At 65.4% G+C, this 115343-nt stretch carries 101 protein-coding genes, 3 tRNA genes, 1 pseudogene and 1 riboswitch (2 of these 106 cut by a window edge); of the genes and pseudogenes, 68 read left to right on the top strand and 37 right to left on the bottom strand.

The annotated features are described in order from the left end of the window. The 7 genes from CXY71_RS17370 to CXY71_RS17345 all read left to right on the top strand — a co-directional run. Positions 1-442, top strand: partial view of an NADP-dependent isocitrate dehydrogenase gene (locus CXY71_RS17370; RefSeq protein WP_104138393.1) — the final stretch only. It extends 773 nt beyond the left edge of the window; only the last 442 of its 1215 coding nucleotides appear in the window; its start codon lies off the left edge, out of view; the stop codon is at positions 440-442. Positions 443-852: 410 nt separating this feature from the next. After that, positions 853-1482 (top strand): protease inhibitor I9 family protein, encoded by a 630-nt coding sequence (locus CXY71_RS21525; protein ID WP_199184356.1) that lies wholly within the window; start codon positions 853-855, stop codon positions 1480-1482. Next, positions 1391-4435 carry a S8 family serine peptidase gene (locus CXY71_RS17365; protein ID WP_199184355.1) on the top strand — a complete coding sequence of 1015 codons (3045 nt, stop codon included), beginning with the start codon at positions 1391-1393 and terminating at the stop codon, positions 4433-4435. Before CXY71_RS21525 ends, CXY71_RS17365 begins: the two co-directional genes overlap by 92 nt. A gap of 339 nt (positions 4436-4774) precedes the next feature. Further along, positions 4775-8353 (top strand): S8 family peptidase, encoded by a 3579-nt coding sequence (locus tag CXY71_RS17360; RefSeq protein WP_233204702.1) that lies wholly within the window; start codon positions 4775-4777, stop codon positions 8351-8353. Between the two features lie 107 nt (positions 8354-8460). Beyond that, positions 8461-9699 carry an MFS transporter gene (locus tag CXY71_RS17355; RefSeq protein WP_233204701.1) on the top strand — a complete coding sequence of 413 codons (1239 nt, stop codon included), beginning with the start codon at positions 8461-8463 and terminating at the stop codon, positions 9697-9699. Positions 9700-9928: 229 nt separating this feature from the next. Beyond that, entirely contained in the window at positions 9929-10906 is a 978-nt protein-coding gene (locus CXY71_RS17350) for a ring-cleaving dioxygenase (protein WP_104138290.1), read from the top strand. Further along, on the top strand, positions 10906-11580 hold the full coding sequence (locus tag CXY71_RS17345) for an alpha/beta hydrolase (protein WP_104138287.1): 675 nt from the start codon (positions 10906-10908) through the stop codon (positions 11578-11580). Before CXY71_RS17350 ends, CXY71_RS17345 begins: the two co-directional genes overlap by 1 nt. A gap of 71 nt (positions 11581-11651) precedes the next feature. Here the strand turns inward: CXY71_RS17345 and CXY71_RS17340 are convergent, their stop codons facing one another. Next, entirely contained in the window at positions 11652-12008 is a 357-nt protein-coding gene (locus CXY71_RS17340) for a YrdB family protein (RefSeq protein WP_233204700.1), read from the bottom strand. A gap of 77 nt (positions 12009-12085) precedes the next feature. Further along, positions 12086-12946, bottom strand: coding sequence for a formyltetrahydrofolate deformylase (gene purU / locus CXY71_RS17335; protein ID WP_104138285.1), 861 nt, complete (start codon positions 12944-12946; stop codon positions 12086-12088). Between the two features lie 198 nt (positions 12947-13144). Between purU and CXY71_RS17330 the strand changes: the two genes are divergently transcribed. Continuing rightward, positions 13145-14410, top strand: coding sequence for an MFS transporter (locus tag CXY71_RS17330; RefSeq protein WP_104138387.1), 1266 nt, complete (start codon positions 13145-13147; stop codon positions 14408-14410). 26 nt (positions 14411-14436) lie between these two features. Here the strand turns inward: CXY71_RS17330 and CXY71_RS17325 are convergent, their stop codons facing one another. Beyond that, a complete protein-coding gene (locus CXY71_RS17325) occupies positions 14437-15912 on the bottom strand; it encodes an amino acid permease (RefSeq protein WP_233204707.1) in 1476 nt (491 codons plus the stop codon). A gap of 358 nt (positions 15913-16270) precedes the next feature. Here CXY71_RS17325 and CXY71_RS17320 point away from each other — a divergent pair, with 358 nt between their 5' ends. The 8 genes from CXY71_RS17320 (at position 16271) to CXY71_RS17285 (ending at position 25273) form a co-directional block, all read left to right on the top strand. Next, positions 16271-19222, top strand: a complete 2952-nt coding sequence (locus tag CXY71_RS17320; protein ID WP_104138282.1) for a Na+/H+ antiporter subunit A — start codon at positions 16271-16273, stop codon at positions 19220-19222. After that, positions 19219-19743, top strand: a complete 525-nt coding sequence (locus CXY71_RS17315; protein WP_104138279.1) for a sodium:proton antiporter — start codon at positions 19219-19221, stop codon at positions 19741-19743. The genes CXY71_RS17320 and CXY71_RS17315 overlap by 4 nt, the downstream gene beginning before the upstream one ends. After that, complete coding sequence (locus CXY71_RS17310; RefSeq protein ID WP_104138275.1) at positions 19740-21347, top strand: Na+/H+ antiporter subunit D; 1608 nt, start codon at positions 19740-19742, stop codon at positions 21345-21347. Before CXY71_RS17315 ends, CXY71_RS17310 begins: the two co-directional genes overlap by 4 nt. Continuing rightward, on the top strand, positions 21344-21937 hold the full coding sequence (locus tag CXY71_RS17305; RefSeq protein ID WP_104138271.1) for a Na+/H+ antiporter subunit E: 594 nt from the start codon (positions 21344-21346) through the stop codon (positions 21935-21937). Before CXY71_RS17310 ends, CXY71_RS17305 begins: the two co-directional genes overlap by 4 nt. Beyond that, entirely contained in the window at positions 21934-22203 is a 270-nt protein-coding gene (locus tag CXY71_RS17300) for a monovalent cation/H+ antiporter complex subunit F (protein WP_233198317.1), read from the top strand. The genes CXY71_RS17305 and CXY71_RS17300 overlap by 4 nt, the downstream gene beginning before the upstream one ends. Beyond that, positions 22200-22544 (top strand): monovalent cation/H(+) antiporter subunit G, encoded by a 345-nt coding sequence (gene mnhG / locus CXY71_RS17295; protein ID WP_104138266.1) that lies wholly within the window; start codon positions 22200-22202, stop codon positions 22542-22544. The genes CXY71_RS17300 and mnhG overlap by 4 nt, the downstream gene beginning before the upstream one ends. 208 nt (positions 22545-22752) lie before the next feature. Further along, positions 22753-22841: riboswitch (ZMP/ZTP riboswitch) on the top strand. Between the two features lie 42 nt (positions 22842-22883). Continuing rightward, the gene (gene glyA / locus CXY71_RS17290; RefSeq protein ID WP_104138263.1) at positions 22884-24173 is read left to right on the top strand and encodes a serine hydroxymethyltransferase; all 1290 of its coding nucleotides are present in this window, start codon (positions 22884-22886) and stop codon (positions 24171-24173) included. Positions 24174-24388: 215 nt separating this feature from the next. Continuing rightward, the gene (locus CXY71_RS17285; protein ID WP_104138260.1) at positions 24389-25273 is read left to right on the top strand and encodes a bifunctional methylenetetrahydrofolate dehydrogenase/methenyltetrahydrofolate cyclohydrolase; all 885 of its coding nucleotides are present in this window, start codon (positions 24389-24391) and stop codon (positions 25271-25273) included. Positions 25274-25594: 321 nt separating this feature from the next. Here CXY71_RS17285 and CXY71_RS17280 read toward each other — a convergent pair whose 3' ends face one another. The 3 genes from CXY71_RS17280 to araB form a co-directional block, all read right to left on the bottom strand. Next, positions 25595-26137, bottom strand: coding sequence for a gamma carbonic anhydrase family protein (locus tag CXY71_RS17280; RefSeq protein WP_104138257.1), 543 nt, complete (start codon positions 26135-26137; stop codon positions 25595-25597). A gap of 113 nt (positions 26138-26250) precedes the next feature. Then, a complete protein-coding gene (gene araA / locus CXY71_RS17275) occupies positions 26251-27768 on the bottom strand; it encodes an L-arabinose isomerase (protein ID WP_104138254.1) in 1518 nt (505 codons plus the stop codon). A gap of 66 nt (positions 27769-27834) precedes the next feature. Next, complete coding sequence (gene araB / locus CXY71_RS17270; protein ID WP_104138252.1) at positions 27835-29538, bottom strand: ribulokinase; 1704 nt, start codon at positions 29536-29538, stop codon at positions 27835-27837. A 250-nt stretch (positions 29539-29788) separates the two neighbouring features. On the opposite strand from araB, the gene CXY71_RS17265 reads away from it, so the two are divergent. After that, complete coding sequence (locus CXY71_RS17265; protein ID WP_233198318.1) at positions 29789-30835, top strand: LacI family DNA-binding transcriptional regulator; 1047 nt, start codon at positions 29789-29791, stop codon at positions 30833-30835. Here CXY71_RS17265 and galK read toward each other — a convergent pair. Together galK and galT are read right to left on the bottom strand one after the other, a co-directional pair. Further along, positions 30828-31991, bottom strand: coding sequence for a galactokinase (gene galK, locus CXY71_RS17260; RefSeq protein WP_104138378.1), 1164 nt, complete (start codon positions 31989-31991; stop codon positions 30828-30830). The two genes, CXY71_RS17265 and galK, sit on opposite strands and share 8 nt — an antisense overlap. A 17-nt stretch (positions 31992-32008) precedes the next feature. Continuing rightward, positions 32009-33181, bottom strand: a complete 1173-nt coding sequence (galT, locus tag CXY71_RS17255) for a galactose-1-phosphate uridylyltransferase (RefSeq protein WP_104138249.1) — start codon at positions 33179-33181, stop codon at positions 32009-32011. A gap of 85 nt (positions 33182-33266) precedes the next feature. Here galT and CXY71_RS17250 point away from each other — a divergent pair, with 85 nt between their 5' ends. The 3 genes from CXY71_RS17250 to CXY71_RS17240 are packed head-to-tail and all read left to right on the top strand — an operon-like array spanning position 33267 to position 36046. Next, a complete protein-coding gene (locus CXY71_RS17250; RefSeq protein ID WP_104138247.1) occupies positions 33267-34142 on the top strand; it encodes a DeoR/GlpR family DNA-binding transcription regulator in 876 nt (291 codons plus the stop codon). A gap of 4 nt (positions 34143-34146) precedes the next feature. Continuing rightward, a complete protein-coding gene (locus CXY71_RS17245; protein ID WP_104138244.1) occupies positions 34147-35091 on the top strand; it encodes an aldose 1-epimerase family protein in 945 nt (314 codons plus the stop codon). Positions 35092-35119: 28 nt separating this feature from the next. Then, positions 35120-36046 carry a DMT family transporter gene (locus CXY71_RS17240; protein ID WP_104138241.1) on the top strand — a complete coding sequence of 309 codons (927 nt, stop codon included), beginning with the start codon at positions 35120-35122 and terminating at the stop codon, positions 36044-36046. A gap of 179 nt (positions 36047-36225) precedes the next feature. Here the strand turns inward: CXY71_RS17240 and CXY71_RS17235 are convergent, their stop codons facing one another. Continuing rightward, positions 36226-38256: a heavy metal translocating P-type ATPase gene (locus CXY71_RS17235; protein ID WP_233204706.1), complete on the bottom strand. Its 2031-nt coding sequence runs from the start codon at positions 38254-38256 to the stop codon at positions 36226-36228. Between the two features lie 445 nt (positions 38257-38701). On the opposite strand from CXY71_RS17235, the gene CXY71_RS17230 reads away from it, so the two are divergent. From CXY71_RS17230 to CXY71_RS17220, 3 genes are all read left to right on the top strand, one after another. Further along, complete coding sequence (locus CXY71_RS17230) at positions 38702-39985, top strand: DUF445 domain-containing protein (RefSeq protein ID WP_104138239.1); 1284 nt, start codon at positions 38702-38704, stop codon at positions 39983-39985. A gap of 91 nt (positions 39986-40076) precedes the next feature. Beyond that, positions 40077-41345, top strand: a complete 1269-nt coding sequence (locus tag CXY71_RS17225) for a GAF domain-containing protein (RefSeq protein WP_104138236.1) — start codon at positions 40077-40079, stop codon at positions 41343-41345. Positions 41346-41406: 61 nt separating this feature from the next. Further along, a complete protein-coding gene (locus tag CXY71_RS17220; RefSeq protein ID WP_104138233.1) occupies positions 41407-41925 on the top strand; it encodes a pyridoxal 5'-phosphate synthase in 519 nt (172 codons plus the stop codon). Between the two features lie 224 nt (positions 41926-42149). Here the strand turns inward: CXY71_RS17220 and CXY71_RS17215 are convergent. Then, a tRNA-Lys gene (locus tag CXY71_RS17215) sits at positions 42150-42222 on the bottom strand. A 104-nt stretch (positions 42223-42326) separates the two neighbouring features. Here CXY71_RS17215 and CXY71_RS17210 point away from each other — a divergent pair. The 8 genes from CXY71_RS17210 to CXY71_RS17175 all read left to right on the top strand — a co-directional run bounded on the left by CXY71_RS17210 (position 42327) and on the right by CXY71_RS17175 (position 51022). Further along, positions 42327-42956, top strand: a complete 630-nt coding sequence (locus CXY71_RS17210; RefSeq protein ID WP_104138231.1) for a DNA-directed RNA polymerase subunit beta — start codon at positions 42327-42329, stop codon at positions 42954-42956. Positions 42957-43433: 477 nt separating this feature from the next. Beyond that, entirely contained in the window at positions 43434-44018 is a 585-nt protein-coding gene (locus CXY71_RS17205; RefSeq protein ID WP_233204699.1) for a sigma-70 family RNA polymerase sigma factor, read from the top strand. Then, positions 44015-44899, top strand: coding sequence for an anti-sigma factor (locus CXY71_RS17200; protein ID WP_104138225.1), 885 nt, complete (start codon positions 44015-44017; stop codon positions 44897-44899). Before CXY71_RS17205 ends, CXY71_RS17200 begins: the two co-directional genes overlap by 4 nt. A 148-nt stretch (positions 44900-45047) precedes the next feature. After that, entirely contained in the window at positions 45048-45935 is an 888-nt protein-coding gene (locus CXY71_RS17195) for an aminotransferase class IV (protein ID WP_104138222.1), read from the top strand. A 232-nt stretch (positions 45936-46167) separates the two neighbouring features. Beyond that, entirely contained in the window at positions 46168-47478 is a 1311-nt protein-coding gene (locus CXY71_RS17190; RefSeq protein WP_104138219.1) for a UDP-glucose/GDP-mannose dehydrogenase family protein, read from the top strand. A 106-nt stretch (positions 47479-47584) separates the two neighbouring features. Further along, positions 47585-48958, top strand: coding sequence for a DMT family transporter (locus tag CXY71_RS17185; RefSeq protein ID WP_104138217.1), 1374 nt, complete (start codon positions 47585-47587; stop codon positions 48956-48958). A gap of 97 nt (positions 48959-49055) precedes the next feature. Beyond that, a complete protein-coding gene (locus CXY71_RS22195; protein ID WP_233204698.1) occupies positions 49056-50180 on the top strand; it encodes a YeiH family protein in 1125 nt (374 codons plus the stop codon). Between the two features lie 56 nt (positions 50181-50236). Beyond that, entirely contained in the window at positions 50237-51022 is a 786-nt protein-coding gene (locus CXY71_RS17175) for a glucosamine-6-phosphate deaminase (protein ID WP_104138214.1), read from the top strand. Positions 51023-51121: 99 nt separating this feature from the next. On the opposite strand, the gene CXY71_RS17170 is transcribed toward CXY71_RS17175, so the two are convergent. The 3 genes from CXY71_RS17170 to CXY71_RS17160 all read right to left on the bottom strand — a co-directional run bounded on the left by CXY71_RS17170 (position 51122) and on the right by CXY71_RS17160 (position 54409). Beyond that, positions 51122-52489 carry an N-acetylglucosamine-6-phosphate deacetylase gene (locus CXY71_RS17170; RefSeq protein ID WP_104138211.1) on the bottom strand — a complete coding sequence of 456 codons (1368 nt, stop codon included), beginning with the start codon at positions 52487-52489 and terminating at the stop codon, positions 51122-51124. A gap of 94 nt (positions 52490-52583) precedes the next feature. Continuing rightward, a complete protein-coding gene (locus tag CXY71_RS17165) occupies positions 52584-53369 on the bottom strand; it encodes a DeoR/GlpR family DNA-binding transcription regulator (RefSeq protein ID WP_104138208.1) in 786 nt (261 codons plus the stop codon). Next, positions 53366-54409, bottom strand: a complete 1044-nt coding sequence (locus CXY71_RS17160) for an ROK family protein (RefSeq protein ID WP_104138206.1) — start codon at positions 54407-54409, stop codon at positions 53366-53368. Before CXY71_RS17160 ends, CXY71_RS17165 begins: the two co-directional genes overlap by 4 nt. Before the next feature lie 153 nt (positions 54410-54562). Here CXY71_RS17160 and CXY71_RS17155 point away from each other — a divergent pair, with 153 nt between their 5' ends. The 7 genes from CXY71_RS17155 (at position 54563) to CXY71_RS17125 (ending at position 62900) form a co-directional block, all read left to right on the top strand. Beyond that, positions 54563-55909, top strand: coding sequence for an ROK family transcriptional regulator (locus CXY71_RS17155; RefSeq protein ID WP_104138203.1), 1347 nt, complete (start codon positions 54563-54565; stop codon positions 55907-55909). 29 nt (positions 55910-55938) lie between these two features. Continuing rightward, complete coding sequence (locus CXY71_RS17150) at positions 55939-57216, top strand: sugar ABC transporter substrate-binding protein (RefSeq protein ID WP_104138200.1); 1278 nt, start codon at positions 55939-55941, stop codon at positions 57214-57216. Then, positions 57213-58175 (top strand): carbohydrate ABC transporter permease, encoded by a 963-nt coding sequence (locus tag CXY71_RS17145; protein ID WP_104138197.1) that lies wholly within the window; start codon positions 57213-57215, stop codon positions 58173-58175. The genes CXY71_RS17150 and CXY71_RS17145 overlap by 4 nt, the downstream gene beginning before the upstream one ends. Next, positions 58168-59010 (top strand): carbohydrate ABC transporter permease, encoded by an 843-nt coding sequence (locus tag CXY71_RS17140; RefSeq protein ID WP_104138195.1) that lies wholly within the window; start codon positions 58168-58170, stop codon positions 59008-59010. Before CXY71_RS17145 ends, CXY71_RS17140 begins: the two co-directional genes overlap by 8 nt. 29 nt (positions 59011-59039) lie before the next feature. After that, positions 59040-60014 carry a Gfo/Idh/MocA family protein gene (locus CXY71_RS17135; RefSeq protein WP_233204697.1) on the top strand — a complete coding sequence of 325 codons (975 nt, stop codon included), beginning with the start codon at positions 59040-59042 and terminating at the stop codon, positions 60012-60014. After that, entirely contained in the window at positions 60011-61123 is a 1113-nt protein-coding gene (locus CXY71_RS17130) for a Gfo/Idh/MocA family protein (RefSeq protein ID WP_104138186.1), read from the top strand. The genes CXY71_RS17135 and CXY71_RS17130 overlap by 4 nt, the downstream gene beginning before the upstream one ends. Positions 61124-61244: 121 nt before the next feature. Then, complete coding sequence (locus CXY71_RS17125) at positions 61245-62900, top strand: acyltransferase (protein ID WP_104138183.1); 1656 nt, start codon at positions 61245-61247, stop codon at positions 62898-62900. A 4-nt stretch (positions 62901-62904) separates the two neighbouring features. Here the strand turns inward: CXY71_RS17125 and CXY71_RS21250 are convergent, their stop codons facing one another. Then, positions 62905-63045, bottom strand: a complete 141-nt coding sequence (locus CXY71_RS21250) for a hypothetical protein (protein WP_233204696.1) — start codon at positions 63043-63045, stop codon at positions 62905-62907. Here CXY71_RS21250 and CXY71_RS22745 point away from each other — a divergent pair. Beyond that, on the top strand, positions 62989-63348 hold the full coding sequence (locus CXY71_RS22745; protein ID WP_368665906.1) for a hypothetical protein: 360 nt from the start codon (positions 62989-62991) through the stop codon (positions 63346-63348). The genes CXY71_RS21250 and CXY71_RS22745 overlap by 57 nt on opposite strands. Positions 63349-63571: 223 nt before the next feature. Here the strand turns inward: CXY71_RS22745 and CXY71_RS17115 are convergent, their stop codons facing one another. Beyond that, positions 63572-64195 (bottom strand): flavin reductase family protein, encoded by a 624-nt coding sequence (locus CXY71_RS17115; RefSeq protein WP_104138175.1) that lies wholly within the window; start codon positions 64193-64195, stop codon positions 63572-63574. A gap of 79 nt (positions 64196-64274) precedes the next feature. On the opposite strand from CXY71_RS17115, the gene CXY71_RS17110 reads away from it, so the two are divergent. From CXY71_RS17110 to CXY71_RS17080, 7 genes are all read left to right on the top strand, one after another. Then, positions 64275-65042: an HAD-IIB family hydrolase gene (locus tag CXY71_RS17110; RefSeq protein WP_104138173.1), complete on the top strand. Its 768-nt coding sequence runs from the start codon at positions 64275-64277 to the stop codon at positions 65040-65042. 303 nt (positions 65043-65345) lie between these two features. Beyond that, positions 65346-66404, top strand: a complete 1059-nt coding sequence (locus CXY71_RS17105; RefSeq protein ID WP_233204695.1) for an acyltransferase family protein — start codon at positions 65346-65348, stop codon at positions 66402-66404. Further along, positions 66401-67324, top strand: a complete 924-nt coding sequence (locus CXY71_RS17100; RefSeq protein ID WP_104138167.1) for an alpha/beta hydrolase — start codon at positions 66401-66403, stop codon at positions 67322-67324. The genes CXY71_RS17105 and CXY71_RS17100 overlap by 4 nt, the downstream gene beginning before the upstream one ends. A 105-nt stretch (positions 67325-67429) precedes the next feature. Next, positions 67430-68911: a polysaccharide biosynthesis tyrosine autokinase gene (locus tag CXY71_RS17095; protein ID WP_104138165.1), complete on the top strand. Its 1482-nt coding sequence runs from the start codon at positions 67430-67432 to the stop codon at positions 68909-68911. 120 nt (positions 68912-69031) lie between these two features. Then, entirely contained in the window at positions 69032-70009 is a 978-nt protein-coding gene (locus CXY71_RS17090) for a glycosyltransferase (RefSeq protein ID WP_233204693.1), read from the top strand. Then, positions 70006-71112, top strand: a complete 1107-nt coding sequence (locus tag CXY71_RS17085) for a polysaccharide pyruvyl transferase family protein (protein ID WP_146072864.1) — start codon at positions 70006-70008, stop codon at positions 71110-71112. The genes CXY71_RS17090 and CXY71_RS17085 overlap by 4 nt, the downstream gene beginning before the upstream one ends. Then, positions 71109-72425, top strand: a complete 1317-nt coding sequence (locus CXY71_RS17080) for a glycosyltransferase family 4 protein (RefSeq protein ID WP_104138159.1) — start codon at positions 71109-71111, stop codon at positions 72423-72425. Before CXY71_RS17085 ends, CXY71_RS17080 begins: the two co-directional genes overlap by 4 nt. Here CXY71_RS17080 and CXY71_RS17075 read toward each other — a convergent pair. The 7 genes from CXY71_RS17075 to CXY71_RS17045 all read right to left on the bottom strand — a co-directional run bounded on the left by CXY71_RS17075 (position 72379) and on the right by CXY71_RS17045 (position 83121). Further along, on the bottom strand, positions 72379-73827 hold the full coding sequence (locus CXY71_RS17075) for a right-handed parallel beta-helix repeat-containing protein (RefSeq protein WP_104138157.1): 1449 nt from the start codon (positions 73825-73827) through the stop codon (positions 72379-72381). The two genes, CXY71_RS17080 and CXY71_RS17075, sit on opposite strands and share 47 nt — an antisense overlap. 483 nt (positions 73828-74310) lie before the next feature. Further along, on the bottom strand, positions 74311-75306 hold the full coding sequence (locus CXY71_RS17070) for a glycosyltransferase family 2 protein (protein ID WP_104138154.1): 996 nt from the start codon (positions 75304-75306) through the stop codon (positions 74311-74313). After that, the gene (locus CXY71_RS17065) at positions 75303-76352 is read right to left on the bottom strand and encodes a polysaccharide pyruvyl transferase family protein (protein ID WP_104138151.1); all 1050 of its coding nucleotides are present in this window, start codon (positions 76350-76352) and stop codon (positions 75303-75305) included. Before CXY71_RS17065 ends, CXY71_RS17070 begins: the two co-directional genes overlap by 4 nt. After that, the gene (locus CXY71_RS17060; protein ID WP_104138148.1) at positions 76349-77605 is read right to left on the bottom strand and encodes a glycosyltransferase; all 1257 of its coding nucleotides are present in this window, start codon (positions 77603-77605) and stop codon (positions 76349-76351) included. Before CXY71_RS17060 ends, CXY71_RS17065 begins: the two co-directional genes overlap by 4 nt. Then, positions 77602-80538, bottom strand: coding sequence for an oligosaccharide flippase family protein (locus CXY71_RS21245; protein WP_199184352.1), 2937 nt, complete (start codon positions 80536-80538; stop codon positions 77602-77604). Before CXY71_RS21245 ends, CXY71_RS17060 begins: the two co-directional genes overlap by 4 nt. 8 nt (positions 80539-80546) lie before the next feature. After that, a complete protein-coding gene (locus CXY71_RS17050) occupies positions 80547-81605 on the bottom strand; it encodes a glycosyl transferase (protein ID WP_233204692.1) in 1059 nt (352 codons plus the stop codon). Positions 81606-81690: 85 nt separating this feature from the next. Further along, positions 81691-83121: an O-antigen ligase gene (locus CXY71_RS17045; protein ID WP_104138142.1), complete on the bottom strand. Its 1431-nt coding sequence runs from the start codon at positions 83119-83121 to the stop codon at positions 81691-81693. Positions 83122-83402: 281 nt separating this feature from the next. Between CXY71_RS17045 and CXY71_RS22475 the strand changes: the two genes are divergently transcribed. Continuing rightward, positions 83403-83921, top strand: coding sequence for a DapH/DapD/GlmU-related protein (locus CXY71_RS22475; protein WP_304481837.1), 519 nt, complete (start codon positions 83403-83405; stop codon positions 83919-83921). Positions 83922-83939: 18 nt separating this feature from the next. On the opposite strand, the gene CXY71_RS21240 is transcribed toward CXY71_RS22475, so the two are convergent. Then, positions 83940-84206: an ElyC/SanA/YdcF family protein gene (locus CXY71_RS21240; protein WP_158253142.1), complete on the bottom strand. Its 267-nt coding sequence runs from the start codon at positions 84204-84206 to the stop codon at positions 83940-83942. Positions 84207-84291: 85 nt separating this feature from the next. Here CXY71_RS21240 and CXY71_RS21235 point away from each other — a divergent pair, with 85 nt between their 5' ends. After that, entirely contained in the window at positions 84292-84453 is a 162-nt protein-coding gene (locus CXY71_RS21235) for a hypothetical protein (RefSeq protein ID WP_158253141.1), read from the top strand. Positions 84454-84512: 59 nt separating this feature from the next. Here CXY71_RS21235 and CXY71_RS17030 read toward each other — a convergent pair whose 3' ends face one another. From CXY71_RS17030 to CXY71_RS17020, 4 genes and pseudogenes are all read right to left on the bottom strand, one after another. Further along, positions 84513-85622: an acyltransferase family protein gene (locus tag CXY71_RS17030; protein ID WP_104138134.1), complete on the bottom strand. Its 1110-nt coding sequence runs from the start codon at positions 85620-85622 to the stop codon at positions 84513-84515. A gap of 14 nt (positions 85623-85636) precedes the next feature. Then, positions 85637-86434 carry a hypothetical protein gene (locus CXY71_RS17025; RefSeq protein ID WP_233204691.1) on the bottom strand — a complete coding sequence of 266 codons (798 nt, stop codon included), beginning with the start codon at positions 86432-86434 and terminating at the stop codon, positions 85637-85639. A gap of 6 nt (positions 86435-86440) precedes the next feature. Beyond that, a pseudogene (locus CXY71_RS22740) lies at positions 86441-86515 on the bottom strand (twin-arginine translocation signal domain-containing protein); the annotation flags it as partial. 51 nt (positions 86516-86566) lie between these two features. Continuing rightward, positions 86567-87043 (bottom strand): VanZ family protein, encoded by a 477-nt coding sequence (locus CXY71_RS17020; protein ID WP_104138128.1) that lies wholly within the window; start codon positions 87041-87043, stop codon positions 86567-86569. Positions 87044-87243: 200 nt separating this feature from the next. Here CXY71_RS17020 and CXY71_RS17015 point away from each other — a divergent pair, with 200 nt between their 5' ends. Then, positions 87244-88266 carry a hypothetical protein gene (locus tag CXY71_RS17015; protein ID WP_104138125.1) on the top strand — a complete coding sequence of 341 codons (1023 nt, stop codon included), beginning with the start codon at positions 87244-87246 and terminating at the stop codon, positions 88264-88266. Positions 88267-88429: 163 nt separating this feature from the next. On the opposite strand, the gene CXY71_RS17010 is transcribed toward CXY71_RS17015, so the two are convergent. The 3 genes from CXY71_RS17010 to CXY71_RS17000 form a co-directional block, all read right to left on the bottom strand. Then, a tRNA-Pro gene (locus CXY71_RS17010) sits at positions 88430-88503 on the bottom strand. Positions 88504-88581: 78 nt separating this feature from the next. Then, positions 88582-89574 carry a metallophosphoesterase gene (locus tag CXY71_RS17005; protein WP_104138122.1) on the bottom strand — a complete coding sequence of 331 codons (993 nt, stop codon included), beginning with the start codon at positions 89572-89574 and terminating at the stop codon, positions 88582-88584. Continuing rightward, positions 89571-92144, bottom strand: coding sequence for a transglycosylase domain-containing protein (locus CXY71_RS17000; RefSeq protein ID WP_233204690.1), 2574 nt, complete (start codon positions 92142-92144; stop codon positions 89571-89573). The genes CXY71_RS17005 and CXY71_RS17000 overlap by 4 nt, the downstream gene beginning before the upstream one ends. Before the next feature lie 71 nt (positions 92145-92215). Between CXY71_RS17000 and CXY71_RS21520 the strand changes: the two genes are divergently transcribed. After that, complete coding sequence (locus CXY71_RS21520; RefSeq protein WP_199184350.1) at positions 92216-92383, top strand: DUF4177 domain-containing protein; 168 nt, start codon at positions 92216-92218, stop codon at positions 92381-92383. A gap of 2 nt (positions 92384-92385) precedes the next feature. Next, positions 92386-92856, top strand: a complete 471-nt coding sequence (locus CXY71_RS16995) for a RidA family protein (RefSeq protein ID WP_104138116.1) — start codon at positions 92386-92388, stop codon at positions 92854-92856. A gap of 207 nt (positions 92857-93063) precedes the next feature. Here the strand turns inward: CXY71_RS16995 and acs are convergent, their stop codons facing one another. Next, entirely contained in the window at positions 93064-95037 is a 1974-nt protein-coding gene (gene acs, locus CXY71_RS16990; RefSeq protein WP_104138113.1) for an acetate--CoA ligase, read from the bottom strand. A 524-nt stretch (positions 95038-95561) separates the two neighbouring features. Between acs and CXY71_RS16985 the strand changes: the two genes are divergently transcribed. The 5 genes from CXY71_RS16985 to CXY71_RS16965 all read left to right on the top strand — a co-directional run bounded on the left by CXY71_RS16985 (position 95562) and on the right by CXY71_RS16965 (position 99068). After that, the gene (locus CXY71_RS16985) at positions 95562-96806 is read left to right on the top strand and encodes a TadA family conjugal transfer-associated ATPase (protein ID WP_233204689.1); all 1245 of its coding nucleotides are present in this window, start codon (positions 95562-95564) and stop codon (positions 96804-96806) included. A gap of 69 nt (positions 96807-96875) precedes the next feature. Continuing rightward, complete coding sequence (locus tag CXY71_RS16980; protein WP_104138109.1) at positions 96876-97880, top strand: type II secretion system F family protein; 1005 nt, start codon at positions 96876-96878, stop codon at positions 97878-97880. A 195-nt stretch (positions 97881-98075) separates the two neighbouring features. Then, on the top strand, positions 98076-98279 hold the full coding sequence (locus CXY71_RS16975; RefSeq protein WP_104138366.1) for a DUF4244 domain-containing protein: 204 nt from the start codon (positions 98076-98078) through the stop codon (positions 98277-98279). Beyond that, positions 98260-98715 carry a TadE family type IV pilus minor pilin gene (locus tag CXY71_RS16970; RefSeq protein ID WP_233198326.1) on the top strand — a complete coding sequence of 152 codons (456 nt, stop codon included), beginning with the start codon at positions 98260-98262 and terminating at the stop codon, positions 98713-98715. Before CXY71_RS16975 ends, CXY71_RS16970 begins: the two co-directional genes overlap by 20 nt. Further along, positions 98712-99068 carry an Rv3654c family TadE-like protein gene (locus tag CXY71_RS16965; protein ID WP_199184349.1) on the top strand — a complete coding sequence of 119 codons (357 nt, stop codon included), beginning with the start codon at positions 98712-98714 and terminating at the stop codon, positions 99066-99068. The genes CXY71_RS16970 and CXY71_RS16965 overlap by 4 nt, the downstream gene beginning before the upstream one ends. A gap of 53 nt (positions 99069-99121) precedes the next feature. On the opposite strand, the gene CXY71_RS16960 is transcribed toward CXY71_RS16965, so the two are convergent. Next, positions 99122-99355, bottom strand: a complete 234-nt coding sequence (locus CXY71_RS16960; RefSeq protein ID WP_104138103.1) for a hypothetical protein — start codon at positions 99353-99355, stop codon at positions 99122-99124. A gap of 207 nt (positions 99356-99562) precedes the next feature. Here CXY71_RS16960 and topA point away from each other — a divergent pair, with 207 nt between their 5' ends. The 4 genes from topA to CXY71_RS16940 all read left to right on the top strand — a co-directional run bounded on the left by topA (position 99563) and on the right by CXY71_RS16940 (position 105402). Then, the gene (gene topA, locus CXY71_RS16955) at positions 99563-102598 is read left to right on the top strand and encodes a type I DNA topoisomerase (RefSeq protein ID WP_104138100.1); all 3036 of its coding nucleotides are present in this window, start codon (positions 99563-99565) and stop codon (positions 102596-102598) included. Beyond that, positions 102595-103212: a dTMP kinase gene (gene tmk, locus CXY71_RS16950; RefSeq protein WP_104138098.1), complete on the top strand. Its 618-nt coding sequence runs from the start codon at positions 102595-102597 to the stop codon at positions 103210-103212. Before topA ends, tmk begins: the two co-directional genes overlap by 4 nt. A gap of 61 nt (positions 103213-103273) precedes the next feature. Then, a complete protein-coding gene (locus CXY71_RS16945) occupies positions 103274-104749 on the top strand; it encodes a cell wall metabolism sensor histidine kinase WalK (protein WP_158253140.1) in 1476 nt (491 codons plus the stop codon). After that, on the top strand, positions 104746-105402 hold the full coding sequence (locus tag CXY71_RS16940; RefSeq protein WP_104138092.1) for a response regulator transcription factor: 657 nt from the start codon (positions 104746-104748) through the stop codon (positions 105400-105402). Before CXY71_RS16945 ends, CXY71_RS16940 begins: the two co-directional genes overlap by 4 nt. Before the next feature lie 82 nt (positions 105403-105484). On the opposite strand, the gene CXY71_RS16935 is transcribed toward CXY71_RS16940, so the two are convergent. The 3 genes from CXY71_RS16935 to CXY71_RS21230 all read right to left on the bottom strand — a co-directional run bounded on the left by CXY71_RS16935 (position 105485) and on the right by CXY71_RS21230 (position 107608). Continuing rightward, the gene (locus CXY71_RS16935) at positions 105485-105886 is read right to left on the bottom strand and encodes a hypothetical protein (protein WP_104138088.1); all 402 of its coding nucleotides are present in this window, start codon (positions 105884-105886) and stop codon (positions 105485-105487) included. Between the two features lie 161 nt (positions 105887-106047). After that, a complete protein-coding gene (locus tag CXY71_RS16930) occupies positions 106048-107277 on the bottom strand; it encodes a phosphotransferase family protein (RefSeq protein WP_158253139.1) in 1230 nt (409 codons plus the stop codon). Beyond that, the gene (locus tag CXY71_RS21230; protein WP_158253138.1) at positions 107249-107608 is read right to left on the bottom strand and encodes a hypothetical protein; all 360 of its coding nucleotides are present in this window, start codon (positions 107606-107608) and stop codon (positions 107249-107251) included. The genes CXY71_RS16930 and CXY71_RS21230 overlap by 29 nt, the downstream gene beginning before the upstream one ends. Positions 107609-107828: 220 nt before the next feature. Here CXY71_RS21230 and CXY71_RS16925 point away from each other — a divergent pair, with 220 nt between their 5' ends. The 8 genes from CXY71_RS16925 to CXY71_RS16890 all read left to right on the top strand — a co-directional run bounded on the left by CXY71_RS16925 (position 107829) and on the right by CXY71_RS16890 (position 114640). Then, positions 107829-109019 carry a DNA polymerase III subunit delta' gene (locus CXY71_RS16925; RefSeq protein WP_104138082.1) on the top strand — a complete coding sequence of 397 codons (1191 nt, stop codon included), beginning with the start codon at positions 107829-107831 and terminating at the stop codon, positions 109017-109019. An 82-nt stretch (positions 109020-109101) separates the two neighbouring features. Then, the gene (locus CXY71_RS16920) at positions 109102-110637 is read left to right on the top strand and encodes an alpha/beta hydrolase (protein WP_104138079.1); all 1536 of its coding nucleotides are present in this window, start codon (positions 109102-109104) and stop codon (positions 110635-110637) included. Positions 110638-110676: 39 nt separating this feature from the next. Continuing rightward, complete coding sequence (locus CXY71_RS16915) at positions 110677-111315, top strand: TetR/AcrR family transcriptional regulator (protein ID WP_104138076.1); 639 nt, start codon at positions 110677-110679, stop codon at positions 111313-111315. 46 nt (positions 111316-111361) lie between these two features. Next, positions 111362-111437 (top strand) — tRNA-Thr (locus CXY71_RS16910). Positions 111438-112148: 711 nt separating this feature from the next. Continuing rightward, the gene (locus CXY71_RS16905; RefSeq protein ID WP_146072863.1) at positions 112149-112811 is read left to right on the top strand and encodes a hypothetical protein; all 663 of its coding nucleotides are present in this window, start codon (positions 112149-112151) and stop codon (positions 112809-112811) included. A 184-nt stretch (positions 112812-112995) separates the two neighbouring features. Then, entirely contained in the window at positions 112996-113220 is a 225-nt protein-coding gene (locus tag CXY71_RS16900; RefSeq protein WP_146072862.1) for a hypothetical protein, read from the top strand. Positions 113221-113323: 103 nt separating this feature from the next. Further along, positions 113324-113653, top strand: coding sequence for a helix-turn-helix transcriptional regulator (locus tag CXY71_RS16895; RefSeq protein ID WP_104138069.1), 330 nt, complete (start codon positions 113324-113326; stop codon positions 113651-113653). Positions 113654-113656: 3 nt separating this feature from the next. Beyond that, positions 113657-114640: an arsenate reductase ArsC gene (locus CXY71_RS16890; RefSeq protein ID WP_368665905.1), complete on the top strand. Its 984-nt coding sequence runs from the start codon at positions 113657-113659 to the stop codon at positions 114638-114640. On the opposite strand, the gene CXY71_RS16885 is transcribed toward CXY71_RS16890, so the two are convergent. Both CXY71_RS16885 and pstB read right to left on the bottom strand, forming a co-directional pair. Further along, positions 114622-115326, bottom strand: coding sequence for a response regulator transcription factor (locus CXY71_RS16885; protein WP_104138066.1), 705 nt, complete (start codon positions 115324-115326; stop codon positions 114622-114624). The two genes, CXY71_RS16890 and CXY71_RS16885, sit on opposite strands and share 19 nt — an antisense overlap. Next, positions 115323-115343: the final stretch of a phosphate ABC transporter ATP-binding protein PstB gene (pstB, locus tag CXY71_RS16880; RefSeq protein WP_104138063.1), read on the bottom strand. Its footprint extends 870 nt past the window's final position; 21 of the gene's 891 nt are visible here — the last part of the coding sequence; its start codon lies off the right edge, out of view; it ends in the stop codon at positions 115323-115325. The genes CXY71_RS16885 and pstB overlap by 4 nt, the downstream gene beginning before the upstream one ends.

Here is a 115343-nt window from a genome sequence, read left to right as displayed (position 1 = left end):
GAAGTGGGAGGGTGGCTACCTCTGGGCCTGCAAGAACTACGATGGCGACGTTCAGTCCGATACGGTCGCCCAGGGATTCGGCTCGCTCGGCCTGATGACCAGCGTGCTCTCCACCCCCGACGGCAAGATCGTCGAAGCCGAAGCGGCCCACGGTACCGTCACTCGTCACTACCGTCAGCACCAGCTCGGCAAGCCCACCTCGACCAACCCGATCGCCTCGATCTATGCCTGGACCCGCGGCCTGTCGCACCGTGCGAAGCTCGACAACAACCCGGCCCTGGCCGAGTTCGCCCTGACCCTCGAAGACGTCGTCATCAAGACCGTCGAGAGCGGCAAGATGACCAAGGACCTCGCGCTGCTGGTCGGCCCGGAGCAGAAGTACCAGACCACCGAGGAATTCCTCGCCTCGCTCGCTGAGAACCTGCAGACGCGCCTGGCGTAAGCAGCCCCGGCAACACGAAGGCAAGGCGCCGACCGTTCTGGTCGGGGCCTTGCCTTCGTTTGTCAGTCTGTCGGCTGCACCGGGGCGCGAATCACTGCAATTACGATCGAAAACTGGAGACAGACCAGTTCACCTTGTGGTAGTCAGACCGGTCTGCATCGGACGCGCCTGAGGCTCTGATTGTGCGCAAACCAAGGTAACGATCGGGTTACCGAGCAATCTGCACACTGTACGGGGGTGCAGCCTGTGCGATACGTTCACGAGCACGTTGTGCCCCCAACCGGGGCAAGCGCCAGCGCATTCCGATCGGATTGGACACGCACGTGATCTCACACTTCTGGCGAACCACACTCCCGCCCGAAAGCCGGCATCTCACCCCACATCATGCCCGAACAGCGATGGCGCTGTTCGTGACCAGCACCCTCGTCGCGGCCGGAGCCATGGTGGGCGTGACCGGCGCTGCCGCGGCCCCGATGGCCCCCGGCCTCGGGGGCATCATCGGCGCCGGCATTGGCCAGCCGGTGACCGATTTCACCGCCGGCCGCTACATTGTGACCCTCGCCGACGAAGCCGTCGCCACCTACACCGGCGGAGTCGACGGTTTTGCCGCCACCACCCCGGGTGCCGGTGCCCGCCTCGACCCGCAGAGCCGCGCGTCGGAAACCTACTCGGACTACCTGGGAGACAAACAGAAGGCGGTAGCGGCATCCGTTGACGCCGTCATCGACTATTCGTATACGCTCGCCCTCAACGCCTTCGCCGCCGAGCTCACAGCTCGGCAGGCAGCCAAGCTGTCGGCCGAGAAGGACGTAGTCGCGATCACGCCTGACGAACTCAAACACGTGACGGCGACCTCGTCGACAGACTTTATGGGACTGTCCGGTGATGACGGCGTCTGGGCGAAGACCGGCGGCGCAGAGACCGCGGGGGGAGGGCGTCGTCATCGGCGTGCTCGACACCGGTCTGGCGCCGGAGAACCCCTCCTTCGCCGGCGACCCGCTCGGCACGACGCCTGGCGCGGATCCGTACCTCGATGGTGACGCGATCACCATGCAAAAGAGTGACGGCACCACCTTCACCGGCCAGTGCATTGCCGGCGTGCAGTTCGATGCCGCTGACTGCAGCACCAAAGTCGTCGGTGCACGGTACTTCGTGACCGGTTTCGGGGCCGACCGCATCGGCGGTGCTTCCATCGGCGAGTACCTCTCGCCGCGCGACGGCGACGGCCACGGATCGCACACCGCGAGCACCGCTGGCGGTAACCATGACGTGACGGCGACCATCGGTGGCCTCGCCTACGGGATCATCTCCGGTGTCGCCCCGGCCGCTAAGATCGCCGCCTACAAGGTGTGCTGGTCTGGTCCAGATTCCACGGTATCGACCGATGACGGCTGTGCTACGTCCGACCTGTTGGCCGGTATTAACCAGGCCGTTGCCGACAACGTCGACGTACTGAACTATTCGATCGGCGGCGGCGCGGCCGACACCACGGTCTCGCCGACCGACCAGGCCTTCCTCGGAGCGGCCGCCGCAGGCATTTTCGTGGCGGCCTCGGCCGGAAACTCCGGCCCCGGCGCGTCCACGCTCGACAACGCGGCACCGTGGATCACCACGGTCGCGGCCAGCACCATCCCGGGCTATGAAGCCACCGCCACCCTTGGCGATGGAACGGCCTACGCGGGCGGGTCGATCTCGGTCGACCGCACCGACGGTGCAACGCCGTTGGAAGGTGCCCTCGTGCGCGGCGACCTCGTGGCCGTCGCCGGTCACGACAGCGCCGATGCGCTGCTGTGCGGCCCCGGTTCGCTCGATACCGCCGTCGTCGCTGGGCTGATCGTGATGTGCCAGCGCGGCGTCTACGATCGGGTGGCGAAATCCGCCGAGGTCTTGCGGGCTGGCGGTATCGGCATGCTTCTCGTGAACCGTGTGCCCGGCTCGGTCGACACCGACGAGCACACCGTACCCACTATTCACCTCGACGCTCCGTACTGGGATGCGACGTTTGCCTACGCGGGCAGCGCCGGGGCATCCGTTGTCTTCAGCAACGGAAATTCGACGGCCTACACGCCGCCGACACCGCAGGTGGCCGGGTTCTCCTCGCGCGGACCGGTGCAGGCCGACGGCAGCGACATTCTCAAGCCCGACGTGACCGCGCCCGGCGTGGCCATTCTCGCCGATGGTCCCAACGCCGACGGGGGCGAGCCGACCTGGCAGTTCCTCTCCGGCACGTCGATGTCGAGCCCGCAGATTGCGGGACTCGCCGCCCTCTACCTGGGCGAACGCCCGCTCGCGACCCCCGGCGAGATCAAGTCAGCGCTGATGACGAGCGCCTACGACACCGTCGACTCCAACGGGGACACAGTCACCGACCCCTTCTCCCAGGGGGCCGGCCAAGTCGACCCGACGAAAATGTTCGAGCCCGGTCTGCTCTACCTCAACGGCACCGCGGACTGGTATTCCTATATTCAGGGCATCGGCTACGACGTCGGTGCCGAAGCGGTCGACCCCAGCAACCTCAACCTGGCCTCCATCGCGATCGGCGCCTTGACCGCCTCGGAGACCCTCACCCGCACCGTCACGAGCACCGAGGCCGGCACGTTCACCGCCCAGCCGGTCACCGTTCCGGGCATCGACGCCGTCGTGTCGCCGACGACATTGAGCTTCGGCGCCGCCGGAGAATCAGCCAGCTACACCGTGACCTTCACCAGAACGGATGCCGCGCTCGACCAGTTCACGACCGGCTCCCTCAACTGGGTGAGCGGCTCGGGAACCGTCGTGCACAGTCCCATCGCCATTCAGCCGGTGACCCTCGTGGCCCCAGCCACTGCGAACGGGACCGGCGTTGACGGTTCGGTTGATGTGACGATCACCCCCGGAGCCACCGGGGACGTGGCGCTCAACTTGACCGGTCTCGCGGCCGGTCTGCACCAGTCCGACCCGGCCGATCCGACCAGCCCGAACAGCGGATCCGGTGTCGCCGGCGACGAGTTCAGCTACCAGGTCGAGGTGCCGGAGGGAACCCAGCTGGCCCGCTTCGACCTCGACGCGGTCGACCAGAGTGCCGACCTCGACCTGATCGTGTATCGCCTGAGCGGTGACGGGGGAGACCCCGTGGCCGGCTGGCAGTCCGCGACCGGTTCGGCCGATGAGCTCATCGACCTCGCCAACCCTCCCGGTGGCTTCTACCAGGTGATCAACTCCGTCTACAGCGGAGCGACCGCGTTCAACGTGAACACCTACTCGGTGCTTGCCGGCGCCGGCGAGGGGTCGTTCGCGGCTGCTCCGCCGGTCGTCGCCGGTCAGCAGGGTATTGCGACAACATACTCGCTGTCGTGGTCGGGCCTCACTCCCGAGACCGGCTACCTCGGCCTCGTCGGTTACGGTGACAGCTCCGTGTTGACGGTGGTCTCCGTCGCGGGCGGGGCGGCACCCGAGCCGGAGGCGCCGGTGAACACCGTCGCCCCATCGATCGAGGGCACGCCGGTCGTTGGCCAGAAACTCACCGCCAACCCCGGTGGGTGGAGTGTGGCGGGGCTGACCTTCAGCTACCAGTGGCAGTCCGACGGGCACGATATCAAGAAGGCCACCAAAGTCGACTACCGGCCGAGTAAGTCGCTCGGGGGCAAGACGCTCAGCGTGGTCGTGACCGCGACGGGCGATGGGCTTCCGACCGGCACGGCCACCTCCGCCGGAGTCGTGGTGAAGTACGCTGCCACGGTCGATCTCACGGTGGATTCAAAGGCCAAACCGCACTCGAACGGCGTGAAGATCGAGGTATCGGTCGAGACCGATGCGCCGCGCGCCGCACAGCTGGGCACCGTGCAGGTTTTGGTCGATGACACGAGCTACGACGTGGCCCTCGACCGCACGGGCCAGGGAATGCTTCGACTGAGCGACCTCGACCGCGGCACGTACACGGTCATCGCACACTATGCGGGAACCGACCTCGTCGCTGCGGCGACGAGCAAGCCGCGCACGCTGACCGTGCGGTAGCCGGGCTAAGCGCGAGACGCGCGTCGCGTACATCCGTTTCGAAGCGGATGTTCGCGGCGCGCGTCTGCGTGTGCCACTGCCTGCGGTGCTTAGGGACTTCCCCTATCGGGGGTTCGTGGAGCGCGCTACGGTCACCAGCGAACCGTGCCGTGCCGTGCATCGGAACAGCTTCTGTTCCTGTCGTGGACGAGACCACCCCGCACCTCTATTCGATTGGACACTCACGTGAGTTCTTTCTTCAGGCGTATGATTTTAGCGCCGGATTCAGCGCCGAACCCGGCGCCAACATCCCGCACACGCCGTCGCGCCACAATCGCGGCGGCCGTCACTTTCGCCCTGGTGGGCGCTTCAGCATTCGCTGGCGGTAACCTCCCGGCCAGTGCTGTCCCCGCAGTGACCGGCGTCACCGGCAGCATCGGTCTGCCCGGCGGCACTCGCATGGACTTCACCGCTGGCCGCTACATCGTGACCCTCAGCGACGAGGCCGTTGCGCTGTATCGGGGTGGTGTCAATGGTTTCTCGGCGACGATGCCGGGTATTGGAGCCAAGCTGGACGCGCAAAGCCGCTCGGCCGAGACCTACCGGGACTATCTCAAGCGGGTGCAGGGTGAGGTGGCGGCATCCGTTGATGCGAGCGTGGGGTATTCCTACACGCTTGCTCTGAACGGATTCTCGGCGCAACTGAGCGGCAAGCAGGCGGCCGCCCTCGCCGGGAAAAAGAATGTTGTATCGGTGGTCCCCGATACGCTCAAACACCTGGTCGCCGAGTCGTCGACCGACTTTCTGCGGTTGAGCGGCCCGACCGGGGTCTGGTCCAAGCTGGGCGGCCCGAGCAAAGCCGGCAAGGGCGTGGTGATCGGGGTACTCGATTCGGGAATCGCCCCGGAGAACCCGTCATTCGCCGGCGAAACCCTCGGAACGACGCCCGGCGATGAGCCGTGGCTTGACGGAGACACAATCACCATGACCAAGGCCGACGGCAGCACCTTTACCGGGAGTTGCCAGACCGGCGAACAGTTCGCGGCGAGCGATTGCAGCACGAAACTCGTCAGTGCGCGGTATTACCTCGACGGGTTTGGCGCCGATCAGATCGGCACCACCTCGATCGCCGAGTATGTTTCGCCGCGCGACGGCGACGGACACGGTTCGCACACGGCCAGCACCGCCGGCGGCAACTTCGAGGTCGCCGCCAACATCAACGGCGTCGATTTCGGCTCCATCTCGGGTGTCGCTCCGGCCGCGAAAATCGCCGCCTACAAGGTGTGCTGGTCGGGCGCTGACCCCACGACAACGGATGATGATGGTTGCGCCGAATCCGACATTCTGAAAGCCATCGACCAGGCCATCTTCGACGGAGTCGACGTAATCAACTACTCCATCGGTGGCGGTCCGGCCCAAACCACGTTCTCGGCCTCTGACCAGGCGTTCCTGGGCGCTGCGGCGGCGGGAATCTTTGTGGCGGCATCCGCTGGAAACGCCGGCCCTGGTCCGTCGACCGTGGACAATGTCGCCCCGTGGATCACCACGGTCGCGGCGAGCACGATTCCGGCCTTCGAAGCCACCGCCACCCTCGGTGACGGCTCGGCCTATGCCGGAGCGTCGATCACCGTCGACCGCACGCCGGTGGCGACGCCGCTGTTGGGTTCACTGGTACGGGCCGATCTCGTGTCGGTCGACGGCTTTGACCCGACCGACGCGCTGCTCTGTGCTCCGAACTCGCTCGATACGACGAAGGTAGCCGGCGCAATCGTATTCTGCGAGCGCGGCGTCTACGACCGAGTCGCCAAGTCGGCCGAGGTTTTGCGGGCCGGTGGCAGCGGAATGGTGCTGGTCAACCGCACTCCGCTCGACGTCGATCCGGATGAACACTCGGTGCCGAGCATCCACTTGGACGCTCCTGCTTTCGATCCGATCTTCGCCTATGCGGCGACGGACGGCGCGACGGTCACATTCACCACCGACAATACGACCGCCGAGCAGACGCCGGTACCCCAGGTTGCCGGATTCTCCTCGCGCGGACCCTTGCTGGCCGACGGCGGTGACCTGCTCAAGCCCGACATCGCCGCCCCCGGCGTTGGCATTCTCGCCGACGGCGCCAACGCGGCCGGGGATGACCCGACCTTCCGGTTTCTCTCGGGCACCTCGATGGCGAGTCCGCACATCACCGGCCTGGCCGCCCTGTACCTCGGCGTGCGCCCGCTTGCGACGCCCGCCGAGATCAAGTCGGTCATGATGACGACCGCCCTGGACACCGTCGATTCCGCCGGTGTGCGCGTGACCGACCCGTTCGCGCAGGGTGCCGGACAGGTCACCCCGTCGGCAATGGACTTTCCAGGGTTGATCTACCAGAGTGGTCCGGCCGACTGGCTGGCCTACCTGCAGGGAATCGGGTTCGATGCCGGCGTTTCGCCGATCGACGCGAGCAACCTGAACCTGGCGTCGATCCAGATCGGTGCACTCACCGCGCCGGAGACGATCACCCGCACGGTGACGACCGTACAGGTTGGCACCTACACCTCCACTCCGATCGAGATTGCCGGCATTGATGCGGTCGTTTCTCCGGCCGAGATGACGTTCACGAGTGTCGGTGAGACACAGAGCTACACGGTGACGTTCACTCGAACGGATGCCCCGCTCGACGTGTTTGCCACCGGCTCGCTGGACTGGGGCTACGGCGATGGCGGCTCGGGTGACCCTGGCGACTTCTTCTCCATTGCGCACAGCCCGATCGCGGTTCGTCCGGTCACCGTCGTAGCCCCCACCCAGGTGAATGGCACCGGCGTGGACGGCACCGTCGACGTGACCGTCGCTCCCGGCGGATCAGAGCCGGTCGCGCTGAACCTCAGCGGCCTGGCCAACGGGGTGCACCAGAACAACGCCGACGACCCGTCCAGCCCGCACACCAATGCAGGCACGGCCGGCAACCAGTTCGCCTACGAGATGGAAATCCAGGGCGACCGGCTGGCCCGGTTCGACCTTAACGCCGTGGATGATTCCACCGACCTCGACCTGTTCGTGCTGCTGCTCGACGGCCCGGGTGGCAAACCGATCGCCGGCTGGCAGTCGGCCACCGGGTCCGCCGATGAGCAGGTCGACCTGAGCGACCCGGAGGCCGGCTTTTATCAGGTCATCGTTGACGTGTTCTCCGGCACGACCGCGTTCGACGTGAACACCTTCTCGGTTTCGTCTGGCGAGCCCACGAACGGGTTCGCGACGACGACGCCGACGATTCAGGGGCCGCAGGGCGTGCCGATCACGTACGCGCTGAGATGGGCCGGCCTCGTACCGAACACGCCGTATCTGGGCGTGGTCGACTATGGCGACAGCACGGCGTCGACGATTCTCGCCATCGCGGCGAGCGAAGGCAGCGAACCTGTGCTGAACACGGTGGCGCCAAGCATTTCGGGCACGCCCGAGATCGGTTTGGTGCTGACGGCTGACCCCGGCCAGTGGAACACCGAGGGTCTGACCTTTGGCTTCCAGTGGCAGAGCGACGGCGTTGACATCGCCGGCGCGACCTCGGCGACGTTCAAGCCGGCCGCGGCGCTCGCCGGAACGACGCTGACCGTGCTAGTCACCGCTTCGGCACCGAACGGGGCCAGCAAAACGGCGACCTCGGCCGGGGTCGTGGTGAAGTATGCCGCGAAGGTGGCGGTGAGCCTCAACCACCGAGCCGTGTTCTTCTCCAGTCGCGTCACCGCGTCTATCACGGTCACCAGCAAGGGTGAAGTCGGCGACACCGCCACCATCACCGTCGACAAGCGCCGCTTCACGGTGACGCTCGATGAGAACGGGCGCGGCAGCGTCACCCTGCCGAAGCTCAGCCGTGGCCTCTACAAGGTCGCCGGGCAATACGCTGGCAACGACCTGGTCGCGCCCGCGAACAGCGCGTCGCGCTCGCTACTGATCGTGCGCTGACCCCGTGGTAGTGGTGCCCGGGCCCCGGCTTCTGTACCCGGTCCGGGCCCGGAAGGTAGGCCCGGGCCGCGAACGCGGTGCGTGGCTGGGCAGCTTAGGCTGGAGGGATGCGACTGGCGGGATGGATGCGGGGGCGACTCCGGGCATCCGCTGTACCCGAAGCGGGTGTTACTCCGAAGCCGCGGCTCAACCGCGACGTGATTGTGCTCGGCGTCATCGCGTTTTTTGTGATGGTGGGCTTCGGCGTCGTCGTTCCGGTGTTGCCGGTCTACGTGCAGAGCTTCGGGGTTGGCAACCTCGAGGTCGGCGCGGTCGTCTCGGCATTCGCGCTCATGCGATTCGTGTTCAGCCCGGCGTGCGGTCGCCTGATCGACTGGGCCGGGGAACGCACCGTGCTCGCGATCGGAATCGGCATCGTCGCGCTCTCCAGCGGACTGGTCGGCCTGGCCGACAGCTATCTGCAACTGTTGCTGCTGCGCGGGGCCGGCGGCATCGGCTCGGCCATGTTCTCGGTGTCGGCGATGACGTTGCTGCTGCGCACCGCCGAACCGGGCCGCCGAGCCCGCGCGATCGGCTTCTACCAGGGCGGATTTCTCATCGGCGGCATGGCTGGCCCGGCGATCGGCAGCTTGCTCGCGACCATCTCGCTGACGGCTCCGTTCTTCTTCTACGCCGGAACCCTTGGCGTGGCCGGCTTGGTCGGGCTGTTCTTACTGCGGTCGGGCGGGCCGGGCAGCGCGCTGGCCGGCGCCGACGCATCCGCTGTGCGGACGCCGTTTCGCACAGTACTGCGGGATGAACGCTTTCGGGCGGCCTGCCTTGCCAACTTTGCGCAGGGCTGGACCTCGCTCGGGGTGCGCACGACGCTCATTCCGTTGTTTGTGGTCGTCGTGCTCGGTGGTACGAGCTCGTGGACCGGCATCGCCTTCGCTGCCGCGGCCGTTGCTCAGGCGCTCGCTCTCGCGCCGGCGGCCCGGTTCGTCGATACCGTCGGACGCAAACCGGCCATCATCGGGGCTTTCGCGGTGGCCGGAGTTGCGATTGTTGCCATCTCGTTCGCGCCGAACATCTGGGTGCTCGGTGCCCTGCTCTGCGTCTACGGGGTCGCCGCCGCGTTTATGGGAACCGCGCCGGCCGCAGCGGTGGGCGACGCGGCCGGTGCGCGCGGGGGCCGGCCGGTCTCGGTGTTCTCCATGTGCGCGGATGCCGGTGCGATCGTTGGTCCGCTGGTCGCCGGTCTGCTCGTCGATACCTTCTCGTTCTCGGTCGGATTCGCCGTGGGCGGAGTGTTCCTGCTGATCGCCGCTGCTTATGCTCTGCGGATGCCGTCGGAACGTCGCGCCTGAGACCATTGGAGCGGCGTCAGGGCAGCTGGGCGCGTGTGGCGTATTCAGGAAAATCGGGCATTGCCCATCGGACTTGTGCATGACTGCGGGGCGCTCGCAGGGCAGTGGTGGCGGATTTCCTGAATTAGCCACAGAAAGGCGCGCGTGAGCGGTCTGGCTGAACACGGGATGGGAATACCACGGGCGGTGCATGCGTTTGCATGAATATCAAAATCGCCAGGAGGACCTCATGACCGTTCAGACCGCCGGACTGCACCACGTCACCGCGATTGCCGGTGCCCCGCAACGCAATATCGACTTCTACGTGACCGGGCTGGGACTTCGTCTCGTCAAGAAGACCGTCAACTTCGACGACCCGGGTACCTATCACCTGTACTACGGCGATGATTCCGGCCGGCCCGGCTCGCTACTCACCTTCTTTCCCTGGACCGGCGTTCGCAGCGGCCATGCCGGCGCCGGCCAGTCGACCACGACCGCGTTCTCTGTTCCGGCCGGCAGCATCGGCTGGTGGAAAGACCATTTCGCCAAGCTCGGTGTGGAATCCGCAGTGGCTGGGCGTTCGTCCCGCGAAGAGCGGCTCTCGCTGCGCGACCCCGACGGGCTTCAGCTCGACCTGGTGGCATCCTCAACGGTGGATCCGCGCAATCCCTGGGATTCCGCATCCGTTCCGGCTGAATTCGCAGTGCGCGGGCAGCACTCGTCGGTGCTCACCGTCGCCGACCCGGCAAAGACCGTTCAGGTGCTCACGGACGACCTCGGTATGCACATCATCTCCGAAACGGATGGCCGCACCCGCGTTGGTGCCGGCGATGGCGCGCCCGGAAACCTCGTCGACGTGCTCGCCGACCCCTCCGGAACCCCGGGCCTGACCGCCGGCGGCAGCGTGCATCACGTGGCCTTCCGGGTGCCGGACCGCGCCACCCAGGCCGAATGGCGCGAACAGCTAGCAGAACGCGGCTATGGCGTGACCGCCATCCTGGACCGTCAGTACTTCACCTCAATCTATTTTCGCGAACCCGGCGGCGTGTTGTTGGAACTCGCCACCGACACCCCCGGCTTCGACATTGACGAGCCGCTGCTCGAGCTTGGTCGCGCGCTCAAGCTGCCGCCGTGGCTCGAGCCGAGCCGCGAGGCCATCGAGAACGCGGTCGCGCCGATCGTGCTGCCGCCCGAGAACAACCCCGCGGCAGTTTCGGCTGCACTTTAGTGGGCGCCGAACTGAACGCCGAGTGGCCGCACCTGTTTCATCCGGGCTCGGTCGGCGCACCTGTGCTGCTGATGCTGCACGGAACCGGCGGTGATGAGCAGCAGATCAGTGCACTGGCCGGAGCGATCGACCCGAACGCCGCAGTGCTCGCGCCGCGAGGTCGAGTGACGGAGAGCGGCATGAACCGCTGGTTCCGCCGCTTGTCGGAGGGTGTCTTCGACACCGACGATGTGGCTCGGCGAGCTGATGACCTCGCCGGGTTCCTGGTCTGGGCGCGCAATCACTACGACCTGGGGGATCGCCCGCTCGTCGCTGTGGGATTCTCGAACGGCGCCAACATCGCCCTTGCCACGGCGCTGCTGCACCCCGAGGTGCTGTCGCGGGTCATCGCGTTCTCCGGGATGCATCCGCTCGACGCGTCTGAGCTCGACGGTGCTGAGCTCGACGGTGCTGAGCTCAGCGCGCGGGTCGCGGCCAGCGACCTGGCGGCATCCACTGTGCTGCTGCTGAATGGTGAGAGTGATCCGATGGCACCGCTGGCGAGTGTGCAGAAGCTCGTCGTTCTGCTCGAGCAGCGCGGAGCGAAGGTGCTGCAGAAGCTGCGCCCCGGTGGCCACGGCATAGCCGAAACGGATGTCGCCGCCGCAGCGGCCTGGCTGTCGGGTCATTCGTAGCTGGTCGCAAGAACGGAAAGGTTCCCGATTGACGCGTGTCAATCGGGAACCTTTGCGTTATCGGTGGGTGGCTAGCGGAGTTCTTTGCGACCGGAGATGACGCCGCTGACCGTGGCGACGACGGCAAAGATCACCGTGATGATCGGTAAACCGAGGTCCCACCAGGCAATCGCGGCCGCACCGAAAATAGCGATTTCGATGAAGGCCTTGCCGAAAGGGTCGAGCTGGAAGACTGCTTTGGGGGAGCGGAACAGACCCCAGACCAGAATGGCGAAGGCGGGGGCCGCGAGGCCGACCAACACACCGGGCCACGGGAGAGGCCAGGCCATGAAACCCCAGATTCCGAGGCTGACGAAGGCGAAGAGTTCGAGCACGAACCGGAGCATGTCGTTGGGGCCGATTTTCGGCAGGTCGCGCGTATCTGTCACTCGTCAATCCTACCGATCCATGGTGCCCCTGCTTTCCGGGCACGGTCCCGTAAGGTGAACCCGAAACCAGAGGCGCGCTACTTGAAGATGATCGTGCGGGCGCCGTCGAGCAGCACCCGGTTCTCGGCGAACCACTTCACCGCCTGGGTCAGCGTGCGGCTCTCCTCGTCCTGCCCGATCGACACCAACTCGGCTGGCGTACGCGAGTGATCGACCCGCACCACGTTCTGTTCGATGATCGGCCCCTCGTCGAGGTTTCCGGTCACGAAGTGCGCGGTCGCGCCGATGAGCTTCACTCCCCGCGCGTGCGCCTGGCGGTAGGGGTTGGCACCCTTGAACCCCGGCAGAAATGAGTGGTGAATATTGATGGCGCGCCCGTTGAGCCGCTCGCAGAGCTCCGGCGAGAGGATCTGCATGTAGCGGGCGAGCACGACGAGTTCGATATCGAGCTCGTCGACCGCCTCGATGATGCGAGTTTCGAAGGCGGCCTTGCTCGCGGCATCCGTTATCGGCAGCGATTCGAACGGCACGCCATAGAATCCGACCAGGTCGCGCAGCGTGCCGTGATTGCTCAACACGAGCGGAATTTCCACCGGAATCTGCCCGCCGCGCTGCCGGAACAACAGGTCGTTGACGCAGTGCCCGGCCGAGGACGCGAGCACGAGTGTGCGCAGCGGACGCCCGACGACATCGATGACCGAGGCCATCGCGTAGCGCTCGATCACCGGTGCGAGTGCCGCCTCGAGTTCGGGCTGGGTGGCCGGTGACTGCACCTGCAGCCGCATGAAAAACCGTCCGGTATCGTCGCTGGAGAACTGCTGGCTCTCCGAGATGTTGCCATGCGCCTGCACGATTGCGCCACTGACGGCGTGCACGATGCCGGGCTGGTCGGCACAGACCAGCGTGATTACCCAGTGGTGCGGGGTCGAAGAAGTCATTGACTCAGAATACCCGGCACGAGAGCGGATGCCGCGGCTCGCTCACCTTGCCGCCGCATTGGGTTTGGGTAGACTACGTGGTGGTCGCACTGAACAAGTCGGCCCCGGGCGCGCACGTCGGCGCGCAGTCGAGTAGCTTCGGCCTCGGTGTGAATGGTTCCACCGGTCGACCTCGTCTCCCCAGCTTCGAATGCAGTCATGACCAACACCGCCAGTATTTTCTTGCCCACCGGGTCGAACCCGGTCATTGCCCCCACCCGCTCCGGCCGGGTCGACCCTCCCTTCCCGTGGGTCGGGTTGATCACCCTGTCTGCCGCAGTGTTCCTCTCGGTCACCAGCGAAATGTTGCCGACCGGCCTGCTCCCCGAAATGAGCCGTAGCCTGAATGTTGCGCAGTCGCAGATCGGCCTCCTGGTGTCGTGGTTCGCGTTCACGGTTGTGCTCACGAGCGCACCGGTCGCCATCTGGACCCGACGATTCCCGCGGCACGACCTGATCATCGTCGTGCTGGTGATCTTCGCGGTGAGCAATATTCTCACCGCCATCGCACCGACCTACGAGTTCGTCGTCGCGGCGCGGGTGCTCGGCGGCGTCGCCCACGGCCTGTTCTGGTCGGTGGTTGGTGCCTACGCCGGGCACCTCGTGCCTAAAGCGCAGATCGGTCGCGCCGTCTCCATCACGGTCGCTGGCGGCACGCTCGCCTTCGTCTTCGGTGTGCCGCTCGGCACGGCGGGCGGCCACCTGGTCGGCTGGCGGCTCTCCTTCGTTGTCCTCGCCGGGCTGATGCTCGTCGGCGCGGTCCTGGTCTGGAAATTTCTACCACCGGTGGCGCGGTATTCAACCGGCGCACCGGCATCCACTGCGAAGAAGTCGGCCACGAAAACTTCGCGCGACGCCACGGTGCCTGCGGTGGTGCTGATCTGCATCATCACCGGCATCACCATGATCGGCCACTACAGCTTCTACACCTACATCGCGCCGTTCCTGCTCGATGGGCTCGGCGTCGACCTCGGTTTCGTGGCCCCGCTGCTCTTCGCCTACGGCGTCGCCGGCGCAATCGGACTGCTGCTGGTCGGCACTGTTTTCGGCCCGCGCCCGAGCCTTGGTCTGATCCTGGGCCTGGCCATGAGCGCCCTTAGCGTGAGTATCCTGGCGATGTTCACGGCAACCCTTCCCCTCGCGATCGCCGCGTTCGTGCTTTGGGGAATGGCGTTCGGTATGCTCCCCCCGCTCATGCAGACCCGGATGTTGCACGTCGCATCCCCCGAAATCCGCGATACTGCAAGTGCCTTCTACACGACCGCTTTCAACGCTGGAATTGGCGGTGGTGCACTACTTGGAGCGTTGCTGATCGAGAGCGTCGGCCTCGAACTGGTGCCGATCATCTATGTAGGACTGCTGGTTGTCGCCCTCGCGCTGGTGATCGTCACCGACCGCATGACCCAGCGCCGCGCCCGCGCCTGAGCGCCTAACCGTCAGACTCCATGCAGCTAGTTGCGCGGATGGTCGGAGAGCGGACGGTTGGCGACGACGGGTACGCGGCCGGTGAAGCCGTCGCGGGCGGCCGCGATCTCGATAATGCGGCTACGGCAGGCATACCACCCGACCATGAGCCCCGGAATAATGAGCACGAGCGAGCCGATCGTGAGCGTACCGACCGGCCAGTCGAACGCCATCAGCACGAGCACACCGACCAGGAACACGAGCGTGACATAGCCGGAGTACGGCGCCCACGGCATGCGGAAAACCGGACGCACCAGGATGCCCCGTTTGGCCCAGGCCTGCAGCCGCAGCTGGCAGAGCACGATCATTCCCCAGGCGCTGACGATGCCGATCGCGGCCATGTTCAGCACGATCTCGAAAGCCTCATCGGGCACGATGGCGTTGAGCGCCACACCGAGCAGCGTCACGACCCCGGTCAGCAGGATGCCGCCGAACGGCACCCCGGTGCGGCTGATCCTGCCCGCGAAGCGCGGCGCTGATCCGGCAAGGGACATCGACCGAAGTATGCGTCCGGTGGAATATAACCCGGCGTTGAGCGACGACAGCGCCGCAGTGAGCACGACGAGGTTCATGATCACGTCAACACCGTCGACCCCGATCGTACCGAAAAACGTGACGAAGGGGCTCTCGCCGGCCTGGTAGGCCGTATACGGCAGCAACAGTGAGAGCAGCAGAATCGATCCGACGTAGAACACGGCGATGCGAATGATGACCGTATTGATCGCCTTCGGCATGACCTTCTCGGGATTCTTCGTCTCGCCAGCGGTGGTGCCGACGAGTTCGATTGAGGCGTACGCGAACACCACGCCCTGCACGACCAAAACGGATGCGATCAGCCCGTTCGGCAACCAGCCTCCGTTTTCGCCGATCAGCGCAAAGCCGGCCGTGGCCCCGTCGAGGGGAGTGCCGAAGATCACCATCCAGGTTCCGACGAGGAGAAAGGCCACGATCGCGAGCACCTTGATCAGCGCGAACCAGAATTCCATCTCGCCGAAAACCTTGACCGAGAGCAGGTTGAGGAACATGACCAGCGCGAGCGCGGCGAGGGCGTACAGCCACTGCGGCACCGCACCGAACGGTGCCCAGTAGGTCGCGAAGAAGTTCATGTACAACGCGACAGCGGTCACGTCGACGATCGCCGTCATGGCCCAGTTGAGCCAGTACAACCAGCCAGTCACGAAGGCCGTCTTCTCGCCGAAGAATTCGCGCGCGTACGACACGAAGGAGCCGGAGCTCGGGCGGTGCAGCACCAGTTCGCCGAGCGCTCGCAGAATGAGAAAAGCGAAGAAGCCGCAGATCGCATAGATGAACACCAGGGCGGGACCTGCGCTGGCAAGGCGTCCGCCCGCACCGAGGAACAATCCGGTGCCGATGGCACCGCCAATGGCGATCATCTGCACGTGGCGAGACTTGAGTCCCTTATGCAGGGCGTCATCCTCGTGAACGCCCAAAGCGTCTTCGATGTGCTCGAACGGCGTCTCCTCCGACGGGTTCGCGTGGTCGTGGTGACCGTGCGGTTCCGAGGACGAGGAGTTCGGTGCGGGCGTGGGGAAGGGCTGCTGGCCGCGGGTGGGGCTCAAAACGAAACTCGATTTCGCTGGCCGGTCACGCAGAAAGCTTCGTGGCACGGGAAATGGCCGGAAACTGTACACTCGCGCGCTTCTGGCGGCGGGCAACGTCGACCGGGGGGATAGCGCAACCCTACCCCGCGGTCCCGCGCGCTCGGCCGCAGGATACTCCTGAGCGACAGCCCGTCAGGGTGACACCTGTCGGCGGGTAAACTAGACCCCCACACCCCGACCTGACAAGCCTGGAGGCCGCATGATTCAATTCCTCCTCGCGTTTGTCGTTCTTTCGGTGCTCACGCCGTGGCTCACCCGGCACCTCGGTACCCGCGTCTTCTACCTCATCGCCCTGCTGCCGGCCGGAGCGTTCGCGTACACGCTCACCCAGACCGCCACGGTCACCGCCGGCGGGGCCGTGACCCAGTCGATCCCATGGATTCCGCAGCTCGGCATCAGCCTCTCTTTTCGGGTCGATACCCTGGCCTGGCTGCTCGCCCTCGTGGTCACCGGCGTCGGTGCCCTCGTGCTGGTCTATTGCGCGCGTTACTTCACCGACGACGAACCGAGTCTCGGCCGGTTCGCCGCGCTGCTGCTGGCCTTCGCCGGCACCATGTACGGCCTGGTCACCGCAGATGATCTGGTGATCATGTTCATGTTCTGGGAGATCACCAGCGTGCTCTCCTACCTGCTGATCGGGCATTACACCCATAAACGGGAGAGTCGCGGCGCCGCCCTGCAAGCCCTGATCGTGACGACCTTCGGCGGCCTGGTCATGCTCGTGGGCGTCGTGATGATCTCGGTCGCTTCCGGCACCACGAGCCTGGCTTACATCGTGGCCAACCCGGTGACCAGCACGATGGGCAGCTGGGCGATTCTGCTCATCCTGATCGGGGCGCTCTCCAAGAGTGCACTCGTGCCGTTCCACTTCTGGCTGCCCGCCGCGATGGCCGCGCCCACCCCGGTCAGCGCCTATCTGCACGCCGCCGCCATGGTCAAGGCCGGCATCTATATCGTCGCCCGGCTTGCTCCCGGCTACGCCGACAGCGACGGTTGGCTACCGGTGCTCGTCACCCTGGGCGTCTGGACCATGGTGGTCGGGGCCTGGCGCGCGCTGCGTCAGTACGACCTCAAGCTGCTGCTCGCCTACGGCACGGTCAGCCAGCTCGGCTTTCTCATGATCGCGATCGGATTCAATACCCGCGACACCGCACTCGCCGGGGCCGCCTTGCTGCTCGCGCACGCCCTCTACAAGGCCACCCTCTTTCTCGTCGTCGGCGTTATCGACCACCGCGCCGGCACCCGGGACTGGCGCAAACTCAGTGGTGTCGGCCACAGCGCCCCGACGCTCGCGGTGATTGCGCTCGTCGCCGTCGCGTCAATGGCCGGGCTGCCCCCGCTGTTCGGTTTCGTCGCCAAGGAAGCCGTGTTCACCTCGCTGCTCGACGCCGGCGTCGGGGGATCCGGCTGGGGCTACGCGGCCCTGATCGGCACGGCCGTTGGATCCGTGCTGACGGTGGCTTACAGCATCCGTTTCTTCTGGGGTGCGTTTGGAACGCGCAAGAAACAGCCGAACACTGTGCTGCACGCGAGCCCTTGGGACACCCTGCTCGCGCCCGGCGTGCTCACCGTCGCGACGATCGGCCTCGGCCTGTTCGCCTCGCTGCTCGACCCGCTGCTCACGCCCTACGCCGACACCGTGCCGGGCGCGGGCAGCGTCACCGAGCCGCCCTACCATCTCGCGCTTTGGCACGGGTTTGAACCGGCCCTGTACCTGAGCGCCGTCGTTCTGCTTCTCGGTGCGCTGCTGTTCCGGGCGCGCCGGGGAGTGTCGAAATTGCAGGCGAAGGTGCCCGACTACATCGACGCCGGCCGCGGCTACGGCAAAGCCATCCGCGGCGTGGATCGCGTCGCCGCCCGGGTCACCCACTTCGCCCAGCAGGGCGGGCTGCCGCAGTATCTCGGTACGATTCTCAGCGTGTTCGTGGTCGCCCTCGGCTTCGCGGCGTTCGTCAACCGCACCTGGCCCGGAACGATCGTGCTCTGGGACTACCCCGGCCAGGTATTGATTGCCCTGATCATGTCCATTTGCGCGGTGATGGCGGCTCGGGTCGGGCAGCGGATGACCGCGGTCATTCTCGCCGGCGTCACCGGCTACGGCCTCGTCGCCCTGTTCGCCTTTCATGGAGCGCCCGACCTCGCTCTCACCCAAGCCTTGGTCGAATCGATCACGCTCGTGATCTTCGTGCTCGTGCTGCGCCGCCTACCGGCGAACATCGCCCAGCACAACAAACCGGTGCGCCGCAAACGCCGCCTGCTGATCGGCAGCCTAGTCGGCCTGGTCATGGGCACGATCGGTTTCATCGCGCTCGGCGCCCGCGACTTTGCGAGCATCGCCGGCGCACTGCCGCGCCTCTCGGTCGACGATGGGCACGGTGACAATATCGTCAACGTGATGCTCGTCGACATTCGCGCCTGGGACACCATGGGCGAGGTGTCCGTGCTCATCGTCGTCGCGACCGGCGTCGCGAGCCTGCTGTTCGTCTCCGGCCGGAACTCGGTCGTGCCGCGCCTGAAGGAATCCCGCAGCCTGCGCTCGGGCGCCAACCGACGCCGCGTCGTGGCCGACCCGGAGCTGTCCAGCGACGGGCATGCCGTCACCCGGCAGGCGTTCCTGCTTGCTGGGCGCAAGAACGACCCGCGCAACCGGTCGATCCTGATCGAAGTGCTCGTGCGGTTGCTGTTCCATCCGGCCATGATCGTGTCGATCTACCTGCTCTTCGCCGGCCACAACCTGCCCGGCGGCGGTTTCGCCGGCGGGCTGCTCGCGGGCCTTGCCCTCGTGGCCCGCTACCTTGCCGGGGGGCGCTACGAACTCAGCGAAGCCGCCCCGATCGACCCGGGCAAGATTCTCGGGCTCGGCGTCATCCTCGCCGTGGGCATGGCCGTCGTCTCGCTGTTCTTCGACGGAATCCCGCTTGAATCGGCCTACTTCACCGCCACGGTGCCCGTTCTCGGCGACCTGTCGTTTGGCACCTCGACCATCTTCGACATCGGCGTCTACCTCGTCGTTATCGGCCTCACCTACGACATCTTGCGCAGTCTCGGCAGTGAGATCGATCGGCAGAGTGAGAATGACGAGATCGGGCCGCGGCCGCACACCGCTCTCGAGGCCGCATCCACGGCAACTCCCAAGGAGGTCGTCCGATGAGCGCCTCCCTCACCCTCGTCATCGTCATGGCTGTTATGTACGCGGCCGGCGTCTACGTGATGCTCGAACGCAGCCTGACCCGGGTGCTGATCGGCTTTCTGCTGGTCGGCAACGCCACCAACCTGCTCATTTTCATCATGAGCGGACGCCCCGGCAGCTCGCCGATCGTCACCGGCACGAGCGTTCAGGACATGGTCGACCCGATTCCGCAGGTGCTCATGCTCACCGCGATCGTGATCAACTTCGGCATCACCGCGCTGCTGCTCGCCCTCATCTACCGGTCCTGGTGGCTGGCCCAGCTCGGCGACGAGGGCGACACCCTCACCGATGAGCACGCCACCGAAAGCGCAGGCGACGCCGACGCCACCTTCCGTTCCTCCTCCGACGATGACGACGCGATTGCCGAGTCCATCGACGAGTTTGAGCGCGGCGACGGCGCCACCAGTGATGAAGACACGTCGAAAACGGATGCTGCCGGCCGCGCCGGCGCATCCGCTTCAGATGAGAGGAACGCGCGATGACCGCCCTCGTTCCCCTGATTGTCTGCCTGCCGTTGCTCGGTGCGGCGATCGCGCTGATGCTCGGCCAGCGCCGACGCCTGCAAGTCATCGTGAGCGTTCTCAGCCTCACCGCGGCGACCGTGATGAGTGCCGTGCTGCTCGTACTGGTCGACCGGTTCGGACCAGCCGTGGTGCAGGTCGGCGGTTGGGACGCGCCGTGGGGCATTGTGCTCGTCGTCGACCGGCTGTCGGCGATCATGCTGCTCATCTCGGCGCTCATGCTGCTCGGCGTGCTGCTGTTCGCGGTCGGCCAGGGCATCATCGACGGTCATACCGAAACGCCGGTCTCGATCTTTCACCCGACTTATCTCGTACTGGCCGCTGGATTGTTCAACGCCTTCGTGGCCGGTGACCTTTTCACCATGTATGTCGGCTTCGAGATGTTGCTCTCGGCCAGCTACGTGCTGCTGACCCTCGGCGGCACCGGCGCGCGCATTCGGGTGGGCATCACCTATATCGTGGTGAGCCTGGTGTCGTCCCTGCTGTTCCTCAGTGCGATCGCCCTCATCTACGGCGCCACCGGCACGGTCACCCTCGCCCTGATCGCTGAACGGATGCCCGACCTCCCCGCCGATATTCAGCTGATTCTCGGTCTGTTGCTGCTGCTCGCCTTCGGGGTGAAAGCGGCCGTATTTCCGATGTCATTCTGGCTGCCGGACTCCTACCCCACCGCGCCAGCGCCGGTTACCGCGGTGTTCGCCGGGCTACTCACCAAGGTCGGTGTCTACGCGATTCTGCGCACCCAGACCCTGTTCTTTCCGGACAACCAGTTCGCGACGCCGCTCATGGTCGTCGCCGCGCTGACCCTGCTGGTGGGCATTTTGGGCGCGCTCGCCCAGGCCGACATCAAACGGCTGCTCTCGTTCACCCTGGTCAGCCACATCGGCTACATGCTGTTCGGCATCGCGATCGGCACTCCGCTCGCCATCGCCGCGACCATCTTCTACGTCGTGCACCACATCACGGTGCAAACAACCCTGTTTCTGGCAGCCGGGCTGATCGATCGGGTCGGCGGAACCACGTCGCTGTCGCGACTCGGCGGGCTGCTGAAATCGTCGCCGCTCGTGGCCATTTTGTTCTTTCTCGGCATGCTCAACCTCGGCGGAATCCCACCCTTCTCCGGTTTTCTCGGCAAGATCGCCCTGTTTCAGGCCGGCACAATCGTGGCCGACCCGCTCATCTACGTGCTGATCGGGGTCGGCGCGCTCACCTCGCTGCTGACCCTCTACGCCCTCGCCCGGGCCTGGAACCTGGCGTTCTGGAGGCCGAAGAAACAGGTGAAGGACTACACCTCGTCGATGTCGGCGCAGCTCGTGGAAGACCCGCAGGACGCTGGGCTCGTGCAGAAGAAGACGATCTCGCCGCTCATGGTCGGCGCGACCATCTCTATGCTCGTGCTGACCCTGGGGCTGACGGTGTTCGCCGGGCCGATCTTCGACCTGACCACCCGAGCTGCCGCCAATATCAGCTCGCCGTCGACCTACATTGATGCCGTGTTCCCGAACGGCACCGGCTCAATCGAAGACAGCAACGTCGGCACCAACTTTGTGGGGGGCGCGAAGTGACCTCGCCGCGCGAACGCCTCGAAGCAGTCGGCAACCAGATTCCGCCGCTGATCGCCCTGATCGTGCTGTGGATGCTGCTCTGGGGCGAGTTCTCCTGGCTCAACCTGCTCGTCGGGCTCGTCGTTGGCATCGTCGTTACCGTGGCGTTCTATCTGGTTCCGGTGCAGCTGAGTGGGCGGCTGCATCCGTTGGACGCCGTCGTATTCTTCGTACGACTGATCCTGGACATTGTGCGCGCCTCGATCGACGTGTCCTGGCTTGCCGTGAAGCCGCGGCTGGTCACGTCGAACGCAATCCTCGCGATTCGACTGCGCACCCGCAGCGACCTCATTCTCACCTGGACCGCCGTGGCCACATCGATCGTTCCCGGCTCGATCGTGGTCGATATCGACCGGGAATCGTCGATCCTCTACCTGCACGTGCTCAATATGCAGAGCGCTCGCGATATCGAAAGTTTTCGCCGCCGAGTGCTCGACACCGAGCGGCGCATCGTGCGCGGTTTCGGCTCGCGCGAAGACGTTGAACGGCTGCGCGGGGTGCGGCCCGTAGATCGGCGCGCCCAGCGAATGAACGGAAAGGAACCATCATGATGTTGCAGATTGTGGCCGTCGTTGCGTCGATCATGTTCGGCGTCGGTGCGCTCCTGGCCGTGTACCGCATCGTCGTCGGCCCGAGCGTGCTGGACCGGGTCATTGCCTCCGACGTGCTGGTCGCGACGATCATTTGTGCCCTGGCCGCGGAGATGGCTCTCAACCGGCACACCGATACCCTGCCGGTGCTGCTCGTTCTGGCGCTGTTCGCGGTGCTCGGCTCCCTCAGCGTCGCCCGCTTTCTGCCAGCTCGGGACAGCGCATGAGCGCCGTACTGCACGACATGCTGACGGCGATTCTAGTGCTCGCCGGGGCCGCGATGTGCCTCGCGGCCGGAATCGGGCTGATTCGCTTTCCCGACGTTCTGTCGCGCCTGCATGCCGCGACCAAGCCGCAGATCTTCGGGCTCATGACCGTGACAGCGGATGTCGCGATCAACAATTTCTCCGTCGGCACCGTCACTCTCGTGGTCGCCATCGTGGTGTTTCAAGCGCTGACCGCGCCGATGGCCGCGCACCTGGTGGGCCGGGCCGCCTATGAGACCGAGCACCTGCGCCCCGACCTGCTTATCGTTGACGAGTTGCGCGATCGCCGCGCTGCCCGCTGATCCGGTTGCGCGGCGCGGTCGCCTGGCCAGCTCGCCCGGCTCGCGGCGCTTGCTAGAGATCGGGGCGCCCTAGCTGGGGGTACCGGCGTCGCTACCGAGTACCGCGACGACATGAGGCCGAGCCAGCGAGTGCCGCGACGACCGGGGTCGCGCCGGCCTGAGGCGCGGCGCCGCGAAAAGACGCACGCGGCGGCATCCGCTGATAGGCTGGCGGAGTCGCAACTGGCGTAGCACGAAGATGGGTCACCATCGGGGAGCGACTGACACGGTTAGTGGCCGCACGCCTGGGCCGCAACATCCATATAAGAGGAGAACTCCGTGCCTGATTCCGCCACCACTATGCAGTCAAATTACGCAGTGCAGTCGACTTTCAACGAACCGCTCTCGGTCGTTGACCCCGAGATCGCCGCCGTGCTCGAGCAGGAGCTCGGCCGCCAGCGCGACTACCTCGAAATGATCGCGAGCGAGAACTTCGTTCCGCGCGCAGTGCTGCAGTCGCAGGGTTCCGTGCTCACCAACAAGTACGCCGAAGGCTACCCGGGGCGCCGATACTACGGCGGTTGCGAGTATGTCGACGTCGCCGAGCAGCTCGCCATCGACCGGGCAAAGAGCCTGTTCGGAGCCGCCTACGCGAACGTGCAGCCGCACTCCGGTGCTACCGCGAACGCCGCGGTCCTCTCGGCCATCGCCACCCCCGGTGACACCATCCTCGGCCTCGAGCTGTCCCACGGCGGCCACCTCACCCACGGCATGAAGCTCAACTTCTCGGGCAAGCTGTACAACCCGGTGGCGTACGGCGTTGACCCGGAGACCTTCCGCGTCGACATGAACGTCGTGCGCGACACAGCCATCGAGCACAAGCCGAAGGTCATCATCGCCGGCTGGTCGGCCTACCCGCGTCACCTCGACTTTGAGGCCTTCCGCGCCATCGCCGACGAGGTCGGTGCGCTGCTCTGGGTGGACATGGCCCACTTCGCCGGACTCGTCGCCGCCGGCCTGCACCCCTCGCCAGTGCCCTACGCCGACGTCGTGTCGAGCACCGTGCACAAGACCCTCGCCGGCCCGCGCTCGGGCTTCATCCTCTCGCGGGATATGACCCTGGCCAAAAAGCTCAATTCCAACGTGTTCCCCGGCCAGCAGGGCGGCCCGCTCATGCACGTAATCGCCGCCAAGGCGACTGCGTTCAAGCTCGCTGCCGAGCCCGAGTTCAAGGAACGTCAGGAGCGCACCCTGCGCGGTGCCCGAATCCTCGCCGAACGCCTGACCGCTGACGACTCGCGTGAGCACGGCATCGATGTACTCACCGGCGGAACCGACGTGCACCTCGTGCTCGCCGACCTGCGCCACTCCGAGATTAACGGCCAGCAGGCCGAGGATGCCCTGCACGAGGTGGGCATTACGGTGAACCGCAACTCAGTTCCGTTCGACCCGCGCCCGCCGATGGTCACTTCGGGCCTGCGTATCGGTACGCCGGCCCTGGCCACCCGCGGATTCGGAGATGCCGAGTTCACCGAGGTTGCCGATGTCATCGCCGCGGCCCTCAAGCCCGGCGCCGACATTACAGCGCTCCGCACCCGCGTCAGCGTGCTCACGCAGGCGTTCCCGCTGTACTCCGGGCTGGAGCAGTAGCTCTTTCGAGAACGGATGCTGCTGGCCGGTCTGGCCGGCAGCATCCGCCTTCTCGTGCTTGCCTGCGAGTGAACTGTGCGATCTACTTCTGCCGCACCTTGGTTTGAAGCCCGTGATCTGGGCCCGCGTTATAACTGGCCTGCGCTCCGGGCCGAGCCCCGACCGAGTGACCTGGACGATAGCACTGACCTGAACCACAACAGTAGGGAACCAGAATGACGGCAATCACACTCGACGGAGTCAAGACCGCATCCGACATCAAGGCTGAGCTTCGCGATCGCATCGTGGACCTGCGCGCGCACGGTATCGTGCCCGGACTCGCCACCCTGCTCGTCGGCAACGACCCCGGCTCACAGACCTATGTCGCCGGCAAGCACAGCGACTGCGCCGAGGTCGGTATCGAATCGATTCGCATCGACCTGCCGGGCTCGGCGACCAGCGCCGACGTGCGTGCCGCCATCAAGGATCTCAACAACAGCCGCGAAGTGACCGGCTACATCATTCAGCTGCCGCTTCCGGTGGGTCACAACGAGAACGCCATGCTCGAACTGATCGACCCTGCCAAGGACGCCGACGGGCTGCACCCGACCAACCTGGGCCGCCTCGTGCTCGGTATTGAGGGCGAGCTACGCTCCCCGCTGCCGTGCACTCCGGCCGGCATCGTCGAACTGCTGCGACGCTACGACGTGCCGATCGTGGGTCAGAAGGTCGTCGTGGTGGGCCGTGGCCTGACCGTCGGTCGACCGCTTGGCCTGCTGTTCACCCGCAAGGGCCTCGACGCGACGGTCACCCTGACCCACTCGCGTACGGTCGACCTCGCCGATGAGGTACGCCGTGCCGATATCGTCGTGGCCGCCGTTGGCGTGCCGCACCTGATTCAGGCCGACTGGATCAAGCCGGGCGCCGCAGTGCTCGACGTGGGGATCACCCGCGTGCAGGACCCGCTCACCGGCAAGGGCCGGCTGACCGGCGACGTGCATCCCGATGTTGCCGTCGTCGCCGGGCACCTGTCGCCGAACCCGCGCGGCGTCGGACCGATGACCCGCGCCATGCTGCTGTCGAACGTGGTCAAGGCCGCCGAGCAGTCGCTGCTGGCGTAGCGGCGGCTCTATCGACGGAGATTTTCGACGGATGGCCCGAAAATAGGCGTTCTCGCCGGTTCCGCACAGGAATCTCTGCAGTTATGAACGAGACCACCGCTAGCTGGATGGTTCCAGTCCGCTTGAACGGTCCGAAGCGCGGTGACTCCACGGGATCCCGTGGCGTATTCAGGAAATCACCGGCACCCGAGTGACTCCACCCGCACGAATTCGGGCGCGGGGCGCGGTACAGCCGCAGATTTCCTGAATTAGCCACCGGAATGCGAAGCTCAGCCGGTTAAATATCCAGCGCTTCCAGCGCTTCCAGTGGTCCCAGTGGCGCTACGGCTGGGCGAGGGCGGAACGGTGCAGCTCGGTGTGCTCCAGATAGTTCTGTGCATTGTGACGGATGCTGTCGATCTCGTCGTCGGTGAGCGGGCGTCGAACCTTGGCGGGAACGCCGGCCACGAGGGATCCGGGCGGCACTATGGTGCCGCCGAGCACGACGGCACCGGCAGCGACGAGGGATCCAGTGCCGATGATGGCGCCGTTCAGAATGGTCGCGGCCATGCCCACCAGCACGTTGTCTTCGATCGTGCAGCCGTGCAACACGGCGCCGTGACCGACCGAGACGCCGGTGCCGAGGGTGAGCGGAAAGTCGGTGTCGACGTGGCAGGAGACGTTGTCCTGCAGGTTTGAGCCGGCCCCGATCGTGATCGGCTCGAGTTCGGCGCGCAGCACGGAGTTGTACCAGACGCTGGCTCGGCCGGCGAGGGTGACATTACCCACGATCACCGCGCCGGGAGCGACGAATGCGCTCTCGGCGATGCTCGGGGCAGGCGTGTTGGGCAGGACGATGATTCGGGCGGCGCACTCAGCAGTCATACGCGCCAGCCTAGCCCGGGGGAGGGAGGCACCGAGGCGGCGGGCCAGCAAGGTGCGGCGAGCCCCTGTGGTGAGCAGGCGGCCGAGTTCGAGACCGAACTCGGCCAGTGGGATCAGATGCCCTGCGCCAGCCGGTAGTAGGCCTGGTTCCATCGCACCTCGCGGATGAAGTCGCGCAGGGTGGTCGACTTGTCGATCACGAGGAGCTCCGTGCGCGCGATCTCGGCGAAGTCCTGGAAGGCCTCGATGCCGACGGCCGTCGACATGACGGTGTGGTGGGCGGCGCCGGCGGTCAGCCAAGCTGCGGCTGAGGTGGCGAAGTCGGGTTCCGGACGCCAGACGGCGCGGCCGACCGGGAGTTTCGGGAGTGCCTCGGTGGGAGCGACGACCTCGACGAGGTTCGCGATGAGTCGGAATCGGTCGCGCATGTCGCTCATCGCGACGACGACTGCGGGGCCGGGGGCAGCGTTGAAGACGAGGCGCACGGGGTCCTCGCGGCCACCGATGCCGAGCGGATGGATCTCGAGGGTCGGCTTCTCGGCCGACAACGCCGGGTTGACTTCCAGCATGTGGGCGCCGAGGATGAGTTCGGCCCCGGGAGTGAGGTCGTAGGTGTAGTCCTCCATGAGGCTCGCGCCGCCGGGAAGACCGGCGCCCATCACGTTGGCTACCCGCACGAGGATGGCCGTCTTCCAGTCGCCCTCCCCGGCGAAGCCGTAGCCCTGCTCCATCAGTCGTTGCACGGCGAGACCGGGCAGCTGGCGGAGCGCGCCGAGGTCTTCGAAGCTCGTGGTGAAAGCGCTGAAGCCGCCGGCCTCGAGAAAGGATTTGAGCCCGATCTCGATCGCGGCGCCGTAGCGGAGCGACTCGTGCCGTTCGCCGCCGGTTTGCAATTCGGGAACGACGTCGTAGCGCTCTTCGTATTCGGCGATCAGGGCGGTGATCTCGGCATCCGTCGCTGCGTGCACGGCCTCCGCGAGCTCATTGACCGGCCAGGTGTTCACCTGCACGCCGAAGCGCAATTCGGCCTCGGTCTTGTCACCCTCGGTGACGGCGACGTAACGCATGTTGTCGCCGAAGCGGGCGAGTTTCATGCTGCGGCTCGTAGCCCAACCGGCGGCAGCGCGGGTCCAGGTACCGATGGTACGAGTCACGGCCGGGTTGGAGACGTGGCCAACGACGGTCTTGCGGGATACCCCGAGCCGGGTCTGGATGTAGCCGAACTCACGGTCGCCGTGGGCGGCTTGGTTGAGGTTCATGAAGTCGAAGTCGATCTCGCTCCAGGGCAGCTCGACGTTGGCCTGAGTGTGCAGGTGCAGCAGCGGTTTGGTCAGAGCGTCGAGCCCGGAGATCCACATCTTCGCGGGCGAGAAGGTGTGCATCCAGGCGATCAAGCCGATCACCGAGTCGTCGGAGTTCGCGTCGAGCGCCGCCCGGCGGATCGATTCGGAGTCCTTGAGAACCGGCTTCCAGACGATTTTCACCGGGATGTTGCTGCTCGCGCCGAGTGCATCGGCGATGGCCTTGGACTGGTCGGCGACCTGTCGCAGCGTCTGTTCGCCATAGAGGTTCTGGCTTCCAGTGAGAAACCAGACTTCTACATGGTCGAGGTTCGTAGTGAGAGAAGGCATTGGTCGAGTGCTCCTTGAGGTGCTAACGGTTGAAGTGTGAGGTGATCGCGGCGGGGTAGCTGGTGGTCACGCCGCCGCGCCGGCATCGCGTTTGAGCGCCTTGAGCCGGTGCATGACGTCGTTTGCCCCGCGGCCGAAATAGTCGTGCAGCAGGGAATACTCGGCGAAGAGCTGGTCGTAGGCCGTGGCCGACTCGGCATTGGGCGTGTACACGTTCTGGTTGAGCTTGCCCATGGCCTCTCCCGCGGCGCGCACGTCCGGATACGCGCCGGCGGCCACGGCGGCGTGGATGGCGGAGCCGAGTGCAGGCCCCTGCTCGCTGTCAATCGTGGAGATGGGCATCCGCAGAATGTCACTGTAGGTCTGCATCAGGAACGCATTCTTGAGCAGTCCGCCGGCCACGATGAACTCGGTCACCGGCACTCCGCTGGCGTTGAAGGTTTCCACGATGGTGCGGGCGCCAAACGCCGTGGCTTCGAGCAGGGCGCGGTAGATCTCCTCCGGGCGGGTGGTGAGGGTCGTGCCGAGCACGAGCCCGGAGAGTTCATGGTCCACGAGTACCGAACGGTTGCCGCTGTGCCAGTCGAGGGCGATCAGGCCGTGCCCGCCGACCGGCTGGTCCTTGATCAGTTCGGTCAGATGCTGGTGCACGCTCAGGCCTGCAGCCTCCGCCGCGGCAAAGTACCGTTCGGGAACCTGATTGTTGACGTACCAGGCGAAGATGTCGCCCACGCCGGACTGGCCGGCTTCGTAGCCGTACAGCCCGGAGACGATGCCACCGTCAACGACGCCGCACATGCCGGGTACCTCGGCGAGTCGATCCGAATTCATGACGTGGCAGGTGCTTGTGCCCATGATGGCCACCATTTGGCCCGGGTTCACGGCGCGCGCGGCCGGTGCCGTGACGTGCGCATCGACGTTGCCGACGCTGACGTGGATACCCTCGGGCAGTCCTGTCCAGGCCGCCGCTTCGGCCGTGAGGGTGCCGGCGGATGCTCCCAGTTGGCCGATCTCATAGGTCACCTTGTCGAGAGCGAACCGTGAAAAGGCCGGATTGAGCGCCCGGAGAAACTCCTCACTCGGGTACTCGCCGTCCTGCAGGATTCCCTTGTAGCCGGCGGTGCAGGCGTTGCGCACATACCGGCCGGTGAGCTGCCAGACGATCCAGTCGGCGGCCTCGACCCAGTGGTCCATGCGCTCGTACAACTCAGGATCTTCCTCGAGCAGCTGCAATCCCTTAGCGAATTCCCATTCGCTGGAAATGAGCCCACCGTAGCGGGGCAGCCAGCTTTCGTCGCGCTCGAAAGCGAGATCGTTGATGCGGTCGGCCTGAGACTGCGCAGAATGGTGCTTCCACAGCTTGACGTAGGCGTGCGGTCGGTCGGCGTACTCCGGCAGTTCGTTGAGTGGGGTGCCGTCGGCGATAACCGGTACCATCGTGCAGGCGGTGAAGTCGGTGCCGATGCCGATGACCCGGGCCGGGTCGATTCCCGCACTGACGACCGCAGCCGGAACGGCGCTCTTCAGCACGGCGACATAGTCCTGCGGAACCTGCAGGGCCCACTCCGGGGGCAGCTTCGTGCCCGTGGTCGCGAGGGTGGTGTCCATGACCGCGTGAGGATAGTCGAGCACGGCCGAGCCGAGTTCGGCACCGTCCGAGACTCGCACGACGACCGCGCGGCCGGACAGTGTTCCGTAATCGATGCCGATGACGTAGGACTCGGTCCCGGCTGGTTGGTCTGCGCGCGATTGCTCTGCGGTCGTGCTCACTGATCGACTCCCTTGGCGGCATGCGGATGCGACGGGTCACGTTTGCGAGATACTCGCTGTCGATGACCGATCACGATGACTAAATGTTAGCGCACTACTGCTTCTTGTTTATTAGCAATTTCTGCCCGGGTTGCACTGATTGGAAACCAGTCTGATGACTGTTCGGCTTGGTTTTCGGGCCCTTATGTCACCATTTATGGTGCGCTAACATGGAGTGATCGGGGTTGTCACCTCGGACGAGAGGAGTCGCATGGCCAGGGAGCCTCGGCCGCGCGGCCAGAGCGTGCGCATGACCGACGTTGCGAAACTCGCCGGGGTGTCACAACAAACCGTCTCCCGGGTCGTCAACGGACACAGCAACGTCGGCGCCGAAGTGCGAGAACGGGTCGAACGGGCCATTGCGCAGTTGCGGTACAACCGCAATTGGGCCGCACGCGCCCTTGCCACGAACCGATCCATGAATTTAGGCGTGGTCTCCCATTCCCTTCCGGTCCACGGTTCCGCCCTGGTGCTCTTCGGTATTGCCGAGGAGGCGCGGCGCAACGGCTATGCGACCAGCCTGGTGACCATTCCCCGGGTCGACTCGGCCGGCATTCGTACCGCGCTCGACACGCTCGTCGCCGATGCGGTGGACGGGATCATCGTGCTCGCGCCGATGACGGCCGCCGCCCCGGTGTTGCGGGGGCTGGAACCTGAGGTAGCGATCGTGCGATTCGAGCAGGGTTCACCCGCGAGTTCGACGGCGGTGTCGATGGACGATGCGCTGGGCGCACAGCTGGCTACCCGGCACCTGCTCGATCTGGGGCACGACACGGTCTGGCACGTTGGCGGGCCACCCGGCTGGATGGCTTCGGAGGCACGGCGCGCCGGATGGCTGTCCGAACTCGCGCTGCGCCATCGAACGGTCAATCCCGAGTTCCGCACCGAGGATTGGACGGCCGATTCCGGCTACCGGGCTGGGATAGCCATTGCCGAGGATCCCACGATCACCGCGGTCCTGGTGGCCAACGACGCGATGGCGCTCGGTGTCATCAAAGCCCTCACCGAACGAGGGATCGACGTGCCCGGCGACGTGAGCGTCGTCGGCTTCGACGATATGAGTGAGGCCCGCTATTTTCAACCTAGCCTTACGACCGTTCGGCTCGACTTCAACGAGGTCGGCCGGCTGGCGGTAGAGCGCGTGCTTCGGCTGATGGCTGGCGAGCCCGCGGAGCTGATCCCGGTCATCCAGCCGGAACTGGTGGTGCGCGACAGCAGCGCGGCGCCCCGGGAGCGCCGCGTTCGTTCCGCTAGTTGAGCGGACTTCCGTCGCGGGCGGCCCCATCGGCAGCATGCACCACGAACAGGTCGGGGGATGCAAAGCCGTGGGTGGTGAAGGCGGCGAGAACGGCGGCTTGCACGGCCGGCACGAGTTCGGTCGGGGTCAGGGCGATGGCCGCGCCGCCGAAACCACCACCGGTCATGCGCGCACCGATCGCGCCGGCCGCGCGTGCGGTGACCACGGCGAGATCGAGCTCAGGCGCTGAAATCTCGAAGTCGTCGCGCATCGACAGGTGCGAGGCATCGAGCAGGTCACCGATTGCGGCGCATCCGCTCACGCGCAGGGTTTGCACGGTGTCGAGTACGCGCTGATTCTCGGTGACGATGTGGCGCACCCGGCGAAAAGTTTCGTCGTCGAGCAGCGCCTCCGCTCGGGGAAGATCATCGACGCTGAGGTCGCGCAGGGCGGGCACCCCCATGATGCGGGCGCCGGACTCACAGGATGCGCGGCGCGCGGCGTAACCGCCCGTTGCGTGCGAGTGGCTGACCTTTGTGTCGATGATCAGCAGCTCCAGGCCGGCCGGGTTGAGCCCGAGCGAGATCACCTCGGCCGCGAGGCTGCGGCAGTCTAGAAACACGGCCGCGTCGACCTGGCCCAGCAGCGACGCCGACTGGTCCATGATGCCGGTTGGGGCGCCCACGACCCGGTTTTCCGCGAGCTGCCCGACCCGGGCCAGGGTCGGCCGATCGAGGTTCAGTCCCCAAACATCGTTGAGGGCTACCGCGACAGAGCATTCGAGCGCGGCCGATGAGGAAAGTCCGGCCCCGACCGGCACCTCGGAGTCCACATAGACATCGAACCCCGCCACGACCGCGAGGTCGGCTCCGAACTGCCCCAGCGCCCAGGCCACACCGAGCGGGTAAGCCGACCAGCCGTTGAGGTTCTCGGGAATCAACTCGTCGAGGGAAACCTCGACGGTCTCGTCGGCGAAGGAACTGGCCACCCGAATGACCCGGTCGGTCCTCGTCGCCAGGGCAACGATGGTGCGCCGGTCGATGGCGAGCGGCAGCACGAAACCGTCGTTGTAATCGGTGTGCTCGCCGATCAGATTCACTCGACCGGGCGCCGACCACAGGCCCGTCGCTGGGCGATCGAAGCGACTGGCGAAGCCTTTCTCGGCCGCGCGATCCAGGGCGTTGACGGCCGCGGTCACGACGGTGTCCCCGCTGAAACGGCGACTGAGTCCGCTTCGGCGGCGCGCGCAACGGCCGCGCGAATCGTGGTGGCGGCATCCTCTGGAGTGACATCGCCGATCCAGGCACCCATCGCTGCCTCCGAGCCAGCCAGAAACTTGAGCTTGTCTTCGGCGCGCCTCGGACTGGTCAGCTGCAGCATCAGACGGATGTCCGCCCGATGCGCCCGCACAGGGGCCTGATGCCAGGCGGCGATATAAGGAGTCGGGGTCGAGTAGATCGCGTCGATGCCGCGCAGCAGCCGACGGTACAACACGGCCAGCTCGTCGCGTTCGGCGAGGGTGGTTTCGGCAAAGTCGGGTACCTGGCGGTGCGGAAGCATATGCACTTCAATGGGCCAGCGAGCGGCGAACGGCACGAACGCGGTCCAGTGTTCGCCGCGAAGAATCACCCGGTCGCTGGCTTGTTCGCTCGCCAGAATGTCAGCGAACAGGGTGGGGCCATAACGCTCGAGTGAGTCGGCGAGACGCTGCGTTCTGGGGGTGATATAGGGATACGAGTAGATCTGACCGTGCGGATGCCGCAGGGTCACCCCGATCTGTTCGCCTCTATTCTCAAACGGGAACACTTGTTCAATGCCCGGCAGCTGCGACAGCACGTGGGTGCGTTCGGCCCAGGCCTCGATGACGGTGCGTGCTCGAGTCACCGACAGGCTCGCGAAGGATCCTTCATTCTCGGGGCTGAAGCAGACGACCTCGCAACGGCCAACGGACTGTCGCGTGCGACCGATGCCGATGCGGTCGAGATCGGCCAGATCGATGGGAGCCTCCGCCAGCAGCGGACCAAAGGACGGAGACTTGTTCTCGAACACGGCCACGTCGTAATTGCTCGGAATCTCGGAGGCATTGCCGGGGGATTGCGGTGCCAGCGGGTCTCGCGTCGCTGGTGGCAGGAACACGCGGTTTTGGCGGTTGGCGGCGATGGAGACCCACTCGCCGGTGAGCGGGTCCTGACGCATGGTCGCGGTCGCCGCGCGCTCGGTGGGCGCCCGCAGATCGACGGCCCGTTCGGGTGGCAGCGTGGTGTCGGGGTCATCGAAATAGACCAGATCGCGACCGTCGGTGAGGGTGCTGGACTGCCTTGCGATGGTCTCGTCGGCAACAAAATGAGGGCGGTCTGGATTCGTCATAGCAGTGCCACGATAGCAAATTTGCCCAAACGAAACCAGTTATTTACTTATTGATAAGTAAAAGAAAAGAAGCGATACTGATTAAATGAACGTGCGCAGCCCGCTCCCCGATCCGCTCCCCGATCCGCTCCCCGATCCACTGCCCGCTCATCTGCGCCGTGAGCGAGCGCAACGCCTCGTCGACGAACGCGGTTTTGTGCGGGTGAGCGAACTACGCAGTGCTTTCGGCATTTCGGGAGTGACCGCCAGGGCCGACCTCGACGCCCTCGAGCGGCAGGGCGCCGTGCGGCGCGTGCACGGCGGGGCGGTGCCGGCGCATTCCCCGGGTGACGGGCTTGGGGTGGAACGTGAGCACTCCTTCGAAGAAGCGCTGGAAGCATCCGTCGTTCCTAAACAGCAGATCGCCGAGGTCGCGGCGAAACTCGTGCAGAGCGGCCAGAGCGTGATTCTGGACGTAGGAACGACAACCCACGCGATCGCGCGCGCTCTCTGTGCCAGGTCCGACCTCCACGACGTCGTCATCATCACCAGCGGGCTCAGCATCGCCCTCGAACTGGAAAAAGCTATCCCCCGCTTCACCGTGATCGTTACCGGCGGGTCGCTGCGGCCGCTGCAACACTCCCTGGTCGATCCGCTCGCCGGCCTGGTGCTGAGCCAGGTTCATGCCGACCTGGCCTTTATCGGTTGCAACGGCGTCGATTTGGCCGGTGGCGTGACCAACATCAACCTCCCCGAGGCGGGGGTTAAGGCGCTCATGCTCACCGCGGCGGAGCGGGTGATCGTCGTGGCTGATCGTTCCAAGCTCGGCCAGGTGCACCTCGGTCGGGTCGGCCCGCTGAGCGCCTTCCACACCCTGATCACCGATGCCACGGCCGACGGGGAAGCGCTGGATAAATTGCGCGAGGGCGGACTCACTGTTTTGCTCCCGGAAACCACGCCGAATACGCAGGCCGTAGTCTGAACGAATGTGCGCACCCACTGGAATCCAGTACGACCTGACCTTGCAGACACCGAGCGGCACGGCGCGGGCGGTCGTGACCGAGGTGGCGGCCGGCCTGCGGGCATATGCCGTGAACGGCATAGACCTGGTCGAGACCTTTGCTGAAACGTCACAACCGCCGATGGGTGCGGGAATCGTGCTGGTGCCTTGGCCCAACCGCATTCGCGACGGCCAGTGGACCCAGGGTGGTGTGACCCGTCAGCTCGCGCTCACCGAGCCGGCCCGGCAGAACGCCATCCATGGGCTGCTGCGCTTTACGCCGTATCGGGAGGTGTCCCGGCAGAGCGACTCCGTAACGCTCGGTGCGACTGTCTTCCCCCAGTCCGGCTATCCGTTTCACCTCGAGACCGATGTGACCTACACCCTCAACGCCGACGGACTCAACGTGACGCACCGGCTGCAGAACGTCGGCACCGAGGCGGCGCCGGTGGCCGTGGGGGCGCATCCGTATCTAAAAATTGGCGACGTGCCGACCGGTGATCTCGTCGTGCGAGTGGATGCCGCGACCCACCTCGACGTCGACGACCGCCTCAACCCGACTGGCGAGACCCCTGTCGATGACACCCGGTTTGACCTGCGCGCGGGTGTCACGGTCGGCGAGCTCGACCTCGATGATGGCTTTGGCCGGGTCGGCGGCTCCGGCGAACACACCGTCACCGCAGCGGATGGCCGGAGCGTCACCCTCTGGGGCGACGAGAACATGCGTTACGTCCAAGTATTCACGCCGCGGATCTTTCCGGTGAGCACCGTCGATGCTGATCCGATCCGCGGCCAGGCTATCGCCCTCGAACCCATGACGGCGCCCGCCGATGCCTTCAATTCCGGTGCGGGCCTGCACTGGCTGGCGCCGGGGGAGCAGTGGATAGTGCGCTGGGGCATCCGTCATGCCGGGTTTGACCTGTCGGCCTAACTCGGATGCCCCCGAGCAGCACCGCCTCATGATCACAGTCTTGAACCGACGCACGCTGCTGCCGCACGCTCTTGGGCGCTACCGCGTCGACCTCGTGCTGCTGCTCGTGGCCGCGGTCTGGGGTGGCAGCTATCTGAGCGCGAAGGTGCTCACCGAGCAGGCGAGCGTGTCGGCCGTGCTCGCCCTGCGGTTTCTGGTGGCGGCCCTGGCTCTGCTGATCGTCTGGGTCGTGCGGCGCGAACGGCTTCCAACGCGGCGAGCGCTCGGGCTCGGGCTGCTCCTCGGGGTGACGCAGGCGAGCATTCTCTGGCTGGAAACCCAGGGTGTCGCGTTCACCTCCGCCACGAATGCCGGGCTCATCATCAGCCTCACCATCATCGTCACACCGGTGCTGGAGTCGGTTGCGGCCCGGCGCTGGCTGCCGCGCCCGTTCTTTGTGGCCGCGGTGCTCGCGGTCGTCGGCGTCGCCCTGCTGGTCTCGGGCAACGGATTCGCCGAGCCGAATGTGGGCGACCTGCTCATTTTCGCGGCGGCACTCGTGCGATCCCTGCACGTGACCATGATGGGTCACCTCACCCGCGGCCGCAGCGACAGCACCATCACACTTACCCTGCTGCAGGCGCTCGTTGGCGCGGTCGTGTTCACGGCATTCGACGTTCCCGGACTGGTCGCGGCGATTGCGTCCTTCGATGTAGCCGCCTGGATCGGCGTGCTCTACCTGGGCCTGGCCTGCAGCGTGTTCGCGTTTCTGGCCCAGATGTGGGCGATTCGCCGCACCTCGGCGGCCAGGGCCAGCCTGCTCATGGGCACCGAACCGATCTGGGCCGTGCTCGTGGGAGTATCGCTCGGCAGTGAAACGCTCGGCCTGGTGGGCGCTATCGGGGCGATTCTCATCATTGCGGGAACCTTCTGGGGCCAGCGCATCGAGGCTGGTCACCGAATGATTTCAGGCTAGCGCGACTTCTGGTTCGAGTGCCCGAGTCGCTCGCCGAGGAGTGAGTTTCGACCCGTTTCTGGTTCGAATCGGCCCGAAACTCACTCCTCGGCGCTCGATGCTCACAGTTCCGCGAGTAGATGCGCCGGCCACGACCATCCGCTGGTCAAGACCGCCAGACCACCGTCCCACCCGGTCGCCTAGTGGTTGCGCACGCTCGACTCTGGGCGTAGGTCGAGGCGACGCAGCAGCTGCGCGTTGAGCGCGACGACGACGGTGGACACCGACATGAGCAGCGCGCCGATCTCCATCGGCAGCACGAACCCGATCGGCGCGAGAACTCCGGCGGCGAGGGGAACGGACAGCAGATTGTAGCCCGCCGCCCACCACAAGTTCTGTTTCATCTTGCGGTAGCTCGCCCGTGACAGCTCGATCACCGAGAGCACCGAGCGCGGATCGTCGCTCGCCAGAATGACGCCAGCCGACGCGATCGCCACGTCGGTGCCGGCACCGATCGCGATACCGACATCGGCCTGAGCGAGCGCTGGAGCGTCGTTGACGCCGTCGCCGACCATCGCCACGCGGCGGCCCTCGTGTTGCAACTCGGCGACCTTGCGCGCCTTGTCCTCCGGGTGTACGCCCGCGAACACCCGTTCGATTCCGAGCTCAGCGGCCACCGACTGGGCCACCGCCTCGGCATCGCCGGTGATCATGACGACCTCGATGCCCTGCCGGTGCAGGGCATCAACGGCTTGCCGTGACTCCTCGCGAATCTCGTCGGCGAGGCCGATCGCACCGATGACTTCACCGTCCCGTAGCACGTGCAGAATGATCGCACCCTGACTCTGCCACGCCTCGGTCTCGGCGAGCGCCGCCGCCCCGTGCTCATCGAGCAGGTTTGGCCCGCCTACACTGATCCGACGCCCGTCGACCAGGCCGGTCACGCCGACCGCCGCGGCAGTCTGAAACTCGCTCGCACGCGGCACGGTCAGCCCGCGGGTGCGCGCGGCTGTCACAATGGCGCGGGCAAGCGGATGCTCACTGTCACCTTCTACTGCGGCCGCCCAGGCGAGCACCTCGTCGCTGGTCAAATTCGGATCGGCCGAAGCGGAGCCAGCGGGTGCCGTGGCATCCGCTTCACGAACGGCGATGTGGCTGACCGTGGGCTCTCCCTTGGTGAGCGTGCCGGTTTTGTCGAAGAGCACCGAGGTGACCTGGCGCATGCTCTCCAGGGCGAGGCGGTCCTTGATCAGCACGCCGCCCTTCGCTGCGCGTTCGGTGGCGATCGACACCACAAGCGGAATGGCCAGCCCGAGAGCGTGCGGGCAGGCGATCACGAGCACGGTGATGGTGCGTACCACGGCAATCTGCGGCTGGCCGAGCAGCGTCCAGACGATCGCGGTCACGACGCCGGCGCCGAGCGCGAACCAGAACAGCCAGCCGGCCGCGCGGTCGGCGATGCGCTGCGCTCGTGATGACGACGACTGCGCTTCGGTGACGAGCCGCTGAATTCCGGCCAGGGCCGTGTCATCGCCGACCGCAGTGATGCGCACCCGCAGGGCGGAATCGGTAGCGACCGTGCCCGCAACGACCTGATCGCCGACACCGCGCTGCACCGGCCGTGATTCGCCGGTGATCATGGATTCGTCGACATCGGCCGTGCCCTCGGTGACCTGCCCGTCGGCCGGAACACGCCCACCGGGGCGCACCACGACGAGGTCGCCGAGCGCCAAGTCGCTGGGCGAGACGACGACGACGTTCTCGCCCTCGACCCGCTCGGCCTCATCGGGCAGCAGCGCAGCGAGTGATTCTAGGGCCGTAGACGTTTGCGCGAGCGAACGCATCTCGATCCAGTGGCCGAGCAGCATAATCACGATCAGCAGGGCGAGTTCCCACCAGAAGTCGAGCTCGGCATCGATGAAGCCGAGGCTCGCGCCCCAGGACGCGAGAAACGCGACCGTGATCGCGAGGGCGATCAGCAGCATCATGCCGGGCTTGCGAGTCTTCAGCTCGGATACAGCCCCGGTCAGAAACGGCCGCCCGCCCCAGACGTACATGACGGTGCCCAGCACGGGGGAGATCCAGCCGATGCCCACGAAATCCGGCAATGAGTAGCCGACGAACATCGAAAACATGTGGCTGAACGCCACGACGGGTATTGCGATGATGAGCATAGTCCAGAACAAGCGCCGAAACTGCCCGACGTGGTCGCCGTGGCCCGCGTGGTTCATGGCACCGTGGTCCTGATGGCCCGGCTCTTTCGCGCCCTGCTTCACAGCGCCATGCTCCATGTTCGCGTGATCGGCGCTGCTGGGTGTGCTGTGGTTCATCTGGGGCTGGGTCATTTTTTCCTCGATACTAAGTAGCCTAATACCCCCTAAGGGTATACCTTTAAACGGGTTTGCGCACCCGGCTGGCACGCGATCGCCCGGCAGTCGAAACCCGATGAAACGACTAGTCCGTCGCGAGCAGGTCGTTCATAACAGCGATTTGGGCCTTCTGTGAACTCACGATCGCCTCGGCCAGCGCGAGCTCGCCCTCGTGGTGCGGAATCATCAATCGCGCAATCATCACGTCGTCATTGTTGAAAGCGCATACCCCCACAGAGTATCCGATCTGAGCGGAATACGAATCAATGTGCGCGCACCGCACCGCACAATCGGGCAGGCTTGACCCATGGCCCAGATCGAAACGGCACCACCCGTCGAATCCCCCCAGGACACCGCCCGCCGCACCGCGCTCACCAGCATGAAGCAGCTCGCCGGCGGACTGTTCGTGCTCATGGCTCTCATCTTCACCGTCTCGTTCGCCCTGCAGAATCGCTACCCCTGGCTCGAATACGTGCGCGCCGCGGCCGAGGGCGGCATGGTGGGCGCCATCGCCGACTGGTTCGCCGTCACCGCTCTGTTTCGCTACCCCTTCGGCCTGCGCATCCCGCACACCAACATCATCGCCAACCGCAAGGACGAGATCGGTGCGAGCCTCGGAGAGTTCGTCGAGATCAATTTTCTCTCCGAGGCGGTCATCCGCGGCAAGCTCGAGTCCGTGCAGCCTTCCCGACGCCTCGGCGCGTGGCTCAGTGAGGAGAAAAACGCCGAAAAGCTCACCGACGAACTTGCCGTCGCCGGCCAGGGCGTGCTCGACCTGCTAAGCGACGATGCCATCAAGAGCCTCATCGAGTCCGTCGCCCGTGAACATTTGGTCAAGCCCGAGTGGGGCCCGAGTCTTGGACGGGTGGGCGAACGCCTCATCACCGGCGGACAGCAGCACGCGGCCGTCGACCTGCTCCTCGACCGCGCTGACCGCTGGCTGCGCGCCCACCCCGAGGCGTTTGGCCGCGTGGTGTCGCAGCGGCTGCCCACCTGGCTGCCCGGATTCGTCGACAAACTCGTCGACGACAAGGCCTACCGCGAGGTGCTCGCCTTCGTTGCGTCCGCCCGACAGAACCGGCAGCATCCGGTTCGAAAAGCCCTCGATGACTATCTCAGCGAGGTCATGCACGACCTGCAACACGAGCCGGCCATGATCAACCGGGTTGAAATGCGAAAGGCAGAGGTGCTCGACAACGCCAAATTACGCGAGTTCGCCGGCGACACCTGGGCGACGGTCAAGGCCTCACTCAGCGAGGCACTCCAGAACCCGGCCAGCGCGCTGCGGGCCGGCATCTGTTCGACGCTCGAAGACGTCGGCCGACGACTGACAACGGACGCCGCGCTCGGCGCCCGCATCGACCGCTGGCTCGCCGACACGGCCAGTTATGTCGTGGCCAACTATCGCCATGAGATCGCCGAAGTCATCACCGAAACAGTGGAGCGCTGGCCCGCCGCCGAGACTGCCGCGAAGATCGAATTGCAGGTCGGCCGCGACTTGCAATTCATTCGCATCAACGGAACCGTCGTCGGTGCCCTCGCCGGCCTGACCATTTTTACGCTCGCCCACGCGGTGTCAGCCCTGCTCTGAGACCACTAATTGGCTGATAATCGGCGACTCGATACGTAGGTTTTACCCATTCGGGACAGAATGGGTTCTTCTCCTGTCCCGAAAGGCGCGAATGCACGACCTCGTCCGGTGGGCCCTTCGTCCGTTGATGCGCGTTTGGACGGCATCTGCCGAACGGGCGGACCGCCACCTGCCTCGCCCGCGCGACGTGCCGCAGGCCCACGCCCCTGGTATCGACAGCGACCGCGTTTTGATCCTCGGCTGCGGTCCCGCGGTCGGCTGGGGCGTGCTCAGCCACCAGCTTGCCCTGCCCGGCTCGCTCGCCCGCGAAATCTCGATACGCACCGGACGCGGCGTCGACATCGACCTCCTGGCCAGCCGCACCATGACCGCCGAGAATGCGCTGACGGCGCTTGCTGACAGCCGGCTCGGCCGCTTCGACGCGGTCCTTGTCGTTCTCGGCCTCAACGAAGCGCTCGACCTGACCGGCGTCACCGAGTGGCGCGACCGGTTGACCACCCTGCTCCAGGAGCTGGAACGCGAGACGTCACGCAGTACCCAGATATTTCTGCTCGGGATTCCGCCCATCCACAGCATCGACATCTTCCAACGTCCGCTCGTGCGCATCGCTGATTGGTCAGCCACCGACCTCAACGCGGTCACGGCACGATTAGCTGCCGGGGCGCCGCGCACGACGTTCATACCATTCTCGCCGTCGGCGACAGCTGAAACCGACCGGCACCGCACCCCAGCCGACTACCGCGGTTGGGCCGTGCTCCTGGCCGGCGCCCTGGCCGACAGCCTCGACTCCGCGCGTGTCGGCATCGTGCCGCACATCGATCCGCGTCAAACGGATGCAGCCAGCCAGGAACGCGCCCGGCAGGCGGCCGTCGATGGCCTGGCCATTCTCGATACCCCACCGGAGGCTCGGTTCGACCAACTGGTTGCCCTGGCTCAGCGGCTCTTCGACACCGAATCTGCAGTCATCAGCGTCATCGATCACGATCGTCAGTGGCACAAGGCCCGGGTCGGGCTCGCCGCCACGGAGATTCCGCGCGCCGATTCCTTCTGTGCACGCACCATTGAGGGGACCGGTGCTCTCGTTGTCGAGGACGCGCGAACCGATGAGAGATTCAGTGGCAGCTCGGTCGTGGTGGATGAGCCGCGCATCCGCTTTTATGCCGGGTTTCCCATCGAATCGCCATCGGGGGAGCGCATCGGTGCGCTCTGCGTGTTCGACTCTCGACCGCGGGCGCTGGCGGAGGTCGACCAGGTGCTGTTGCGCGAGCTTGCGCTGCTCGTGCAGTGTGAACTGCGCGTGCCGTCGGCGCAGCCGAGGCTATCGTGCGGTCAATTGGGCGGTGACCGTGGCAGCCGGTGACGGCGGTCGATCCGTTCGAGAGCGTCGACGATATCCGGGCCGCGCACTGTAAGCTCGCGGCGTGAGCGACTCCTTGCGGCGCAGACTGCGCGCCCTGCCAGACTTTCCCGACCTACTGCCCGTTTTTGATCCGTCCGACGCACCGGCCGACCCGGTCGACCTGTTTCTGCAGTGGCTTGATCACGCGCTCGCCGCCGGTGTACCACAGCCCCATGCCTTCAGCCTCGCGACGACGACTACCGATGGTCGGGTATCGTCGCGCATGCTCATCCTGAAGAACGTTGCCGGCGGGGCTTGGCAATTCGCGAGCACACGCGGTTCCCGCAAGGGACGCGAGCTCGCTGCCAACCCCCAGGCGGCGATGAACTTCTATTGGCATGCTCTCGGCCGGCAGGTGCGCGTTGTCGGCTCGGTTTCACTGCTGACGGCTGAGGCATCCGCTTTGGATTGGGAGGAGCGGCCAGGAGCCGATGGTCGAGCCAATCCCGACTGGCAGCTCTACGCCCTGCACCCCACCGAGGTCGAATTCTGGCAAGCCAGCCCCGATCGTCACCATATTCGCCACCGCTACGACCTCTGAAAGTCACCCGTCGGCAGCCGCTGACCTCGTCGGTTGGTCATAACTCCTGCAAATTGCGGCAAGCTTCTCGCCGATGTCAGCAAAACGCTGCGCACCCAGCGCGCACCACCGGAACTTGCCAAAATCATGCGCCTTGAGTGGTGATAATGCTCGCTGAAACACAAGATGCGCACCGAATCCACAGGATTCAGTGCGCATCTGCCGCGCCACCTGCGCGATTATTGTGGGCCCCGTCGGGCTCGAACCGACGACCCAAGGATTAAAAGTCCTTTGCTCTACCAACTGAGCTAGAGGCCCGTGGGTTCTAATCTACCGTGGATTCGCGCTCAGCTTTTCTGGGTAGCGTTGAGGGCAGCAAAAACCAGCCGTCTAAATGCCGAAAGAACCGAGGAGAATCCGCCGTGGCCGACAACTTCCACAAGCCCACCTTGTTCTCCGGAAACAAGTTCGAGGCGTTCCAGGGCGGCGAAGACCCGGCGAACATCAGCCGCATCGCACACGAAACCGCGCAGGCCCTGCTCAACCGGGTGCGCAGCAACCCCGACCCCGAGACGGTCGAACGCCTCGTCGCCTACACCGACGAAAACGGCATCGACGCGGTCGCCGAACTGTGGTCGCGGGCCACGCCGCGTAGCCTGCCCGGCGCACTCTGGCGCATCTATCTTGTTCGTATGCTGATTCGGCAGGATCCCGAGGGCTGCGCGTACCTGTACCAGCGGGGAACGGATGCTGCCGCCACGATCGATCCGCTCGTCGCGGGTGCCGCTGTGCCGACCGGTCCGGCCGAGATCATCGTGCTCGCCGACGAGATTCTGCGCGGCCTGTTCACCGGAGACTTCGCCGTCGCGCTTGATCGCGGAGCGGCGTACTGCCGAGTCACCGCACTAGGGGCGACGAGCATCGCCGACGACCACGACCTGACCGAGCCGCACCGCTCCTCGGAATTAACGACTCGGGCTCTACGGTTCTCCACGACCGCCGCCGAGTTCGCGGCCTGCGCGCGCCTCTGGCGCCGCGACTCCCTGGAGTAGCCCGCCCTTTTTTCCAGGCCCGGAAAGTGGGCCCATGACCTATCGTGGGTCTGCTTCCGCAGGGTGAGCCCGGTGGGTTCACGCGCAGTCGCTCCGGTTTTCGGTCTACAACACGCCGGCTCGCTGATCACGATTGCCCGACGATTGCCCGATGATTGCTCGACGATTGACCTACCGGCCCACGCAACCCGAAATCCCCTGTGCGCCGACGGCGAACATTCAACGACGGCCGCTTCGCTCGAATACACTGGAGTCTGGTCGGGCCGCAGTAATCCCGGGTTCCATTATTCGCCGCTTCGAGCGGCCTCGCGCCGAGAGGTGCTCTGCGGCCCGGCCTTTTGCGTTGACGCGGTGGGTGTGATGAGACCGGCATCCGGCATCCGTTTCGAAGCTTAATTCCCGCAAATACCAATCTGTTAGCGACTTCGCACCGAACCCTAGTCATGGAACGGGACGAGACCTGACATGCTAGATCTCATGACTGCTGATTCCGTCGGAGATCTTGCATCGGCAGCCCCTGCCACCAAGGAGGAGCTGCTCGCTCGAGTAGCGCTCGGCGACCAATCGGCCTTCGGAGAGCTGTATGACCAGATCGCCCCGCGGGTGCTTGGGCTGGTCAAGCGCCTGCTCATCGATCACGCGCAGTCGGAGGAAGTGACCCAGGAGATTTTTCTGGAGATCTGGCAGTCGGCATCGCGGTACGAATCCACGCGTGGCGGGGCGAGTACCTGGATCCTCACCATGGCACACCGGCGAGCGGTCGATCGAATTCGGTCGTCGCAGGCTGGCCGTGACCGCGATACCAAAATCGGAATCCGTGACCTGGCCGTTGCCTACGATCACGTGGCCGAAACCGTTGAAGTACGAATCGAACATGAAAGGGTGGAGAAGGCGATGACTCGATTGACTCAGCTGCAGCGCCAGGCTGTGAGTCTCGCGTATTACGGCGGGTTTAGTCACAGTGAGGTCGCCGACATACTCCACATTCCATTGGGTACCGTGAAAACACGACTCCGTGACGGACTGATCCGCCTGCGCGACGAATTGGGCGTGGTATCATGACCGGCCGCAACGAGCAGCACCCGGCCGACCTGGCCGGCGCCTACGCCCTGCACGCCCTCGACGCCGACGACACGGCCGCGTTCGAATCGCACCTCGCCGAATCAGAACGGGCGCGCATCGAAACGGCCGAGTTGAACGACACAGCGGTGGCCCTCGGCCTCGCCGTGGCCCCGGTCCAGCCCTCCGCTGCGCTCAAGGCCAACCTCATGTCGATGCTCGCGTCGACCCCGCAACTTGCGCCACTGCCGCGCGCTGTTGGCCCCGCCACAACGGAGGCCGCCACCGCCGTCTCCGAGACGACTCCCGTCGTTTCCCCGGTTACGTCGGGAACGGCGCCGTCCGGACCGGTCACCGGCATCCGTTCTGGTGATGCGTCGAGCCCACACCGTTCGTCGGCGACCGAGCGTGCCAAGGCGCGCTGGTTCAAGCGGCCAGCGCTGTACTACCTGCTGGCCGCTGCGGCGGCGGTAGCCCTGTTCGTCGGCGGATCCTTGTTCGGCCAGACACTCAACAACGACGAATTTGAGTCGCAGCAGGCCGCCGGGCTCGCCCAGATCAACGCGGCGGATGACTCTCAGCGTGCCGCGACGACAACGGCTGAGGGGCAGGAAGCGACGCTGGTCTGGTCGAACACGCTCGGAATCTCCGCCGTGCTTGTGGCCGACCTGCCCGTGCTGCCGAGCGATCAGGACTATCAGCTCTGGTACATCAACGGTGACGGCCCAGCCTCGGCTGGAACCTTCGACTCGACCGGCGATGGCCCCGCCTGGCGCGTGCTCGACGGCACCATGCACGCCGGCGACCAGGTCGGCATCACCGTTGAACCCAACGGTGGGTCCGACCAGCCCTCGAGCACCCCGATCGTCGCGTTTCAGAGTTAGCGTTCGATCTCGACGTCGGCCGCCAGCCGGTGCGGGATCGCAAGTCGTCCTGATTCTGACTTCCACAGGGCGATTTGCGACCCCTCATAGCGGCGGCGGCCGCAGATGCGCCGCACGCGCCCTGGTGAGCGCGAAGTAGGCTCGGGGCATGAGACTGCCCTTCACGTTGCTGATCGATCCCGTCCCCGCCGATTCATTGCAGCAGAACTTCGACGACACGTTCCACGAGATGGAATCCAGCGCCCCGGCGTTGCGGGTCGGCGAGCTGAGCACGCAGCGTGGCGATGGAATCTTCGAGACCCTCGCCGTCGTCGATGGGCACCCGCAGGAGGTTGAGCCGCACATCAGTCGGCTGCGCAACTCCGCGCGCATCTGCGATCTCCCGGTTCCAAACGCCGAGCAGTGGCGCGCCGCGATCGCCTACGCCGCCCTGCGCATCCCGCAGCGGGGCGAGATCGCGCTCAAGTTCGTGCTCAGCCGCGGTGTCGAGCACGGCCCGGCACCGACCGCTTGGCTGTACGCGGTCGCCGCGGCGGATTTCAGCGGCGTGCGCGCGACCGGCGTGCGCGTCGTGACCCTCGACCGCGGCTACCCGCGTGGTGTCGCCGAAAAGGCACCCTGGCTGCTGATGGGCGCCAAAACCCTTAGCTACGCGGTGAACATGGCCGCTATTCGTGAGGCCCACCGCCGCGGCGCCGACGACACCATCTTCGTCACCACCGATGGTTACGTCATGGAAGGTCCGACCTCGAGCGTCGTGCTGCGCAGCAACGGATCGTACGTCACGCCCGCCCCGAGCGGCGCGATTCTGCACGGAACCACGCAGCAGAGCATGTTCGACTATCTGCGCGGGCAGGGGGCTTCCGTCGAATACCGCGACGTCACGCTCGATGAACTTCGCCAAGCGGATGCCGCCTGGCTCGTCTCCAGCGTGCGCCTCGCCGTGTCCGTGATCGCCCTGGACAGCGAGCCGTTCCCGGCAGACCAGCCGGTGACCGAGGCCCTGAACGCGTCCTTGTTGGCGCGGACGGCGTAGGGCGCGCCGGCGCAGGCGCGGCTACTTCACGCGCCTGTGGACAGTCGCGGCTCGCAGGCAGGCAGGCAGGCAGATCGAACTAGCGGAGACCAGTCTCGACGGGCATAACCCGGTCTTGGGAACCCGTAGACCGATGCGCGGGCCGTGCGGCGCGGGTATCCGCTCTGAAAGAAACCGCGAATTGGGGCAATGTGTCGCTGCCACTAGGCTCTGGGGGGACCGAGAGGGATATATGAGAATTTCTGTCATTGGATGTGGCTACCTGGGCGCCGTACACGCGTCAGCTATGGCCGAGCTGGGGCACGATGTCGTCGGGATCGACGTCGACGCCGCCAAGATCGCTCAACTTGCCATCGGCAAACCCCCGTTCTTTGAACCTGGACTTCCCGAGGTTCTGCGCAAGGCCGTGAACAGCGGCCGACTGCATTTCAGTACCGATATAGCGGATGCCGCCGGCTCGCAGGTGCACTTCATCGCCGTCGGCACGCCGCAGAAGCCCGGCAGCTACAGCGCCGACCTGCGTTACGTCGATGCGTCGATCGAGTCGCTCATCCCGCATCTGGCCGACGGCGACCTCGTCGTGGGTAAGAGCACCGTTCCGGTGGGAACCGCCGCCCGCCTCGCCGAGCTCATCGCCGCCGGTAGTGGCGCGTCGCTGGCTTGGAATCCGGAGTTTCTGCGCGAGGGATTCGCCGTGCAGGACACCATCAGCCCCGACCGTCTGGTCTACGGCGTTGCCCCGGGCGCGCCCGGCGAGCACGCGGTCAAGCTGCTCAACGAGATCTACGCCACGGCGCTCGCCGCCGACACCCCCCTGGTCATCACCGACTACGCCACGGCCGAGCTCGTCAAGGTCGCCGCGAACGCGTTTCTGGCGACCAAGATCAGCTTCATCAACGCCATGGCCGAGATCGCCGAGGTCACCGGTGCCGATGTCACCCAGCTAGCGGATGCCATCGGCTACGACGGTCGCATCGGCCGCCGTTTTCTCGGCGCCGGCGTCGGATTCGGCGGCGGTTGCCTGCCCAAGGACATTCGCGCCTTCACCGCCCGCGCCGAAGAACTGGGTCGTGGCGAGTCCGTGGCTTTTCTCAAGGAGATCGACAAGATCAACCTGCGTCGTCGCCAGCGGGTCGTCGACTTGACCACCAAGGCCCTCGGCAACACGGTCTACAACGCCAAGGTCGCGGTGCTCGGACTGAGCTTCAAGCCGCACTCCGACGACGTGCGCGACTCGCCGGCACTCGACGTGGCCGTGCAGCTGCGCGGTCTGGGAGCCGAAGTAGTGGCGACCGACCCGGAGGCCATCGCGAACTCGCGGGCACGGCATCCGCAGCTGCAGTATGAGGAGTCCCTCGAGAACACCCTGCGGGGAGCGGATGCTGTCGTGCTCGTCACCGAGTGGCCCGAGTTTCGGCACCTCGACCCGGTCTGGGCGGGTTCACTCGTGAAAACGAAGACCGTGATCGACGGCCGCAACGCGCTCGACGCCGCCGTCTGGCGTGCCGCCGGGTGGACCTATCACGGGCTCGGGCGGCCGTAGCGCCAGCTCTTTCCCCGCCCGCAGCTTCTGGTTGCGTTAGTCTCGAGACACACTTAAAGGGAAATCGGGTCTCGTGCGACGGTGGCTGGCCAGGCCCGATGTGCTCATGGTAGCTGCGACAGCGCCGACCTATGTGGCCACCAGGGAAGCGCTCACGGCGCTCTCCCCGCAAGATCTCACCGCCGTCCGTTTTCTCGCCGGCGCTGCCATCATCGGCGTCCATCTGCTCATCACCCGGCAGCGCCTCACCCTGCGGCGGCACGATATTCCGCGCATGCTCGCCGTCTCCCTCTGCGGCTACGCCGGCTACGGCATGCTGGTCAACCTCGGTCAGGCCACGGTCCCAGCGGGAACCACGAGCCTGCTGCTCAACATCTCGCCGGTGTTCGCGTTCATCCTCGGATACTTCGTGCTCGTGGAGCGCACCACCTGGCTTGGCTACCTCGGCATGGTCATCGCCGTCGGCGGCGTCATCGTCATCACCCTCGCCGGCGGGAGCGAGACCGGATTCAACGGCAAGGCCCTCCTCATCGTGGGTGCAGCCCTGCTCCTGTCCGTCTTTCTGATCGTGCAACAGCCGCTGTTTGCGCGGGTGCCTCCGATCGAAATGGCCTTTTGGGGCTGTGCCATCGGCGGTTTCACCGCACTGCCGACGGCCCGGTTCGACGTCGATCCGAGCCGGCTGACGGCATCCGTTTGGGTGGCGCTTCTGGTGCTCGTCGTGGTGAACACCGTGCTGGCCTACTACTTGTGGAATCTGACCCTCTCCCGCACGAGCGTGGCTGAGGGCGGTTCGCTGCTGCTCATCGTGCCGATATTTTCGCTGCTGCTCGGCTGGCTGCTGCTCAGCGAAGTGCCGACGATCACCGCGCTGGTCGGCGGCGGCGCGGCCCTCGTCGGGGTCGTCATGCTCTCGCGGGCGACGTCGCGGCGCAAGCAGGCGGGGTTCGGGCTGCTCACCGGAGCGATTCCGATCGTCGGTGTGCTCACCGGGGCGGTGCCGATCATCGGTCTACCGCGCGAGCACGAAGACGTGGCCGCCCTTAATCTGTCCGATGACATGACGTCGCAGTTGCATGACATTGCGATCGAGGCAGCGGATGCCGTCGGCGCCCAGTTGGTCACCGTGTCACTCTGGCGGGAAGAATTCGACGATCTCGTGCGGGTGTACTCCAGTCGGCCGCACGTCTACCAGCTCGGTGGGGTCTCATCAGACCTGGACGCGAACTGGGTCGAGCAGTGCGTTATCGGGCAGAAGTCGCTTCTTTCGGATGACGAGGCTGGCGACTTTGACCACGAAGAAGTGCTGACCGCGCCCAACCGGGTCGCCACCGTCAATGCCGTCATCGTCGACGACGCCGGGTTTCTCGGCTGTATGAACTTTCTCGACGCGTCCGGCGCCTATACCGAGGCCAGCGTCGAGCAGGCGAATATCTTCGCCGCCCGTCTGGCCCCTGTCTTGCGACACCTTTCGGCCTGAGCCGCCGCGCAGGCCCACCTTGTGAAAGTGGGCCCAGCCTGCAAACTGCACCGGGTCATGCAGGAGACGCTTGGTGCGCCAGCGTAAACTGGTGTCAATGTGGCTTCGGGGAGTGTTCGTGGCGGCCCTCGCAGCCCTTGCAGCTTGGGGCGTGCACACCGCTCTGCCCGCCATTCCGCTGCTCACTATCGCCGTCGTGTTGGGGATCGTCGTCGGCCAGATCCCCGCTGCGCGTCCCCTGCTCGTCGGAGCGATCGCACCCGGCCTCGCGGTCGCTACCAAATCGTTCATGCAGCTCGGAATCGTGCTCCTCGGCCTCAAACTCAGCCTCGTCGACATCGCCGCGCTCGGCTGGGTGACAATCGCGACCACGGTCGCGATTGTGCTCATGGCCTTCGCCGGTACTCTCGGACTCGGCCGCTGGTTCGGCCTGCCCGGTCATCAGCCCCTGCTCATCGCCACCGGATTCAGCATCTGCGGCGCCTCGGCAATCGGGGCCATGAGCGGCGTCGTCAAGGCGAAAGACGAGGAGACCGCCACCCCGATTGCCCTGGTGACCCTGTGCGGAACCCTTGCGATCGCCGTGTTGCCGCTGTTGTGGCATCCGCTTGGGCTCAGCGCCCTGCAATTCGGACACTGGGTCGGCGCCGGCGTGCACGACGTCGGCCAGGTCGTCGCGACCGCACAAATCGCCGGCTCGGCCGCTCTGGCCGTCGCCCTCGTCGTCAAACTCACCCGCGTGCTCATGCTCGCCCCGATCGTGGCCGTCGCGTCTATAGTCGAGCGCCGTCGTCTCGGCGTGATCGAAGCGGATGCCGCCACTCCGGTCGACCCCGCGGGCGGCGACGTTGGCGTGTCTGGCCCAGGTTTCGCTGACCGCGCTTCCTCTGACTCACCTGCCGCAGAGCCCGGCGCCGGCGACCCAGCCGGGTCTGGCCCCGTCGCCCGAATCTCTTCGTCGACGAGGCCACCGATCGTTCCGCTGTTCGTCGCGGGGTTCATCGTCGCGATGCTGGTGCGTACGCTGATTCCGCTGCCCGTTGAGGTCCTCGAGACCACTGACCTGCTGCAAACCGCACTGCTGGCCATGGCGCTTTTTGCCCTCGGGGCGGCCGTCAATCTCGGCACGTTGCTGCGCACGGGTGGCCGGGCACTGGCCGTCGGGCTGCTCTCCTGGTCTCTGATCGCCGCACTGGCCTTCGGTGCCGTGCAGCTTTTCTGACCATTGATGATCGAATTTGCTACTCTAGAGTCAGAAGTAATCACTTAGGAGCGCGCATGGCTGAGATCGTCGTTGTCGAGAGCAAGCAGGCCGCGGGGGAGCTGGTAGCCACAGAAATTCGCCGGCTGATCGAGTCGAAGGCCGATACCGTGCTGGGGCTCGCGACCGGGTCTACGCCCTTGCCGGTCTATGCGGCCCTCGCGGCATCGTTCCGGGCTAACCCGCTCGACGTGTCGCGGGTGCGTGGATTCGCGCTCGACGAATATGTAGGGCTGCCTGCGGAGCACCCCGAAAGCTATCGCACGGTGATTACCCGTGACGTCATCGGGCCGCTCGGCTTGACGTCGAACCAGATTCAGGTTCCGAACGGTGACGTTGCGACGCTCGAGCACGCCGGCGCAAAATACGAGCGTGCGATCGAGGCCGCCGGCGGAATCGACCTGCAGATTCTCGGCATCGGCCGCACCGGCCACCTCGGATTCAACGAACCCGGCTCCTCCTTCGCCTCATGCACCCGGGTCAAGACTCTTGCCCCGAAGTCCCGCGCAGATAACGCGCGCTTCTTCGCTTTGCCCGAGGACGTACCCAGGCACTGCATCACGCAGGGGCTCGGCACAATCCGGCGCGCCCGCCATCTCGTGCTGCTCGCGTTCGGCGTTGAGAAGGCCACCGCGATCGCGGCCGCGGTCGAGGGCCCGGTAACCGCAAGCCAGCCCGGGTCGGCCATTCAGTTGCACGCGCACGTCACGGTCGTCCTCGACGAAGAAGCCGCCGCCCAGCTCGCCGGTCTCGACTACTACCGCTACATCTGGGCCAACAAGCCAGCCTGGCAGGGCATCTGAGCCGTGCCGACGGTGCCTGTCGGTACCCAACGCGGGCAGAATTGGAACACTCCGGGTAAATCGAGTCGAGATTGCGGCGGTTCTCGAAATCTGCCGGTGTTATCTAGGCGGAATGTCGAACGAGAGCCGTTGCCCCGCAGCGAAGACCTCCTCGACCGCGAAGTCGTCACTCAGGAGCACGGCGTCGGCGGCGAATCCGGGAGCGAGCAGCCCGAGATCGTGCGCGCGGCCAATAGCGCGGGCCGGCGTCTCGGTCAGCGCGGTCACGGCCTCCGCGATCGGTATTCCTACCTCGAAGACTGCCCGCCGCAGTGCCGCATCGAGGGTCAGCGTCGACCCCGCTATCGCTCCGCAAACGGCTGCCGCCTCGTCGCGGGCAGACCCGATGACCGCGCCGCCCACGCGATCTACGACGCCGATAGTGCGATCGACCATGCGGTCTACAGTGCGGTCAACGCTGCGGGCGTCGACGGCGAGCCGGGCGACTCCGTCGACCACGACCACCGCGAGCGACCCCAACCGATACTCGCCGTCGCCAAACCCGGTCGCGGCCATCGCGTCGGTCACCAGGGCGATGCGCCCGGGAGCCCCGGCGAAGGCGAGGCGCACCACCTCCGGATGCACGTGCACCCCATCGTTGATGATCTCGAGCGTGACCCCGCCCGACCGCATCGCTGCCACCACCGGGCCCGGCGCCCGGTGATGAATGCCGTGCATGGCGTTGAATGCGTGCGTGAGCACGGACGCACCCGCATTGAATGCGGCGCAGGCCTGGGAGTAGTCTGCGGCGCTGTGTCCGATCGCGACAGCGACCCCGGCGTCGACGAAGCGAGTAATGGCGGCCCCGGCGCCGGGCAGCTCGGGGGCGAGCGTGATCTGACGCAGGTACCCGTGGGAGGCGAAGAGCAGGCGATCGGTGGCGGCGGCATCCGCTGCCCGTAGCAGCGCCGGATCGTGCGCGCCGCGAAAAGCAGCGTCGAGGAACGGGCCCTCAAGGTGCGCGCCGAGAACGAGCGGGTCCGCTTCGGCGGCGGCGGCGATGATGCCGAGCCGGGATTCGAGGTCGAATAGCTGAGCGGTCACCAACGAGAGCACCGACCGGGTCGTGCCGTGCGCCCGATGCACGGCGAGAGCGGTGCGAATGCCCGACAAGCCGTCGTCGAAGGCGGCCCCGCCCGCTCCGTGGCAGTGAATATCGATGAAGCCCGGCGTCAGCCAGCGCCCGCAGGCATCGACGATCTCGGCAGCGGATGCCGCAGCGGGCGTCCCCCCGCCCCGTGTCGACACCGAGACGGGCGCGAAATCCGCCGCGGAGGCTGACTTCGAGGTCGAACCGGCGAGACCACGCCAGCAATCGCCCGTGCCGACCGCTGACACGGTGTCGCCGGCGAACGCGACCCACGCATCGAGTGTCAGGGTGCCTCCGGACACGAGCCGCGCCGAGTGGATTACCCGGGTCACGTTCATGACGCCTCCCGTCCGGTGAAATCGCCGTGAGCAAGCCGGGCCGCGTCCAGGCCGCTGAGCAGAGAGCGACCACGCCGCGCCGCGCACACCACGCTCACGCGACAATCACCTCGAGCCCGGCCTCGGCGAAAGCGGCCAGCTGCTCGGCCGATATGCCGGCGTCGGTGATGAGCGCGCTGAACTGGTCGAGGGCGTTGAGGGCGGCGAAGGCTACACGTCCGATCTTGCTCGAATCCGCCACGAGCACCGCTCGGGTGGCCCGCCCGGCCATGAGGGTGTTGACGGCGGCTTCGCGCTCGTCGTTCACCGTGGCCCCGAGTACCGGGTCGATGCCGTTCACCCCGATGAACGCCAGATCGAGGCGCACCTGGGTGAGCACCGATTCGGCGTAGGCGCCGACCAGCTCGTAGGAGCGCGCGTGTACGACTCCGCCGGTCACCACGGTCTTGATCTGCGGCCGCATCGCGAGTTGCGCGGCAATATTGATCGCGTTCGTCACGACCGTGAGGTTGGCGTGCGGGCTGGCCTGCGCAATATCCGCGCGGGAACTCAGCACACCGGCAATTGCGGTACTGGTCGTGCCGCCGCAGAGCCCGACGATATCGCCGCGGGTCACGAGTGCGCTCGCCGCCTGGGCGATCTGCAGTTTCTCGGGCGCATGCCGTTCCTGCTTGTAGCGTGCCGGCAGGTCGTAGGCGACGGATTGCCCGATCGCACCGCCGCGCGTGCGGGTGAGCAGCTGCTGCTCGGCGAGGGTATCGAGGTCCCGGCGCGCGGTCGCGGCAGACACTCCGAGCTTGGTGATGATGTCATCGACCTCAACCTGCCCCGAATCGGCGAGCAGGTCGAGCACGGCGGCGAGCCGTTCGGCGCGGTTCATGGTCGCTCGCTTTCGTGAAGGGTCGGATCATCAAGAGACGCTCGGGCGCCAGCAAATTGCGCGGACTGCGCGGTCGCCGTGGTCGGGGCGTAGGCCGCTGCAGACGCCTCGACCTCCAATGCCCCGCGCGCCCGCAGCGCCGCCCCGAGTAACCCGGCGTTTTCGCCAAGCAACGCCGGCACGATAAGCGGATGCCGGTGAAAGCTCAGCAGCGCGTTCACCCGTTCCCGAAGCGGTTCGAACAGGGCAGGCCCGGCCTGAGCGAGCCCGCCGCCGATCACAATCGCCTCCGGCGCGAGCACTGCGGCGAGTTGGGCGATGGTCACCGCCAAGGCATCGAGCGCCTCGGTCCAGACCCGCTCGGCAGCCGGGTCGCCGACCGCCACACGGGCAAGCACGAATCGCGCGCCCGCCGGGGGCGTGCCGGTCAACAATCCGTAGCGGCGCGAAATGGCGCCGGCGGAGGCGAGTGTTTCGAGGCATCCGTTCGCGCCGCACGCGCACGGCAGGCCGTGCGGCTCGACGATCGAGTGTCCGAGCTCGCCGGCGAACCCACCGGCGCTGTGTGGACGGCCGCCGAGAAACAGCGAGCAGGAGAGCCCGGTGCCGATCACGATAACGATCACATCGGAGAATCCGTGCGCGGCTCCGAGCGCGAACTCGGCCGCGCCGGCCGCCCGCGCGTCGTGTGAGAAGGAGGCTGGCAGTCCCAGCCGCGCACCGGCCAGTGTCTGAAACGGAATTTCGGTCCAGTTCAGATTGACGGCGCGGTGCACGATTCCGACGGAGTCGTCGATGATTCCGGGGGCGATCAGGCCGACCGCCTGCGGGGCGACGCGCGGAAAATTACTGATCAGGGCGTCGGCGAGCTGTTGCACCTGGTCGAGTACGGCATCCGCTGTGCCGTCGGGCGATACCGCGGTCGGGGCCCGGCGCACCCCGATCAGGTTGCCATCTGCGTCGACCAGGGCGCCCTTAATGTCGGTGCCGCCGATGTCGAACGCGAGCACGGGGGCGCCGGGCCCAAGTAGAGGGGTCATAAGGGGTCCGAAATTGATTGATACTGATCGAAAACGAGGCTTCTCAATCACTGTAGTCGTTGACAACACCGCGTCAACGCGCCTACTCTGAACTCACGGCAATTATGCAAACGACTTGCATAATGCTCACTACGACGTGAGAGAGATATCGCCATGGCACTGTCCGGACACCACGAACGTGAAATGCTCGCTTTTCGCCGCCGCAATTCCGCCGCCTGTATCGACGCTCTGCGCGACCACGGCGTGCTCACGGTCAGTGAACTGGCCCGCATTACCGGCCTCTCCCGACCCACCGTCGAATCGATCGTCGCCGACTTCGAAACCCACGGCCTGGTCACGCACGAGCAGCAGGCGGCCACCGCTACCAAGGGCCGCCCGGCCCGCCGGGTCGCATTCAACGCCTCCGCCGGTTACGTCGCCGGCATAGATCTTGGGCTGCACCGCGTCACAGTGCTGATCAGCGACCTCGCCGGCACCATCGTCGGTACCGCGCTCCATGACATCGACACCGACATCACCGGATCCGAACTCATCAGCCTCGCCGCCGCGACCCTCAAACGGGCGCTCGCCAGACTTGACGCGACCCGGCTCGCCGCTGTCACGGTCTGCATTTCGGGCATAGTAGATGCCTCCGGCCGAGTCCTGCAGAGCAACGTGCTGCCCGAATGGAACGGACTCGGCCTGGCCGCGAGCCTCAGCCGGCAGTTGGCCTGCCCCGTCATCGTCGAAAATGACGTCAACATGGCCGCTCTCGGCGAGCTGCACGCCGGTGCGGCGCAGAACGCCGACGACGTCGTGTTCATCATGGTCGGGCACCGCGTGAGCGCCGCCATCATCCTCGGCGGAGCGCTGCACCGCGGCCGAAACTTTGCCGCCGGCGAGGTCGGCGACCTCGAATCCACCGGCTGGGGCTACCAAGACGTGCACGAGACGAGCGTGCTCGGCGCGTTTCTCGGACGTGACCCGGAAGAGGTCTTTGCCGCAGCACAGGCTGGTGACGCGGACGCCCTGCAGCTGGTCTCCCGGTTCGCGCACCGCATTATCCGCGGCATCGCCGTCGTCGGGCTGACCGTCGACCCCGACGTCATCGTGATCGGCGGCGGGCTCTCCGTCGGGCCAGTGCTGCTCGGTGTGCTGCAGGCCGAACTTGCCCGCCTGGTTACCCGCAGCACGCAGCCGCCGCTCGTCTCGTCGGCCCTCGGCCGCAACGGCGTCGCCCTCGGTGGCCTGGTGCGGTCCCTCGAAGTCCTCTCGGAACGCCTCTACGGCTCCACCGACATCACCGTGCCGCGGTTCAGTTTGCCCGCCATTGGCTCCATTCAAGCTGATGCCGCCGCGTCCGGAGTCGCGAATCCTGACGCCGCGGACTTCGGCACCAGTGCCGCCACGACTGAGCCGGGCGTGACTGGGCCGGCCGCAGCCGAGTCCGTCACCTTCGGTGCCCGCCTGGCAACCTACGCGGCCAGTGCAAACGCCACCGCCACCCACTCACTTTCCTGACCATCCATCACACACAGCAGGGGATTCCCATGAGAAAAATCACCAGACTGGCGCCACTGGTGCTCGTCGCCGCACTCGCTCTGACCTCGTGTTCGGCACCGGCAGCATCCGACGAAGCAGTCACTGAAGACTCGCAAGCATCGATCAGCTACGCCATCTGGGACGAGAACCAGGTTCCGGCACTCGAGGCGAACATCGCCGCGTTCAACGAGATCTATCCGAACATTGAAGTGAAGATCGACATCACTCCGTGGGCGCAGTACTGGACCAAGCTGCAGACCCAGGCCTCCGGCGACACCCTGCCCGACGTGTTCTGGATGAACGGCCCCAACTTTCAGCTCTACGCCGCCAACGACCAGCTCGAGCCGATGACCAACCTCATCGACGACGGCACCGTCGACCCGGCCAACTACGTCGAGGTGCTCAATGACCTCTACTCCTTCAATGATCAGCAGTACGGCATGCCCAAGGACTTCGACACGGTCGCCCTCTGGTATAACAAGGTGATTCTGGCCGAGGCCGGCGTTGACATTCCCGACGACACTTGGACCTGGGAAGACTTCGCCACCGCGGCAAAAACCGTGAGTGACACCCTCGCTGACCAGGGCATCTACGGCGTTGCGACCGGCCTGACCGGAGGCCAGGAAGGCTACTACAACACCATTTTGCAGGCGGGCGGCAGCATCCTCTCTGAAGATGGGACGACCAGCGGCTATGACGATCCGAAGACGATCAAGGGTCTGCAGTTCTGGGCCGATCTCATCGCTGACGGTTCGAGCCCGAGCCTGCAGCAGCTCTCCGACACCCCGCACAACGCCTGGTTCACCAGCAGCAAGACCGCATTCTTTTGGTCGGGCACCTGGAGCGTCGCCGAACTCGCCGCCGCGAGCAACACCCTCGACTTGAACGTCGCCCCGCTGCCGCAGGATGAGAAGCAGGCCACTGTCATTCACGGTCTCGCCAACGTCGTCTCGGCGGGCAGCGAGAACAAGTCGGCCGCGCAGGCCTTCCAGGCCTACCTCGGCACCGAAGAAGCGCAGACCCTGCAGGCCGAAATGGGAGCGGCCAACCCCGCCTTCATCGGTGCCGGCCAGGCCTTCCTCGACTCGGTCGAACACTTCGACCTTGAGGTCTTCATCGATGAAGCCGACAACTATGCCTACCCGTTCCCGGTCTCCAAGGACACCGCGGCCTGGACCACGATTGAGAACGAGCTGCTGCCGCAGGCATTCTCCGGCACCCGCACCGTCGAAGACGTTGCCAATGAGCTGGCCACCCGTATGAACAAAGCGCTGGCCGCAGAATGACCCTGCGCACCGGGAGCACGGTCGGCGAGAGCCGTGCTCCCGTCGACCGCCCGGTGCCTGTATCGGCAAGACCACCAAAGAAGCAGACAAGTTTCGATGGCTACTGGCCGTGGCTGTTCGTGCTGCCCACCCTGCTCGGCGTGCTCGGCTTCTACATCTGGCCGATAGTTCAGACCGGCTACCTGAGCTTCACCGAAACCGGCCCGTTCGGCGGTGAAGAATTCGTCGGACTCGACAATTACCAAACTATGCTTGCCGACGGCAATGTCGGTCAGGCGTTGATCAACACCCTGATCTACACGGTCATCGTGCTCGCGGGCATTCCGATCGCGCTGCTCATGGCCAACCTGGTCAACCAGCCAGGGCTGCGCTTCGCCTCCTTCTACCGTGTGCTGTTCTTCATGCCCTATATCGCCATGCCCACCGCGGTCGCCCTGGTCTGGCGCATGATTTACAACGGTGATTTCGGCATCCTGAACTGGATGCTCTCCCTCGTCGGAATCGACGGCCCGTACTGGACCTCCACCCCAGGCTTCGCGATTGTCTCGGTCGGCATCGTGGGCATGTGGGCCTCGCTCGGATTCGGCATCATCATTCTCGGCGCCGCGCTCAAAAACATCTCGCCCGAATATTATGAGGCGGCGCAGCTCGACGGCGCCACCACATGGAAACAGTTCACCTCGATCACCGTGCCACTCGTCACGCCGAGCCTGTTCTTCGTCACGATCATCTCGGTGATCAACGGGTTTCAGCTGTTCGATCTGCTCTACGCGATCATGGGCCAGTACAACCCGGCCCTTGTGCAAAGCCAGTCGCTCGTCTACATCTTCTACAACCAGGCCTTCATTCAAAACGACAAGGGCTATGCCGCCGCGATCGGCATGCTGATTCTCGTGGTGATCGGCATCGTCACCTTCTTTCAATTTCAAATGCAGAAGAAGTGGGTGAACTATGTCTAAAGAATCTTTGTCCCCGGCCCAACAGGGCACGAACAGCGTGCGCGCGCACGTGCTGCTCGGCGTGATCGGCTTCATCATGGTCTTTCCGTTCATCTGGCAGCTGATCATCTCGCTCTCCACCAACGACCAGGTGATGAGCGTGCCGCCCACCTTCTGGCCCGGCGAGCTGCAATGGGGCAACTTCGTTGACGTGTTCACCAAGCTGCCGTTCTTCGACCAGTTCGGCGTCTCGGTCGGCATCACCGTCATTCGCGTGATCGGCCAGGTCATGCTGTGCTCAATGGCCGGCTACGCCTTCGCCCGCATGCGTTTTCGCGGTCGCGGAATCTTTCTCGGTGTCATCCTCTCGATTCTCATGGTGCCGCCGCAGGTGTACCTGATTCCGCAGTTTCAGATCATCCAGAACCTCGGCCTGCTCAACACCATCCTCGGCATCGCGCTGCCCGGCATCTTCAGCGCCTTCAGCGTTTTTCTGATGCGGCAGATCTTTCTCGGGCTGCCGCTCGAACTCGAAGAAGCCGCCCGGCTCGATGGCGCCAACCCGTTCCAGATCTTCTACAAGATCATGCTGCCGCTCGCGACTCCCGGAATCAGCGCCCTCATCATCATCACCACCCTGTGGTCGTGGAACGATCTGCTCTGGCCGCCAGTCGTCACCACCTATGCCGAGAAAATGCCTCTTTCGGCTGGCCTCGCCACTCTGGTCGGCAGCATCACGACCGACTACCCGGTCATGATGGCCGCGAGCGTGCTCGCGATGGCGCCCGTGCTCATCCTCTTCATCATGCTGCAGCGCCGCGTCGTCGAGGGCCTCGCCTTCAGCGGCTCGAAGTAGTGCTCCTCTTATATATGTCAGGACTTCTCGTGAACATTGGCCTCATCGGCGCCGGCGGCATCACCCACGTGCACATTCCGGCCTGGCTCGCCCTCGGCGCCCGGGTTACCGTCTTCTCGCTCGAGGGCGCCGCCGCGGTCGCCGCGCAGTACGGCATTGACGCGGTCGACTCACTCGACGAGCTGCTCGAGCGCTGCGACGTCGTCGACATCTGCACCCCCACCCCCACGCACTATCGCCTGGCCGAGCGTGCCCTACGCGCCGGCAAGCACGTCATCTGCGAAAAACCGATTGCGCTCTGTGCAGCGGATGCCGACACCCTCGCCGAACTTGCCGCCTTCGTCGGTAAGCAGCTGCACCCGGCCCACGTCGTGCGCTATTTCGCCGAGTATGCCCTCGCCCACAAGGCGGTCGGAGCCGGAACCATCGGCGAGCCGGCCATTTTGCGCTTCAGTCGCATCGGCGAGTTTCCGGCCTGGGCCAGCTGGTTCGCCGACGAGGCGCAGTCCGGCGGAATCGTGCTGGACCAGATGATCCACGACCTCGACATCGCCCGCTGGATCGCCGGCGAGGTCATCGAGATCTACGCTGTCAAGCACGTGGCGAGCGGATGCGAGACCGCGCAGGTCGTGCTCACCCACGAAAGCGGCGCGCTCAGCTACGTCACGGGAGTCTGGGGCGCTCCCGGCACCACCTTCGCCACCTCGTTCTCGATCGCCGGCTCGAACGGAGTGCTCAACCACGATTCTAAATCAGATGCCTCGCTCCGATTCGATCTCGGCGCCCCGTTACCGGGAGCTCACTCTCAGCGCCCGGACACGTCGCTCGGCGAAAGCCCGTACCTGACCGAACTGCGCGAGTTCGCCGCGGCCATCGAGGGTGGAGCCGCCCCGCGGGTCAGTCTCGGAGATGCCACTCGCGCGGTGGAGCTCGCCGTCGCCGCGAACGAGTCGATCGCCTCCGGGCGCAGCGTGTCCGTCATTCGTCACGGGGTGTCGGCATGAGCGGTGCAGCCACCGACGGGCGAAATGTCGGCGCGCCGAGGACCTCGCCGGTAACCGACCAGGCCGCGCCACAGCTTCCACTTGTCGACGCTGAACGCCCACTGCGGGTCGCCCTCATGTCCTTCGCGCACGTGCACGCGGACGGCTACGCACGTCTGTTGCAGGCGATGCCGAACGTTGAACTGCGCGCCTCCGATCCCGACGGCGACAAAGAGCAGGGCGAGCGGCGCGGACTAGACCTCGCGAACGACCTCGGCCTGACCTACGTCGACAGCTACGCCGAACTGCTCGACTGGCAGCCCGACGCCGTCATCGTGACGAGCGAAAACACCCGGCACCGCACACTCGTCGAAGCGGCCGCAGGGGCCGGGGCCGCCGTATTGTGCGAGAAGCCGCTCGCGACCACTCTCGAGGATGCCCTCGCCATGCAGGCGGCCTGCGATGCGGCCGGCGTGAGTCTGATGACCGCCTACCCGGTGCGGTTCTCGCCAGCGTTCGCACGGCTGCGCGAACTCGTCAAAGCCGGCGGACTCGGCGCGCTGCTCGCGGCGACCGGCACCAACAACGGGCAGATTCCAATCGGCGATCGGGCGTGGTTCACGGACCCGGCGCTGTCCGGCGGCGGCGCCATGGTCGATCACATCGTGCACGTCGCCGACTTGCTCGACGCCCTCACCGGCCTCGCTCCCGAGCGCGTGCGAGCCGTGTCCAACCGCATTCTGCACGCCGAGAAGCCCGAGGTGCGCGCCGAAACCGGGGGGCTGGTGACTATTAGCTACACCGGTGGCTTCGTCGCGACGATCGACTGCTCGTGGAGCCAGCCCGACACCGCGCCGACCTGGGGCGGGCTGACCCTCCAGATCGTCGGCACGCAGGGCATTGCGGACATTGATCCGTTTTCGCAGCACGTGGGCGGCGTCGGGCCTGATGGTGCAGTGTTTCTGGCGTACGGCACTAACACCGACGAGCTGCTTCTGCACGAGTTTTTGCACGCGGTGCGCATGGGACGAGCGGGACAGCCCGACGGGGCTGCTGGCATCCGCTCGCTGAAAATTGTGCTCGCTGCACAGGAGTCGGCGCGCACGGGTGAGGTTGTGTCCGTCAGGTAAACAACGCGACCGGGTTTACTTCGGTAACTGAGATTACATCATAATCGCAGGATATGCCCGGCTGACGGGTAAAAAGTCGCCGGGTGCAGGTACCAGTTCCGCAACCCGAGTCGGAGGCTACATGCCCGTTCAGTCCGCCCTTGAACGGCGGCAACCCTCGCCCGAAGCCAGCGGCACGGGCGGCAAGTCCGCCACCCGCACCTTTCGTGGCGACATCGAGGGCCTGCGCGCGATCGCCGTGATAATCGTCATTTTCGATCACCTACTCGGCTGGCCGTCCGGCGGATTCATCGGCGTCGACATCTTCTTTGTCAGCTCGGGCTTTCACATCACGAGCCTGCTGCTCAAGGAACACGCCCGCACGGGCCGCATCTCGCTCGTCGATTTCTACCGCCGTCGGGTCCGCCGCATCCTGCCGGTGTCGCTGCTCGTGCTCGTCGTCACGGTGGCCATCGGCTACCTGCTACTCCCGAGTGCCCGCGCTCTCAGCACCCTCCGGGATGGCGTCTACTCGTCACTTTTCGTGGCCAACTGGCACTTTGCCGCCGGAGGCACCGACTACCTGCAGGCCACCAACGCCGTCTCCCCGCTGCAGCACTACTGGTCGCTCGCCATGGAAGAACAGGTCTACTTCTTCTGGCCGTTTGTGCTCATCGTTATCCTCACCCTGGCCGACCGCCGCACACTGAACGCCCGCGCCCTAATCACGACCGTGGCCGTCAGCACCGGCTTCATCACCCTCGGCTTTCTGGCCTGGAGCTTCTTCGAAACCTTCACGAGCAGCGCCATCACCTACTTCTCTACCGGCGCCCGCGCCTGGGAACTCGGCATCGGGGCCCTCCTCGCCGCCTCAGCCCCCGGCATTGCCAAATTGCTGGCGACACTGCGCCCCGTGCTGGCCTGGCTCGGCCTCGCCCTCATCGTTGCCAGCCTCGTGTTGATCAGCTGGGACTCACCGGTCCCTGCCCCATGGGCTCTGCTGCCCGTCGCGGGAAGCACCCTCATCCTCGCTGCCGACATTGGATCCTCCGAACAGCGCCTGCTCTTTCCCCTCACCAATCCAGTGAGCCGCTACATCGGCAAGATCTCCTACTCTCTCTATCTCTGGCACTTTCCGGTGGTTATTCTGCTCGCCACAGTCTTCGCGACCAACTCGCCGCGCTACCGACCGCTTGCCCTCATACTCATGGTCGCCCTCTCGGTGTTCTCCTTCCACTTCGTCGAAGATCCCATTCGGCACTCGCTCTGGCTCGAAAGTTCGCAAACCCGTCAGCGAGAACGGATGCGCCGCCCCGATACCCAGCACCGCTCAGGCATCACCCCGGCCAAGGCCTGGATCGGCGCCCTCGTTGCTGTCACCCTCGTCGCTGTCACCCTCGTCGCTGTCACCCCCGTCATCGTCTCGATCTTCTTCGTTGCGTTGAAGTCCCGCACGTCCGAACCGTGCGCCGATGCCGCGCCGATCGGTGCGAACGCCAATCTGGGTGTGGAAGCTCCCACCGAACCCGCCACCGAAACCGCCACCGAACCCGCCACCGAACCCGCCACCCTGCAGGCCACTCGGCAGGCTGCCATCACCGCGGCGCTGGCGAATACGGCCTGGCCCGAGGCGACGCCTGCGTTCGACGCGCTCGGTGACCATTCCGGCGCGCCGGAATGGGTCGACGACAACTGCCTCTCGCTGAGCGAGAAGAACGCCGCCAGATGTGTCTACGGCGACCCAGCCGCGACCCAGCCGCGGCCCAAACCGCGGTGCTGCTCGGCGATTCCATGGTGATCAGCTACATGCCGGCCATTCGCGCCGCGCTCGAACCGCTCGGCGACAACGTGCAGTCGCTCACCATGTTCTCCTGCCCGGCTGTGACATTTCGGTCGCTGCCAAGAGCGCCTCCGATGCGTCCGCCGCCAAGTGCGACGACCACCACGCCTGGGTCTACGCCAAGATCGCTCGTCTGTCGCCCGACCCCGTGCTCATGTCGAGCCTCGCCGGACCAATCGTGCGCCTCGCCAGCGGCAACGAGGAATCCGAAGCCCTCACTGAGTGGCAGAGCGCTACGGCCGCCACGATCACTGCGCTGCAGGAGTCAACCAAGCACGTCGCTATACTCTCACCGCCGCCGGCCAGCACTTCGTGCGCGAGGCGAGCACTCAGCTCGGCCCGCTGCTCGCCGCGGCCCTGTTCCCGCCCGTGGCCGCGCTCGATATCGGGCGCCGCGCCACGGTGACCGGCATAGCGTTGACCGGCATAGCGGTGACCGGTGTAGCGGCTGCCCGGATCGGGCGCGCTCATCCGCAGTGCGCGTGATGGGGCGCTCGCCTCGGTAGCCCCGCGTTCGCGCGACGGAACGCTGCACGCGCGAGCGGATGGTGCTACCGCGAACCAGTCGCGCCAGCAAGCCTTGGCACCGTATGCAGCAAAATACCGCGCTATCGAGCGTGCGGAGCCGTTCAGTGCTCGCGCGGCCGAAACTCGCGCGGCCAGTCGCTCGCGCGAATGCGCTTGATCTCCTTGACCGCGCCGATAGTTCCCCACTCGTCCCGGCCGAGCCGCGACAACGGTCGCAACTTCTCAACGAGCGGATGCCCGCCATCCAGCATCGCAGACGACACCGCGACGTGCGTCACCTCGCCGAAGACGAGCGTGCAATCGCCCAGTTCGAGCGTGGAGTGCAGTCGGCACTCGATCGCCGCGGGGGACTCGGCCACCCGCATCGATGAAACGGTCAGGCTCGGCTCGCGGGTCAGCCCGGCGCGGTCGAACTCGCTCTCCGCCGGCCCGAAGTCGGTCCCGGTCGCATTCACTTCCTCGAACAGCGATTCCGGCGTGAAATTCACCACGAAGTCCCCGGTCTCAAGGATATTGCGCACGGTGTCCTTGACGCCCACCGAGGTGAATTGCACGATCGGCGGCGAAACGGATGCCACGGTGAAGAATGAATGCGGCGCCAGGTTGTCGACCCCGTCTGCCGAATGGCTCGACACCCAGGCAATCGGCCGCGGAACCACGAGAGAGTTCAGCAGGCGGTAGAAGTCGCGGCGGGCAAGGTCTCGGGGATCGAAGTCAGTACGCACTCGCTCAGGCTAACAACTCGCCCGCATCCCCGGCCCCGCTCACACCGACCGGCCCCTCTACGATCGATAGAGTGGCCTGATGCCTATCCTTCCCCGTCTGGTGGCCTTCGACCTCGACGATACCCTCGCGCCGTCCAAGTCAGCGCTCGACCCGTCCATGATCGAACTGCTGGTGAAGCTGCTCGGCGTCACCGAGGTTTGCGTCATCTCCGGTGGTCAGTTCGGCCAGTTCCAGGCGCAAATCATCGACAACCTGCCCGAGATCAGCCCCGATCTACTCGCCCGGCTGCACCTGCTGCCCACCTGCGGCACCCAGTACTACCGCAGCGACCCCCAGGGCTGGACGCAGGTCTACGCCGAAAACCTGACCGACGAGCAGAAGACCCGGGCCCAGGGCGCCGTCGAACAGACCGCGCGCAGCCTCGGTTACTGGGAGAGCGACACCTGGGGCCCCATCCTCGAAGACCGCGGCTCGCAGATCACCTTCTCCGCGCTCGGCCAGGCCGCCCCGGTTGCCGCCAAGATCGCCTGGGACCCGACCGGGGAGAAGAAGAACACCCTGCGGGAGGCCGTGCAGACCCTGCTGCCCGACCTTGAGGTGCGTTCGGGTGGGTCGACTTCCGTTGATATCACCCGGCAGGGCATCGACAAGGCCTACGGAATGAAGCGGCTGGCCACCCTCACCGGGGTCGACCTCGACGACATGCTGTTCGTCGGCGATCGCCTCGACGAGAACGGCAATGACTATCCGGTCAAGGTTCTCGGCGTCGAGTGTATCGCCGTCGCAGGCTGGCCCGACACCGTCGCCCTGCTCGAAGACCTCATTCCCCGCTACGCCGCCGTCTGACCGCCCCCGGTAGTGGCCGGGGCGGTCAACCTTCCGCCTGCTCGCCCCGTGGCTAATTCAGGAAGACTGATGCAGGTAGATGCCGCGGCCGCCGAAATACGCGAGGCGCCACCCCCGTCCCGGCAGATTTCCTGAATTAGCCACGGGGGCTGCTCATCAACCGCGGCCACGAGGTCGTTACCGCAGTAGCTTTGCCCCGATTCACGGCCTCTCCCGTTGGAGCAGACCGTTTTGGCCGGGCTGACCACCCCTGCAACCCGACCCGAGATTCCATCCTGAGTTTTTCTCGTGTACATTTCGTCTGTGAAAGAGATACAGGCCACCGAAAACCGTGAGTGGATCGACTTCGCCAAGGGCGCGGCGATCATCCTCGTCGTGCTCTACCATTCGGCGTTGTTTCTCAACGATCTCGGCCTGGCCGGCAGCACCCCGCGGCTGCGCCTGGTGCTCAGCTACTTTCCTATGCCGGTCTTCTTTTTTATCGCGGGCCTCACCGCCCGGCGCATGCTTACCTGGAACCTACACGACCTGTGGCGGCGCCGGCTGCTCACTCTGGTCTACCTGTACCTGCTCTGGTCGATCATTCGCGTGCTGTTCTACCTCGTCGTGCCGCACCTGCGCGGAACCGAACGTTCCCCGACCGACTTGCTCAACATTGCCCTCCTGCCAGTCTGGCCGACCAGCAGCTACTGGTTCATCTGGGCCCTCGCCGTCTTCACCCTGCTCGCCTGGCTGCTGCGCAAATTGCCGATCAGCGTGCAGGTCGCCCTCGCCGCGCTGGTCGCCGCAGCGTCCACGACACCAAACCTGCTCGACCTCGACAATGTCGGCTGGGACCGAGTCACCGCCAACTTCATCTTCTTCATCGTCGCGGTCTATTTTTCGCACACCGTGTACCGGCTGGCCGCGCGGGTGCGGGTCTGGCACGCCATCGTGCTGGTTGCGGTCTATCTCGGTCTGGCTGTGCTCCTCGTGCCGTTCCACCTCTCTCGCTTGCCCGGCCTGATCCTGCTCGAAAGCGCCGTCGCCGTGGCCATGGGTGTCGTCCTGGCCACCCTGTTGGTGCGCGTGAAATGGCTGAATTTCATGAACACGCTTGGCCAGTACAGCTTTCAGATCTACCTGCTGCACCTGTTTGTCGTGGCCACCGCCCTCGCCCTGCTCGCCCCGATCGCCGAGGCAGCCTGGCTGGAACGCGCGGCCAACGCCCTGCCGTTTCTGCTCGCCGCCATCGTGCTCGTCGGCTCGGTCTACCTCGCCAAGCTCCTGCGCCGGTTCTCATTCCTTTGGGTGAGCCCGTTCCGCAAGCGGCAGACCAAATCGGTCTCGCGTCGCGCTCGGTTGAACGGAGACCTGCTGTGACGCCCACCCGCACCGCGCTGGTCGCGGCATCCGTTGGTCTGCTGGCCGTTGGTCTGCTCTTGAGCGGATGCTCAGCCACGCCGATCACGCCCGACCGGTCCTCGCAACCCGGCCCGGTCGTGGTGGAGCACGACCTGCAGTACGGCACGGCCCAGGGGGAGGATCTGATGTTGAACGCCTGCCTGCCCGAGGAGAAGCCCCAGCGTGCCCCGGCCGTTATTCTCATCCACGGCGGCGGATTCGACAGCGGCAGCAAGGATTTTGGCGGCATGACCGCCCTGTGTGAGGAGCTGGCCGGCAGCGGCGTCGCCGCCTTCGCAGTGGATTACCGGCTCGCCCCGAAGTTCGCCTTTCCGGCGCAGGTGAACGATGTCACCGATGCGCTCGAGTGGCTGCGTGATCCGCAGCGAGTCAGGGAATTCAACATCGACCCCGAGCGCATCGGGTTGCTCGGCAGCTCGGCCGGGGCGATCATCGCTTCGTCTATCGCAACCAACGGCTCCGGCAGCCTCACCGAGGGCGACCGGGTTGCCGCTGTCGTAGCACTGTCGCCGGCGGTTGACCTCACCGAGACGGGCCTCAGGCTTGGTCGTCCGTCGAGGCTGGCCGTCGGCTCGATCCTGCAATACCTCGGTTGCAACGACTTCACCTATTGCCCCAACTCGCGCACAGCTTCGCCGCTGTACTCCGTCGACAAGACCGATCCACCGTTTTACATCACTATCTCAAAGAAAGAACTGGTTCCGGTGCAACAAGCCGAGGCTATGGAGGTCGCACTCACGGCCGTCGGCGTTCCCGTCACCCTCGACGTGAAACCCGGTGAACGACACGCTTTGGAGCTACTCGACGAGGCCACTCGAGCGAGTATTCGTCAGTTTTTGATCGACAATCTTGTGAACAGCTCAAAACGAGCTGATTAAATTCTCAATACTGGCAGTCCAAAAGTGAGGATTTTTATGCCAACATAGGTTTCTGTCGTCGTGCACCCGAAGTGCGACGCATTAATCACGCGGAGAGAAGCACGCATGGAACTGAAGCGTCTGGCTCATATTCTACGAAAGCGATGGATTCTCATCGTGGCTTTCACTCTGCTGGGCGTCGTCGGTGGGGCCGCAGCCGCGTTGCTCACCCCCGTGCAATACCAGGCCTCGACCCGGGTCTTCGTAGCCGCGCAGATTCAGATCGGATCCACCCCCGGCGACCTGGTGCAGGGCAACAACTTTGTCGTTCAGAAGCTGCCGTACTACCTCGACGTGGCGACCAGCCCGCGCGTGCTCGATCCGGTGATCACGAGCCTGGGCCTCGACGAGACCGCCGCCAACCTGGCTGAGCGGGTCACCGCCACTACCCAGCCTGGTTCGGCCGTCATCGAAATCATTGCCCTCGCTGCGACAGCGGATGCCGCGCAGCAGCTTGCCGAGGCCGTGTCGGAAAGCTTCACCGACGTGGTCATCAACCAGTTGGAAACCCCGGCGGACGGCGGAACCAGCCCCGTCACGGTCGGTGTCCTCGACCCCGCGGTGGTGCCGGACAACCCTGCACTGCCCCAGCTCTACCTCAACCTCGCTGTCGGCCTACTCATCGGCCTGTTGGTCGGTCTGGTGACCGCGTTCCTGATCGGACTCCTTGATCGTCGCATCTACAACCGCGACGACATCGAACGCCTCACGGCAGTTTCCATTCTCGGCGGCATCCCCTTTGAAGCACACGCCAACCCGATCATCACCCCCGACGGCCCGGCCACCGCACGCGCCGAGGCGTTCCGGGTGCTGCGCACCAACCTCGAGTTCGCCGACGCCGATACCAGTCGGCGCAGTCTGGTCATGACGTCGTCCGTCACGGGTGAGGGCAAGACCACCACCCTGGTCAACCTTGCCATCGTTCTGGCCGAGAGCGGCGCGACCGTCGCCGTGATCGACGCCGACCTGCGCACGCCCCGGCTGGCCGACTACCTCGGCCTTGATCCCGACCGTGGCCTGACCGACGTGCTGGTCGGGGATCTGCAACTCAAGGACTCCCTGCAATCGTGGGGCACGCTGCATCCGCTCACCGTGCTCTCCTCCGGCAAGATCCCCACCAACCCGAGCGAACTGCTCGGTTCGACGGCCATGGGCACCGTGCTCGACGTGCTTAGCAGCAGCTACGACTATGTACTCATCGATGCCCCGCCAGTACTCGCGGTCACCGACGCCGCTGTGCTCAGCCGCTGGACCGGTGGCACCGTGCTCGTGGTCGGCGCCAACCGGGTGCGCGAGGCCGAGTTGCTCGGCGCGTTCGACGCCCTCGAAGCCGTCGGCACGACGCCGCTCGGCGTCGTGCTTGCCATGGTCCCCACCCGCGGCCCCGACGCGCTCGTGCGTGACGGTGGATTCGCGGTCTCGACGCGCCCGCCCTTGCGGCCGAGCCGATCCGCTGCCGCCACGACCGCGGTCGATCGTGGCCCGACGCCTGTCGATAGGGAGATGTCCGCGACCGACAACCCGATCCAAACCCGCGTCACTTGGTAATTCAGCCGCACCTGTTCAGCTTCGCTGATCGGCAGGTTCGCCGCCCGAATAGGGCACGTTCGATGACGCACGTTTGAAACCGTCCCACCCAGGCTGTACCCGAAGGGAGCCTCAGTGTCCGTGCACTCGTCATACCCGATCGATCCGCTGCCGCCCACGCAACGGAAGCTTCTGCTCGTCGCCTCGACCGGCGGCCACCTTGCCCAGCTCGTTCGCCTCGCCCCCGGACTCGGCGCCTCGCCGAGCTCGCTCTGGGTCACCTTTGACTCCATGCAAAGCCGATCCCTGCTGGCCGGTCAGCGCCGCATCCATGTGCCCTATGTACGCCCGCGCGACTACCTCGGCATGATGCGCGCGGCCAAAATCGTACGGCGCGTGCTCAAGCACGAATCTTTCGACGGAGCTGTGAGCACGGGGGCCGGTCTGGCTGTCGCGGCATTGCCCCAGGCCGCGATCAGCGGCGTGCCGAGTCTTTACATCGAGAGCGTCTCGCGAGTGGAAGGTCCTTCGCTCAGCGGACGGATGCTCGCCGCCAGCCGTCTGGTCAGCGTGCGCACCCAGCATCCGGCCTGGGCGACGGAGCGGTGGAGAACGTACCCGAGTGTGCTCTCCACCTACCACGCGCTGGTCAAACACGCGCCGGACCGTCCCAGTCTGTTCGTGACCCTCGGCACCATCGAGGGGTATCGGTTCGATTCCCTCGTCGATGCCGTACTCGCGAGCGGCTTCGCCGACGAACGCACCGTCTGGCAGCTGGGGTTCACCACCGACCGCACCGACGTTCCCGGGCAGGTACACCAGATGATGCCAACCGCGATGTTCGTCGATGCCGCCCTCACGGCCGACGTCGTGATCACTCACGCCGGTGTCGGCACCTTCATGGGGCTGCTCGAGATGGGTGTCTTTCCGGTGATCGTGACCCGCCGCAAGCACCGCGGCGAACACGTGGACGACCATCAGATGCAGATCGCCGAACTCGCCGAATACCTTGGAGTCGCACGGGCCGTTGACGCGCCGGACCTGACGGCAGACGTCATCCGCTTCGCTGCCGGTCGCGCTATCGACACCGGCGCGCGCGTTCCGCTGACCGCCGAATGATGAGCGCCACTACGTCAGTCGAGCGGATGCCGCGGGAAATTTTCGTACCGGCCCGCGGACAGTACGACAATATCGGTGACATTCTGCTGCGCCGGCAGCTGCTCGACTGGTTACGCCCCAACGGCCCGCTGCACGTCTATGTCGGCGAAGCCCCCGAAGGCTACGCCGAAGGACTCGCTCTAACGCCGGACGATGTGCAGTACCGGTCCTTTCGTGCCTGGTACACGGCGGCACTTTGCAGCGCCGCCCGCGGCCGGGCATCGTATGTGTTCAAGCCGGGAGAAATTCAGCTGACCCTGATCGGTATGAAGGAGCACCTCGCCATGCTGCCGGTACTCGCACTCGTGCGCGCCCGACACGGCCGGGTGGCCCGGGTAGGCGTGGGCAGCCGCAATTTTGCACCGCTGCCGCGCGCGCTGATGGGTCCATCCATTGCGCTGTCCAATCTGTCGCTCTGGCGCGATGCCGCTACCGCGGGATATCTCGGGCAGGGCCGTATCATGCCCGACCTCGCCTTTGCGAGCGACGGACGAACAGAGAAGCGTGATCTGGCCGACGAGGTTCGTGACGTGCTGGTCGTCTCCATGCGCTTTGATCTGGACTATCCGAACGCCGAGTGGCTCGCCGGGGTACGCGCCGTGGCGGCCGACAACGGCCTCATGATCTGGTGCGTGACCCAGGTTCTGCGCGACGATGACAGGTGCGGCCAACTCGCGGCCGACCTCGACGGGCATGCCCTGCGCTGGAATGGCACCGGCCACGACGAGCAGGAGCAGCGCCTGCGCGACCTCTACCGACGGGCGGCGCTCGCCGTGAGCGACCGGCTGCACGTGCTCGTCGGCGCGCTCACTGAGGGAGCGGTTCCGGCCGCGCTCCTGGTCAGCGGCAAATCTGACAAGATCGCCCGGCATTTCGCCGCGGCCGGCCTGCACGACGTCAGCATTGACAGCGCAGGACTTCGCGGCAGCCAGATTCGGGATCGGTTGCAGAACCTGCTCGGCCGGCGCGCCCCCATTCTGGCCGGCCTGGCCGAAGCGCAGGCCGAATTACAAACCGTGCGTCGCCTACTCGACCAGGTGCTGAGCATCGAAAGCGTGCGGTGAGCATCAACGAAGCGGCCGACCTCCAGCCGGTCGCGATCGAACCGATCGACCTCGAGCAGGCTGATCTCGAGCAGGCCGCGTTTGAGCCCGTCCCGATCGAGTCGAGCGGAACCGAATCAAGTGACGCCGAGTCAATCGACACCGAACCGATCATCAGAGCGGCGCTCACGATCAACCACCTCAACGTTGACCCGCTCAATGCCGCTCCGGTTGCCGCCCAGCGGCACGTATCCCGGCGCACGGCCGAACGTTTCATCGCCGTGCACGTTGGACGCAGCGGTGAGGTCGCCGGCGGCATGAGTCAGGTGGTCAATGGCTATCTGGCGCATTCCTTCGTCGACTTCGACCTGCGTATGGTGCCCTCACGGGACGGCAGCGGCGGGCTGCGCGCGGCCGGGGTTGCGGCATCCGCTTTCTTGAAGCTGCTGCGGCTGGCCAATCCGAAGCGCACCGTCGTCGTCGCGCACCTGTCCCAGGGCGGATCCTTCGCGAGGGAAGGTGCGCTGCTCGCCTTGGCCCACGTGCGCGGTTTCGCGACCGTGGCGCAGCTGCACGGCAGTTCGTTTGCCGACTTCGCCCGCACGCGCCCCCGTTTGGTGGGGAGCGTGCTGCGCTGCGCCGACGTGGTGCTGACCCTGTCGGCGCAATCGCACACCGCCGCGTCGGAGTTCGTGCCGGGGGAGCGGGTCGTACTCGTGCCGAACGCCGTCGCCGACGGTATCGTGCGGCAGATCGAGAACGTCGTCGTGTTCGGCGGTGCGGTCAGCAAACGCAAGGGCGTCGATATACTCGTGGCGGCGTGGAAACGGCTCGCGCCGCAGCATCCGCTCTGGAAATTGGTCATTGCCGGGCCGATCGCCGACCAGCCCACTGAGCCGCTGGCTGGGGCGCAATTCGTCGGCCCGCTCAGCCATGCTGCCCTGATGGAGATGCTCGAGCGCTCCGCGATCGCGGTGATGCCCTCCCGCGACGAGGCGATGCCCATGTTCATTCTCGAGGCGATGGCCCGCACCAACTGTGTCGTGGCGACCAGCGTGGGTGGGGTGCCGGCCGTACTGGCCGGTGGGGTCGGCGTGCTCGTGGAGCCCGGCGACGTCGACGCGCTCGAGGCGGCCCTGCACCGGGCGATGACGGATGCCCCCTGGCGCGCCAAAAAGGCGGATCTGGCCAGATCCGCCTTTGAGACTACCTATTCGGCTGCCGCGGTCTTTCCGCGCATCGAGCGCAGCTGGACCACTGCACTCGACCGACGATCAAACCGGGTGGCTAAGAAGTACAGGCCAGGTTCGAGAACCCGGACCCAGCAGCCGTGACGGTGTTGGAGCAGTAGACTTTGGTGCCGCTGGCACCCTTGCTGCCCTGTTCGTGAATGAAGAAGCCGAAGCCCGCGGCGTTGACCGGAACGGTGTTATCGAAGAACACGTTGCGCAGGCCCCAGCCGGCAACGCTTCCGTTGACCGCGAAGCCGTGCATGGTGCTGTTGGTGCCCTCGTTATGGTAGATCTGCCAGTCGTTGCCCTTGACTTTGACCCATTCCGCGGCGCGTGGCATTGCGTTGGCGCCGTTGATGACGTTGTCGCGAATGATTCCGTTCGAGGTTCCCTCCTTGACCTCGATCGGCTGGGCGCCGGTGAGACTGATGTTGTTGGCCATCAGGAGTGTGCGGTCAGTGCGGTCGGGCAGGCAGTTCGTCTGGGCGCACCAGTTGGCGTCGGAGGTTCCGATGTAGATGCCCTCACCGTAGAACGGGTCGCGCTTGCCGGTGTTGCGGATGGTATTGCCGACGACTTTGCTGTCGGTGGTGAAAGCCCGTAGGTGGATGCCTTCATAGCCGATGTTGTCAACCAGGGTATCGGCGATGGTGACGTTCTTGCTGCGGATCACGCTGATGCCCTTGAGACTGTTGGTGACGGTCATTCCGGCGACCACGAGGTTCGAGGAGTTGGAGACCTGAATGCCGTGGTTGTTTTGGATACTGCCGGCGTTGACCACGGCGGTGCGCGGTCCACAGACCCAGATCGGGTTGCTAGCTGTTCCGTTGACGGTCATGTTGATCTGGGCGTTGTAGGTTCCGGGGGCCATTTTGATGACGGTGCCGGGCTGCGCCTGGGCCGAGGCGGTCATGAGCTCTTTGGCAGTCGTCACGGTGACGGTCGCGGCCGGGCAATTGGCGTAGCGGTGGGTGCTGATCGGGGCCGGGGTGGGCGCGGTGCTCGGCACGGCCGACACGACGAATGCGTCGATAATGCTGCTGGTGCCAGTGGAGCGGGCATCCTTCTGGCCGGTGCGGGATACCGTGATGGTGTGGGTGCCGGCGGAGAGGCTCGTCGTGCTGTAAGCAGCGTGCTTGTAGGCCGTGCTAGCGGAGTAGCCGTTGACCGTGGCGACGACCTGGCCGTCAATGGCGACGTTGCTCGTGCCGGAGCTGCTGGTCAGACGGGTAATGAACGCGACGCTGGTGCCCTGAAAGGTAAAGGAAGCGCTGCTCGAGGTGGTCGAGAACCTAACCGAACCGCCGGAGTCGTTGCTGGAGCCGGAGGTGCGCCAGGTGCCGGCGTACTTGACCTGTGCGGAGGCGCTGTCGATCACCGTGGTGCCGGCGGGTACTGTTGCGGCGGAGGCCGCAGCGGCGGGAATCATGGCACTGAGCGGAACCAACGCGGCGATGGCGACGGCGGCGATGGTGGCATGTCGGGTGAAGCGGGGGAACAACATGGTGAACCTTCCGGATATTCTTGGACTTGGTGGCTACGTCCGTGAACCTGGGGGTTTTCGACGCACATGATCTGCGTGATGCTCGGCGGTGAATGCCGTGCTCACGTCGTCAATTAGCGTCTGAACTGCTGCACGTTACCCGTGTGCAAATGGGTTTGTGGGCACGCATTAAGCGGATGCAGGGGCCTCCTCGCGTGCGGGCGTGCGCGAGAGCAACTGCGCTCGTGTCGACGGTCGGTCGCTGTGAAACTGAGCGAGTCTCCTGATTTGGTCCTGACCAGTGCTAATGCTCGTTGTGGGCCTAGTTGCCGACTCGACGGGAAGGAGGCAGCGGGGTGGCCGGCGTGCGACATTCGTCATTCCTGTGAAAGTGCCTAGAGTGGTTTTTGAACTCTTGAATTTCTATCACCCGACTTTTTCCCGCGAAGCTCGGCCGCGCAGCTGTACTGCTGGAGCGACCGACAAATGCTGGCGCTCAGCGATTCAGGCGGCGTCCTGCTCGGCCGCGAGGCGCAGTACGCGACGGTGCAGCCCGACACTCACCTTGGCCGTGGCGGCCAGCACGAGACGCTTCCAATCGCGGCGGCGCGCGGCGAGCAGCACGAGCCGCCAGGTCAGCCGCGAGCGCAGTTCGGCCACGATCTCGTCGCGCTCCTCGGTGTCGTATGCACCGCTCAGGGCGTCTTTCAACCCGGACAGCAGCACGTAGCGCAGCCGAAAGTAGCCGTACGAGTTGGAGCCGATGATGCGGGTGTCGAGGGTGATTGCTGCAGTGGTGACGGCCTGCTCGACCAGCAGCAGCGATTCGGCCCGGCGCGACCCGGAGCGGATGATCGACCCGCCGCGCGCGACATAGGAGTAGAGCGTGTCGCTGATCGCGGCGACCCGATCGGACGCAGCGAGCAGCTGCGCGACCATGGCGAGGTCGGAGTGCACCCGGGCCGGCGTGAACTCGATCTCGCTGGCGAGAGCACGTCGGAACAGCTTGTTCCAGAGATGCCCGGTGATGCCGCCGTCGAGCAGCAGCGCAAATGCCGCCGCACCGGTGATCGGCCGCAGCAGAACGGGCGAGGCCAGGGCGCGTCGCTGGCTGGGATTGACGTATTCCGCGCCGCAGACCACCACGTCGGCGCCGGTCGACCGGGCCGCCGCCACGAGCTTCTCTAGTGCGGAGTCGGCCCACGCATCGTCACAATCGACGAACCAGAGAAACTCACCTCGGCTTTCGGTGACCGCCCGGCTCCGGGCGAGCGCGACCCCGCCATTGCGTTCCTGCTGAAAGAAATGAACGGATGCGTGCGCGCCGGCCACCCGCGCACCGATCGCGGCCGTCGCATCCGTTGAGCCGTCGTCGACCACGATGATTTCAATGCCAGGCAGTGTCTGGCGCAGTAGCCGCTCGATCGCACCTTCCAGAAACTCGGCGGCGTTGTAGGCCGGAACGATGACGCTCACGATCGGTGAGCCAACCCCGCTCATTCGGTCAGCTTTCGAATCGAGTGGGTCAACTCCGAAAGCGAAGCCCTGGCCTCGACCACGTGCCGCAGAATCGGTTCGCGGCGGCTGATCACCTCGCGGGCGCGACGCTCGAGCGCCGCGGCGTCTGGCATGGTCCAGGCGATCGTGGTGCCCTTGATGCCGACCGCATCGAGCGTGCGCGCAGCCTTCGAGTGACCGGCGTCGGCGATCACGAGCGGCAGGGCGCCCTCGGTCAGTCCGATAACCGCTGCGTGCAGCCGGTCGGTCACCACGAGCAGCGCCCGCTGGTAGACCTCCCGCAGCTTCACTTCCTGCTCGGCATGGTCCGGTCCATCCCAAACCAGAGCCGTTCCGCCGAGCTTGATCGCGAGTTCCTCGGCCAGCGGTCCGTCGCGTTCAATCTGGGAGACCGCGACGATCTGCAGCCCTAAGGCGCCGGCCAGGCCGCGCATGGCCTGAATCCACTCGGAATCCGGGCGTCGCCCGTTGTAGCGCACCGAAACGGCGAGCAGCGGCCGAGCAGCGGCCTCGGCGAGCAGGTCGGCATCCGCTGCCCCCGTGGCGAAGGCCCAATCGGGAGCGACACGGCCGAGCCCCATCGCTCCCAGGCTGTAGTTGTCGCGCCAAGCCACGAGATCGCACAAATGCAGGGTCGCGGCCACCGGAATGCGCCACTTCGTGTTCTGCCGCACGCCGAACCCGGTGTGCACGGCGTGCCCGCCGCGCAGCCGGTTGAGGGCGAGGTGCGGAGCAAGGCGCAGATAGCGCAGCGCGTAGGCGCGTTGCAGCTCCATTTCCCCCGCATTGAAGGCATAAACGGATGCTTCCCGCAGCGTCGACCGTGAAATCTCGCGTCGCCATTCGGTGCTCGTGCGAAACAGCCGATCGGCGTCGTGCAGACCGAGTCCGCTCAGGTAGGAGTCAGCTCGGGATCCGACAAACACCTGCAGCTCGCCGGCCTCCCGCAGGGCACCGAGGAAGGCCCGGCGCAGCACGGTGTCTCCGACATTATCGATCTGGCCCAGGGCCGAGGCGAAGATTCTCATGCGCGCTCCAGCGTCGAAATGAGCACTCGCTCCAGGTCGGTGCCGCTCGATTGCTCGGAGAAGTGGGCTAGCCACGGCTCGATGTGGTCGAGCGAAAGCTCGGCCGCGCGCAGAATGGCGTCCGCGAGGTCCGCGGGCCGCGCGGACAACGCGAGTTCGCCCGTGATACCGGGCACAATCGCATCCGCTACGCCGAGCGCCCCCGATACGGCTACCGAGGGATACCCGGCCGCGGCGGCCTCGACCAGTACGTTGCCGAAACCCTCCCGGCTCGACGTGAGCAGGGCCACGGCGTTGTCGCCGAACTCGTCGAACCAGGTCTCGACCCAGCCGCGGTGGTGAAAGATCACGTCGGCCTGTCGGGCTGCGGCCTGCACATCGTCGAGCAGCGGACCACCGCCGAACGACACGACCTCAACGGCTACGCCCCGCCTGGCCAGTTCGGCCGCCGCCGCAATGGCCAGCAACGGACGTTTTTGTTCGACTAGCCGGCAGGCCAGCACGATCTGGATTCCGTTGGCTGCCCCGGGCTGCCGCGTCGAGGGCGCCACGATCGTAGCGGTGCTGGTCAGGTCGGCACCGCTCTCGGTCACGGCTCCGCTCTCGGCTACGCGGGCGTACACACTCGCCCGGCCCGGCCCGCGCGGTGTTCCGCGCAGCTTCGCAGTCGCAGGGTTGGCGACGACCGTGATGCGGTCTCCGCGCACCCCGAACGCCGACACCAACTCAGCGGCGACCGGATGCGAGATGGCGATGACATGGTCAGCCCACCGATACATCCGCTTGGCGATGCCTATCTTGACCCGGTGGGCGAAGCTCGATCCGGGCAGGCCGAGCGAGACCAGATTACGTTCGCTTACGAGCACCCGGGGCCGCACGCGCGCCGGCAGCAGGCGGGCCGCGGTCAGCAGTACGAGGTTGGGGTACACCTGCAGGGCCACGGCGACATCGGGCTGCCAGTCAATCAGGCTGCGCCGCAGCGTCGCCGTCTTCGCGACGTGCCCGTGCTGCCCGGCGAGCGATCGCCCCTCGACACCCTCGGGAAGGTATTCCGGCTCCACATCGCCAGCGGTGAGCACGACACGCACCTCGTAGCCCTGGTCGGCGAGCCAGCCCATCCACGTGCGTGCGACGAATTCCGCGCCCCCGCCGTGCAGCGACGGAATGACAAAGAGGATGCGGTGCAGCAGCGGGTGCGCCGGCTTCGGGTTCGCCGGGGGATGGGTGGGGTCGGGCGAAGTGGGCTGTGTCATGCTCGGCCTTCTCTATCGTCTCGTGGTCGCGAGAATGTGGGTCGGGATCGCGGCTGGTTTGCTCGGGGAGGGTCTGATCGGGCGCCGCTTTGCAGCAGGTCAAAATTGAGGGCGGCGAGTCGCTGCACCTCGGGCAGCTGGGCGGCCAGGCGGGCGCGGTACTCGTCCGGCTGGGCGAGGACCGCGCGCACGACGGGAACCATACGCTCGGCCAGGCCGACGCCGGGTTCCATGCAAAGTTCCTGCATGCCGAACAGGCCCATCATGCCCGCGACTTTGCCCTGGGTGGACAGTGCAACGGCGGGAACCCTGTGGTACATCGCCTGCACGGCGAGGTGCATGCGCCCGGCCAGCACGATCGACGCCCCGGCACAAAGTCCGCGCACCTCGGCCGGCGTGAGCAGCCGGTTCACCAGAACCATTCGGCCGTCAGCGCCGGCCCCCTGGGCGAACCGGTCGAACACCGCGCGGCAAGCAGCGGCATCGTCGCCGCTGTGCCGCACCACATGCGGCAGCAACACCACCCGCAGCCCGGCCTCGAGCAGGGCAGTGATGATCACGGCGTACTCCGAGATCTGGTCGAAGCTGCGCCCGACCAGCGCGCTCGCGTTCACCACGGCGTAGGGCGTCGGCGCGGCGCCGAGGTATTCCGTGGCGGCGGTGGGCGAACTCGTGCACACCGCGAACACGGCGTCGGCGACGTCGATCACGTTCTTGAATTGGTCGGCGCGAGCTCGCGCGGATGAGACCGGGTCGCGCAGTTGCAGCCGGGTGCCCAACCGACCGGCGCGGGCGAGTGAACGGCGCGGCCCCAGATTGGCGTGGCCGTTCCAGCTGAAGCCGAGAATGCGCGCTTCAACCCCGACGCTGCGGGCCAGACTCGCGACATCCGCTCGCCGTGACGACGCCCGCACGCTGTAGGCGCCGTCCATGATGTCGGCGCCGACCACGGTCACTGACAGGGCCCCGCTCAGCACGGCTGCGAGTTGCCCCATGGACCGTCGGTGGGCGCGGCCGCTGCCATAGATCAGGTGCGCGATCGGCTCGAGCCGTGCCCGGGCGGAATGTTCCGCAGGAATGCGTACGTCATTGGGGCCCCGCACGAGTACCCGCACCGGCCCAGTGACATTCTCGAGGAACGCCTCGATCATGGCCTGATCGCCAATGTTTCCCTCCCCGGGCGGCGCAATGAGCACGTGCCAGCGCTCGGCGCCCGCCGGGGCTGGCCCCAGCTGCCCGATCGCCCGGCGCAGTGTTCGTCGATCACGCAGATACGGCAGAGCGGATGCCGCTGCCAGGCCGTGCAAAATCCGGTCCAGTCGGCGCATAATGCGCAGCCGGGTACGCCCAGCGCTGCGGGTGCTGCGCGCGGCGGGGGGCCCCGGAGTGAGCTGATCGCTCGCCGTCGCGGACCCGCCGGCCGCAGATACAACGGGTGATACCTTCGTCGACCGCAGAAAGCTGCGGGCCTGCGTGATCGAGCGTACATCGCGCCGAAACCGGGGCCAGACCAGCATGACGATGCCAATCGCGACGAGCAGAGCAACACTGCCGAGCGCCACCCGGGCGAGGGGCAGTTCGACCGGAATCCACTGCACGGCAGCCCAAGACGCCCCGGTGGCGAAGCCGTAGCCCAGGATGGCGCGAACGCCGGCGAAAAACATGGCGCGCACCGGGGCATCCGTTACCCGGCTGATCCACCACAGGCCGATCGGCCAGATCAGGGCGACGCCGAGTGAATATCCGGCGGCGACGCCGTAGACGCCCCAAAAGGAGCCGAGCAGCACGAACGTGACCAGCAGTGGTCGGGTGCAGAGGGCGAAGTAGAGGTTCTGCTTGGTGACGCCTTTCGACAGAAACACCCAATAGGTCGCGTAGGCCGCAGCCTCGAAGAACCCGGCGATGGCCAGAATCTGAAAGATCGGCGCGGAACCGAGCCAATTACTGCCGAGAGCGATGCTGATGATCGGCAGCGCCTGCGCGCAGGAAAACGCGAGCACGATGGTGACGGCGTGCAGCATAATCATTTGCCCGAGCAGAATGAACCGGTCGTACTTAGCCGGGTCGTCCCGCAGCCGCGCCAGTACCGGCAGCGCCACCCGGGTGGACGGGCCGTTGATCTGGTTGAGCGGCAGCAGCAGCAGCTGAAACGCGCGGTTGTACAGGCCGAGCGGGCCGGCGCCGAGGGTCGCGCCGATCACGATGGTGTCGGTGTTGCGGCTGGCGTAGCCGAGCAGCTGGGTACCGGCCAGGTTGGAACCGAACGCGATCAGGTGCCGCATCGGCGTCTTGCGGTGAAACCCACCCGGAAACCAGTTGGTGATGGGAACGAGGATGATGATGGTGAGAATACCCTGGCTGATCTGCTGCCCGGCGAGGGCCCAATAGCCGTAACCATTGAGGGCCATGAAGATACCGACGGCCAGCCCACCGACCTGCGCGCCGATCTCCGAGCCGGCCAGTGCCTTGAAGTGCAAGTTGCGGTTGAGATCGGCCCGAAACTGGGTGGCGAGGCCATTCAGCAGAAACGTGCTGGCCAGCACCTGAGTGAGCAGCACGAGGCGGTCATCGCCGTAGAGTGTCGCGATCAAGGGGCTGAACAGCACAGCCAGCAGCATGAGGGCGAGCCCGATCAGGCTGTTGATCCAGAACAGGTTGTCTTTCTGCTGCCGGCTGAGTTCGCGCACCTGAATCGCCGCCGACGACAGCCCGAAGTTGCGCAACACTTCGCCGACGCCGATGATGGCCGCGACCGAGGCGACGAGCCCGTAGTCGCTCGGGTCGAGCAGGCGGCCCAGCACGACGATGCCGCCGAGCTGCACGCCGATGCGAATGAGCTGGCCGACCAGGGTCGTCGATGCGCCCCGGCCCGCTGTACGGCCGAGTCCCGCGGTGGAACGGGGAAGCGGGGCTGCGGGGGTCGATGGTGGCATCGTCGCGGTCAACGGATGCTCCGGCGGGGCCGACCGGTCAGCTGCAAGGCCCGCAGGTAGGTGCCGTAACTCTGCAGCCCCAAAGTCTTCCAGTCGCGACCGTCGAGGTGGGGGCGGGGACGGGAGCTGGCGGCGCGCATCTGCTCCAGGGTCTGGTGCAGGATCAACGGCGTGAGCTCACCCTCGTACAGATAGATCCAGCCGGGGCCGACCTCCTCGGCCAGGGCCAGATTGGACGGTGTCGTGGGCACGAGTACCGGCCGATCCAGGGAGAGGGTCACCAGTAGAACGCCCGAATTGTGCATTTCTCGGTAGGGCAACACGACCAGTTCGGCCTCGCCGACCTCGACCACGAGTTCCTCGTCAGAGACGAAGTACAGCACCGAGCTGATGCGTTCGTCCTCGGCCTGTTCGGCGGTGATGACCGCGTCGAGGCCGCTGGACGGACGGCCGACGATGCGCAGCGTCAGATTCGCGCCCGGAACCGACCGAAACACCTGCAGCAGGGTTTCGACCCCCTTATAGGGTCGAATCAGTCCGAAATAGAGGATGCGTCCCGGCACGGAGTTCGGCAGCGGCATGCCGGCAAAGCGGTCCCGATAGTGGCCGTGCAAAATGGTGACGGCCTTGGACTCCGGTTCGATCGGAGTGGTCGGATTCAGTCGAATAACGAGCGCCGTACGGGCATCGAGTGCCTCGAGGGCTCGGGTTTCTGCGTTCTGTCCGGCCTCGTGCGGGGTGAGGTTGTGCATGGTGCGAACAATCGGAATGCGCTGCAGCCGCGCGCGCAGCAGCAGTGCGTAAAGGGCGGCGCGACGAAGCTTCGCCTTGAGCGGCCGGGGAGCGCGAATAAGCAGCTCCGGCCAGTGCACGTGCAACACGTCGTACCGGCCCAGCAGCGCGGTGCGCCAGGTAAAAAACCGCATGGTTACGGCCTGCGGAGCACCTTCGACGACCTGGTTGACGTAGCGCGTGGTGCCATCGGGTGCACTCAGCGATTGCAACACGGTGATTCTTGTCGTGACCGCACCTGTCGAGCCCGTGCTTGTCGCGGCTATCGTCTTCACGCCCATACCCCTTACGGGCCGGCAGAAAATACCGGCGGTAATTGAGAATCTGTCGGTTTAGAGTAGCGTGCCAGCCGGCGGCACGTTAGACACGCGCATACCCCCGTTTGGGGCGAGCGAGCGACCGTCGTGCCGGCGCGGTGCGTAGCTCGGCGGCGGCATCCGTTTTGCCCGGATTCAGCGTCAGAATCAACAGGCAGCCAAGCAGCAGGTGCATCGGGCGTAGGGCGTCGATCGCGTTGAATCCGGTGATACAGACGGTATACGCGACGAGAGCGGCCGCGGCCCCGACGGCACGTTGGGACAGCGCGTGCGCCACGGCCGAGCCGATCACGAGCAGAAACAGGAGCACTCCGGGCAGGCCGATGCTGATCAGCAACTGCAATAACGAATTCTCGATCGTGACCTTGTTGAACAGGCGCCCGGTGATGCCGGAGGTGCCAGGCCCCGACCCGATCCAGCCTGTCAGATTCGCGGCCTGCAGCGACACCCAGACGCCGAGGTCGCGGGCCTGTGACGACAGTTCGGCCTCGATCGAGTTGTTGCGGGCGGTAAAGGCATCGAACTGGAACAGCGCGACGATGCCGACAATCACGAGCGCCGCGAGCAGCGCGAACTTACCCCAGCGCTTTTCGCCGCGCAGCACGAGCGACACGAAATAGGCTAAACCGATAGCGATCGCCGCAGACAGGATAGCGCCGCGCGAGACCGTAGCGACGAGGCCGAGGCCGCTTAGGACCGCGGCGACAAGGGCCGGTTTCGAGTCCTCGCGCAGCCAGACACCGATCCCCAAGGCGCAGGCGACGGCAAAAAACAGGCCGGCGAATAGCGGATGCCCAAACGACGCGGTCGCGCGATACACCGACCAATGCTGGCTGTCGCTTAGGCCGAACACCGTGTACAGCGTGCCCCAGATCGGATTGGCGCGCAGTGCCCCCTCGATCAGGGCGTACGCTCCGAGCGAGGCGCCGAGCAGAAGCCAGACTCGCCGAATCCAGAAGGCCTCCCGGCTCGCGGTGTCGATGACAAGCGGAAGCAACGCGGCGGCGCTGAAACTGATAGTCCAGCCGAGGCTCGCCTGCAGGTCGGAGCTGCGCAGCAGCGTGAACAGCGACCAGACCAGAAAGAGCACCGCTAAGTAGCGGGTGGCCGACTTGAACGGGGCTGGTTCCCGCGTAAGCGGCTCGTTCGCCGTCGTGGTGACCAGCCGGCGCAGCGCCCAGACGACGATGATCATGGTGGTCAGCGGCAGGGCACCGATCGGGCCGTCCTGGGGAAGCACGCGGGCCGGAATGAGCGCAAAGGTGACCAGTGCCACGGCCGGCAGAATATGCACGGGCAGCATGAACAGGGTGACCGCGGCAACGAAGGCGAGCAAGGTCAGCGGAATCACGATAAAGCCGAGACTGGCCACGAAGCGTGGCAGTACCAGGCTTGCCACAATGACGAACAATGCGGCAAGCGCGCTGATGATGATCGACGTGCGGCGCAATCGCAACATGGTGGAATCGAACATCGGCCGCCTTTGGGTGATGGCGCAGGGTGATGGCGCAGGGTGATGGCGCAGGGTGATGGCGCAGGGTGATGGCGCAGAAACTCTGCGCGGGGAATGCTCGGGATAGAGCCGCAGCGCTGTTGATGCGATTAGCCGCAACGATAACACGTGAACTTTCCTCAGCGCCAGCAATGCGGCAGGAAAACCGATACTTTAGGCGGGTCAGGCTGCACACGCCTCGAAATGTGCAAGATGCTCCCGCACCGCACCGCACCGCACCGCCGACGAAATGGAGCCCCACGGTGAAATTGTCCCGACTGACCTATAAGATTCTGCGGCGCTCCCATGGCCGGGTGTACGCGATTCGAACGCTGGGTGTGCAAATCGGCAGTGGATGTCGCATCCTCTCTGATATCGCCACAACCGAGCCGTGGCTCATCTCGGTCGGTGACCGGGTGACCATCAGCTCCGGGGTTACCTTCATCACCCACGACGGATCGGGCTGGCTCTACCGCGACGAACGAGGTCGCCGCTTTCGCTTCGCGCCGATTCGGGTGGGCTCGGACGTGTTCATCGGTGCCGGCGTGACCGTGCTGCCCGGGGTGAGCATCGGCGACCGCTGCGTGGTGGGCGCCGGGTCGGTCGTGACGGCGTCGGTGCCGGACGGTACCATCGTGGCCGGTGTTCCGGCCCGCCCGATCAAGTCCTGGCCCGAGTTTCACGCAGCGCTGAGTCAGTGGCCGGCCGAGTCCGACATGGTGGGCCAGAGCTACCGGGAACGGGTCGATTCGATCGCCGAGGGGCTGATGGCGCGGCGTTGACCGGTTCAGCAGGCGCGTTCAGCAGGCTGGAGTCAGCCAGGCGTTGATGAATCCGGCACTCTGGTACCCGAACTGGTACACCCACTTAGGCGGATCCATCGGCTGCGCGGCACCGATCACCGCGAGCGCCCCCGGGTAACAGCGGGAGATCTGCAGGCGGGCCCGACTCACGTGATAGCTCGAGGTGACCACGATCACGCGGTTCCAGCCCTGAGCGCTCGCCAAGGCAGCGATGGCTTCGGTCTCGCCGCGGGTGCTCGTGGGGTGCGGGTCGAAACATTCCACCTCGATCGCCGTGCCCGGCACCGCCGGGTCGCGCGCACAGGTTGGCCGGGCGGGTGTCCCCGCCGAAGGCGTCCGAAATGAGCACGTGATCGCCGTATCCTGCCGCGGCCAGATCGAGGGCCTTCTGCACGACGGCCGCGCTCCCGAGCCCGCCGAGCACGACAATGGCGTCGGCGCTGCTCGGAGCGTCTTCGCGCGGAAACATGACCGTTCGCGTGGTGACGGCCACGAGCCCAACGGTCAGTAGCACAAATCCGGTCAGCAGTACGAGGGCACGCTGGCGCCCGGCGCGGTGGTGCGGCGACCTCACTCGCTGCGCGGCAGTATCCGCTCTGCCGGGTCTGCTGCTTCTGCTAAGGGGGATGCCGCTGCCTCACCCGCCGCCGGCGCCTGTCCGGCAAACCAGGTCGGCACCGCAAACGCGTAGCGCAGCAACGGAAGGTCGCGCATCAGTCGCCAGAGGAGCAGCGACGTGGCGACGGCGAGGCCGGCGACGACTGGGGGGAGTGCCGGGCCGAGGCGATCGAGCCAGGCTTGGCCGCGGGCGAGCAGCAGCAGGCTCGTGATCAGGGACACCAGCAGTACGTGCACGACGTAGATCGGCAGGGTATTTCTACCGACATAGGCCAGCCAGGCCATGGCGTGAAAGCCGACCAGGAATCGGGCTACGAGCAGGCCGGCGCCGAGGGCGAACAGGCTTACCACGACGAGCGTGCCGGTGATGAATGGCAGGCGCGCGTCCATGGTGAGAATGAGCCCGGCCAGCACCAGAAAGGCCGCGCCGAAGCCGAGGCCGAGACCGAGCGCGCCGAGGCGGCTGGGGCGGTTGACGAAGGTGAGGATCCATTCGCGCAGGTAGCAGCCGAGTAGAAAGAACAGAAAGTAACGGCCGAATCCGTTCCAAGCGATGTTGCCGGTGTCGGCGCGAGCGAAGAACAGCACTGAGAGCACAGCGGTGCCGCCGATCTGCACTCGCCAGTCGATGCGAGAGCGCATGAGCTTGGCGGCGACGAAGAACAAGGCCAGCGCGTAGAGAAACCACAGGCCGTTGCTCGGGCGCACCGGCGCGAGCAGCAGGTCGATCGGATTGGTCTCGTCGAAGCGGGCCGGATTGGCCAGGAGCGAGAAATAGCCGAAACGAATGAGGGTCCACAGCAGAAGGGCCCAGACCAGCAGGCTCAGCCGGGTTCGCCAGAGCGCCGGCCAGCTGCGTTTGATGATCGCGGCAGCAAACAGACCGGAAGCGAGAAAAAACAACGGCATGCGAAACACGATGAAGATCAGGTTGATCTTGTTCCAGAACTCTGGCGCGAGACCGGAGAGCACCGTCCACTGCACCGCGTGAGCGAGGGCCACGAGCAGGATCGCGATGCCCTTGGCCCCGTCAACCCAGTCGACCCGCCTGCGTTCCGCCACGAACTATCTCCCTGCTAGATCGACCACTGTGCAAAGGTTTTGATCATGTCGGTGTGAGCGAAGCCGGGGGTGTCGTGCGCGAGCGTGTGGTACATCACCTCGGCGGATATGGCGACCGGCGCGATTTTCTTGATCAGGGCGAGGCCGTTCCTGCTCGGGATGACCACATTGTCGGGGTGAGCGTCATCGGAGACGAGCACCTTCACCCGACTGTTTTTCCACGGGGTGGCGCTGATCCGGGCCGGGTTGGTGCCCTTGATCAGGGTGAGATCGTTGTTGTATGCGTCGCCGACGTGGGCCTGGTTCTTGGTGTCGTAAGCGTAGAGCCATTCGTTGTCGTAGAGTCCGTTGACCATGTACAGGCCGCGAATATAGGGTATGAGCTTCTTGCCGTAGGTGTAGCAGGCGAGGGATCCGCCAAACGAGGTCGCGCGTAAGAAGTTGCGGCGCACGGTGTACAGCGCGTTCAGGTAGGTCCAGGCATTCTTCTGGGCGTTGGTGGCGACGGAATTGGTGTACTGGGTACCGCCGGCATTGATGCAGATGGCGATTGCGTTCTGGTCGACCACGAGTTCGCCGGGGTACTTGAAACCACCGTTGAGCGCGTTGTGCGAGCTGGAGGCTGCGTGGTAGAACCAGACGGCCCCAATAGAGGCCGTCGAATTGCGCGACACGGTCTGGGGAATGAACAAGCGGGCGCGGTCGCCGCTGATGTCCACTTCAATATTGTCGTAGAGTTTTTTTCCCTTTTGGGTGAGCACGTTCGCCGTGCGTGATACCTCTCCGGGTAGTGGTGGAGCAGTGACAGCCACTGCGACGGGCGCGCCCAGCGCACCGAGCCCCAACGTTGCTGCACCAGCGGTTGATAATGTGAGAAACCCTCGACGATTCATTCTGCCGAAGATAGCAGAGAGATTCTTTGAGGTCCAACCCGAATTTCGCGATCAGGTTGATCGGGCCACCTCGTCCGACGGATGCGTTGGGCCGAGGGCTACCCGCAGCACGACGGTCGCGAGCAGGGTTCCGAGCAGGGCGCCGAGACTGTTGGCGATCACATCGTTGACAGTGGCGAATCGTTCCGGCAGAAAGACGAGTTGGCCGAGTTCGATGGTGCAGCTAAGCAAAGTGCCGATCAGCGTGCCGATCCACCAGCGACGGGTACCGGTGAGCAGCACGACGAGCAGGCCGACCGGAATGAACAAAGCGATGTTGGCACTGAATTCAATGCTCTCGTAGTCGAACCAGGCCGGCACTCCGTGCGCGTGCAGCCACAGGACGACCGAAGAAAACGATCCGTGCAGGCCGCGGTCCACCGGGGTCGGCCAGAACGCGATCAGGGTCAAGGCAGCGAGGTAAGCGAGAGCCATCCCCCCTGCGGCGCGGCGCAGCAGGGTGTGCCGACGTCGTCGGTTTGCGGTCATGACATCTCCTGATTGCCGGCCGGTTTGAGTCGGCACGCCGACTAGCCACTATGCCCTACATTTCGGGCCGTGAACGCCCGGTCTAGTCCGACTGGGGCCTGTGAAATTCGGTGAAGTGGAGGTTTAATGGCAGCCCACCGCGCACCCCCGTTGCGCTGCTGTCCCGTTCCACAAGCAGCCCCTCCCGAAGGAGGATTGTTGTGGTCAGAGCCAGGCATGTTCCGCTGCACCGGCTGGTGCTCATCACGCTCACGGTCGGCCTGGCGGCCTTTGCGCTGTCACCGCCCGTCGTCGCCGGTGGCTCCGAGAAGGACGCCGCACCCTCATCGCCCGCCGCGCCATTGTTGGCCGAATACACCTACAACGCCGCCGTCGAGACTTTCACGGCCGACCGCGCGCAGGCTGTTCGCCGCATCGACTCCGCCCGCGCCGATATCGCTGCTGCCGAGCTGGCCTGGCAGTCGAGTGCGGCCATCATTGGCGAGAGCGCGGCGCGCACCGAACTTCGTCGGAAGGTTGACAGTGGGCTGAGCCGGGTGGATCAGGCTGTTCGTGAGCTGGATCGGGCGAACACGATGAGCGATTTCTCCCAGGCCAGCGCCGAGCATTTCATTTCCCGGCCCGACCTGGCGACGCAGACGGTCGTGCTGGCGGGCATCCGCTTTGATCGGGCGACCGACCTGGCCGACCTGCAGCTATCGTTGACCGCGTGGGAGCGGGTCGTGGCCGAGGCGGTTGCGGCCTGGCACGTGGAACAGGCGCGGTTGGCGGCGGAAGAGGCGGCGCAAGTCGAGGCACGGGCGGAAGCGTCTCGGATGGCGGCCGAGCAAGCAGCCCGGTCGGCGGCGGCCCAGGGGCCGGGAGTTGGCCGGTCGGCCGATGCAGCGACCTCCGTTTCCTTCTCCAAGTTGGTGTGGACGGCGGGTTGGCAGAGCGAGATTGATGCCTGCCAGGGCGCGGTCGATATCGGCGCACACTACGGGGTGCCGGTCATCGCCGAGCATTGGTCGTGCGGTGGATCACGGTTTCCGCGGGAGGGCAGCACGATTACCCTGACCGGGGCCGCCGGCGGCATCTATCGCGTGGGGTCGGTCGCCGCCGTGCTGAACGTGGCCGCCGACACAGCGGATGACGTGCCGCGCGGGTTCGACTTGCTCTACCAAACCTGCATCAACGGCTCGAGTGCCACCATGTCATTCACCGAGCTGACCCGTATCGGCTAGTGCAGGCGTGTGGTTTGCCCCTTGTCGCTGCTCGAACCTGCCGAGAGTCACATCGACCAGCGCTGGCAATCTGCGGTTCTTGGCAGGAGTGACGCTGACGTCGACAGACGATCCCACAACAAAACCCCCACTCCAATGAAGTGAGGGTTTTGCGTTGCTGCTGTCGGGGTAACAGGATTTGAACCTGCGACCTCGTCGTCCCGAACGACGCGCGCTACCAAGCTGCGCCATACCCCGATGGCCCTTGGGCCTTGATCAGTATAGGCGCTTCAGCGCCATCCTGACGAATTGAGCAAGCAGCCGGGTGGCCCGGCTTTAACCTGCGCAGAGGGTGAGCAGGGTTGCCTCGGGCGGGCAGGCGAATCGCACTGGAGCGTAAATCGACGTTCCCAGGCCAGCCGAAACGTTCAGAAAGGCGGTACGCAGGCCATGGTTCCAGGTACTGAGGCCCTTCACCTGGCGGCGGGGAATGTCGCAGTTGGTCACGAGCGCTCCGAAACCGGGCACGCAGACCTGGCCGCCGTGGGTGTGCCCGGCCAGAATCAGCTGGGCGCCGTGGTTGATGAAAGAATTCAATACCCGCTGGTACGGCGCGTGAACGACGCCGATGGTCAGCGTGGAGCGCGGGGCTGCGGCCTCCTCGGGGTCGGGCCAAACGTCGTCACCGAGTGGATCGTTGGCCCGCAGGTCATCGATCGCGCGGGTGATCAGGTCGAGCCGGTCGCGCCCGATGTGCGGGTCGTCGACACCGAAGAATTCCACGTGCGTGCCGTTGAGATCGAGCGACTCTGCAGCATTGTTGATGTCGGTCCAGCCGAGATCGGCGAACACTCGACGCAGCGCATCGGTGTCGAGTTCTTCCCGACGAATAATGCGCCGGCTGGACGGCCCGCCAAAGTAGGTGAACGGGTTTTTCAGCTGCGGTCCGACGTAGTCGTTGGAGCCATTGACGAAGACACCGGGGATACCTCGGAACGGCGCGAAGGCATATTCGATGCCGGTGACGCCGTTTTTGTGTCCGAGGTTGTCGCCGGTATCGACGACGAGGTCGGGCTTCAGCGCGGCGAGGCTGCGCACCCACTCCTGCTTGTTTTTCTGCCACGGAGCCATGTGCAGGTCGGAGAGGTGCAGCACACGAATGGGTGCCGAACCCGGCGCGAGTACCGGAACGCTCACCTCACGCAGCGTGAACCGGGTGCGCTCGATCACTGCGCCCCAAGCGAAGGCGGCGAGGCCGACCGCGCCCGCCGCCGCGAGCGACGTGCCGACGAGCCGCCCGCCCTCACCGCGGTGATGAAACGCTGTCATTCGTTCTTCTTGTCGGTTTCGGGTGTCTTAGGGACCGTGTACTTTCCGATGACGATCGTCACGGTATCGCCGGGGCGACTGGCCGTACCTTCCCCCGGCTGCACGGCAACGACGTTGCCGTCCTGGGCCTTGTCCGTTGTGATCTGTTCGGTTTTAGCCACCGTGAAACCGTACGGAGCGGCGGTGAGCGTGCTGCGGGCATCCGCTTCACTCTTGCCGATGACGGTAGGTATGGTGACGCCGGTGCCATCACTCGAGTAGGCGGTGATGCTCGAACCGCGAGTGGAGGAGGACCCACCGGCCGGGTCGGTGTTGGCCACGGTGCCGGCCGGCAGCTCGGAGCTGGTCACGCCGCCGTCGACGAAGAAGAAGCCTGCTGCTTGGATGGTGGATCTGGCATCGGCCATGGATTTACCGCGCACGTCGGGTACCGGAACGGCGACCGCGTTGATCACGCTCGACGTGGCCTCCGGAAAGTCATCTCCGCCGTACTTGGCGTTGGCGACACTCATGACGTCCGGCCAGACGTAGTGGCGGACGAGGGACGCCGTGACGCCGTTGAGTGTGGTGAAGCGCTGATTCTTGGAGTCGCCGCGCACGTTGACCACGCCGACAACGGTGGCAACCTTGCTGCTGGCTCCGCTCATCCAGGTGTCTTTGGCCTTGTCAGTGGTTCCGGTCTTGCCGATGATCGGTACCCGGGGCGAAGTGCGCGCGCCCGAGGCGGAGGCTGTTCCTCCGCCGGTTGTCGTGGTCGCCATGGCGTACTGCATTCCGGCGGCTACTTCCGGCGAAACGGACTGGGTGCAGGTCGATTTGGGCACGGTAAGTTCGGCTCCGTCAGAACCGATCATGCTGCGAATAACGATGGGAGTGCAGGTCGTGCCGTTATTGGCGATGCCGGCGAAGGCGACGGCCATGGTCAGCGGGGCGATGTAGTTCGTGCCGATGAGCGAAGATGCGTTCTGGCCGAGCGCGCCGCCGTCTGCCGCGTGCACATCGAAGGCCTCAGCGGTGTTTTTGATGCCGCACAAGTCGAGCTTCTTGGCCATCCCGACGAAGCCGGTGTTGATCGACCGGGTGGTCGAATGAAGCGCCGATTCATTTGGGCCGCCCTCGCCACCGTCATTACGAGGGGCGAACGTCGTGCCGTAACTCTGCGGACCGAGGCAACTGTCCTGGAAAGTTCCCCAGTCCGACTTGACTCGTGAGTCAACCCGTTCGGTCAGGGCGTGCCCCTCTTTGAGCCACTCGGCCAGCGTGAAGACCTTATAGGTTGAACCGGGCTGAAATCCGGCCGAACCGCCCGTGGCGTAGTCCGTGTTGTAGTTAATGCTGGTGAAGTTGCTGCCAGAGGGCTGCTCCGCCTGGCTGTAGTCCTTGTTCTGCGCCATAGCGAGCACCTCACCGGTACCGACCTTAACGCTCGAGACGATCCCGCCGACATCCCAACCGGGATACGACTTGGGGACGTACTTGTTCAGGGAAGTTTCGGCGGCAACCTGCAGTTCGAGGTCAAGTGTGGTGTAGACGTCGAATCCGCCACGCTGGAAGTTCGCGAGGCGCGTCTCAGCATCCGCTCCGAAGGTGGGATCAGACTTCAGAATCTTGGTGACGTAATCACAGAAGTAGGCGCTGCCTCCGGCGGTCTGGCAGCCGGTGCTCGGCACGGTGATGACGGGCTCAATCGGCGCGGCCACAGCCGCGTCGTAGTCGGCCTGAGTGATCTTGTCGTATTTGAGCATCTCGTTGAGAATGTAGTCGCGCCGAAACTTGTTGTCGGCGTAGCCGTTGGCCGCACCGTTGGTTTCGCTGTCGGGGCGGTCGAGCTGAAACTTGACCGGGTTGTTCACGATCGCCACCAGGCTCGCCGCCTGCGGCAGAGTCAGGTTGAGGGCGGTCGTGTTGAAATAGTAGCTCGCGGCGGCTTCGATGCCATACACCGTTCCGCCGTAGCCGGCGATGTTCAGGTAGCCGCGAAGAATGTCTGCTTTTTCATATTTCTTCTCCAGCCCGATGGCGAGGCGCATCTCGCGCAGCTTGCGGTCAGCAGTAGGTATAGTGGCGTCTTTATAGCAGGCCTTGGCCTCGTCGGCGTCGGTCATTACCTCGCACTTTTGAATGAGCACGTTCTTCACATACTGCTGAGTGATCGACGAGCCACCGCGGGTGTCACCGCCGGCCAGGGTCTGCACGGCACCGTTGAAGCTGGACTGAATGTCAACGCCACCGTGCTCCATAAACCGCGGGTCTTCACCGGCGATGGCGGCATCCTTGGCGAACTGGCTGATGGCGTCAGAGGCCACTTCGACCCGGTTCTGCTCGTAGAACGAGGCGAGGAGCTGGCGGGTGCCCACCGGATCTTCAGGGTTCGACGATGCGTAGATGTTGCTCTTCTGGGAGAGCCGATCGATGGAGAGGTACTCGGGCAGGCTGTCGAACACATTGATGGTGTTCGTGGCGGCCATGCCGGACAGGGCAACGGCTGGGGCGACGGCGGCGGTCACGAGAATACCGGCGACGGCACTCATCCCGACGAGACCCAGGAGACCCCCCAGAGCCCCGCTCACAGTTCGATTTTTGGCAGACATAGACTTGAGCGTAAGCGACAAATCTGAAAGCCCGCCTCAATAGGAGTCACATGCCCGCCTGGGAATACCTCACAACGCCGTTGATGATCCACAATACGGCCGCCATTCTGAACAGCTGGGGCTCTGACGGGTGGGAACTCGTACAGGTCGTACCCGGTCCAGAAGGTGGCCTCGTTGCCTATCTGAAACGCCCACTCGCAGCCAAGGAAGGGGCATAGCCGTGTCGAAGATCGAAGCGCGCCTGGCCCAACTGGGCCTTGAACTGCCGAGCGTCGTGCCGCCGGTCGCCGCCTACGTGCCCGCCGTGATCAGCAACGGTTGTGTCTACACCGCTGGCCAGCTGCCGATGGTGTCTGGTGCGCTGCCCGCGGCCGGCAAGGTCGGCGACGGCGACGGCCTGGTTCCAGCTGCTGATGCCCAGGACTACGCACGCACCTGCGCGCTCAACGGCCTCGCGGCCATCAAGAGCGTGATCGGTTCGCTTGACCGCATCACCCAGGTGGTCAAGGTCACCGGCTTCGTCGCCTCCGACCCCGCGTTCACCGGCCAGCCGGCCGTGGTCAACGGTGCCTCGAACGTTTTGGTCGAGATCTTCGGCGACATTGGCCGCCATGCCCGCTCCGCCGTGGGTGTTGCAGTGTTGCCGCTCGATGCTCCGGTCGAGATCGAGTTCGTCGTCGCCTTCGCCTAAGCGCGTTTCTGGCGCGCCGGCGCATCCGCCGTAAAACGGATGCCGGTCCGCGGTGGCGACTTCAGGAAAAATGCGACGGCCGCGTCTAGCGCAGCCCGCAATTACGGGGTGCCGGCACCCGGGTTTCCTGAATTAGCCACCGCAAAGAACTGAGGCCGCTCCCTGGTGGGGCGGCCTCAGTGGTTTAACGCGAGTTTGGCGCGGCTACTACTTCTTCATCTGTGACGTGATGGTGTTCATCACCATGGTGTCGGCGAGGGTCGTTACATCGCCGACGTCGCGCCCCTCGGCCGCGTCGCGCAGCAGACGGCGCATGATCTTGCCTGAGCGGGTTTTCGGCAGCTCGTCGACGATGTAGATGTCGCGCGGGCGGGCAATCGCACCAATCTGCTGGGCCACGTGCTTGCGCAGGATGCCGACGATGTCCTCGTGCGACGCAACTTCGGCCTGACTGAACTTGATCACGACGAACGCGACGACGGCCTGACCGGTCGTCTCGTCGGCGGCACCGACCACGGCCGCTTCAGCGGTGAGCGAGTGCGCCACGAGCGAGGACTCGATCTCGGCGGTCGACAGGCGGTGTCCTGAGACGTTCATCACGTCGTCGACGCGTCCGAGCAGCCAGATATCACCGTCGTGGTCAAGGCGGGCACCGTCCCCGGCGAAGTACAGCGGGCCGTCCGTCGCGCCGGTGGTCCCCTCAAACTTGTCCCAGTAGGTCTCCTTGAAACGCTCCGGGTCGCCCCAAATACCGCGGAGCATGGCCGGCCAGGGCTGGGTGACCACGAGGAGTCCGCCGTTGCCGAGGCCAACGTGCAGGCCGTCATCGTCGAGCACGTCGATGGTGATGCCCGGAACCGGAACCTGGGCCGCGCCCGGCTTCGTGTCGGTGAGACCAGCGAGGGCCGAGACCATGATCGATCCGGTCTCGGTCTGCCACCAGGTGTCGACGATCGGCGTGATGTTGCTGCCGATGACCTCTCGATACCACATCCAGGCTTCGGGGTTGATGGGCTCACCGACCGAGCCGAGCACGCGCAGGCTCGACAGGTCGAACTTCTGCGGAATCTGGCGGCCGAGCTTCATAAACGTGCGGATGGCCGTGGGCGCTGTATACAGAATCGAGACCTTGTACTTCTCGATGATTTCCCACCAGCGACCGGTATGTGGGGAATCGGGAGTGCCTTCGTAGAGCACCTGGGTGGCGCCGTTAGCAAGGGGGCCGTAAACGACGTAGCTGTGACCAGTGATCCAGCCGACGTCGGCGGTGCACCAGTAAACATCCGTTTCGGGCTTGAGATCGAACACATTCTGGTGCGTGAACGCATTTTGCGTGAGGTAGCCCCCGCTGGTGTGCAGGATGCCCTTGGGGGCGCCGGTAGTGCCCGATGTATACAGAATAAACAGCGGGTTCTCGGCCGGGAAGGCCTCGGCCTCATGCTCGGGGGAGGCGGTCTCCATGGCATCGGACCACCAGATATCGCGGTCATTCCACTGCACGTCCTGGCCGGTGCGCTTGACCACGAGCACATTCTTCACTGAGGAGTCGTTGGTCTGGAGAGCAGCGTCGACGGCTGGCTTCAGGGCGCTGATCTTTCCCTTGCGGTAGCCACCATCGGCCGTGATGACGAGCACGGCGTTGGCGTCATCGATGCGCGAGCGCAGGCTCTCGGCGCTGAACCCGCCGAAAATGACCGAGTGCACGGCGCCGATGCGGGCGACGGCAAGCATGGAGATGACGGCCTCTGGGATCATCGGCAGGTATACGGCCACGCGGTCGCCAGCCTTGACGCCGAGGCCGAGCAGCACATTGGCGGCCTTTTTGACTTCGGTGGTCAGCTCGGCGTAGGTGTAGCTGCGAGAATCGCCCGGCTCGCCCTCGAAGTAGAGCGCGACACGATCGCCGTTGCCGGCGAGAACGTGCCGGTCGAGGCAGTTGTACGCGACGTTAAGTTCACCGTCTTCAAACCACTTGGCGAACGGCGGGTTGGACCAGTCGAGGGACTTAGTGAACGGCTTGTGCCAGTGCAGTAGATTGCGGGCCTGATCAGCCCAAAATGCGGCCGGATCCTTCTGCGCTTGGGTGTACAGTTCCGGTGTCGCTGCGGTCTTCGCTGCAAACTCCGGAGTCGGTGCGAATCGGCGCGATTCGTGGAGGAGGTTATCGATGTTGACCGTCATATTTGTAATTCGCTCCTTTGCGGTACGTGCATGCAAGACATTGCCAGCTCAATTGAACCCTAGCGGTTCCGGGCCAATCTCTGTATACAGAGCGCTCCTTTGAGCAACAGGAGCCCAAAAATTAGATGAGAAATAGCATTTTTGTACGCCCCCATGCGAGTGTCCTCTTTTTGGAGGACATCGGACTTGCAATTTGTCCCGCGCCGCGTAAACTTAAGGGTGTCCGAGCGAAAGTTCTGGCCAGCAAGACGTATGGTTCCCCCCAATCTGCGTGTTGCTAGGCGGCACCTGTTCCCCCCAATAGGTGCCGCCCCTTCTTTTTAAGAGCGCAGGTCTTCAGTCGCAGGTCTTCAGTCGTGAGTCGCGTGCGCGGCGGATCGTCTCAAGGGCCGGTGGATCGCGCTTGCCGTGCTGCGCGGGGCGTGGGATTGGTGCTGATCCTCCCCAGATGCGACCATCAGCCGTTTCCCACCGATCCCGGCAGCGGACTGCCTGTGTGCCCTGACCCGCTCTACGGTCGGAGCATGGTCCAGCCCTTCGTTGCCGTTCCGTCTTACGCCGTTGTGTCCGACATCGTTCCGGGTGTCGCCGGTTCGTCTTGCGCCGGTGCGGTTGCGGCGTCGCCTGCGAATCCGATCACCGCGTCGGGCACGCGCCCGGTCGCCGCGCCGCAGCGAGCGCCCACTGCCCGGCATCGCACGATGCCCACGGATGCCGTCGGTACTGTGCAGCAGAACAGCGCAGTTCAGCAGATGATCGCTGCCGGTGAAATCGCTGGCGAGATCAGCACCAAACCGGCGTACAGCCCGACTCGCTCCGGGACCAACCGTTCCGACCTTCGGGCGCTCGGACCGCTGGCCGGCTACGCCGAAGACCCCGAGACTACCGACCTATTCGTCAACGGGGCTTCCGGGTTGTGGATCGATGCCGGCCATGGCCTTGCCTTCGCACCGGCCTGGCAGCTCGGTGAGGCGGAGGTACGCGCCCTGGCCGTGCGGCTGATCGCCCTGGGCGGACGCCACATCGACGAGGCCAGCCCGTGTGTGGACGTGCGCCTCGCCGACGGCATTCGGGTGCATGCGGTACTGCCACCGGTATCGAGCACGGGAACGCTCCTGTCGATTCGGCTTCCGCACGCTGCGCATCGCAGCCTCCGTGCACTCGCTGACGCCGGTTTGTTCGGCGTGGGCGAGGCGTCTGCTGCCCTGCTGAATCGACTGCGTGCCGCGGTGCGCGGTCGGCAGAACCTGCTCATCACCGGCGCTGCCGGCAGCGGAAAAACCACCCTGTTGGCCGCGCTGCTCGGCGAGGCCCCGGCCGACGAACGCATCGTCGCGATCGAAGACGTGGCCGAGCTGCGCATCCTGCATCCACACGTGGTCGCGCTTGAGGCCAGACAAGCCAACCTTGAGGGCGCCGGGCGCATCGGCCTTGAGGCACTGCTGCGTGAGGCTCTGCGCATGCGGCCGGATCGGCTCGTTCTGGGCGAGTGCCGCGGATCCGAAATTCGGGAGCTGCTCGCGGCACTGAACACCGGGCACGATGGGGGAGCTGGCACCCTGCACGCGAATTCACTCAACGACGTACCGGCCCGCCTCGAAGCACTCGGGGCACTCGCCGGAATGAGCGCGGCGGCTGTGGCGCGCCAAACAGTGAGCGCGATCGGGCTCGTGCTGCACCTGGAGCGCACCGAGGGGTTGCGCCGGCTTGAGACGGTCGGCCGGTTCACCATCAACGGTCGGGACCGCCTGGCGATCGAGGCCTTGTGATGCGGACGGAGGCAGCGATCGCGTGGAACGGTGTGCCTCTGCACACGGTCACCCGGGGAGGCTTCGCTCATGCGGCGCGGTGAATCGGTGCCGCCGATCGAGGAGGTCGCGGCGGTCACCCAACGGCTGGCCGTGCTGCTCTCGGCCGGCGTTTCTCCGGTCTCGGCCTGGGAATATTTGTTGCCGCCGCGGGGCGCGTCGACGGAGCAGCCGGTGACGAGAGGTGTCGGGCGACAGATCGACTCACCCGGCGCTGGCGACGCGGAGATTGCGAACACGGGCATCCTGCGGGCTGCCGCTCGGGCTGCGGCCTGTGGCGACAGCGTGGCCGATGCGATCGTCGGACAGGCACGCGGCGAGACCGAATCCGCCTGGCGGGGACTCGCCGCAGCCTGGCAGGTTGCCACGCAGGCGGGGGCACCACTGGCCGGTTGCCTGCGGGAACTTGCCGCGTCTCTGCGTGACCTGGCGCAGGTGCAGCGCGACCTCGAGGTCGCGCTGGCCGCCCCACGCGCGACGGCACGATTGGTCATGGTGCTGCCGGTGATCGGCATCCTCTTTGGCAGCCTGATGGGCTTCGACTCGGTGCACACGCTGTTCGCGACCGTTCCCGGGCTGCTCTGTCTGGCCGGTGGCGGTGTGCTGATGCTCGCCGCTGCGGGGTGGAGCCGCGCGCTGGTACGTCGAGCGGCGCCGACCGAGCTGACTCCCGGTTTGCGACTCGAACTTATGGCAATTGCCATGTCCGGGGGCGGGTCGATCGATCGTTCCCGGGCGCTCGTGCACGCTGCGGCCGCGCGATATGCGATCGGGTCCGGAACGGAGTCGCGGGATGACCCGATCGAGCGGGTGCTTGATTTGTCCACTCGGGCGGGGGTTCCGGCAGCGGAATTGTTGCGCAGCGAAGCCGAACAAACGCGACGGGATGCCCGAAGTGCGGGGCAGCGTCGAGCCGAGACCCTCTCGGTGACGCTCATGCTGCCGCTCGGCCTGTGCGTTCTGCCCGCGTTCATGCTCGTCGGCGTCGTGCCGCTGCTGATTAGCGTGCTCTCCTCCACCCTCGCCACGTTCTAAGGCTGTGCACAGATCAGCGGATGCGTGCGGTTGCCGTTGACAGACCGGAGCAGAGTGAATGTGCTCGTGCCGCCCAACCCGCGTCGACAGACGCCAGAAGGAGACGAGTCTGTGTATACAAAGATCGAGGTGGTGGAAAAAGCGGCGCCTGCGGCCGGGGAATCCGCCGACGTGGTGCTGGCCCAAACCGTGCCGATGAAATCAGTGAGTATTGCTGTGGTGCCTGCGCGGAATGCCCTGAGACGGCTGACCGACGAGGCTGGAGCCGCCACCGCCGAATACGTGGTTGCCACGATGGCCGCGGTTGGCTTCGCCGGATTACTCATCGTCATTCTGCGCAGCGACGAGGTGCGTGGGATGCTCACCGACCTGGTGCGCCGTGCACTCAGCATCGGGTAGTCGAGGGCGCGCGCATCTGCTACAGGTCCGGGCGAGCCCGGCACGCCCGGCCCGCCCGGCCAGCTGGGCGAGCCGGGGAAAGCGAGCCGGCCGGGCAAGGACGAGTGGTCAGGCGAATCGGGGTAGCATCACCGCCGAGTTCGCCACCGCGCTGCCGGCCGTTGTGCTCGTGCTGGTCTGCTGCCTCGGCGCCGTGCAGGTCGTCGGGGTGCAGGTGCGGTTGACAGATGCCGCCGCCACCGCGGCACGCGTTCTGTCCCGCGGTGACAGCGTGGCACGTGCAGCCGGGCTCGTCGCCGGCGCCGTGGCGGGAGCCGACCTGGCGGCGGAACGACGCGGTGAATTCGTCTGCGCCCGAGTCACAGCGGCCGGCTCTGGCTTGTTCGCCGAGTTCACCCTCGAAGCTCAGTCCTGCTCCCTCGCCGGTGGCCAGTGAGCGCGGGCGGTCGGCAGAGCGGGTCGGAGCAGGGAGCAGGCTCAATCCTCGCGATCGCGGTACTCGCCTCCACCGTACTGCTGACGACCCTCGTCGTGTCCACTCTTGCACTGCTCGGCGTTGGCCGGTCCGTCGCGAACGCCGCCGACGCGGCCGCGCTCGCTGCGGCCGACACCGCATCCGGTGCAATCGCGGGCTACCCCTGCCCAGCGGCTGATGCCGTCGCAGCACTCAACGAGGTGGCCGTAACCCGCTGCGCAGTGACCGGACTGATCACCTCCGTTTCGGTATCGCGCACGGTACTGGGCATCGAACTCTCGGCGAGCGCACGGGCCGGCCCGCCGCCGGAGTAAGCAATGCCGGAGTCTGCACCGCCCGAAGCTCAGCCGCCCGAGGGAGACACGACCTAAGAGAGGAGAACCTCGAGGTACCGGTACTCGACCGCAGTCGGACGACCGGAGTCGGTGCCCTCAAACTCCCGCCCAGCACCACGCGCGTAGAGATAGCGCTTGCCAGCGTCGGCCGGAATTTCAATGCGCGGCTGCGGATCGCCCGAATCGAGGAAGGTCGTTGTGATTGTCTTGCCTTGGAGGGGCCCATCCGTCAACATCGCGGTGTATGTGGCCGTCATTGTACCCATGGATCTATTCTGCACGCGGGCGGGCAAACGGCAAGGATATCGAGCCGATATGCGGCACGCCCAGAGCGAACTGAACGGTCGCTGGGAGTGGCGTGTATGCCGGCGGGACGCGCCGACATGCACTCGTCGATTAGGCGGGCACTCCATTCCAGTGTGTATGGTGTGCCTTGGCCTATCATTTGGCCACTACATATAAAGAGGAGTCTGGTGCCAGGCACTAAGAAGCTGGTCATTGTTGAATCACCGACCAAGATGAAGTCGATCGCCGCGTATCTCGGCGACGGCTATGAAGTTTTGTCTTCAGTCGGTCACATTCGCGATCTGATCGAGCCGAAAAACCTGCCGCCAGAGCTGAAGAAGGGTGCCCTCGGCCGATTCTCGGTCGATGTGGAAAACGGTTTCGAACCATATTACGTGGTCTCCGACGCCAAGAAGAAGACCGTCAGCGAACTCAAGCGTGCCCTCAAGAATGCGAACGAACTCTTGCTCGCAACTGATGAGGACCGCGAAGGCGAGGCCATCGCCTGGCACCTGCTGCAGGTGCTGCAGCCCAAGGTTCCGGTCAAGCGCATGGTGTTTCACGAGATCACCAAGGACGCCATCCTTGCCGCCAAGGACAATACTCGCGACCTCGACACCGCCCTCGTCGACGCGCAGGAAACCCGCCGCATCCTCGACCGCATCTACGGCTACGAGATTTCTCCCGTGCTCTGGCGCAAGGTCGGCCCCGGCCTCTCCGCCGGACGTGTGCAGAGCGCCGCGACCCGCCTCGTCGTCGACCGGGAGAAGGAGCGCCTCGCGTTCGTCTCCGCTGGCTATTGGGATTTGCTGGCGCGACTGGCAGCATCCGCTTCAGAAACTGACCAGGCCTTCGATGCGAAGCTCGTGCGGCTGAACGGTGAGCGCATCGCCACCGGTGGCGACTTCGACGATTCCGGTGCGCTCAAGCCCACCGTGAAGGCCGTCACCCTCGACGCATCCGCTGCCCACGCTCTGACGACCGCGCTGCAGAGCCCCGGCGTCAAGCTCGAGGTCACCAGAGTCACCTCCAAGCCGTACCGACGCAGCCCAGCAGCACCGTTTACGACCTCGACCCTGCAGCAGGAAGCGGCCCGCAAGCTGCGCTTCACCGCCCGGCAGACCATGAGCGTCGCGCAGTCGTTGTACGAAAACGGGTACATCACCTATATGCGTACCGACTCGCCGTCGCTCGGGCAGCAGGCCCTTACGGCCGCCCGCACCCAGGCCGCAGCGCTCTACGGCGCTGAAACGGTTCCAGATGCCCCAAGGGCTTACAAGGGCAAGAGTAAGAATGCGCAGGAAGCGCACGAGGCCATCCGCCCGTCCGGCGACACCTTCCGCACCCCGGCTTCGCTCGCCTCGAGCCTGCGCGGCAACGATTTCAAGCTCTACGACCTGATCTGGAAGCGCACCGTCGCCTCGCAGATGAAGGACGCAACCGGTTCGACCGCCTCGGTGACCATTGCGGCCGGCCCGACCGGCACGTCGGAGCATCCCGCCGCCTCGGGCGCGCTCGCCGAATTCGCGGCCAGCGGAACCGTCATCACCTTCCGTGGCTTCATGCTCGCCTATGAAGAGTCCAAGGACGAAGAGCGCAACGCTTCAACCGACGCGACCGAATCGAAGCTGCCGCCGCTCGAGGAGGGCCAGAAGCTAGCGCTGCAGGGCCTCGAGGCCAAGGGCCACGAGACGACGCCGGCCGCCCGCTATACCGAGGCCAGCCTGGTCAAGAAACTGGAAGAGCTCGGCATCGGCCGGCCGTCGACTTTTGCGTCGATCATCTCGACCATCACCGAGCGTGGCTATGTCACGCCGCGCGGTCAGTCGCTCGTCCCCAACTGGATTGCATTCTCGGTTGTGCGCCTGCTCGAAGAATTCTTCGGCGACCTGGTCGAATACGACTTCACCGCCGAGATGGAGGACGACCTCGACCGCATCGCCGGCGGTGAAGCCAACCGCCTGGATTGGCTCACGAGCTTCTACTTCGGCAGCGACAAGCACCGCGGCCTGCGCCAGGTCATCGATAATCTCGGCGAGATCGACCCGCGCGTGATCAACTCGGTCGCCATCAGCGATGACATCACCCTGCGCATCGGCAAGTACGGCCCCTACCTCGAGGTCATCGACCCCGATGCTGCAGCGGATGCCCCGCCTCGCCGGGTGAACATTCCGCCGGAACTCGCTCCAGACGAATTGACCGCGACGAAGGCCCGCGAACTCATCGACGCTCCGGTCGTCACCGATCGAGTCATCGGACTCAACCCGGAAAACGGCAAGGAGATCGTTGCCAAGGACGGCCGCTTCGGGCCGTACGTCACCGAGCTCGTGCCGGCTCCAGCCGAGCCGGTCGCTCCGGTCGTCGTGGCTGTTCCCGTGGAAACGATCGACCCCGTCACCGGCGAGGTCACCAGTTCTGCCGCAGCATTGGCCAAACCCAAGCGCAAGCCGGCGGCGAAAAAGGTGGCCGCCGCGGACAAGCCGCGCACGGCATCCATTTTCAAATCGATGGATCTCGCCACGGTCGATCTCGAAACGGCGCTGCGCTTGCTCGCCCTGCCGCGCGTGGTGGGGCTGGACCCGGAGACCGGCACCGAGATTCTGGCCCAGAACGGTAAGTTCGGGCCGTATCTGAAAAAGGGTATCGACACCCGGTCGCTCACGAGCGAAGACCAGATCTTCGACATCGACCTGCCTGGCGCGATCGAGCTCTATGCCCAGCCGAAGTATGGTGCCCGCCGGGCATCGAGTGCACTGAAGGAATTCGAAGCGCCCGACCCGGAGAGCGGCAAGGCGATCAAGATCAAGGACGGCCGATTCGGCGCCTACGTGACCGACGGGGTCACCAACGCGACGATTCCCAAGTCGGAGGACATCGAGGAGATCGACTTCGAGCGGGCCGTGCAGCTGCTCGCTGACAAGCGCGCTAAGGGTCCGGCCGCGCCGCGCAAGAAGGCGCCGGCCAAGAAGGTCGCTGTCAAGAAACCAGCCGCCAAGAAGCCGGTCGTGCGTAAGGCGCCGACTGCGGCAGCGAAGGCTGCCACCGCCAAGAAGGCGGCTGCGACCCGTGCCGCGAATGCGGCGGCCAAGGCAGCCTTGGTCGGCACGCCAGTGGCTCCGGTCAAGAAGGCTGCTGTGACGAGGCCTGCCGCCAAGAAAACACCAGTGAAGAAGTTGTCCAGCTCGGCCGCTGACTCTGCGTCGACCACCACGATTGCGCCGTGACCGGCCTCTTCATCACGCTGGAGGGCGGCGACGGATCCGGCAAAACCACGCAGTCGCTCCTACTCACCGACTGGCTCGAAAAGCAGGGGCGCACCGTCGTGCGCACCCGCGAGCCCGGCGGAACGGATGTCGGCGTCGACATTCGCGAGATCGTGTTGCACCACCGCGGCGAGGTGGATCCCCGCGCCGAAGCCCTGCTCTACGCCGCAGACCGGGCCCAGCACGTCGGTACGAAGCTGCGGCCGGCACTCGCCCGCGGCGATGTCATCGTGCAGGACCGTTACCTCGACTCCTCGGTCGCCTACCAGGGCACTGGCCGGGTGCTCGGTGCCACCGAGGTGCGCGACCTGTCGCTCTGGGCCGCCGAGGGGCTTCTGCCCGATCTGACCGTGCTACTCGACCTCGACTCGCGCGCCGCCCGAGCCCGCCTCGACGCAGACAACAAGGTCTTCGACCGGCTGGAGGCGGAGAAGAACGACTTTCACGCCCGCGTGCGCGCTGCTTTTCTCGAGTTGGCCGCCGCCGAGCCCTCCCGGTTTCTGGTAGTGAATGCTGCCGCCCCCGCCGCTGAGATCGCCGCCACCATCCAGGCTCGAGTTTCCACCCTCCTCTAGTGGTCGGGGCCCGGACCACGAACGTGGGCGAGGTTGCGACTCTCTAAGGGATACTGAAGCTATGACCTCGACTGCCTCGTCCGCTGTGCGATCCGGTTGGTCGGTGCGGGTGCGCATCCTCACCGCCATTCTGGTCGTCGCCGGCCTTGGTCTGGCCGTTGCGGGCGGTACGGCCTACCTCGTGCAACGCGACCGCGCCCTGCACGACATCGATGTTCGCCTAGCGACGAGCGTCGAGAGTGTGCGCTTCATCGTCACCGGCGTGCCGACTACCAACCTCAACAAGGTCGAGGCGTTGCCGGAGGCGTCCGGTGCGAGCTACCCATCTACCCGGGAGGCGTTGCAAGCAGTCATGGCCCGACTCGTTCCGAGCCCCAACGAGAGCACCCTCGGAATCATCGACGGCGTCCCCGCGCTGATCCCCGGCACCGATTTGGCCTTCCACCTGGAGGATGATGCCGGGTTCGTCCTGCGCATTCTCGACGAAGTGGCCGGTGTCAATGTCGTGCGCGGCACTGCCGTCTCCGAACTCGGGAACCTGCGGTATATCGCCGCGCCGGTGACCGTGGAAGGCAGCGGACAAGCCGGAATTTTTGTCACCGCCTTTGATCTTGACGCTGAGCTGGACGAGTTGACGAGCGCTTTTCGCATCTATGCGGCCGTCGCGGCTGCGGCGCTCGTGGCGATCGGGCTGGTCGGATGGTTCGTCGCCGGTCGCCTGCTGCGACCGGTGCGACAGCTGCAGGCCGCCGCGTCGCGGATCACCGCAACCGACCTGCACGAGCGCATTCCGGTGATCGGCCACGACGACATCTCCGAGCTCACCGAAACGGTCAATGACATGCTCGAGCGCCTTGACGAGTCGCTGACCGCACAGCGACAGCTGCTCGAGGATGTGCGCCACGAGCTCAAGACTCCGATCACCATCGTGCGTGGGCATCTTGAGTTGCTGGATGCACGCAATCCCGATGATGTCGCATCCGCTAGGGAAATTGCGCTTGATGAACTCGACCGGATGACCGGACTCATCGACGACATCGAGTCGCTCGCCAACGCCCAGCGCGGTAATCTGCGGCGGGTACCAACGGATGCCGGCGACCTTACCGAGCAGTTCTACCTCAAGGTCAGTGCGCTTCCCGGTCACGCCTGGATTCTGGCCGAGCGCGCGCACGTTGTCGTACCGGTCGATCCGGCCCGTCTCACTCAGGCGTTCTTGCAGCTGGCGAACAATGCCGCCAAACACTCAGATCCCGGAACGACCATCGAGATTGGCAGTACCGAGCACGCCGAGGCGGTGGAATTCTGGATCCGCGACAGCGGCCCCGGCATTCCGGCGGAGGCCAAGGCCCGCATTTTCGAACGGTTCGGCCGTGTCGATTCCGGGCGTGGTGTCGAAGGTTCCGGGCTCGGGCTGCCGATCGTCGACGCTATCGCGCGGGCGCACGGCGGCTATGTCGACCTGGTGACGTCGCCCGACGGATCTCGGTTCGGCATAATGTTGCCGCGCCGCGCTGTTGATGTGGTGGCCGCGAAATGACCAGCATTCTTATCGCTGAGGATGAGGCGCGAATCGCTCTGTTCGTGAGCAAGGGCCTGCGGGCTGCCGGGTATTTCTCGACCGTGGTCGGTGATGGGCTCGACGCCGTCAGCTATGCCCAGTCCGGCACTTTCGACTTGTTGCTGCTCGACGTTGGACTGCCGAGCATCGACGGCTTCGAGGTGATGAAACGGATCAGGGCCGAACGGCTGCCGCTGCCGATCATCATGTTGACCGCTCGGTCCACGACCAGCGACATGGTCGCCGGCCTCGATGGTGGTGCCGATGATTATCTCGCGAAGCCGTTCAAATTTGATGAGCTGCTGGCCCGGATCCGCCTAAGACTGCGAGATGCCGAGCAGAGCTCGCCGACCGGGCTGGCTTATGGGGAGCTCGCGCTCGACCTGCGCACCCGCCGTGCAACTGTGGGGGAGCGCACCGTGGAGCTGTCGGCCCGGGAGTTTGCCCTCGCTGAAGAGTTTCTGCGGCACCCCGACCAGGTACTCAGCCGTGAGCAGCTGCTGAGCCGGGTATGGGGTTACGACTTCGATCCAGGTTCCAACGTCGTTGACGTGTACGTGCGGTATCTTCGGGCGAAGTTCGGGCCCGAACGCATTGAGACGGTGCGCGGCATGGGATATCGGCTCAAATAAGCTCGCTCGGGAAAGCAGAAGCCCCGGGCGGGGGCCCGGGCCTTCTCATGCTCGTAGTTCGACTTGGTCTGCGACGCTCTACTTAGTCGACGGATGCGGGGCTCTGCACCGATGCGGCAGACACCGGGCTTGCGACGGACGGTGCGGAGACCGGGGTCACGACCGAAACGGCTGAAACTACCGAGACGGCTGAGACCGTCGACGCGACACTCGAGCTGCTCGATGAGTTGTTGGTTGAGTCGGGCGAGGTGTTGGTCGAGTTATCGCTCGAGGTGTTGGTTGAATCATCGCTCGGGAGGGAAACCGAGTCGTCGAACGTCGAGACGCTCGCTGTGCTCAACGGGATCGCCGTGCCCGCCGAGATGGAGCTCACCGGCTGCACACCGATCGAGCTTCCCGAACGGTCCTCGATCTCGAAGGCGTTCGCTGCGCTCATGGCGCCGCCGGCGAGCAATCCGATGCCGAGTGCGGATCCGGCGCCCATGGCAATTCAACGCTTTTTGGCTGTCATCATGGTGTCTCCTTGTAGTTGGCGAGTCGAGCCTGTGCTCGTCTGCTGTAGCTTCAAGATTCCTGCCTCAGCATGAGAAGCCTCGGAGCACGGCGTGAGAGGACTCTCATGTTGGCCGACGGCATCCGCTGGTCTCAGTCTGAGGCAGGGTCGACGACGAGTTCGGTGGCTGCGCCGAGCAAATTCGCGCTGTGTGCGCCCGGGTTCAACACGTGCCCGAGCAGGTGGGTTGCCGCGATGTACCGCGCCCGGTTGAAAAACTGCTCGCCGCGGCGAGGCCACCGGCTGCGGGCACGGGCAGCCAGCACGCGGCAGCTTTCGGCGGCCAAAGGATTGGAGTGATCGTCGTGGTGGAGGGCGCTCACGACCAGGTGTGCGTAGAGCGCAGCGGCATCGTCGGCCGGGTCCCCGAACCCGGCCGTGTCGATGTCGAGCACGCCGGAGATGCGTGGGGAGTCGAGTGTGTCGGGGTCCAGAAAGATCTGCCCCAGGTGCAGGTCGCCGTGCACGGTGACGGGGGCGGCGAAAATCGCGGCCGCGCGCATCCGTTCGATGGCATCGCCCAGGGCAGTGACCCTGGGCGTTTCGGCTGGCAGTAGGGAACACACTCGGTGCACGTACCAGGGCAGGCGCGCTGACAGCGATGCTCGTGCCGAGTCGGAACTTTCGATCAGGCCGATTTCTGTCGTGAGCCGATCAAGCTCGTCGAGGAATGGTTCGGGCGAGAATTGCGCGACCACCTGGCTCGCTTCGACACCGTGAACGGGCTCCAGGGCGATGAATCCGTCGGCGCTCCAGCCGCGGCTGCGCGGTACAGGAACGCCGGCGGCTCCCCAGAGCACGTGGCGGGCATGGAGCGGCCCCGCGACAGCCGGGCGAACGACCTTGAGGTAGACCGTAAATTCGACTGCGACCGCACGCACAACGGCGCGTTTTCCTGGCCGATAGGCCGCGATGGTGACAACGAGGCTGCTCGTGTGCAGGCCGAGGCGGGCGAGCAGGACCTGGGCAGAGTCTGGGTAGACCGCCGCGGCCAGGGCGGGCAGCTCGGGATCGTTCGGGTACAGCCAAGCAGCCACGGTTTCATCGGTTTGCTCGTCACGGAAGGCGAGCACGCCGGGCCGGTCACGTTTGGTGGGATTCGATTCAAGGTAGACGGTGTGGGATTCGGTCGTCTGTGTGCCGGGATCCAGCTCGATCGTGTAACCAGCGGTGACGCCGCGGGCGGTCGTTTCGATGCTGAACCGATGCAGCCGGACCAGGGTCATGCCGAGCGACTCCGCGACGGCCTCGAGAATTTCCGGCGCCTGTTCCAGCGGATGCGACCCGCCGGGTTCAGCCGTCAACGTCAACGTCGTCGTCACCGACGTCACCGTCGTCAACGTCAACGTCAACGTCAACGTCGTCGTCGATGGTCTGCGATCCGGCCGGGGGTACAGCGACGGGCGGGGCGACCGGAACATCAACGGGGGCCGTCGAGATGGGCGTCGCGGTGGCCGTCGGCGCGACTCCGGGTGCGGTCTCCTCGGCGGTCGTGCTTGAGCCAGAGCCGGAGCCCACGGGATCGATACGTTGAACCAGCCCGGGCTGGTCGGTGATCGTGAGCGTGGAGGTCAGCGCGACGGCCCCTGCAGATCCGGCGCCGAGGGCGACCACAACTGTGGCACCGAGCGCCACCTTCCACAAAGTCTGCATTGACCTAGTCTGGGGCGTCGACCACGGTTCTCGCGCAGAGCAGCATGAGAGGGTTCTCATCTTGAGTTGGTCGTGACCTCGTGACCTCGTGACCTCGTGACCTCGTGACCTCGTGACCTCGTGGCAGTCGGGTATGGGGCACATTTTCCGAGCCCGGGCTCGGTCGGCACAAGACGCACGGGGCGCGGGCGGTGTCGGCGGGGCGGGTTACCCTTGACTCATGGCAGTGTGGGACAACCTAACGGGACAGGCCGACGCAATCGCCATCTTCCGGGCGGCGGCGCAGCGCGTGCCTTCCGCCAGTGAGACCAGCAGCACCAGCACCAGCGCCTCCGCCGAGTCCAACTCGATGACGCACGCCTGGCTCATCACTGGGCCCCCCGGGTCCGGCCGCTCGAACCTCGCGTTCGCCTTCGCCGCCGCGCTGCTCAGCCCGGGCACACCCGCCGAAGACCTCGCCGCGGCCCGCCAGGTCGAAGCCCGCACCCATCCAGACCTCAGCGTGCTCGCCACCGAGGGCGTCATTATCAAAATGGAATCCGTCAAGGAAGCCGTCGCCCGCTCGCAATACTCGCCCTCGGTCGGCCGCTACCGCGTAGTCGTAGTCGAAGACGCCGACCGCATGGTCGAGCGCACCTCCAACGTGCTGCTGAAAGCCCTCGAAGAGCCGCCCGAGCGCACCGTGTGGATTCTGTGCGCTCCGAGCGAGGCCGACCTGTTGCCGACCATTCGCTCGCGCGTACGCACCGTGCGCCTGCGTGTGCCGAGCGTGGCCGACGTGGCCGACCTGCTGGTGCGCCGAAACGGCGTCGACCCGGTCGTCGCCGAGCTCAGCGCCCGCCTCGCCCAGAGTCACATCGGCATGGCCAAGCGCCTCGCCACCAATGCCGACGCCCGGGCCAGACGCGAGGAGACCCTGCGCACGGCTCTCGGCATCCGTTCGGTGTCCTCGGCCGTCAATGCTGCCGCACGGCTGCTTGCCATCGCCGGCGACGACGCCAAGGCCATCACACTTGAGCTCGATGCCGCCGAGCGCGACGGTATGCTGCGCTCACTCGGGATCGAAGCCGGGCAGTCGGTACCGCCGGGGCTGCGCAGCCAGATCAAGGCCCTCGAAGACGACCAGAAGCGCCGGGCCGTCCGTAGCCTGCGGGACGGCATCGACCGCATCCTGGTCGACCTCGCCTCCCTCTACCGTGATGTCTGCATGGTGCAGCTGGGCCGGGACAAAGCGGTTATCAACCTCGAACTGCTCGCCGAACTCCGCACTGCGAGTGCGGCCAGCGCGCCAGCGGCCACGGTCGCTACCATGGATGCGATCGCCGTGGCCCGCCAGCGCATCCAAGGCAACGTCGCACCCGCGCTCGCCCTCGAGGCGATGCTGGTGTCTGCGATCCGTCGCCCGCAGTGACACAGCGACGTCGATAACAGCGACTCCCAGCCTCCTTCGGTAGCCTGAGCCGCAGCATCCGCTTCATGAAAGAGGAAATCCGTTGAACCGCAGCATCCGCGCACTGAGCGCCACGGCCGCCGCACTGGCGCTCACGCTTATTTTGAGCGGATGCTCCGCCTGGTTCGCGACGGATGCCGGCCCCGCCCAGTCCACGCCCACCGGTGAACAGGTTGACGGTGACCTCGCCCCCTTCTACAGCCAGGTGTTGCAGTGGGACGGTTGTGGTGACGGCCTGCAGTGTGCAGAGGCATCCGCTCCGCTCTCCTATGGCGATCCGGCCGCCGGAAAGATCTCGCTCGCCCTCGTGCGCCACGTGGCCACCGGAAACGATCGCGTCGGTTCCCTGCTGGTGAACCCCGGCGGACCCGGCGGTTCTGGCTATGACTTTGTCGCGGATTCCCTCGACTACGCCACCGATAAAAAGCTGCAGGCGAGCTTCGATATCGTCGGATTCGACCCGCGCGGGGTGGGTCGTTCCTCGGCGGTTTCCTGCTACGACTCGGCCGAGATGGACGAGTACCTGTACGGGCTGACCGAGGCGAAGCGCGGCACGGATGCCTGGATCGCCGAGCTTGCGGCGTCGTCCGACGCATTCGCGACCGCCTGCGCCGACGAGACCGGGCCGCTGCTCGGCACCGTCGACACGCAGAGCGCCGCACGTGACCTCGATCTGTTGCGCGCCGCCCTCGGCGACACGGAGCTCAATTTTCTTGGCTACTCCTACGGTACCTTTCTCGGCGCCACCTACGCCGAGCTCTTTCCCGAAAAGGTCGGACGCTTCGTGCTCGACGGGGCCGTCGACCCGTCGACGAGCAACTTCGAGGTTACCAAGACGCAGGCCGTCGGCTTTGAAAACGCGCTGCGCGCTTACCTCGCCGACTGTGTGACGGGGGAGGACTGCCCGTTCCGGGGCAGTGCCGACAACGCGCTGACGACAATCGGTGCACTCATGGCGTCGGTTGACGACAGCCCGATCACGGCAACGGATGGCCGCCAGCTTGGCGCTAGCACGCTGCTGACTGCGATCATCTATCCGCTCTATCAGGCCACGGCGTGGCCTCAGCTCAGCATCATGTTCGACACCGTCATGCACGGCAGCGCCGACGGTGCCTTTCAATTTGCCGATGCCTACAACGGTCGGGATGCCGACGGTAAATATTCCGACAACTCGACCGAGTCATTCATGGCCATCAACTGCATCGACTATTCCTACAACGCCGACCCGGTTTCGATGCGTGCACAGGCCGCCGAACTCGCCGACGCGGCCCCGGTGATCGGCCCGTACATGAGCTTCGGCGACATCGGGTGCGCCAACTGGCCATACCCGTTCACCGGCGAACGCGACGAGATCCACGCGGCGGGCGCGGCACCCATTTTGGTCGTCGGCACCACGAACGACCCGGCCACCCCCTACATCTGGGCGCAGCAGCTGGCCGAGCAGCTCGACAGCGGCACCCTGGTGACCTACACCGGCGAAGGCCACACCGCCTACAACAAGTCGAATTCCTGCGTGAATGATGCGGTCGACTCCTATCTTGTTGACGGAATCGTGCCAGCCGCCGACCCCCAGTGCTAACCACTCAGAGGCGTTCGAGCGCTGTGGAACACTTGGGGTATGTCGATTGAAACGGAACCGCCGGGCCCGCGTGAGCGCAAGCGCCTCGCCACTCGGCGAGCCATCCAACACGCTGTGCTGACTCTGTCCCGCGAGCGCGGCTTTGAGTGCGTCACGGTCGAGGACATCAGCCGCCTCGCTAACGTCTCACCGCGTACGTTTTTCAACTATTTTTCTTCGAAAGACGCAGCCCTGATCGGCGACGCGCCCGGTATGGCATCCGCTGCAGATATTGACATCTTTGTCGCGAGTGGCCGGAACAACGACGTGCTCGCCGATCTGGCCCTGCTGCTCGCCAAGAGCCTGGAGCGCACCGAGGCCGACCGGGAGATTCACCAACTGCGCCGCACGGTCATGAAGGAGAACGCCTACCTGTTCGGTATGCGCATGGCGACCCTGCGCGACTTCGAAGATCAGCTGCAGCAGATCATCGAGCGTCGTTTCACAGCGGATGCCCCCGAGCGAGCTGATGACCCGGTCGAGCTGGCCCAGCGTGCCCTGCTGTTCACGCTCGTAGCCGTCGCGGCGATCCGCCATGCCTGGCGGGTCTGGGCGGAGGGCGACGGTGCGACCCCACTTTCGGAGTCCGTGAACGCCTCATTCTCCGAGGTGTACAGAATTACTCGTAGGAACGACTAGGCTTGGCTGCTGTGTCACCGGCTGCCTTTCGAGGCGATCTGGTAATGCCGCCTTAGCTCAGTTGGTAGAGCATCTCACTCGTAATGAGAAGGTCGTCAGTTCGATTCTGACAGGCGGCTCCACTAAATATGCTGGCCAGGTAGGGTTTATGAAACCGGCTTTGCAGTGTGTTTCTGCGAATTCGCCACATTTGCTCACACTTCACCTATGCTCATGTGATTTTCGAACTCTGTGTGGCGTCAAACCTGCTTGACCGGACATTGTCTCCGACAGGCCCTGCGGGTGATTGCGCACTCGAAATCATGCGTGCCGTTGTTAGCGCTCCGTGCCCAGGCCCGGCTATACCGGGCAAATGGCGGGAACGTTCAACAAAGACTGCGACAAGTCGTTTTCGGAACGCCAGCGCTCCACGGGAAAGAGTCGTGATCGAGCTCCTTGACGAGCGCTACGCACGATTGGTCCTTGCCGTGATCAGCCTCGATCCGTCGTGGACGCATGAATATCGCCATTCAACCTGGCAAAAAAGTCCGAGAGAACCTCCCCCGCGGGCTGGGTCGCTGCGGTTTTCTGGGAGCCGCCGTCGGATCTATTCCCGTGGTGTTCAGCTCAAGATTAATCGCGTCGGTGCCGTCTCCGGCGATGTACGTCAGTGTGATTGTACGTGGGGTCGCTCCCGAGCTGCTGGGCACGGTGAAGTCGTGTGTTGCCGGCGCCAGGTCAGCCGTGCATAAATGTTCCATGAAGCCAGTCGCTGACCGTTCTTCTGTTGCACCCGATAGGTCGTGCGATCTTCGACCGTTACCTGTCGTTCATGCGTCTTCACTAGGGTGAGGATGACCACTGGGGTAGATGAGGCAATGATGCGATACACCGTGACACGTCGTCGTCGCTGGCTCGCGCTGGCCGGGATAGGACTGTGCGCGGTGGTCGCGTTGAGTGGCTGCGCGGCACCTGCTCCGCTTCCGGGTGGGCCGCAAGTGGAGACGGAGATGCTGCCACTGGAGGATTCTCTGGTGATCAAGGACCAGTTGCGGGAGGAGTTGGCCTTGCCGCCAGTCGATTTGGAGACAATGCAGTGGCTTGATCGACTGCAGGGTGAACTGACGGGGGACCGAAATTTTGGTTCTCCGGCGATCTCGAAGGATCGAAGCGCGGTCACTATCATTTGGTATGGCACGCCAAGTGCCCGGCTTGAGGAGTTGGTCGCCGAAGCTCCGGAGAAGCTGACCGTGGTCATCCAGCGGGCCGTGTTTCGACCGGCAGAGTTGAACGAACTCGCCCAGAGGGCAGTGACCACCGAAGGGCTGGTTTCAGGCGTGCAAGTAGCTATGGGCAGCGCCACACCGGACGCCTCCGGTGTCACGATCGGTATTGTCGAACTTCCTGCTGGGCGTTCCCTTGAGCAACTAGGCACTGCGTTCGCGCAGGCGTTGCAGCGACCGGATGTCCCTATTGCAGTGGAAGTCAGCGGTATGGTTGTTCCATTCAACAGCTGAGCGACAAGGGTTCTGTAGCGGAATTCGAGCGAAGTTGTCGTCTGGTGGGGTCAAGCTGACGACCAAGAGCGGCTCCGCGTTCATCTGGGCTTAGAGCGCGTCGTGCTGGTGGCCCACTAGGCCGGCCCGATGAAATGCCTAGCTCCACGGCCTCGGCCCGGAACTCAACATTAAACTTACGACGATGAGTGATGAAACAGATGTTCCTCGGCTCTGTCTCAATTACTATGTGGGCGCTCTGCGCTTAGTCGCGGTTCTGGCCGGGACCCTGATCCTGCTGGGACTGAGCGCGTTATTTCTGGCACCCGAACTCGGAGGCATAAGCGGGTGGCTGGGCGCCGCCGTGTTCCTGCTTTTCGCGGTGTTGTTGTTTGGTGCCCAGGATGACGTACGCGCAATCATTCAGTAGAGGGTTCCCCAGGATCGTCTTGACGTTCAAGCTTGCTGCGCGCCAGCGGCCCTGTCGTGAGTTCGCTGAGAATCGGGTCGCAGGACGCCCATAGACTGATTGCATGCCCTCATCCGCTCGTCACGACGACGCAGACGCAGCGCAGCCGATCACTCCACTCGATCGAACGGCCGCTGAAGTGTTGGCGCGCACCCTGCGCGCGGTGGCGGATCCCACTCGCCTGCAGCTATTGAGCATGATCGCGGGTGCAGTATCGGGTGAGGTGACCGTGGGGGATCTCGCGACAACGCTGGGAATGACCCAGCCGACAATTACCCATCACCTGCGCATCATGGTCGATGACGGTCTGCTCGTGCGGGACCAACGCGGGCGTCAGGTCTGGCATTCCATTGCTGCCAGTCGCAAGTCCGCCATACTCGATCTCCTGAGGTAATACGTGTCTACGTTTCCCCGCACGATTGGCCGCCCCCTGGACTCGGAATCGGCTCGCGTCCGCGCGCAACAAATCAGCGCGCTCACCGATCCGGTCAATCTCCGGCTGCTCAGCCTGATCGCCGCGACACCCGAGTCCCAGCGTTCACCGAATTGGCTTGCCGAAGCCCTGAGCGTGCCCGGCGCCGAGGTCAACAGGGCGTTCACCGACTTGACAACGGCCGGCCTGCTAACGAAAGACCTTCGAGACCAGTATCAATTGACAGCGGATGCCTGGGTTCGGTTCGGACGTCTGCTGGCTTCGTCGGGAGCAGGCGAGACGGAGCGTAGCGAAGTGACCGCGCCCATCCACGCGCGTGCTGTTCCTCCGGTGTTCTCTCGCATCGTCGATGATCTCTCCTACCGGTTCAGCTCAACGTTCTCGCGAGAGACCGTGGCTCGCTACGTTACCGAGAGCTATTCGCTGCTCGCGGACCGTGCCCATATCGTGCGGTTCCTGCCATCGCTGACGGCCAAGTTTGCCACCGACAGGCTCAGCGCGCTGGCGACTGCCGGAGGTCTGGTTTTACGCGGCACACCCGAGGTGCTGTTTGTGTGCGTGCAGAACGCTGGGCGATCGCAGATGGCTGCTGCCATTCTTCGTCAACTCGCGGGAGACGCCGTGCACGTGCGCACGGCGGGATCGGCCCCGGCATCCGCAGTGCACCCGGTAGTCGTTGAAGCCCTCGATGAAATCGGCGTTCCTCTGGCGACCGAGTTTCCGAAGCCATTGACCGAAGAGGTCGTGCAGGCCGCCGACTACGTCATCACGATGGGCTGCGGCGATGCCTGCCCGATCTACCCCGGACGACGGTACATGGACTGGGTTCTGGAAGATCCCGGCAACAAGTCGCTGGCTGAGGTGCGGGTCATGCGCGATGAGATCAGCGCGCGCGTTCACGCACTCTTGGCGGATATGGGCCCGACGAATCAGCCGGCGATTCGGTAACCGATCCCGCGAATTGTCTCGATGATCGGCGGAAAGCCGGGCGATGCCAGAGCAAGTTTCGTACGAATGCGCGACACGGTGATTCGAACGCGGATAGCGTGCTCCGGGTCGCCGTCCGCGAAGTGACGCACGAGTTCATCGAGGGACACCAGCCTAGGAAAGCCGAGCATGAGGTATTGCACAACGTCGAATTCCTTCGGCGAGAAGTACACCTCGACTCCACGCACGAGGACGCGGTGTTCGGCCACGCTCAGTACGAGCCCACCACAGGTTAGCTCTACGTCGGGGGCGTGGTCGTGTCCGCGGCGCATCGGTCCCAAAGCAGATGCGAGGCGTGACGGTGTGAGCGGAAGCGCGACGAGACCGGCCGCACCGCGGCTGAGCCCCTCGACGACGAGTCCGTCCGGCAGGGTCGCCGTCAAGCCCATCAGCACCGGCGCGTGGGCGAGGGCAACGACAATCTCGATGAAATCGAGCACGGGCATGTCGGTCAAGTCGGTCGGGGCCACGACGACCGATTCTGGTTCATGCGCCAGCATCCGTAGGGCTTCGCACCCGTCGGCCGATCGGCTCAGCGAGATGCCACGCCGGCGAAATTCCGCTGGGCTGCCACGGTGCAGCGTAGTGGGGGAGTCGATGACGACCACGTGCAATGGCCAGACCGGCGCCTCGACGACGAGACTCACCCGAAACGACCCGAGAT

It is taken from the genome of Cryobacterium sp. Y62, from assembly GCF_002929785.1.
Taxonomy (GTDB): domain Bacteria; phylum Actinomycetota; class Actinomycetes; order Actinomycetales; family Microbacteriaceae; genus Cryobacterium.
This window is presented reverse-complemented; position numbering and strand designations above follow the sequence as displayed.

Excerpts from the sequence above, each read along its gene's own strand:
- CXY71_RS17355 (WP_233204701.1), top strand. The coding sequence starts at position 8,461 with ATGCGACTGGCGGGATGGATGCGGGGGCGACTCCGGGCATCCGCTGTA.
- CXY71_RS17350 (WP_104138290.1), top strand. The coding sequence starts at position 9,929 with ATGACCGTTCAGACCGCCGGACTGCACCACGTCACCGCGATTGCCGGT.
- purU (WP_104138285.1), bottom strand. The coding sequence starts at position 12,946 with ATGACTTCTTCGACCCCGCACCACTGGGTAATCACGCTGGTCTGTGCC.
- CXY71_RS17330 (WP_104138387.1), top strand. The coding sequence starts at position 13,145 with ATGACCAACACCGCCAGTATTTTCTTGCCCACCGGGTCGAACCCGGTC.
- CXY71_RS17320 (WP_104138282.1), top strand. The coding sequence starts at position 16,271 with ATGATTCAATTCCTCCTCGCGTTTGTCGTTCTTTCGGTGCTCACGCCG.
- CXY71_RS17315 (WP_104138279.1), top strand. The coding sequence starts at position 19,219 with ATGAGCGCCTCCCTCACCCTCGTCATCGTCATGGCTGTTATGTACGCG.
- CXY71_RS17310 (WP_104138275.1), top strand. The coding sequence starts at position 19,740 with ATGACCGCCCTCGTTCCCCTGATTGTCTGCCTGCCGTTGCTCGGTGCG.
- CXY71_RS17300 (WP_233198317.1), top strand. The coding sequence starts at position 21,934 with ATGATGTTGCAGATTGTGGCCGTCGTTGCGTCGATCATGTTCGGCGTC.
- mnhG (WP_104138266.1), top strand. The coding sequence starts at position 22,200 with ATGAGCGCCGTACTGCACGACATGCTGACGGCGATTCTAGTGCTCGCC.
- glyA (WP_104138263.1), top strand. The coding sequence starts at position 22,884 with ATGCAGTCAAATTACGCAGTGCAGTCGACTTTCAACGAACCGCTCTCG.
- CXY71_RS17285 (WP_104138260.1), top strand. The coding sequence starts at position 24,389 with ATGACGGCAATCACACTCGACGGAGTCAAGACCGCATCCGACATCAAG.
- CXY71_RS17280 (WP_104138257.1), bottom strand. The coding sequence starts at position 26,137 with ATGACTGCTGAGTGCGCCGCCCGAATCATCGTCCTGCCCAACACGCCT.
- araA (WP_104138254.1), bottom strand. The coding sequence starts at position 27,768 with ATGCCTTCTCTCACTACGAACCTCGACCATGTAGAAGTCTGGTTTCTC.
- CXY71_RS17265 (WP_233198318.1), top strand. The coding sequence starts at position 29,789 with ATGGCCAGGGAGCCTCGGCCGCGCGGCCAGAGCGTGCGCATGACCGAC.
- galT (WP_104138249.1), bottom strand. The coding sequence starts at position 33,181 with ATGACGAATCCAGACCGCCCTCATTTTGTTGCCGACGAGACCATCGCA.
- CXY71_RS17250 (WP_104138247.1), top strand. The coding sequence starts at position 33,267 with ATGAACGTGCGCAGCCCGCTCCCCGATCCGCTCCCCGATCCGCTCCCC.
- CXY71_RS17245 (WP_104138244.1), top strand. The coding sequence starts at position 34,147 with ATGTGCGCACCCACTGGAATCCAGTACGACCTGACCTTGCAGACACCG.
- CXY71_RS17240 (WP_104138241.1), top strand. The coding sequence starts at position 35,120 with ATGATCACAGTCTTGAACCGACGCACGCTGCTGCCGCACGCTCTTGGG.
- CXY71_RS17235 (WP_233204706.1), bottom strand. The coding sequence starts at position 38,256 with ATGAACCACGCGGGCCACGGCGACCACGTCGGGCAGTTTCGGCGCTTG.
- CXY71_RS17230 (WP_104138239.1), top strand. The coding sequence starts at position 38,702 with ATGGCCCAGATCGAAACGGCACCACCCGTCGAATCCCCCCAGGACACC.
- CXY71_RS17225 (WP_104138236.1), top strand. The coding sequence starts at position 40,077 with ATGCACGACCTCGTCCGGTGGGCCCTTCGTCCGTTGATGCGCGTTTGG.
- CXY71_RS17205 (WP_233204699.1), top strand. The coding sequence starts at position 43,434 with ATGACTGCTGATTCCGTCGGAGATCTTGCATCGGCAGCCCCTGCCACC.
- CXY71_RS17200 (WP_104138225.1), top strand. The coding sequence starts at position 44,015 with ATGACCGGCCGCAACGAGCAGCACCCGGCCGACCTGGCCGGCGCCTAC.
- CXY71_RS17195 (WP_104138222.1), top strand. The coding sequence starts at position 45,048 with ATGAGACTGCCCTTCACGTTGCTGATCGATCCCGTCCCCGCCGATTCA.
- CXY71_RS17190 (WP_104138219.1), top strand. The coding sequence starts at position 46,168 with ATGAGAATTTCTGTCATTGGATGTGGCTACCTGGGCGCCGTACACGCG.
- CXY71_RS17185 (WP_104138217.1), top strand. The coding sequence starts at position 47,585 with ATGGTAGCTGCGACAGCGCCGACCTATGTGGCCACCAGGGAAGCGCTC.
- CXY71_RS22195 (WP_233204698.1), top strand. The coding sequence starts at position 49,056 with ATGTGGCTTCGGGGAGTGTTCGTGGCGGCCCTCGCAGCCCTTGCAGCT.
- CXY71_RS17175 (WP_104138214.1), top strand. The coding sequence starts at position 50,237 with ATGGCTGAGATCGTCGTTGTCGAGAGCAAGCAGGCCGCGGGGGAGCTG.
- CXY71_RS17170 (WP_104138211.1), bottom strand. The coding sequence starts at position 52,489 with ATGAACGTGACCCGGGTAATCCACTCGGCGCGGCTCGTGTCCGGAGGC.
- CXY71_RS17165 (WP_104138208.1), bottom strand. The coding sequence starts at position 53,369 with ATGAACCGCGCCGAACGGCTCGCCGCCGTGCTCGACCTGCTCGCCGAT.
- CXY71_RS17160 (WP_104138206.1), bottom strand. The coding sequence starts at position 54,409 with ATGACCCCTCTACTTGGGCCCGGCGCCCCCGTGCTCGCGTTCGACATC.
- CXY71_RS17155 (WP_104138203.1), top strand. The coding sequence starts at position 54,563 with ATGGCACTGTCCGGACACCACGAACGTGAAATGCTCGCTTTTCGCCGC.
- CXY71_RS17150 (WP_104138200.1), top strand. The coding sequence starts at position 55,939 with ATGAGAAAAATCACCAGACTGGCGCCACTGGTGCTCGTCGCCGCACTC.
- CXY71_RS17145 (WP_104138197.1), top strand. The coding sequence starts at position 57,213 with ATGACCCTGCGCACCGGGAGCACGGTCGGCGAGAGCCGTGCTCCCGTC.
- CXY71_RS17140 (WP_104138195.1), top strand. The coding sequence starts at position 58,168 with ATGTCTAAAGAATCTTTGTCCCCGGCCCAACAGGGCACGAACAGCGTG.
- CXY71_RS17130 (WP_104138186.1), top strand. The coding sequence starts at position 60,011 with ATGAGCGGTGCAGCCACCGACGGGCGAAATGTCGGCGCGCCGAGGACC.
- CXY71_RS17125 (WP_104138183.1), top strand. The coding sequence starts at position 61,245 with ATGCCCGTTCAGTCCGCCCTTGAACGGCGGCAACCCTCGCCCGAAGCC.
- CXY71_RS17110 (WP_104138173.1), top strand. The coding sequence starts at position 64,275 with ATGCCTATCCTTCCCCGTCTGGTGGCCTTCGACCTCGACGATACCCTC.
- CXY71_RS17095 (WP_104138165.1), top strand. The coding sequence starts at position 67,430 with ATGGAACTGAAGCGTCTGGCTCATATTCTACGAAAGCGATGGATTCTC.
- CXY71_RS17085 (WP_146072864.1), top strand. The coding sequence starts at position 70,006 with ATGATGAGCGCCACTACGTCAGTCGAGCGGATGCCGCGGGAAATTTTC.
- CXY71_RS17075 (WP_104138157.1), bottom strand. The coding sequence starts at position 73,827 with ATGTTGTTCCCCCGCTTCACCCGACATGCCACCATCGCCGCCGTCGCC.
- CXY71_RS17070 (WP_104138154.1), bottom strand. The coding sequence starts at position 75,306 with ATGAGCGGGGTTGGCTCACCGATCGTGAGCGTCATCGTTCCGGCCTAC.
- CXY71_RS17065 (WP_104138151.1), bottom strand. The coding sequence starts at position 76,352 with ATGAGAATCTTCGCCTCGGCCCTGGGCCAGATCGATAATGTCGGAGAC.
- CXY71_RS17060 (WP_104138148.1), bottom strand. The coding sequence starts at position 77,605 with ATGACACAGCCCACTTCGCCCGACCCCACCCATCCCCCGGCGAACCCG.
- CXY71_RS21245 (WP_199184352.1), bottom strand. The coding sequence starts at position 80,538 with ATGCCACCATCGACCCCCGCAGCCCCGCTTCCCCGTTCCACCGCGGGA.
- CXY71_RS17045 (WP_104138142.1), bottom strand. The coding sequence starts at position 83,121 with ATGTTCGATTCCACCATGTTGCGATTGCGCCGCACGTCGATCATCATC.
- CXY71_RS17020 (WP_104138128.1), bottom strand. The coding sequence starts at position 87,043 with ATGACCGCAAACCGACGACGTCGGCACACCCTGCTGCGCCGCGCCGCA.
- CXY71_RS17005 (WP_104138122.1), bottom strand. The coding sequence starts at position 89,574 with ATGACAGCGTTTCATCACCGCGGTGAGGGCGGGCGGCTCGTCGGCACG.
- CXY71_RS21520 (WP_199184350.1), top strand. The coding sequence starts at position 92,216 with ATGCCCGCCTGGGAATACCTCACAACGCCGTTGATGATCCACAATACG.
- acs (WP_104138113.1), bottom strand. The coding sequence starts at position 95,037 with ATGACGGTCAACATCGATAACCTCCTCCACGAATCGCGCCGATTCGCA.
- CXY71_RS16985 (WP_233204689.1), top strand. The coding sequence starts at position 95,562 with ATGGTCCAGCCCTTCGTTGCCGTTCCGTCTTACGCCGTTGTGTCCGAC.
- CXY71_RS16980 (WP_104138109.1), top strand. The coding sequence starts at position 96,876 with ATGCGGCGCGGTGAATCGGTGCCGCCGATCGAGGAGGTCGCGGCGGTC.
- CXY71_RS16975 (WP_104138366.1), top strand. The coding sequence starts at position 98,076 with ATGAAATCAGTGAGTATTGCTGTGGTGCCTGCGCGGAATGCCCTGAGA.
- CXY71_RS16960 (WP_104138103.1), bottom strand. The coding sequence starts at position 99,355 with ATGGGTACAATGACGGCCACATACACCGCGATGTTGACGGATGGGCCC.
- CXY71_RS16945 (WP_158253140.1), top strand. The coding sequence starts at position 103,274 with ATGACCTCGACTGCCTCGTCCGCTGTGCGATCCGGTTGGTCGGTGCGG.
- CXY71_RS16940 (WP_104138092.1), top strand. The coding sequence starts at position 104,746 with ATGACCAGCATTCTTATCGCTGAGGATGAGGCGCGAATCGCTCTGTTC.
- CXY71_RS16935 (WP_104138088.1), bottom strand. The coding sequence starts at position 105,886 with ATGGGCGCCGGATCCGCACTCGGCATCGGATTGCTCGCCGGCGGCGCC.
- CXY71_RS21230 (WP_158253138.1), bottom strand. The coding sequence starts at position 107,608 with ATGCAGACTTTGTGGAAGGTGGCGCTCGGTGCCACAGTTGTGGTCGCC.
- CXY71_RS16925 (WP_104138082.1), top strand. The coding sequence starts at position 107,829 with ATGGCAGTGTGGGACAACCTAACGGGACAGGCCGACGCAATCGCCATC.
- CXY71_RS16915 (WP_104138076.1), top strand. The coding sequence starts at position 110,677 with ATGTCGATTGAAACGGAACCGCCGGGCCCGCGTGAGCGCAAGCGCCTC.
- CXY71_RS16905 (WP_146072863.1), top strand. The coding sequence starts at position 112,149 with ATGACCACTGGGGTAGATGAGGCAATGATGCGATACACCGTGACACGT.
- CXY71_RS16900 (WP_146072862.1), top strand. The coding sequence starts at position 112,996 with ATGAGTGATGAAACAGATGTTCCTCGGCTCTGTCTCAATTACTATGTG.
- CXY71_RS16895 (WP_104138069.1), top strand. The coding sequence starts at position 113,324 with ATGCCCTCATCCGCTCGTCACGACGACGCAGACGCAGCGCAGCCGATC.